The following is a 115,343-nucleotide window of genomic DNA, read 5'->3' as shown; positions in this document are numbered from 1 at the left end:
AAGCACGCCGCCCACCTCACCGACACGGCCCCGATCCTTGAGGCGGCCGATCTGCTCCCCTCCGCCTCGGCGCGGCAGCTCTTCGAGCGCTTCACCGAGGACTGGAGCGGCGACTTCACCCCCGGCCGCCTGCCCGAGGCCACCGTCCCCGGCCCGTTCCCGGTCTCAGGCTCGGAGATCGGCCCGTACTCGGACTCGGGCCCGGACATCGGCCCGTATTCCGTCTCCAATCCGGCGAGCGGCCCGTTCACCAGCCCAGGCCCCGCGAGCGGCCCGTTCCCCGGGTCAGGTCCGGCGAGCGGTCCGCTGGAGGTGGGCGGCTGGGTCGGGGTCGAGGCGTGGCTGGCGGCGGTCACGCGGCAGGCGCACGCGGACCGGGACGCTCTGAAGCAGACGCTGGCCCGGCGGTTCGGCGAAGAGCTGCGGCCGGTGCTCTATGACATGCCGGTGTGGCGCTCGCCTCGTGACTGGTGCACCGCGCTGGCCAGGGAACTCGTCAACCCCGGCGAGGATCCGGGCCCGCCGGACGCACGTCCACCGAGGCGGCGCACCTCGTCGCGGGGAACGACGTCCGGGGAACGGCGTGCCTCGTCCTGGGGGACGACGTCCGAGGAGCGGCAGGCTTCGTCCTGGGCTACGTCGTCCAGGGAGCGGCGGTCCGGGGCGGAGGAACCGGGTGATCTCGGGCAGGCCCTGTACGACAGCATGATGAACGTCGCCGCGACGGCGTACCAGCTGTTCCCCGGCCTGCGCACGATCTTCCCGCTGCACGAGATGCCCGACTCCTTCCAGGAGGAGTTCCTGCGGACCACCGACCTCAGGACCGATCCGCCCGAACCGGAGGCCCCACCTGAGGATCTCTACGACCCGCGGACCCGGCCCGCGCCCGCCCCTTGGAACCGTCTCCCCTCGCCGCGGCGGTGCGCCGGCCCCGACCTCTTCCTGCTGTCCCGCCTCGACGAGCTGCTGCGCGCGGCCAAGGCCGGCACTCTGCCCCCGGTCCTGCTGGCCACCCCCACCCGCGCCGACGGCCACCTCGACCCGGAGACCCTGCTCGATCGCCTGATCGAGTGCGCGGCGGCCGGCCGCGAGCCGCTGCCGCTGGACCTGCAGCAGGCCTTGTTGCGCGTCCCGCCCGGCCCCTCCCCCGGCCTGGCCGAACGCGCGAGAGCCATCGGGACGGCCGCCGCCGCGACGATCGCCCACTGGTTCGGGCGCGGCGCGCTCCCGTCCCCGCGGGTGGAGCTGACCTGGACCATTCGCCCTGGCTCCTACGGCGACCATGTCCTCGACCAAGACGTCAAGGTGAGCTGGGAGCCGATCCCGCCCACGGGTCTCGCCCACCTCGACACCCTGCTGACGGGGCCCGAGACGATCTCGTTCCGGCGCGGGTCACGGGAGTTCTGGCCCGGGATGACGCCCCATCGCCGGGAGCTGGCGGCGGCGCACCTGGCGGTCGGCCTGATCGACGGGTTCCACCAGCCCCAGCTCACGATCGACGACCTCAGCGCCCTGACTCAGGCCGGAGGCACGTCAGGGCCGGCGACGGCGCTGATCCTGGCCTACTTCCTCACCCTGGAGGGCGACGAGGCGGTGCCCCCGTTGCTGCGGCTGGCGGCCAAGGGCGCGCTGCCCGCCGCCGAGACGGGCCGGCTGCTGGGGCTGCTGGACCGGCGTACGCGTCATCCGGCGGGGCCCGCGTTGCCCTCGCTGGAGCTGGCCGCCAGGCAGGGCGCGCACGAAGAGGTCTGGACGATCCTGCGTCACTTCCTGGCCGCCTTCCTCCCTGAAGAGGGCGAACGGGCCCAGCGCCCGCACACCGACGCCGTCGTCCTGGCCACCACCATCGCCACGTGGGCCGGCGCACGGGGCGAGATCCCCGAGGTGGCCGCGTACGCGAAAAGGCGCGGTTCAACCTCGCTGACCAGGGCCTGCCGCGGCCTGCACCAGCTCCTGACCCGGCAGACCTGACCGGCTCGGCTTCGGCGGAAGGGGGCCGGCGGTTCTGTCCGCCCCCTACCGTCCTGGTGGCGGGGTCGTGGGTGCCGGGTCGGTGCCCGGTCTGGTCAGGGTCCAGCTCGCGAGCAGGTTGAGGGCTTCGCGGGACGCCGTCCCCGGCTCGGTGGTGTAGACGAACATGGTCTGGTCGTTGTCGCCCGGCATGGTGAAGGTCTCGAACTCGACGGTCAGCTCACCGACGACGGGATGGCGCAGGGTCTTGCTGCCGAACGTGCGTTGGTAGACGCCGTGCTCGGCCCACCAGGCGCGGAACTCCCCGCTGCGCTCCGACAGGGTCGCGAGCAGGTCGCGGGCCAACGGGTCGTCGGGGTTGGCGCCCAGGTCGAGGCGGAGGCTCTCGACGCAGTTGCGCGCGTGCTCCTCCCAGTCGACGAACAGGTCCCGCGTGGCCGGGTCGAGGAACATCCAGCGCGAGTAGTTCCGCTCCCTGGGCGGCATCGCGTCGAAGTCGGTGAACAGCGCGCGGGCCAGCCGGTTCGCCGCCAGCACGTCCGTGCGCCGGCCCAGGATGAGCGCCGGGTTGCCGTCTAGGCTGTCGAGCAGCTGGTAGAGCCCCGGTCGTACCCGCTGGACGCTCGGCGCGCGCCGGCGCGTGGGGCGCGTCGTCGCGCCGAACAGCTCGCGCAGGTACGTCCGGCCCGCGTCGTCGAGGTCGAGCGCGTTAGCGACGGCGTCGATCACCTGGTCCGACGGCGTGATCCGTCGCCCCTGCTCCAGCCGCGTGTAATAGTCGGTGGAGACGCCGGCCAGCAGCGCGACCTCCTCGCGGCGCAGCCCGGGAACGCGCCTGATCCGGTCGTCGGGCGGCAGCCCGGCCCGCGCCGGATCCACCTTGCTCCGGGCGCGACGCAGGAAGTCGGCCAGCTCACGATTGACGCTCATGTCTCCATGGTGCCAAGCGGGCCGCCGTCGTGCCTGGGTCTGGGAGTCCTAGGTCGCGCAGGGCCGATGATGACCCTCAGACCGGCCTCTGACGAGGGAAAACTGGTGAGTGTCAGAACGACAGAGCAGCGAGGTACATCATGACCAAGATTCGTTCCGCCCAGGTGACCGAGGTCGGCGGCGGCTTCGATTTCGTCGACGTGGACCTGCCCGAGCCGGGGCGCGGTGAGGTCCGCGTCACCGTCGAGGCCGTCGGGGTCTGCCACACCGACCACTACTTCGTCAACGGCGGCTACCCCGTGGAGTGGCCGGCCGTGTTCGGGCACGAGATCGCCGGCCGCGTCGACGCCCTCGGCGCGGGCGTGACCGGCTGGACCGTCGGCGACCGCGTCGAGGTCGGCTGGTTCGGCGGCAACTGCGGGGCCTGCGACGCCTGCCGCGCGGGCGACTTCATCCACTGCGCCCAGGTCAAGGTGCCGGGCTGGCACTACGCCGGCGGATACGCGGACGCCACCGTCGTCCCGGCAACGGCGCTGGCCCGGATCCCCGAAGGGTTCTCGGCGGTCGACGCCGCGCCCATGGGCTGCGCGGGAGTGGCGACCTTCAACTCGCTGCGCCGCAGCTCGGCGCGTGCCGGCGACCTGGTCGCGGTGCTCGGCATCGGCGGGCTCGGCCACCTCGGCGTCCAGTTCGCCGCGAAGATGGGCTTCGAGGTGGTGGCGATCTCGCGCGGCACCGAGAAGGCCGACCTGGCCAAACGGCTCGGCGCGCACCACTACATCGACTCCACAGCCACCGACCCGGCCCAGGCGCTGCAGGCTCTCGGCGGTGCGCAGGTCGTGCTGGCCACGGCCATGAGCTCCGCCGCGATGAGCGGGGCGATCGACGGGCTGAAGTACAACGGCGAACTGCTCGTGGTCGGCGCCACGCCTGAGCCGATCGAGGTCAGCCCGTTCCAGATCCTGCCGAGCACGAAGTCGGTGCACGGCCATCCGTCGGGGACCGCCAAGGACGTGGAGGACACCCTGCGCTTCGCCGCGCTGACCGGCGTCCGGCCCATCACCGAGGAGCGTCCGCTGGAGCAGATCAATGAGGCGTACCAGCGGGTCGTGGACAACCAGGCCCGCTACCGCGTGGTGCTCACCACGGGAAACTGACCGGAACGCATCAGGCCCGCCACCGTCAGGTGCTCACCACCGGAAACCGTTCCGAACACACCAGATCGGGCAGGCCCGGTGTGGCGCCGGAGCGGCAGGCGGGGCGTGTCGTCACCGCCGCGACCGGGATGGGACTGACCATCTCGGACGTGGTCACCGAGGTCGGGTCCGGGCTGAACGGCCGACGGCCGAAACTGGCCCGGCTGCTGCGCGATGCGTCCGTTTCGATGATCGTGGTCGAGCACCGCGACCGCCTGGCCCGGCTCGGCCGGCATGCGGGGCTGTCGCGGGTGGTGGAGAACTTCTGCCTCGAGAAGGTAAAAGCCGCGCTCTAGCAGCGCGAGGCAGAGAAGACCTACGGCGTCCCCGACAAGGACTTGACGCCCGTGCCGTGGTCCGCCCCCACACTCGAGAGGCTGTGGCGTCTGGAGCACCGCGACCGCTACCCGTGGTTCACCGAAGAGGGCCTGTCCTCGAGAGTGCCGAAAGAGGCGTGCCGGGTCCGGGCGGCCGGGTTCAAGAACTTCTTCGACTCCAGGTCCGGGAAAAGGAAGGGCCGCAAGATCGGCTTCCCAGACTGGCGCAAGCGCAAGCACGGCTCGAGGTTCCGCTACGACGCCGACCGCGCCCGGCCCGAGTCCCCTCGAATCATCCGCCTGCCCGGTGTCGGCAAGGTGCGCACACTCGAGGACATGTCGTGGCTGACCGACCGCATCGCGGACGGTCGTGCTCGAGTGGTCGGCTCCACCGTCCGGGAGCAGGCGGGCCGCTGGTGGGTGTCGTTCCAACTCGAGATCGACCGGACCGGCATCAACGAAAAGCGCGCGGTCTCGAGTGATGCGCCGGCGTGCGGATCGACGTCGGGGTGAAGACGTTCGCCACCATCGTGGACGACGACGGCACCGTCACCGAACTGCACGCCCCCAAGCCACTCAAGGCCGCACTGCGGAAGCTGCGCAAGGCGGGCAAGGCGGTCTCGAGTACAAGACCCGCTGGTACGGCTCGAGCGTGTGGGCGGCCGACCGCTGGTTCCCGTCCTCGAGACTGTGTGGCGGCTGCGGTGCCATCAACCGGGACCTCACGCTCGCTGGCCGGGCGTGGACGTGCGGGTGCGGTCTCGAGCACGGTCGGGACGTCAACGCCGCCCGCAACCTGCTCAACGCGATGACGCTCGAGCAGAGCGCGGCCTAGTTCCACGTCGCCGGGCAGTTCCCCGGAGACGCTAAACGCCTGTGGAGGCGACGTAAGACCAGGCTCCGGCCTGGCAGATGCCAGCGAATCAGGCAAGAGGATCACTGAGATTCGCCGAACGGCGAGTAGGCTGTGCCGCGATCGTCCCGCGACCCCGAAGGAGCCGCGCATGACCGCCGACCCGACGATGGCCCGGATCGCCCAGGGCGTGGAGCTGAACCACCAGCAGGGCCGGCGCGACGACGCCCGTGAGTTGTTCGCGCGGATCTGGGACGACATCGGCGGCGAGCAGGGCGACCCGCTGCACGTCTGCGTCCTCGCCCACTCGATGGCCGACGTGCAGGACGACGTGGGCGAGGAGCTGATGTGGGATCTGCGGGCCCTCGCCGCCGTCGGCTCGATCACGGACGAGCGGGTGGCCCAGGCCGGGGTCCCGCTCTCGGTGGCCGGCCTGTATCCGTCGTTGCACCTCAACCTGACCGAGTGCTACCGCAAGCTGGGCGATCTCGACCGCGCCCGTGAGCATCTGCGGCAGGCGCGGGACGGGATCGGCGCGCTCGGCGACGACGACTACGGCCGGCTCATCAAGGGCGGCCTGGAGCAACTGGCCGCCCAACTGGACGAGACCGTCTGACCGTAAGCCTGGGCGGGCAGGCGGCCGGTCCCGCGGAGGAGGCCTCACTCAGCGCTGAGCCGCCTGTCACTTCGGGGGCTGTCGTCCGAAAAATACGGCATTGACGTCCATATCACGCGAGTGTCAGGATCTTGCTCACAAGAGTGGCGAGTGGGACTCACGTTGTTGCGCGTGTCCTTCGCCGGTCGTCGTTCGGGGAATCTCCCCGGCTTGAGGTCGAGAGCGAGGAGATGTCGATGGAGAAGAAGAAGAAGCTCGAAGTCAAGATCAGGAAGCTCGAGAAGATCGAGACCACCATCAACCGCGGCGGACAGAGCGGTTGACCTACTGACCTACGGAACCGGCCGGATCTTGTCCGGCCGGTTCCGCTTTTCCTGCGAAGAAGGAGGTGACGAGTGCGTCTGCCCAGGGTCAAACGCGTTCACCAGCCGTTCCTGCTGCCGGGCAATCGCATCGTCATCGGACTGTCCCAGTACGGGGTGGCCTCCGAGATAGCCGACGACGACGAGGGCAGCATCGCCGCGATCGTGGCCCTCATGGACGGCACCCGGACGGTCGACCAGATCTGCGCCGACTTCACCGAGACCCGTCCCGACGTGGACGACGACAGCGTGCGCGAGGTCGTCGCCGACCTGATCGAGAGCGGCTTCATCGAGGACGCGGGAGCGCCCGTGCCGGCCAACCTCACCGAGCGCGACCTCGCCCGGCACGAATCGGCACGCCACTTCTTCAGCTGGATCGACACCTCGCCGCGTACGTCGCCCCACGAGGTCCAGTCCAAGATCAAGGCGGCCCGGGTGAGCCTGCTCGGCGTGGGCGGCACCGGATCGGCCGTGGCGGCGGGACTGGTGGCGAGCGGCATCGGAGCGCTGCGGATCGCCGACTTCGACCGCGTCGAAGAGTCGAACCTGACCCGTCAGCTCCTGTACGCCGAGTCGGACGTGGGCGAGCCCAAGGTCGAACAGGCCGTCGCCCGGCTGCGGGCGATGAACGGCGCGGTGGCGGTGACCGGCGGCGACACCAAGGTGACCGGCCCCGGCGACGTCGTGGAGCTGATGAGCGGCTGCGACCTGTTCGTCCTGTGCGCGGACGAGCCGCATCCGGAGATCGTCGAGTGGACCAACGAAGCCGCCCTGCGGACCGGCACCCCGTGGTTCATGAGCCTCTACACCGGGCCGATGGTCGTCGTGGGCTCGTTCGTGCCAGGAGAGACCGGCTGCTGGGCCTGCCTGGACCGGCAGGAGGAGGCGCGTAAGGAGAAGGAGCTCGGGCGGCTGCTGCCCGAGTCACGGCCGAACGCGGTGGTCGCGGCCAGCGCGAACATCAGCGGCCACCTCTGTGCGCTGGAAGTGCTGTACCAGCTCGGCGGCCTGCCGGCGCAGACCCGCGGCAGGGTCTTCCACTGGAACATGGCCGTCTGGGACCACCAGTACTTCATCGACGTCCCGCGCGACGACGACTGCCCGCTGTGCGGGCCGGGGGCCGGGTGAGCGTCCCGGCGGCCGAGGTCGGCGCGGGCAGCGTCGTACGCCTGCACCCGCTCGTCGTCCGTCCCGACGACGACGACCCGGACATGATCGTGGCCGGCCGCCCGGACCTCGGCGAGTTCGTCGAGCTGCCCGCGGTGTGCGGAGAGGTGATCCGGCTGCTCGGCGAGGGGCGTCCGGTCGCGGACGTCGAAGCCGCCATCGCCGACGAGCACGACGTCGAGCTGGACGTGGCCGACTTCGTGGAGTCGCTCGCCGACCTCGAGTTCGTGGCCGAGATCGACGGGCTGCCGCTGCCGGGGACCGCGCCGAAGGCCGCCCACTTCCCCGGCATCACCGAGCGGCACGTACGGTGGCTCTTCGCCGGGCCCGTCAGGCTGGTCTGGCTCGCCGTCGTCGCGGCCGCGGCGCTGACCGTCGTCGTGCGGCCGGAGCTGTTCCCCCATCACCGTGACTTCTTCTGGAGCGAGTACACCGGGCTCTCCGTGCTGGTCAACACGGCCTTCTTCTCCGTACTCGCGAGCGTGCACGAGATGATGCACCTGCTGGCGGCGCGTTCGCTCGGTGCTCCGGCACGCATCGCGTTCGGCACCCGTCTGCACTACCTCGTGGTGCAGACCGACGTCACCGCCATCTGGGGGGTGCCCCGCAGGCACCGCTACCGCGTGTACCTGGCCGGGATGGCCTCCGACCTCTTCCTCATCGCCACGATGCTGCTGGCCGTGGCGTACCTGCCGGTGCCGGGCTTCGCCGATGCGCTGCTGCGGGCCTTCATCCTGACCGCGCTGCTGTCCCTGCCCCTCCAGGCCCAGATCTACATGCGCACCGACCTCTACTTCGTGCTGCGCGACCTGCTCCGGTGCAAGGACCTGTTCGGGGACGGGCTCCGCTACGTCCGGTACCTGCTCGCCCGGGCCGGCACCCCGTTCAGGAGGCCCGCCTCGCCGGTGACCGACCCCACCGGCGAGCTGGCCCCGCACGAGCGGCGTGCCGTACGGATCTACGCCGTCGCCCTCGCCCTGGGTGGTTCCGTCACGCTGACGGTCTTCGCCTTCTACGGCGGCCCGATCATCGTCAACGGGCTGGTCCACGCGTTCGCCGCCGTCTGGGACGGTCTGCACGGCGGGCCCGCGGTCGCCGCGGTCGACGCCGCGCTGCTCATCCTGGTCGAGGGCGGCATCCAGGTGATGTTCCTGGTGACGTTCATCAGGACGCGCCGCCCGTGGCTCCGCCGATCGAGGTCATGACTCGTCCGGCCGCCGTTCCGCCGCGGTCCTGATCCGGTCGGCCACCGGCGTCAGCGACGACAGCGGCAGCTCGCGGTGCGTCCACGCCTGCCGGAGGTCGTCGGGGGCGTAGCGGGGCACCAGGTGCAGGTGGAAGTGGAACACGCTCTGCCAGGCCGTGGCGCCGGTGGCGTGCCAGATGTTCATCCCGCCCGGTTCCAGCGCGCGCCGCAGCAGATCGGCGGTGTGTACGGCGCCGCGCATCAGCAGGCCGGCCCGGTCCGGACCGATGTCGGTCAGGTCGCGGCAGTGCTCACGGGGGACGACCAGGGTGTGGCCGCGGGTCGCCTGGGAGATGTCGAGGAAGGCGACCACGTGCTCGTCGGAGTAGACGATCTCCGCGGGGACCTCTCCGGCGACGATGCCGCAGAACGTACAGGTGCCGGTCATGTCGGGTCATTCCTCCCATTCGGTGACGCCAGCCATCGGGAAATACGGCCATACCGCTACAAGTGTAATGATCTTGCCCTGGAGTACCCTTGCCCAGTCGCTCGACGTAGCCTTATGGTCACCGTATGGGGTCGGCGCGGGACGGACATGACGTCCATCTCACGGCTCACGCCTCGGGAGACGCCGTCGTCCACCAGGCCGCGCGTGACCAGCACTTCCACTACGGCGACGGGGTTCGAGAACGGCGGCGGGGCACGGCCGCCGGGCAGGAGTGCCCCTACCCCGGACTGGCCGCCTTCGGTCGGGATCAGGCCCGGTGGTTCTTCGGGCGGGACGAGGTGGTCGCGGAGCTGATCGACCGGCTCGACGGGCGGCTGGAGCGGGGCGGGCCGCAACTGGTGGTGGCTCCCTCCGGGGCGGGGAAGTCGTCGTTGCTGCGGGCCGGGCTGGTGCCCCGGCTGGAGGCGGGGGCGCTGCCCGGGTCGGCGGCGTGGGCCGTGCTGACCCTGACGCCCGGAGCCGATCCGCTGCGGGCGCTGGCCGCGGCGATCCGCACGCGTACCGGCGGATCAGTCGATGAGGTGGCCGAGGCGCTGGCCGCCGATCCGGGGAGCGGCGCTCGGTTGTCGCGCGCGGCCGGCCCGCCGGGGCGGACGGTGCTGATCGTCGACCAGTTCGAGGAGGTCTTCACGCTGTGCGGCGCGGAGTCGCGGCGGGCGGCGTTCATCGAGGCGCTGGACCGCCTGGCCGGGCCGGGGCAGGCGCTGGTGGTGGCCGGGCTGCGGGCCGACTTCTATCCGGCCTGCGCCGGGTACGCGGCGCTGCGGCGGGCGTCGCAGGACCGGCAGCTGCTGCTCGGGGCCATGAGCGCGGATCAGGTACGCGAGGCGATCCGCTATCCGGCGCAGGAGGCCGGGCTGGAGGTCGAGCCGGGGCTGACCGAGCTGTTGCTGCGCGACCTCGGAGTCTGCGGCGGCGGCCTGGGCGAGGGGTACGAGGCCGGACGGCTGCCGCTGCTCGCGCACGCGCTGCGGGCCACCTGGCAGCAGCGCCACGGCTCGGCCCTGACCGTGGCGGGTTACCGCGACACCGGCACCATCCACCGGGCCATCGCCACCAGCGCCGAACTCGTGCACACGGCCCTCGACCCCGACGCCCGGCGGGCGGCGCGGCCGCTGTTCCTGCGCCTGGTCAAGCTCGGCGACCACAGCGAGGACACCCGCCGCCCGCTGTCCAGGGCCGACGTGGCAGACGGCTCGGCCGTGGCCGCGCTGACGGCCTTCACCGACGCCCGGCTGATCACCCAGGACGCGGGCACGATCCGCATCACGCACGAGGCGCTGCTGCGCGAATGGCCCCGGCTGCGCGGCTGGCTCGGCGACGACCGGGCCGACGGCCTGCTCCGCCAGGACCTGGAGGACACGGCCGCCGCCTGGAAGCGAGCCCGCCACGACGGATCCCTGCTGTATCGGGGCAACCGCCTGGAAACCGCCCGCACCTGGGCCGCCGAGCGAAGCGCCCAGGAAGGCGATGGGCTGAGCCCGGACGGGCGGGACTTCCTGACCGCGTCGGTCCGGGCGTGGCGGCGGGCGCGGCGGCTGCGTACCGGCGTCACCGCCGTGCTGACCGCGCTCACCGTGCTCGCCGGCGCCGCCGCCGTGTTCGCCTCCGTGCAGCGGAGCGAGGCGGTACGCCAGCGCGACACCGCGCTCTACCAGCGCATCCTGGCCGAGTCCGACCGGAGCGCCGGCACCGATCTGGCGTTGTCCGCGCAACTGGCGCTGCTCGCCCACCGCAGGCGCCCGCCAGGACAACCGGCCGGCGACACCTACACGCGCCTGCTCGCCACCCAGCACGTCCCGCTGCCTGCGCAGCTCGCGGGGCACGGCGGCGACGTCAACCAGGTGGTGTTCGGCCCGGAAGGGAAGTTCCTGGTCAGCGCGGGCGGCGACGGCACGGTACGCCTGTGGGACGTGGCCCGGCGCGCAGGCCGGACGCTCACCGGGCACTCCGGGCCGGTCTACTCGGTGGCGATCGACCGCGCGGGCACGACCGTGGCGAGCGCGGGCGAGGGGGGCGAGGTCCGGCTGTGGGACGTGACCGACCCCGCCAAGCCCGCGGCCCGGGGCATCCTGACCACCGGCTCGGCCGAGGACGTGAACCACGTGACGTTGAGCCCGGACGGCCGGACGCTGGCCGCCGCAAGCGGGAACGCGGGCACGATGTGGCTGTGGGACACCACCCGTCCTGACCGCGCCGGGCGCAGACTCCAGCGCCACGACGCCGCCGTCCTCATGGTCGCCTTCAGCCCGGACGGCCGCGCCATGGCCAGCTCGGACGGGGACGGTGTGGTGAGAATGTGGGACGTGCCCACCACCGGCCGGCCCATCGTGCGTGTCCAGCGGCGGATCGGCTCCGGCGGCGTGCCGGTCAACGCCCTGGCGTTCAGCCCGGACGGCAGGCTCCTGGTCACCAGCGGCGTCGACCGTGCCGTCAGGGTGTGGGACGTGGCCGTGCCCGGCCGGATCGAGCCGCGCGCCAACCCGGTCCCCGGCCACGCCGGCACCGTCCGAGCGCTGGCCTTCAGCCCCGACGGCCACACCCTCGCCAGCAGCGGCGACGACCAGACGATCCGGCTGTGGGACCTGACCTCGCCCTTCTGGCCCATCCAGCGCGGACGTCCGCTCACCGGGCACCGGGACAACGTATGGGGCCTGGCGTTCAGCCCCGACGGCACGACTCTGGCCGGCGGCGGCGACGATGACGTCATCCGCCTGTGGCACCTGCCCGCCGGGCAGGTCTCCGCGCACGCGGGCGGCGTCACCACGACGGTCTTCCGCCCGGACGGCCGCATCCTGGCCAGCGGCGGCGGCGACAGCATGGTGCGGCTGTGGGACGTGACCGGCTCCAACGGTCTGCGCCCGCGCGGCACCGCGGGTCACACCGGCTACGTCTACGCGGTCGCGTTCAGCCCGGACGGACGCACGCTGGCCGGCGCCGCCGGCCGTGCCGTCAGATTGTGGGACGTGACCGACCCCGACCATCCCGCCTCCCGCGGCCCGCCGCTGCGCGGCCACACCGGCACCGTGCGCGCGGTGGCCTTCAGCCCCGGCGGCCACACTCTGGCGAGCGCGGACGCGGCCGGTGTGGTGAGAATGTGGGACGTCACCGATCCGGACCGTCCCGCGCTGCGCGGCCGTCCGCTGCCGAGCCGTCCGCTGCCGGGATACGCCGGGTACGTCCACGGGCTGGCGTTCAGCCGCGACGGCACGACTCTGGCCGCCGCCACCCGCGACAAGTCGGTGCGGCTGTGGGACGTGCGCGATCCCGGCCGTCCCGTCGAGCGCGAGCGGCTGGTGACCGGCCACACCGGGAGCGTCCGCGCGGTGGCGTTCAGCCCGGACGGGCGGACCCTGGCCAGTTCGGGCGAGGACCGGCAGGTGCGCCTCTGGGACCTGACCGGCCGCACGGCGAGCCGCCGCCTCACCGGGCACGCCGGGGCGGTCTACTCGGTGGCGTTCAGCCCCGACGGCCGGACGCTGGCCGACGCGGGCGCCGACGGCTCGGCCCGGCTGTACGACGTCCGCGATCCGGCGCGTCCCTCCGTGCTCGGCGGCCCGCTCACCGCGCACATCGACAACGTCATGTCGGTGGCGTTCAGCCCGGACGGCACCAGGCTGGTCACCGGCGGCAACGACTACGTACTGTCACTGTGGGACCTCGACGAGACACGGGCCGCCCGCCGGATCTGCGCCCTCACCGCGCTCACCCGGCAGGAATGGCGGGACCACGTCGGCGCGGACCTCCCGTACGACCCACCCTGCGGCTGACTCGCCGCACCGCTTCTGCCCCCGCGTGCGTACATCGGCGCCGAAAACCCGTCAACGGCGGTAGCTGCCGAAATAACAGTATCCCGCATGGGGATTTGTATCATTTTTTTCGGATCTTGGACCGGCATAAGTTGCAGGCGCCAACGGGCGAAGATCGCCGGCTCCGGCGCAGCGGCGAGCGGACGACGTGCTCTGCGCTCGACGGCGTCCGGCGTCAGCGACCTCCCGACACGGCTCGACAGAGGAGATTTCATGATCCGTTCTCTTGGCAAGCTGGGTGACCGGCTGCTCGACAAACTGCTGCCCACGACCACCGCCGCCGCGGACACCTGCTGGGACGAGACCAAGTTCGTCGGCTACACCATCCGCAGGACGTGCTGCATCGCCGCCGGATACACCGCCTGCACCCCCTGGCGCTGATCGAGATCGTCGCCGAGTGATCGCCGTCGCGCTGCCGGCGATCCGGCACCCGGCACCGGCCGGTTTCCGGCCGGCCGGAGCCGCGCGCGCCGGCCTGTACGCCGGGCCGCCGCCCGCCCCCTGGCGGGCCGGCCCGTGAAGGGATTCCGATGCCGTATCTCGTCGCCGCCGTGGTCCTCGTCGGGGCCCTGTGCGCGGTGAACCTGCTGCTGACGCTGGCGGTCATCCGCCGCCTGCGCGAGCACTCGGCCCGGCTCGACGCCGACCGGCCGGCCAGGCCGCCCCTCGTGACCGCCGGCACCGCACTGCCCGAGTTCGCCTCCGCCGCCTCCGACGGCACGGAGCTGTCACGGGAGTTCTTCACCGGGCCGACCCTGGTGGGGATGTTCTCCACCACCTGCTCGGCCTGCCACGAGCGGCTGCCCGAGTTCACCGCCAAGGCCCGGTCCCTGGGGCCCGGCCGCGCGCTCGCGGTGGTCGTGGACGACCAGCGGGACGCCGGTGCGTTCGCCGCCGCCCTGACCCCGGTGGCCACCCTGGCCGTCGAGCCGCCGGACGGGCCGCTGGCCAAGGCGTTCCAGGTGACGTTCTTCCCGGCCTTCTACCTCGTGGACGACCGCGCGGTGATCACCGCCGCGGCGCTCACCCCGGACGAGCTGCCGCTGCCGGCGCACACGTGAGGGATCCGCGGGGCCCGGCGGGAGAGACCGGCGCGGGCTCCCTGTTCCGCCGCGGACGGGTGGCGGCCGAGCTGGCCTGGCGGGCGCGACCGGCCGCCGTGCTGGGCTCGCTGGCGCTGGTGCTGCTCATGGGGGCGGCGCCGGTGGCGACCGCCTGGCTGACCAAGCTGGTCATCGACCGGCTGGCGAACGGCGAAGGCGGCCTGCTCCCCGTCGCCGCCGCCCTCGGCGTGGCTGGCCTGGCCCTGGTCGTCCTGCCGCACGTCTCCGAATACCTCAACGGGCAACTGCACCGGGGATTGCAGCGGCTGGTCTACGACCGGCTGTTCCTGGCCGTCAACGCCGACCCCGGCCTCAGCCGTTTCGAGAACCCCTCCTTCCACGACGAGCTGCGGCTGGCCCACGAAGCCGGCCAGAACGCCCCGCAGCAGATCGTCGGCTCGTCCCTGGCGATCTGCCAGGGCGTCCTGACGCTGCTCGGGTTCGTCGTGACGCTGACCGTGCTCAGCCCCGTCATGGTCGTGATCGTCATCGCCGCCGCGCTGCCGTCGGCCCGGGTGCAGCTCGCGCTGAGCCGCCGCAGGGCCCGCACCCTGTGGGGCGTCAGCTCCAACACCCGCCGCCAGCTCTTCTACGGCGCCCTGCTGACCAGCCCGGACGCGGCCAAGGAGGTACGGCTGTTCCGGCTGGGCGACTTCCTGCGCACCCGGATGCTCACGGAGCTGGAGACGGTCAACGAGGCCGAGCGCGATCTCGACTGGCGGACGCTGCGCAGCCAGGGACTGCTGTCGCTGCTGGGCGCCGCCGTCGCGGCCGGCGGCCTGTTCTGGGCCGTGCTGACCGCCGCGTCGGGCGGTCTGAGCGTCGGGGACGTCTCCGTGTTCGTCGCCGCCGTCGCCGGCGTGCAGACGGCCCTGACCGCGATCGTCAGCCGGTGGGCCGGCGCGCACAACGCGCTGCTGATGTTCGGCCACTACGTCGGCGTCGTCCAGGCCGAGCCCGGCCTCCCGGTGGCCGCGCGGCCTTCCGCGCTGCCCGCGTTGCGCGCCGGCATCGAGCTGCGTGACGTGTGGTTCCGCTACGACGACGAGCACCCCTGGGTGCTGCGCGGCGTGGACCTGTTCATCCCGCACGGCCAGGCCGTGGCGCTGGTCGGCCTGAACGGGGCGGGCAAGAGCACCTTGGTCAAGCTGCTCTGCCGCCTGTACGACCCGGTCCGCGGCTCGATCCTCTGGGACGGCGTGGACCTGCGCGAGGCGCACCCCGACGATCTACGGGCCCGGATCGGCGTGGTGTTCCAGGACTACATGACCTACGACCTCACCGCCGCCGAGAACATCATGCTGGGCGACCTGGCCGGCAGCGCCGATCCCGAGGCCGTCAGGGCCGCCGCCCGCCGGGCCGGGATCCACGACACGCTCGACGCGCTGCCCAGGGGCTACGACACGCTGCTCAGCCGGATCTTCTTCGGCGAGGGCGACGAGCGGCAGGCGGGCGTGACGCTGTCGGGCGGGCAGTGGCAGCGGCTGGCGCTGGCCCGCGCGCTGATGCGGCACCAGCGCGATCTGCTCATCCTCGACGAGCCCAGCTCCGGTCTGGACGCGGAGGCCGAGCACGCCGTCCACCAGGGCATGCGCCGGCACCGGGCGGGCCGCACCAGCGTGCTGATCTCGCACCGGCTGGGCGCCCTGCGCGACGCGGACCTCATCGTCGTGCTGAGCGACGGGAAGATCTCAGAACGCGGTACGCACGACGAGCTCATGGCCAAGGGCGAGCAGTACGCGCGCCTGTTCAGGCTCCAGGCCAGCGGCTACGAGCCGGCGCCCGAGCCCTCCGCCGCGTCCGGCTGAGGTGGTGCCGGGGAGAGCCGGCGGACGACCACGCCCAGGATCCGGTCCGCCGGCAGGTAACCCCAGTGCCGCGAGTCGGCGCTGCTCGTGCCGTCGCCGATGACGACCAGCCGCCCCTCGGGGACGAGATCGCCCTCTTTCGCGTCCGCCGCGGGCGCGACCGAGAGCGGCACCGGGTCGCCGGGCAGGGCGCTCACCCGCTTGATGACCCACTTCGCCGCGTCAGGGGCGGACAGCGGGCCGGTGCGCCACCGGCCCTCCAGCGCCGACTCGAAGACCACCACCTGGCCCCGCCTGAGCTTCGACCCGGCCACGCGGCGGATCAGCACCCGGTCTCCTGGGCGGTACACCGGCAGCATGCTCGGCCCGGTCACCTGGACGATCACCAGCCGGCGCCGGGCGAAGACGAGAGCGCCGGCGATCACCGCGAGCGAGATCACCACGTACCACACGGACTCACCCTAAACCGTCAGCCGGGAGCTATCCGTTCCGTGCGGGAGTCATCGCGTCCAGGCCGGTGAGCGCGTCGGCCTCGCGCACGTTGTTCAGCTGCTCGAACAGCGTCAGCGCCTGCCGCCTGGCCTGCCCGGCCGCGCCCGCCTGTGCCCCGGCGGTGAGGAGGAGGGCACCGGAGCGGCCGACGCCGACCAGGGCCCCTGCGCGGTCGCCCCGCTCGACTGCGCCCACGGCACGCACGTGGCGGGCATCGCCGCCGGGAACGACGGCTACAACGACGCCGTCGCCGCTCCGGCCTGCGTCTCCTCCGGCATCACCGTGCGCAGCACCACCGACGACGACGGCGAGGGGATCTCGAAGGTCTTCTGGGTGGACGCGCGGAAGTTCCCCGCCAACGGCACCTGGAAGCTGCGGATCAAGGACGTCACCGCCGGCGACGTCGGAACCCCGAGGAGCTGGTGGCTCAAGTTCTGACCCGCCGGCGCCCCGGCCGCCGGCCCGGCGATCGGGGCGTCCGGGCTATGAGAGCTCGCGCTTGCGGATCTTGCTCGCACGGCGTCGGGCGTCCAGTCGATCTCCTCCCAGCTCGACGGCTTGACCAGGGCGGGAACCGTGGGGATGAGGATGAGACCGGCGACCGCCGAGATCCTCATGGCGATGCTAGGTGGGGCTCTTGGCCGCCGCGGGGGAAGGTAGGCTTTCGCGGCAGGAAAGACGCGTGGCGGAGGTCGGCCGTGCCGGAGTCTGTGGACGACCTGAGGTTCTTCACGGTCGTGGCCGCGAGCGAGACGCTGACAGCGGCCGCCCGCGGGCTGGGGTGCTCCCTTCCCGTGGTGAGCAAGCGGCTCGCCGCGATGGAGCAGCGCCTCGGCGTACGGCTCATCCGGCGGGGCACCCGCAGACTGGTGCTCACCTCCGAGGGAGCCGCGCTCGCGAAGGGCATCGGCCCGATCCTCACCGACGTGCAGCGGCTGGAGGAGGAGATCTCCGGCGGCTCGGGTGACCTGCGCGGGACGCTCGTCGTGGAGTCGACGCTCGGGATCGGACGGGCGCACATCGGCCCGCTGCTGGGCGAGTTCGGCGCGCGGCATCCGCAGCTGGCCATCCGGCTCACCACGACGCCCCTTCCGGTGAGCCCGCACCGGCGCGACTTCGACGTGGCGATCCATGTGGGCCCGCTGCACGACTCGACCCTGCGGATGCGGCGGCTCGCGCGGAACCGGCGCGTGGTGTGCGCGTCCCCGGCGTACGTCCGCGAGCACGGCGCGCCGGCGACGGTGCATGAGCTGGCCGGCCACAACTGCATCCTGCTCCGCGAGAACCACGGCGACTACGCGCTGTGGCGCTTCGGCGAGGGCTCGGAGGAGTTCCGGGTCCGGGTCGCCGGCACGCTGTCCAGCGACGACGGCGACGTCGTGACCGGGTGGGCGCTGGAGGGCCGCGGGCTCATCATGCGTTCCACCTGGCAGGTGGCCCCGTTGCTGAAGGACGGGCGGCTCGTCCGGGTGCTGGCGGACGTGCCCACCCCGAACGCGGACGTGTACGCCCTGCACGCGCCCGCCGACCACGTGCCCGCCCGGGTGACGGCGGTGCTCGACTTCCTCGGCGAACGGCTGCCCGAGCGACTCGCCTGAAAGGTCATCTTTCGCCGCCGGGACTTATCCCGCCGCGGCCACCGCCGTTACGGTGCTGCGAGTACCACCCCGACGGAGAAGCGAGTGCCCGGCCGATGTCCCTCATCCTCATCACCACCGACTACCTCAAGCCCGGCGATCCGGTCGACGTGTACCTGAAGGAGCAGGGACACGAGACGGTGCACGCGCCGCTGCGCGGGCGGCGCGACCCCGACGAGCTGGTCCGGCTGCTCGACGGTGTCGAGGGCGCGCTCATCGCCAACGAGCCCATGACGGCCGGCGTCCTCGCCGCGGCGCCGGCCCTGAAGGCCGTGGTGCGGTCGGGCGTGGGCTACGACTCGGTCGACGTCGCCGCCGCCTCCGAGCTGGGCATCCTGGTCAGCAACCTGCCGGGCATCAACGCGAACGCCGTCGCGGAGTTCACGATGGGCGCGATCCTGGCGGCGTCGAGGCGCCTGGTCGAGCTGGCCTCCGGCGTCGCCGCGGGCGGCTGGCCCCGTACGGACGGGCACGAGCTGCGCGGGTCGACCCTCGGCCTGATCGGGTTCGGCGCGGCGGCCCGTGCCGTGGTGCCGCTGGCCCGCGCGTTCGGGATGACCGTGCTGTGCCGCACCGCCGTCGAGCCCGGTCCCGGCCTGCCCGCCACTGATGTCGAGTTCGTCGACCTCGACACCCTGCTCACGCGCTCGGACGTCGTCTCGATCCACACCGCCCTGACCCCCGCCACCCGCCACCTGATCGACGCCGGGGCGCTGCGCCTGATGAAGCCGGGCGCGCTGCTCGTCAACACCGCGCGCGGCGCGATCGTCGACGAGAACGCCCTGGCCGCGGCCGTCCGCGACGGGGTCATCGCCGGAGCCGCCCTCGACGTGTGCGAGGTCGAGCCGCTGCCGGCCGACAGCGTGCTGCGCGGTGTCCGGGGCATCACGGTCTACTCGCACATGGCCGGCCAGACGGTGGAGGCACGCGCGGCCGCCGGGCGGGAGGCCGCGGTCGAACTCGTCAACGCCCTGTCCGGCAGGCCGGCGTTCCGCGTCAACGACCCCTCGGCGCACCGGTTCCGCGTGACGCTGGACGACCCCGCGGGCCGTACCCGAGCAGCGCGCTGACGGCCACGCCGGGCGGCGAAGCCCGCGGGGCCCGGCTTTTCCCGTCCGGATCCACAGCGTCCGATTTTTGGTTCCGCATTCGGCCGGGCGCGTTTGCCCGGATCGCCGGACGGAAGGAATCGACTGCTGGTGTCGGCCGGCCTCATGCCGGCGTTCGATTCACGGGGAAATGGTGGCCATGAGCTGGCAGGGCAATATGCAGTGCATTGTCATGAACAATACGGGTGGCCCCATCACGAATGTCAGCGTGGCACACACCTGGAATGCGACCCAGTCGGTCTCGGTGGGAGAACTGGCGCAGGGCGACGTCATTCTCACGCCCTTCTCCATCGAGACGGGGAGCGGCGGGAGCGACCTCTGGACGATTTCCTGCGTCGACGCGAGCGGCGAGAACTGGGTCCGGTCCGGCAAGCAGTGCGACATCGAGGAGGAGGACTTCGACAGCGGCGAGGCGGTACGCGTCACGTTCGGCCCGTTCACCGACGGCTGGAGCGTGATCATGCCGGTGAGCAGTTCGTGCACCGACAACTACTACGCCGACAACGGCCCGGCCCGGCTCGATGACGGTCTTCCGTACAGCGCCATGGCGGAGATCATCGTCGCCACGGCGCTGGGTTTCGTCCCCGAGTCCGGAAACCTCCTCAGCGGCCTGGTGTACCTGTTCTGGCAGCCGGCGCTGTCCGGGGTCAGCCCGTGGACGCAGATCTGCCAGCAGACCGCGCAGATGATCGACCAGAAGATCGAGCAGAACATTTACCAGAATGTCGCGGACACGCTCACCGGACTGCAGAACGACATCACCGACTACGTGCAGGCGGCGGCCACGACACCGCCGGACAACTCCGTCACCGCAGGTTACTGGATAACCACGGACGCCCTTTTCGACAATGAGCTGCCCAGCTTTCAGCAGGGCGGCTACGAGGTCAATCTGCTGCCGCTCTTCGCCCAGGCGGCCAATCTCCACCTGGTCCTGCTCCGCGACGGCGTCCTGTTCGGCCCGAGCTGGGGCTGGGACGAATCCTGGATGCAGAAAGTCCAGACGAAACTGACGGACAAGACGAAAAGTTATACGGACTACGCGAACAAGTACTGTCAGCAGGGATACGAGCAGATCACGAAGTCCACGACGCGGGACGACCACGCATGCGAGCCCTTCGCGTCCGTCAACCGGTACGTGCGCCTGATGACCCTCGGCGTGACGGACTTTCTCCAGGTGTGGCCGTACCTGGATCCCACGAAATACCCCGATCCGGTCACGCCGTACCTCGATCGGGAGATCTACTCCGACCCGCAGGGCAGCTGCGACAACAGCGGCCCCATCGAGCTCGCCTCGCCCCCGACCCTGCCGATCGCCCAGATCGCCGTCTGGGGCGGAGATCGCATCGACGCGGCGCAACTGACCTACCCCGGTGGCGGCGGTCCGGGAGGCGTGACGCAGACGCCCCGCATGGGAGCCGCCGGAGGAGGCAGCCCGCAACCTCCGCGCGGCGGCGTCTTCGACCTGACGAACTCCAGCCAGGTCGTCGTCGCCGAGGGCCTGTCCGGCGACGTCGTGAACGCGCTGTCGTTCACCTTCGCCGACGGCACGGCGACGGACCAGCTCGGCGGGGGCTATCCGGGGGGCGGCTCGTTCAGCTTCTCGTATCCGGGCGAGTACATGTCGCGCCTGCACGTCAACGGCGTCAGTGACTATTACGGCACCGCGGACTGCGTGGTCTTCGGCTTCAAATATCACAGCTTCGGGCAGCTCATGTCGATCACGTGGGACGGCACCGCCTGGTCGGCCGACAACCCCGTCGGCGGCATCGCCACCTCGGCCGCTCCCGCGCTGGGCACGTTCAACGGGTCTCTCTACTGCCTCTATCAGGGCGATCTGGACGCGTCCCTGCGCTACACCGTCTTCGACGGCACGAGCTGGTCGGCCGAGCAGCAGGTGCCCGGGGCCGGCCTCACCGCCTCGCCCGCCGTGACCGAGTTCGACGGGCGGCTGTACGTCGCCCACCAGGGCGCCGGCCCCGACTACGCGCTGTGGTGCTCCGTCTTCGACGGCACCTCGTGGCAGGCCGACACGAACGTCCCGCAGGTGGGCCTCACCGCGGGCCCCAGCCTCGCGGTCTACGACGGCTCGCTCTACTGCTTCCATCAAGGAGCGGGCATGGGCGACCTGGGACAGCTGTGGTACATCCGCAACGACGGGTCGGCGTGGCAGCATCCCGACACGCGGATCTCCGGCGTGCGCATGACGGGACGGCCCAGCGCCGTCGTGTACGAAGATCAGCTTTACTGCTTCTACCAGGGCGCCGGTTCCGGCCAGTCGGGCGGTGACGGGCACCTGTGGTACGTCCGGTTCGACGGCGGCGCATGGTCGTCGCCCCAGCAGGTGAGCGACGTGGGGATCACCGGCTCACCCGAGGCCGTCGTCTATGACGGCGCGATCTGCGTGCTGCACAAGGGCTGGGAGAACATGCCGGGCGCGCCGCTCTGGTACTCGGTGTTCGACGGGAACACCTGGCAGCCCGACGCCCAGCTGCCGAACGCCTCGGGCGCGTCGGGCCCCGCCGCGGCGGTCCTCGGCGACGTCCTCTACTGCCTGTACCAGAGTCCTGGCCAGGCGCCGAGCCTGGACGCCGCGCGCGTCCGCTACATCTCCGCCCCGAACCCGGTGGAGCTCGACCGGCTCGCGGGCCTGCCCGGCTTCCGCCTCCAGCCGGCCCAGCTGAGCGACCTGGCCACCCGCGAGAACTGGGCCGGCCTGCGCGCCGACTACTGGAGCACCGTCAACGCCCGCCGTCGCCCCCGGCCGACGGAAGGGTGATCACGGACGGCTGATGGCCTTGTCTCGCGGATGCGATGGCAGAATGGTCGATGAGGCCGCCTCTGCGGGTGACAAATGGTGTTCACCCTCGAAAGTGCGCCGTGTATGGTGAGTGCGTGACGATGCTCCGGATCAGTGCGGCCACGGCGTCGATCGGAGGCGGCACCGTCCGCCGGCGGAGGTTCCGATGGGCGATGGCCCTGCCCGTCGCGCTGGCGCTCGCGGGCCTGTCCGGGTGCGGCTCCGGCGCGCCCGCCACGTCCGCCGCCGGGTCCGCGTCCGCTCCGGGCGCGGCCACGGAGGTGACGGTGTTCGCTGCGGCCTCGCTGACCGGGACGTTCACCGAGCTCGGCAAGGTCTTCGAGGCCGCGCATCCGGGCACGGCGGTGCGGTTCAACTTCGGCTCCAGCGCGACCCTGGCGCAGCAGATCGTCCAGGGCGCGCCGGCCGACGTCTTCGCCGCCGCCAGCCCGGCCACGATGAAGACCGTCACCGACGCGTCCCTGGCGGCCGCGCCGGTCACGTTCGTACGGAACCGGCTGCAGATCGCCATCCCCGCCGCCAACCCGGCCGGGGTGGACGAGCTGAAGGACCTCGCCGATCCGAAGGTGAAGGTCGCGCTCTGCGCCGAGCAGGTGCCGTGCGGCGCGGCGGCGGCGAAGGCGCTGACCGCGGCCGGGCTGGCGGTCCGGCCGGTCACTCTGGAACAGGACGTCAAGGCCACGCTGACCAAGGTCGAGCTGGGCGAGGTGGACGCCGCCCTGGTCTACAGGACGGACGTGATCGCCTCCGGCGGCAAGGTGGGCGGGATCGACTTCCCCGAGGCCGGGCAGGCGGTCAACGACTATCCGATCGCGGCCCTGGCGAAGGCCCCCGCCGGTGGGACGGCCGGGGAGTTCGTGCAGCTGGTGCTGTCTCCGCAGGGAGCGGACGTGCTGACCAAGGCCGGTTTCGAAGCTCCCTGACGGCAGGTCCCCGACGACAGCTCCCTGACGTCAGCTCCCTGACGACCTCTCGCCGACTCGGCTCGAAGCCCGGGCGGCCGCCTCTCACGCCGATCTGCTGGACGTGAGGCCGCGCGGCCGTCGGATCGGCCGCGGGTTCCGTCCCCGGCGTCGGCTTCGGCATGATTCCAGAGTGCCCCCGGACCGGGCCGGGCGGGAGCCGTGATGACGAACGCGTTAGCCGCGATCACGCCTCTGCCCGGAACGGTCATTCCCGTCAGCCGGCCCGGTGGCTCTATGTTGTGGAGCGAGGTATCGGACATGGGGTCCGAGGTTTGGGGGTTGTGGTGGTTTCTGGACGAGTGGTGAAGTTCGACGCGGCGCGGGGCTACGGCTTCATCGCGCCCGACGGTGGCGGCGAGGACGTCTTCCTGCACGTCAACGACATGCTGATGCCCGAGTCCGAGGTGCGGGCCGGGCTCGCGGTGGTGTTCGAGGTCGAGGAGGGCGACAAGGGGCCGAAGGCGTGGCGGGTGCGGCCGGCGGAGACCTCGGCGGCCCCGGTGATGACCGCTCCCCCGCGCGTCGCCGCCGCGCACGGGGACGATGACGAGTCCCTGTGCGACGTGCTCGACGCGGACGAGTACCTGCGGGAGGTGACGGAGCTCCTGCTCAGCCAGGCGCCGTCGCTCACCGGCGCGCAGATCGTGCAGATCCGTACCGGGCTGCTGCAGTTCGCCAAGAATCACGGGTGGGCCGAGGGCTGAGCGACGACGCGGAGGGCGGGCGCCGGCGATCGGCGCCCGCCCTCCGTGCACGCCCGGGAAACCGCCCGGTAACGATCTCCATGCCATGATCATCGAACATCGATTCAGCCGAGAGCGGCACCTCGCCCAGCAGTCCGGGCGCGAAGTGCGTCCGGGCGACTCAAAGCCCTGCTGGGCGCCGAGTCCATCCGATGGGTTCCAGCGACAGCAACTGGCGCACTGAGCTGAGACGCGCAGGGTCACCCGACTCGCTTGCTCCCCTTGTCCGTCAGTGACGCCAGGTGCACCGCCACGCCGAAGGTGGTGAACCCCTCCCTGGCCGCCCGGGTGAACTCCATGATCACCGCGTCGGACGGGTGGTCCTTGACGAGAACGTCATAGGCGGCGAATCCGTGGTCGCGGATGGCGGCGAGGACCACGTCCGTGTTCAGCTCAGCGTGTGCCACGATCTCCTCCAGCAGGTCACCTTGCCTTTACAGTCCCACCAACTGCCGCGGCTGTCACCATCGAGAACCTCCGATCTTCCCCGCGCTCGCAAGTGATCGTCAATCGCCTCTCAATCCGGGCCACCTAATGTGCGGACATGCCCAACATCGGTATTTACGAACTGGTCTTCGTCTTCATCATCCCCGTGGCGGTGCTCTGGATCGTCATCTACACCGCCGTACGGGCGGCGCTCCGCCACAGCAAGTGACACCTCGGTAGACAGGCCGGGCGCCCGCGTCGCGCCGCGGGCGCCCGGCATGACGGCCGGGCCGGGCCGTCAGCGCAACCGGGCCGTCACCGCAGGCGGGCGGCCAGACCGTCGAGGACGACGCCGAGCTGCCGTTCGAACCTCCGATCACCGTCGTCGCGAAGATGCCCCGCGGCCTTGACCAGCTCGGCGCCCTCCCCCAGCCAGGCGTCCCGCCCGGCGAGCGAGTACCGGTCCGGATCGCCGCCGGGCTGACCGCGTTCCTGCTCCTCGATCACGAAGCCGACCACGAACGCGGTGACCAGGTCGAGGGTGTCGTCCGCCTCGGCCAGCGAGAACCCGGCCGAGGTCAGGCGTTCGAGCCAGCGTTCCTTCGCCTTGACCACGTCGGGGTCGGAGAAGCGGGTGCCGCTGAAGACGCGCGCCCCGTCGCGGTGCCGCAGGTATTCCGAGCGCAGCACCCGGCCGTACGCGGCCACGTCGTCGCGCCAGCCGGCGCCGGGCGCGATCTCCGAGAGGGCGTCCGTGACGCGGCGCATGACGAACGTGCTCATCTCGTCGAGCAGTTCCTGCTTGTTGCGGACGTGCCAGTAGAGCGCGGGGGCTCCCACGCCGAGCCGGGACGCGAGCGCCCGGACGGTCAGCGCGTCCATGCCCTTGTCATCGAGCAGGTCGAGGGCCGCCGCCACGATCCGCTCCCGAGTGATGCCCTTCGCCACAGTTGACACCTTAACAAAGTTCAGGCACGGTTGGTGACGTCCGAATTGAACTTAGTTCAGGAGCGTGTCATGCGTGCTGCCGTCGTCAACTCCGCACAGGCGACCCCCGTCTGCGCGGACTTCCCCGCCCCGGAGCCCCAGCCGGGCCGGGCTCCGCTGAGCCTCGTGGGCGCGGGTCTGCACCACGTCGTCCGAGGCATGGCCACCGGCCGCCACTATCGCGGCGGCAAGGCGTTCCCCCTGGTCCCCGGCGTGGACGCGGTGGCCAGGGCCGAGGACGGGCGGCTGGTCTACACGGGCCTCGCCCGGTCGCCCTGGGGCACGATGGCCGAGTCGATGGTCACCCCGTTCGAGGTGGACCTGCCCGCTGGGGCCGACCCCCTCGCCGTCGCCGCGGGCATGAACCCCGCCTCGGCGGGCTGGATGCCGCTGGTCGCCCACCGCAAGGAGGCGGGCGAGCTCGGGACCGTGCTGGTGCTCGGGGCGACCGGCATGTCGGGCGGCCTGGCCGTACGGGCGGCGCTGGCTCTCGGCGCGACACAGGTCGTCGCGGCCGGGCGCGACCGTGAGGCGCTGGACCGGCTGAGCGGCCTCGGCGCCGTCACCGTCCCGCTCGCGGACCCGGCCTCCGATGCCGGAAGAGCCGCTCTCACCACCGCGGTCGCCGAGGCGCGGCCCGGGCTCATCCTCGACTTCGTGTGGGGCCCCGTGGCCGAGGCGGCGTTCGCCGCGCTGGGCGGCATCCGCCCGTACGACGGCGAAACGACGTCGTACGTGCAGATCGGCTCGCTCGCCGGCACCGAGGCGGCGCTGCCCGCGGACCTCCTGCGCAGCCGGCGGATCCGGATCACCGGCAGCGGCATGGGCTCGGTCTCCAAGGCCGAGATGATCGTCGAGTTCCCAGAGATGATCGCCCGGTTCGCCGACGGCACCTTCGACGCGCCGTACACCACCTACCCGCTCAGCCGCGTCGGCGAGGCGTGGGCGCACCAGGGGCGCACCCGCGCGGTCGTCGTCCCCGGCTGACCACGCCGCACCTACCGGAGAAAGGACGGCACATCATGCCGAAACGCGCATTGGTGGTCGGGCTCGGCATCGCCGGCATGGCCGCGGCGATCGGGCTGCGGCAGGCCGGATGGCAGCCGGTCATCGTGGAGAAGGCCCCGGATCGCCGCAGGGGCGGCTACTTCGTCGGCCTCATGCCCGAAGGCAGACAGGCCGCCGCCGACCTCGGCATCCGCGACCACCTGCACACCCGCAACCCGCCCGGCGGCGGGAAGGCCTGGTCGCTGAACCGGCACGGGAACCTTGAGCCGGGCCTGGGGTTCCTGCACCAGCCGGGCGACCCGGCGGCGGTGGTCCGCGGCGACATCGAGGCCGCGCTCTGGGAGGGCATCGGCGCGGACGGGGCGGGCGAGCCCGTCCCGGTGCGCTTCGCCACGCGACCCGTCGAGATCGACGACAGCGGAGCGGACGTCCGCGTCCTGCTCGAGGACACCGCCACCGGCGCGTGGCGGCGCGAGAGCTTCGACCTCGTCGTCGGCGCCGACGGAATGCGTTCGCACGTGCGCCGCATGGTCTTCGGCCCGCACGAGAACCACCTGACCGGCTGGAACGCGATGATCTGCGCGTTCCAGCTCAGGGAACAGGTGCCGTCGTTCCAGGAGGCGGACAGCATCATCAGCGCCCGCGCCGGCCGTGGGGCGTGGGTGTTCGGATTCGCCGACCGGCCCCCGACCGCTCTGCTGACCTACCGGACCGAGGACGTCGAGGCGGAGTTCACCGGATCCAGGATCGAGCGGCTGCGCACCGCGTTCTCCGACATGGACGACCCCGTGGTTCGGCACGCCCTGGACTCCCTGGAAGAGACGCCCGACTTCCTGTTCGACTCGGTGCACCAGGTGAAGATGCCCCGGTGGAGCAGCGGCAGGGTCGTGCTCGTGGGCGACGCGGCGTGGTGCCTGAACCTCTACTCGGGCATGGGCGCCACGTTCGCCCTCCGCGGCGGCGCCGACCTCGGCCGGGAGCTGCGCGACCACCCCGTCGACCTCGCCGCCGCGCTGACCGCCTGGGAGTCACGGCTGCGCCCCGCCATCGTCAGGCACCAGCACCTCGCCCGGGTCAAACAGCAGCTGTTCGTGCCGTCGAACCGTCCCGCTGAAGCCGTCCGCTCGGTGGTCGTGCGGCTCGCGTGCACGGTACGGGAGCGCAGGCTGGCCAGGGCCCGGACCACGGAAGGAAGGGCGGCATGACCGTCACCGAGGAGCAGCAGGACCCGTGCCGAGGAAGGAAGAGCAGCGTGACCGTCACCGAGGAGCCGTGGGACGGCGCGGACGGCGTCCGCCTGCGCCAGGCCATGCGGGCCGAACTGGCCGCCCGCTACGACATGCCCGACCAGGAGAGCGAGCCGCCGACCGCGGAGACCATCAGCGTCTTCCTGATCGCCCGCGACCCGGCCGGCGACGCGACCGGCTGCGGCGCGCTGCGCCTGCTGGACGACGGCACGGCCGAGATCAAGCGCATGTACGTGACCCCGGGGGCACGCGGCACCGGCGTGGCGACCCGCGTCCTGCGTGCCCTGGAGGAGCACGCCCGGCGGCACGGGATCGGCACGCTGCTGCTGTCGACCGGCGTGCGGCAGCCCGACGCGATCCGGTTCTACGAGCGTGAGGGGTACCAGCGGATCGACGGCTACGGACCGTACGCCGGCGAACCCCTGGCCAGGTGCTTCACCCTTCAGCTCGGCTGAGCGGGAGATTGAGCGGCGTGGTGACCAGCAACGACCATCTGCCGTCGGAGAAGGACGAGCCGTTGTCGTCCGTCCAGAGGATCACCGGCCGTCCCGCCTGGTCGAGCGCCATGGCCAGGACGTCACCCGGACCGTTGCGCGTGCCGGTCACCGCGGTCCGGGCGCAACGGCCCTCCACGCAGGTGGCGAGCATGACGTATGGGCGGACGGCGTCCTGGTAGGCCACCAGGACGCGCCCCGCCCGATCGATGACCGGCACCGGCGGTGCGTACGACTCCCCGGACAGCGTGACGGTGACGTGCCGCGCACAGTCCCGGGAGCGGCAGTCGACGAATCTGGCCGCCGAATCCCGGATGTCCTGGTACGCCAGCACCGGCCGGCCGTCGGGGCGCACCGCCACCGCCACGGCATGGCGCGGGGTGTCGCGGGTCCGCTCGATCGCCTGCGGCGGCACCGGCCGGGTGACGCGCGGGCGCGCGCAGGCGGGGGCCTCGCAGGAGATCACGTGGATCGCGCCGGTCCTGCTGTCCATCCTCGCCACCACCGGGCCGCCGTGGGCGCCGACCGCGACGGACAGGGTCCTCGACTCGGGGTAGTAGCCTCCCGAGGGGACCCGCGCCACCTTCCGGCTGACCGGGCGCGTACAGGCGGGGTCCGCGCAGAGGATCAGGGAGATCTCGGCGTCGTACCGCCCTCGGCCGCTCTCCACCTGCTCGGCGGTGGCGACGACCAGCCCGCCGTCAGGGCGTGCGGACATGGCCAGCGGCAGGATGCCGGCCACGTCGTGCCGCGAGATGAGGGGTCGGCCGCCCGGCGGCGGGAGGCACGCCTGCTGGTCGCAGATCAGCAGGCCGAGCCGCTTCCAGGTGTCCCACTCGGCGTGGTGCCGCGTCCACGAGGTCAGCACCAGGCGACCGTCCGGCAGCGCGGCCCCGCCGGGGTCGAGACCGAGGTCCTGGTTCGCGCCATGGGCGTGGCGTAAGCGGGCCCGGCGACAGGTGGAGTCGGCGCACGCGAACATCGCGGACGGCTGCTGGAATCCGCCGTGGACCAGCGCGACCAGGCCCGTGCCCGGCCCCGCGTACAGAGCGCGCAGGTCTCCCGCGCGGAGTGCGAAGCCGTCCGTGCCGTCCGCGAACGCGTTCCACCACGCGGCGGTGACGTCCGTCTCGCTGGTCTCCAGCCAGCCGAACGGGTTGGCCGTCGCGACGCCGCCGTGCACGAGGCCGGGCAGGAGAAGCGCGGGCAGCACGAGCGGGAACCGGGCCCGGTGGCGCGGGCCCGTATCGGGCAGGCCGGCCAGGATCCGGTCCAGCTCCCCGGCCGAGACCGGGTCCGGCCGCAGCGCCAGCCGGTGCAGGAACTGGCGGGTGATCACGCTCGCCTGGAAAGCGGTTCCGACCGGCGCCAGTACGCCGCCCGCCAGGCCCGTGGCGTACATCAGCGCCGGGCCGTGCAGCCCCGCCGTGGCCGCGTCCAGGGCCGCGGAGACGCCGCCGGGGATGACGTACACACCGCAGGCGAGGGTGAACACGCTGGACGGCTCATGACCGATCACCAGGTCGTAGCCGCGTCCGACGGCGCCGATCGCGGAGCGGCCCTCCAGCACGATGGCGGGCACGGCCAGCAGCGCCGGCATGGTGAACAGCGCCAGCCCCACGAACACGATCACCGCCGGAACGGCGCTTCCCGTCACCGTCAACGCCGCGTACGCAGCGGCCACCACCAGCCCGAACACGAGCACGGCCAGCAGCACGAGCAGCATCATGGAGGGCAGCCGGCGCAAGGACACCCCCAGCGCCCCGCGCGCGGACACGGGCCGCCCGCCCGCCTGCAGGCTCGCCGCGATCAGCACGGTCGCGGGGAACACCACGGCCTGCGCCACGGTGAACGCCACCAGCACCGCCGCACCCGACACGAGCAGCTGACCCGGCTCGGCGCCGTAGCTCTCCAGCTCGCCGTTCCGCACCACGGCCGACCCGCTGAGCAGCGGCAACAGCGCCAACGCGGTGATCAGGCCCAGCGGCGCGAACACCACCACGGCCGGCGCCACCAGCGGCACCAGCTGCCTGAGGGCATCCAAAGAGGCGCGCCCGACGACGAACGGCCGCCCCAGCCGCGCCCGGGCATCCACGGTCTCCACAGACCGCACTGTCGCAGCCCCGCTGATCGTTGGCTGTCCACCGGCGGAAAAGGGTCTGCCGCGTCAGACGCCGAACGGGGCGGGGTAGACGATGGTGCCGCCGCCCGGCGCCGGCGCCGCCGGGTCCAGGGTGAGTGCCATCATCGCCTCGTCGGGGACCTCGAACGGGGGACGGATGCCGTAGGCGGAGGCGGGGGTGAAGCCGAACCGCGGATAGTACTCGGGGTGGCCGAGCACCAGGACGAGGTTCTCGCCCAGGTCGCGGGCGGCGGAGAGCCCGGCGCGGACAGCCGCCGAGCCGGCGCCCCGCCGCTGGTGGCGGGGCGGCACGGCGCAGGGCGCGAGGGCCAGGGCGGGCGCGTCATCGACGTGGCAGCGGGTGAGCAGGGCGTATCCGGCGGGTCCTTCGGCGTCCGTGGCGACGACGGAGAGAGCCGGGATCCAGGCGGGGTCCTCGCGCAGGGCGTCGACGAGGTCGGCCTCCAGCGCGGTGGGGAACGCCGCCAGCAGGATCTCGCGGATCACCGGGACGTCCTGCTCGGTCTCCGCGCGGGTGCTCCAGACGATCTGCGACATGCCGGAATTCCTTAGCAACGTTGACGTATCCATTTGACCCTAACGCGCGCCGAATAGCTACGCAAACGTAGCCTGGGAAGGGCTCATCAATCAGGCGAGGGACGGTTCCGCTCTACGCGAAGCAGGCAGCACGCGAGCGCATCGGCTGTCTATGGTGAATTATGGCCTCCACCATCCCGCCGCTGCGTCCAGCGTTCGACCGGACCGTCCCCACGCCGTCGCCGGCCCGCGAGCCGCTGTGGCGGCACGCGCTCGGTGAGTGCCTGCGCGGCCTGCGCCACGAGCGGGGCGAGAAGCTGAGCGAGACGGCGAGCCGCGCCGGTGTCTCGCCGCAATACCTCTCCGAGATGGAACGAGGCCTCAAGGAGCCGTCGAGCGAGATGATCGCCGCGGTCGCCGGCGCGCTGGACGTGACCCTGATCGATCTGACCCTCGCCGTCGCCGACAACCTGCGCGCCGCTCAGCCCAGCACGTCGACGGGGGCCACCTGCTCGGCCGCGTACGCGCTGGCGGCGTGACGCGACCGGCCGGGGCGGTCCCACTGGCCTACGCGTGCTCCTCGATGATCTGGTCGAGGAGCCCGTACTCCATCGCCGCGGTCGCGGTGAACACGCGATCGTGGTCGGTGTCGGCGCGCAGGGTCTCGATGCTCTGACCGGTGTGCCGTGACAGGATGCGCTCGATGTCGGCCCGGACACGGACGACCTCGTCGGCCTGCAGGATGAGATCGGGGATCGCGCCACGCCCCTGGGCGGCCGGCTGGTGCAGGATGACCCGGGCGTGCGGAAGGGCGGCCCGCTTCCCCTCCGCGCCCGCGGCGAGCAGCACGGCACCCACCGCGACCGCCTGTCCGACACACGTCGTGGAAACGCGCGGCCGGATATGGCGCATGGTGTCGTAAATGGCGAGCATCGCGCTCGGATCGCCGCCTTCGCAGTTGATGTAAAACTGAATTTCCGCGTCGGGGTTGTCCGACTCCAGGAAAATCAACTGCGCGATGAGCGCGTTCGCGACGCCCGCGTCGATCGCGGTGCCGAGATAGACGATCCGCTCGGTGAGCAGGTGCGAATAAACGTCCATGACGCGCTCGCCGCGCGGATTCTGCGCGATGACGTTAGGGATCGTATAGGTGGTCACTGGCCGACTCCTTCGGTGACGCCGAATCCGGGTCGTGGGCGATGTTGCGGCGCTATTTCGTCGAAGGTCTGCACGATGCCGTCGATGAAGCCGTAGTCGAGCGCCTCCTGCGCGGTGTACCAGCGGTCGTGCAGCGAATCCTCGAAGATGCGCTCGACCGGCTGGCCCGTGTCCTCGGCGATCAGGCCGAGCACGGTGTCACGCGTATGCCGCAGGTCACCGGCCTGCAACTCGATGTCGACCGCGGTGCCGCCGATGCCCGCCGAGCCCTGGTGCATCAGGACGCGCGCGTGCGGCAGGGCGCGGCGCTTCCCTTTCGCCCCCGCGGACAGCAGGAATTGCCCGGCGCTGTAGGCGATTCCCAGAACAAGGGTGGAAACGTCACAGGGAATGAGGCGCATGACGTCGCGGATCGCCAGCATCGAAGGCACGGAACCGCCCGGAGAATGAATCCACAAGGCGATGTCGGCCGACGTGTCATGCGTGGCGAGCGCCATCATCTGCGTGGCCAGCAGAGTGCCGTTGTCGTCGTCGAGCGGGCCGTCGAGAACGAGGACTCGCTGCTCGTAGAGTTCGCGTCGCACCCGTGCGTTGAACAGGGGAAGTTTCGATTCTTCACTCATGCGTCCATCATGTGAGGCGCCGCGGACCGAAGTCGACGCGATCCGCCTGCGGCAGATCTGCTGTGAGCAGATGAGAATCCCGAGACCTGCGGATGATCACGCCCGGTCTTGCGTGAGGAGGGGCATGATGGCCTGGTCGAGGAACTCCTGGATGCGCTCCTCGCCGGGCGGCGTGCCCGTGTGGAGGTAGTGCTGCAGCATCAGGCCGCTCGCCACCTCGATCGGGATGGACGTGACGGCCGCGCCGGAGATCTGCCCCCGCTCGGCGGCCCGTTCCAGCGCCGCCAGGAACTGCCGCCGGCGCGGGCGGACGATCTCGTCCACCACCGCCTCCGCGATCTCGGGATGACGCCGGCGTTCGCCGGCCACCGTCAGCAGCACCTGGCCGGTCAGGCCGTCGAGCGAGGCGGACACGCGGCGCAGCAGCACCAGGAGGTCCTCACGCACGTGACCCGTGTCCGCCGGCTGGTCGAGGATCGGCAGGGCGTGCCTGAGGGCGTCGACGACCAGGTCCTCCTTGGTGCCCCAGTGGCGGTAGACGGAGGTCTTCGCCGCCCCGGCGCGGGCCGCCACGCCCTCGATCGAGACCTCCCCGTAGCCGCGCTCCACGAGTTCGTCCAGCATCGCCTGGCGTACCGCCCGGAGCAGCACTTCCCGGCCGCGCCGTTGAGGACGGGCGGAGGTGTCGGTCACCCCGCCCATGATAGCGACGGCACAGTAGCTAACGGGCTGCTCCCGGCGCGGACGGGGCCGCCCGCGCCGGGCGCCCGCGTCACGTTCCCGGCAGGTAGCCGATCAGTGGCGCGTGGTCGGAGTACCCGTTCGGCGGGCCGCTGTCCGGCTCGTTCGCGGTTCGGTCCATGAGCGACTGGTCGGCGTCGCACCAGGTGTAGCGCCGGCTCGTGCCGGTCTTGGTGGCGAAGATGTGGTCCCGCTTGCGGTAGACGTGCTTCCCGCTGGTCCAGGCGTGGTGGGTGACCTCGTCGCGGGAGTTGCCGAGCGAGTCGCACTCCTCGTACGCGCTGGACAGCGGCTTCAGCTCCGCCGAGCCGGGGAACAGGTTGAAGTCGCCGCCGAGCAACACGTCGAGACCGCCGGCGGAGGCCGCGGCCTTGACGTTCCTGACCTGCTGGGCGCGGCGTGGATCGGCGGGGTCGGCGAGCACGTGGGTGGTGCAGATCCGGGTGCCGGCCCAGGTGTCCGTGCGTACGCACAGCGTCGGCAGGGTCTGCTTGCTCTGCCCGGTGGGGTCCGGCGGCAGCGTCTGCGTGACCGTGGTCCCGGTGATCTCCGCCTTCACCGCGATGCCGAGGCCGAGATCGCCCTCCAGCGAGCCACGGCAGTCGACGCGGCCGTCGGGGCGCGCGCCGTCGGCCCTGGCGAAGGACCAGCCGGGGCCGAGGGCCGCCTTCAACAGTTCCAGATGACTGCCGGGCGCGGCGCCGCACACCTCCTGCAGCAGCAGCACGTTGGCCTGGTGCCGGGACACGAGCCCGGCGAGCTGCTCGACCTTCTTGTCCGGTTCATTGCGGTACGGGCAGTAGCCGGCGTCGCCACGTTGCCCGCCCGCCTCGCCGCAGACGTTCCACGAGATGACACGGAGCTCCGCCGCGGCGGCGGCGGGCAGGGGCAGTAAGGGCACGACCAGCGCCGCGGCGACGGCCGCCCAGAGGGGTTTCGCTCGTTCGAACATGAGACCGCAGCGTAGGGAAGACCGCTTTAACCGCGCTATGGGGCGGGCTGCTGCGCGTTGAGCGGGTCTCGATCTCAGCGGTCTCGGTCGCGTCGAGCGGGGTCTCGTCGCCGATCTCCCGGCTGAGCCCGAGGCGATCACCGGCGGCCTCGATGGCCTGCGCACCCTGGTCGGCCTGCCGATGGGTCTCGGCCAGGTGGTAGAGGACCTCGCCCTCCGCGGTCCTTCTCGATGACGGCCTGATAGCTCGGCGCGATCCCGGCCCATCCGACGCCGCTGTAGAGCAGCCGGCGCAGGCCCGTGACCAGATCGGCGGCGAGGCCGACGGATCCTGGCCGGCGCGCGCCCCGTTCGGCCGCGGCGACCAGGTGGGGGACGTGGCCAGCGGCAGGTGGCCGCAGAGGCGATAGCCTCCGCTGCCGGGCTTGCGGTAGTTGACCCGATTTCAGGGGCCGTGCCGACGTACCTGGCCTTCCAACGACCCGGCCAGGGTAGACAGCCTGTGCGGATCTTGCATAAATCGCGCATACGTTTCGCGGGGCGACCTCGCTTCCCCCTCGGGGAACCGCGCCTGCCGAACCAGCCGCCCCGAACGTTTACCCTTTTTTCGAAGAGATCGTGCCGCACCGCCTGGTCCCGCTTGGATGCGCGTATGAGATCTCTCCGACAGGGCGCCTTACTGGCCGCGGCCACGGTCGTGACGGCCGTGGTCACTCCCGTGACGGCGACGGCCGCGCCGGTCTCGTGCGAGGCGCCGGCGCGCGGCAGCGCCGGTTACAACGACTTCGTGCTCACGTACAAGTCCGAATGCGCCACGAAGAAGAACTACGACCGGACGTTCCAGGACGTCACGGTGTCCACCCTGGTCGACAAGCGCAACAAGCTGTCGGTCACGACGTCCACGGCGCTGGCCGGCTCGATCGCGTCGGTCAAGGTGAACGACAAGGAGTTCATCACCAGCGGCGGCCACGGCGCCGCCTTCCAGTACGCCTTCCACGCCTGGAACCAGGGCGAGTCGCCCAGCGAGTGCTACAACCCCACGCAAGCCGGCGCCAGCAAGGACGACAACCGGATGGCGCCGCCGTACCACGGTCCCAGCACCAGCGCGCTCTACACCATGGCCAAGTCGGGCAGCTCCATCCGCACGGCGGGCAGGCCCGCGTTCTTCATCACCCTCGACGACCCGAAGCCGGGCTGGGGTGACTGCCGCGCCGCCGACCGGCAGCCCAAGCGGGTGCCGTTCACCATGGGCCTGTCGCCGTACTGGCTGCAGACCTCGATCGAGCTCGCCCCCGACCACGACGTGCCCGAGCTGGAGAACGTCTTCCGCACCGCGGCCACGATCACCTCGGAGGACGAACGGCACGACCACTTCGACGGCGTCTTCGTCGCCTACCTGCAGCCGGACTTCACCAAGGTCTTCTCCTACGGCCTCACCACCGGCCGCCTGTCGCCCAAGCCCGCCGACTCCCACACCAGCAAGGACCCCATGGTCCGGTGCACCGCCGACGGCGCCTACTGCCTCGGCATGTACGTCCGGCCCGACGTGCTCGGCAAGGCCTACTACTACACGATGACCCGCCCGCCGATGGACTACAACGCCCACTTCGGCGAGAACACCATCCAGAGCACCGCGCCCAGCGGGGCCATGGACAAGGGCGAGAAGGTCTCCTACGAGACGTACATCGTGGTCGGCGACAAGAGCCGCGTCCAGAGCACCATGACCCAGCTCCACCGCGCCCTGCGCTAGACCCCTTCCAGCCGCCCGTCACCCTCCGTCAGCCGAGCGCGGTGAGGATGCCGGCCAGTTCGCCGGGCATGGAGAGGAACGGCGAGTGGGAGGCGTCGAGCGTGACGACCGAGGTCGGATTGTCGGGAAACGCCGCGTCGGCCTCGGCGATGAACCTCGTCTGCACGTCCGGCAGGAGGGCCAGGTCGCGCGTGCAGACGATGTACGTGCGCCGCACCGATCCCCAGCCGCCGTGCGTCAGGGTGGTGGTGCCCAGCATGATGCCGACCGGGCTGTCGGGCGTCAGCAGGCCGGCGGCGGCCTCGATGAGGGCCGGGTCGACGTCACTGTAGAACGCCTCGCGCAACTGCCGCCGGTAGGCCGGGTCGCCGCTGGCGAAGTCGAGCCGCAGCGCGCCGATCCTGGACGGATCCCCGCGCAACAGCGGCACGACCAGGCTGTCGTCCGCCTCGGGAATCTGCGTGTACGCCACCGCGGGCACGTCCGAGGCCGGCATGTACGCGGTGAGGTACACCGCGTGCGCCACCAGTTCCGGCGTCCGCTGAGCGGTGCGCGTCAGCACCGGGCCGGCCGCACTGTGGGCCACCACCGTCACCGGCTCACCACCGCCGATCCGCCTGAGCTGCGCGGTCAGCGACTCGGCCGCGTCGTCAAGGCTCACGTCCGCCACGGGTGAGACCTCGGTGCCGACCGCCTCCGGGTCGTACGGCTGCTCGGTGAACCATCGGGGACGGCGGGCGTACAAGCCGTGCCCCGCCATGTCCACCGCCACGGCCGGCCGCCCGGCCGCCACGACATGGGGGACGACTTCGCTCCAGCACCAGGAGCCGTGCCAGAAACCGTGGACCAACACCAGCGTGGACATGGATGCTCCCTGAGGTGGCGCCTGTGTCGAGGTTCGGGTGAAGGGTGGCGTCTCGGGGCCGCGTCGGCGCCCGCGTGATCCATACTGCCCACGTCGTACGGGCCTCGGGAACACGCCGAAACCGTCTCTCCACTCTGACCAGGCGCTTTCCCCGGCAAGATCCGCAGGGGGGAAGAGGACGGGTGCGGTGGCCGGGAAATCCGTCCGGCGGCAACCCGGCGGCCGCACGCCATCGCCTCTATAGCCGTCGTTCCCGGCCTTCAGCCTCTTCGCCGGTAGAGGTTGCATGAGCATCCAATGATCGGGTAGGCCGGACGCTATGTCGGTTTCGCGGTGTGAAGGCTGGCTCCTGGCCGGACGCTACCGGCTCCAGGCCGAGTTGGGACGCGGCGGCATGGGCCGGGTCTGGCGCGGCCATGACGAGATACTGGACCGCCCGGTCGCGATCAAGGAGGTCACCCTCGACGAGCGGCCGCAGTCCGAACGCGAGATGCTGCTCAGCCGCACCATGACCGAGGCCCGGCTGGCCGCCCGGCTCTCCCATCCGAACATCGCCACCGTCTACGACGTGGTGGAGGCCGACGAACGGCCGTGGATCGTGCTCCAACTGGTCTCGGCCCCCACCCTGGCCGGTGTGCTGGCCAAGCGCGGGCCGCTGCCGCCCGTCGCGGTCGCCAGGATCGGGCTGCAGGTGCTGGACGCCTTACAGGCCGCGCACGCCGCCGGGGTCGTGCACCGCGACGTCAAACCCGCCAACATCCTGCTGGACGCCGGCGAGAGTCACGCCGTACTCACCGACTTCGGCCTGGCCACCAGCGTGGAGCGGCCGGTGGACCTCACCGGGGTGGGCATCGTGGTCGGCACGCCCGCCTTCATCGCTCCCGAACGCGCCCGCGGCGGCCCGCCCACGCCGCAGACCGACCTGTGGTCGCTGGGCGTGACCTTGTACACGGCGGTGGAGGGACGCTGCCCCTTCGGCCAGGGCGGGGTGCTGGCCACGATCAGCGCCGTACTGACCGCCGAACCGGCTCCGTTCGAGCGCGCGGGACCGCTGGCGCCCCTGCTCGCGAACCTGCTGGTCAAGGACCCGGAGCAGCGCATCGACACCCGTGCGGCCCGACGGCAGCTGGAGCAGATCTGCGCCCCGCCCACCGACCACCTGCCGCAGACCGGGGACGTGGCACCGGCCGCCGCACCTTCAGCCGTACCCACTACCGCTGTGCCCGCCGCCGTTCCCGCTGCCGTGCCTTCGCCTTCAGCCGATGCCGACTCCAGCCCCGCTGTGGTGCCCTTGACCGGGTTCGACTCCACGCCTCCAGCTACGCCCGGCTCCCTGCTCGCCGCCGTACCGGCAGCCGAAGCGCCCGATCCGCCGTCGAAGCGCGAGCGGGAACGACGCGCCCAGGTACGGCACGTGGTCGTGGCGGCCGCGCTGACCGTCGGCGTACTGGCCGCCAGCTTCTGGCCCGAGGCCCCGTCCGATCCGCTCCCAGCCGCACCACAACCCACCGACCGACTCCAGGCCGCGCTCACCACGCCCACCCCCACCCCCTCTCCCACGGCCTCCACCGCCACCACGCCCGCGGCGACACCGACGACGTCGCAACCGTCACGACCGTCGTCCGAGCCCACCACGGTTGCGACGACGACGTCTCGCCCCAGAACATCGCAAGATCAGCAGCCCTCGACCCAGCGCCGCTCGACGACGACGTCCGGGCGCGCGACCTCCTCGGCCGACATCTGGGTGCCGCCGGGCCAGGCCAAGAAGGCGACCACGTCCCGCGACCAGGTCCCACCCGGACACAGCGCCGACCACCCCGGCAAGGGCAGAGGCCGCCGCTGACGGGAGACCGGCACCTCCACCCTTCCTCAGCTCCGACACACAAGACCCGGCCGCCGAAAACCAGGTGCCGCGACCGGCGGCCCAGGCGTACAAACAGTGTCATGGACGAGCAGCCCCTGACGGGCGGCAGGCATGTCGGCGCAGTGCGCATCGGTGAGACCGTCCACCGGACCGCCAACCCGTGGACCCGCAGCGTGCACACCGTGCTGGCGCATCTGGAGAAGATCGGGTTCGAGGGGGCGCCGCGGGTGCTCGGCTTCGACGAGCAGGGGCGCGAGGTGCTGACGTACCTGCACGGCGACACGATCGGCGAGCAGCACCCCTGGCCCGCCTGGCCGTGGACGGACCGCGCGCTCACGCAGGTCGGAGCCTGGCTGAGGCGCCTGCACGACGCGACGGCGTCGTTCGTGCCCGAGCCCGACGCGGTCTGGTTCGTCGCCCGGCCGTGGCAGCCGGGCCTGGTCATCACGCACAACGACGCCTCGCCCTACAACGCGGTGTGGCAGGGCGACGACCTGGTCGGCTTCGTCGACTGGGACACCGCCGGCCCGTTCCCGCGAGAGCGTGACCTGGCGTACTGCGCGTTGACCTGGGTCCCGCTGCACGCCCGGCACGTCGTCACCGCGCAGGGCTTCACCGCCTTCGACGACCGGCACCGACGCCTGCACCTGCTCCTCGACGCCTACGGCTACGAGGGCGACCGTTCGACGTTCGGCCTGGAGGTGGCCGACCGGGCACTCAGAAACGCCGAGGTCATCCGCCGCCTCGCCGCCGGCGGCGAGCCGTCCCACAGAGCACTCCTGCCGTTCGCCGCCAACCTCGAACAGGCCGTGACCGAACTCGAAGCCCTCCCGCCCTCCTTCTGGGTACGCGACTGAGCACCGTCCCCGCAATTCGCCGTACTCAGCCGGGAAGGCAGTCCGTCTCGCCACGGATGACCATGACGTGCTCAGCCGGTGACGACAGCACGATATGTGTCCTGAACTCCTCGCTGGCGAGATCATGCCGGGTACGCTGCGCGGGCGCTCGCAGATCGTATTCGGCGACGAGATCGAGGGCGCCGACCATGACCAGGAGCATCGAGTTCGGATCCCCTGATCCGATGTCGTTCCTGGCGGTGGCCGCGTACGTACGTTTGACGTTCCCACCACCGCACGGAACGTCCTTGCCGCCCGGGTCGGTGACCCTGACGTCCTTGGCCTGAGCTCCCTCCAAGGTTCGGGTGATGTGCTCCTCAAGCGTCGCACCCGCTTCGGCGGCCTTCGGCACTCCGGCCTTATCCGTCCCTGCGCACCCGGTCAGCACGAGTAACGCGATCAGAGGTCCTGCGAGTACGCACCATGCCGGATGCGACATTGATCTTCTCCAGAGATGGGCCGGCATCCGGCCAAGTCTCATGACGTTCGACACGACGCCGCCCGCCATTCAACGAAACCGCTTGCTCCGGTACGTGATCGTGGCCGAACGGAGAGGTTCCTGTCGATCTGACAAAAGTGAGGATGTGTTCATGCCCGACGACCCCTGGCAGCCGCCCCGCATCCTGCTCGCGGTCGACCTGGTGATCCTGACCCTGCGTGCGGCGCGCCTGCACGTGCTGCTCGTGAACCGCGGCATCGACCCGTTCCGGGGCGCTCTCGCCCTTCCGGGCGGATTTCTGGCCGACGAGCACGAGGACATCGAGGCGGCGGCGAGGTGCGAGCCGGCCGAGGAGGCCGGGTTGTCCGGCTGGAGCACGCCGCCGACGGCTACCCCATAGGCCGCACCGGCACCCCGCAGGACGTGGCGGCAGCGGTCGCCTTCCTGGCCTCACCCGCCGCCGTAACAGGCCGGCCAGGGCCGGAGGACGAGGGCGGTGTCACGCGGCGGGGTCGACGACCACCTTGCCCACCACGTGATTCTGCACGGCGGTGTGCGCGGCGGCGGTTTCGGCCAGGGGGAAGCGGACGATCGGCAGGCCGTGCTCCGTGCCCACGCCCATCGCGCCGTCCCGCACCGCCTCCGTGACGTCGTCGGCCGCGGCCGCCATCCGGTCGAGGTCGGTGAAGAGGACGAGCTGGATCGCGGCGTGCCCGACCGCGCCCGCGCCGCCGGTCACCAGCACGATGGTGCTGTCCAGCGCCTTGGGAGCCAGGCGGCGCGGGCCGTTCTCGGCGACGGTGAGCGCCCGGTGCGCGGTGAGCGCGGGCACCCCGAGCGATGCGCCCACCTCGAACGACGCGTTGTCCGGCAGCGGTCGCACCAGGGAGGCGGGCAGGACGGAGGGATCACCGATCTCGCGGTACAGGACGGCTTTCAGGTTCCCCCCTTTCAGGCGTTCTGGCGCCGGGCCGCCGCCAGCGCGGCGCGGAGTTCCCCGGCGGTCACCGTCCCGCCGGGGTCCTCCTCGGTCAGCTCCCGCTGATCCTTGAAGTACAGCTTGACGTACGCCGGAGTGTCCCGCTGGAAGCACCAGCTGTCGGCGAGCGGTCCGGTGTCGAGGGTGTCGTAGCCGAGCAGGTCGATCAGCCGGGTGGCGGCGGCCTTCGCGTCCGGCGTGTCACCGGCGATCGGCAGCACCGAACGGTCGGGCGCGCCGGCCGGGCGGGCCAGCGAGGCCAGGTGTTTCACCCAGATGTTGTTGAACGCCTTGACGACCTCGCTGCCGGTCAGGTGCCGCTGGAGCAGCTCGCTGGTGGTGACCTTCTCGTCGTCCAGCTCCGCGATCGAGCCGTCGCGTTCGGGATAGTAGTTGGTCGCGTCGAGCACGACCTTGCCGGCCAGGGGCGCCACCGGGATCTGGCTTTGATGCTTCAGCGGCACCGCGACCACGACCCAGTCCGCCGCGGCGGCCGCTTCTGAAGGGGTGGCGGCGCGGGCCCGTGATCCGAGCTCCGCGACCAGGCCGGCCAGGGTTTCCGGGCTTCGGGAGTTGCTGAGGACGACGTTCAGACCGGCGTCCACGGCGAGCCTGGCGAGGGCTCCGCCGATCTCGGTGCCGACCCCGGCGCGGCGGGCGATCTCGTGGACCGGCACGGACAGGCCCTCGGTGGCGAACACCTCGGCCGCCACTTCCAGTACTGTCCAGCCGGCTGGTGAAGCTCACCGAGGAAGCCGACGAGATCGCCCGCCGCGAAGCCCCCGGCACCGCCTTCTTCGCCCTCTTCACCGCCCTGGTACGCGAGGGCGCCTCCCACTGCGGGCTGGCCGAACTGGCCGGAACCGACCGGCGCCTGGACGCCCTGGGCGAACGCGCGGGCGCCGACCTGTGCGGCCGGCTGCAGAACCTGCTCGCCGCCGCCCAGCAGGCGGGCGACGTACGGGCCGACGTCGGCTACCTGGACGTCAGGGCGCTGATGTCGGCCTGCATGAGCAGAAGGGAAGACCCGCTGGAGCCGATCCTCGGCGTCGTCATCGACGGACTGCGCGGCGGCACGAGCGGGTGAAGGGGTCACCCCTGCCCGAGGAAGGCCGTACAGGGCAGATGTAACCAATGGTGATCGGACGGCGACATACAGGTGACGCCTGACGACGGCGGGTAGCCGCACGACTGCAGGAGGCTGTGTGTCCCAGTCCGCCGACGCCGCTCCGGACCATCCCGATCTGGGCAGGATCGCCACCCGGCGGGAGTTCGGACGTGAGCTCTCGTCGCTGCGTGAGCGGGCCGGTCTGAGCGTGCGGCAGGTGGCGGCCGAGGCCGGCGCGTACGGCGCGCACAGCACCCTCGGCGACTGGTTCGCGGGCCGCGGACTGCCGTCCACGTCGTCGCGTGACCTGCTGGTACGGGTGCTGGAAGTGTGCGGGGTGAGCGATCCGGCGCACGTCGAGGCGTGGCTGGCCGCCTGGCTGCGGGTACGGCGGGCTCCCGGCCGCCGCGTCGCCGGTCCTGAGCCGTACCGGGGGCTGGCCGCCTACCGGCCGGAGGACGCGGGCTGGTTCTTCGGGCGGCGCGCGCTGACCGGCCGGCTGCTCGAACAGGTGGCCGGGATGAGGGCGGCGGGCGGGGGCGTGCGGCTGGTGACGGGGCCCTCCGGGTCGGGCAAGTCCTCCCTGCTGCGCGCCGGCCTGGTCGCGGCCCTGCGCGACGGCGCCCTGCCCGGTTCCGCGCACTGGCCGGTGGTCGTGATCGTCCCGGGGGCGCGGCCGGTCGATGAGCTGGCCGCACGGCTCGCGCCGCCGGCCGGCGTGCCGGCGGACGAGGTCGCCGCGATCGTCCGCGAGGACCCGGAGGCCGCCGCCGGGTACGCCGCCAGGGCAGGGGCGGGCGACCGGCCGCTGGTGCTGGTGGTGGACCAGTTCGAAGAGGTGTTCACCGAGTGCGCGGACGAGGCGGAGCGGCGCTGTTTCATCGCCGCCGTACGCGCCGCGGCCACGCCACCCGGCGGCGCGCTCGTGCTGCTGGGGCTGCGGGCCGACTTCTACGCGGCGGCGTTGCGGCATCCTGAGCTGGTCGCGCTCGCCCAGGACGGGCAGCTCGCCGTCGGCCCGATGGAGGAGTACGAACTGCGCGAGGCCATCGTGGAGCCGGCCAGGCGGGCCGGCGTCGAGATCGAGGACGGCCTGGTCGAGCTGCTGCTGCGCCAGGTCGCCCCGTCCACGGGCGGCGGGGCGCACGAGGTCGGCGTGCTCCCTCTGCTGTCGCACGCCCTCTACGCCACGTGGGGCCAGGGTCAGGGCCGGAGCCTGACGGTGGCCGCGTACCGCGTGGTGGGCGGCGTCGAGGGCGCGGTGGCGGCCAGCGCCGACGCGGTCCACGACGGGCTGACCGGCCGCCGCCGCGAGCTGGCCCGCCGCCTCTTCCTGCACCTGGTGCACGTCGCGCCCGACGCCGGCGACACCCGGCGCAGGGCCACCCTGACGGAGCTGCTCGACGGCTGCGACGCCGAGGAGGCGGCCGAGATGGAGGAGGTGCTCGACCGGTTCGTCGCCCGGCGGCTCATCACCGCGGACGCGGACACCGTCGAGATCAGCCATGAAGCCCTGCTGCGGGCTTGGCCGCTGCTGCGGTCCTGGGTGGACGCCGACCGGGCCGGGCTGGTCGTCGCGCGCAGGCTCACCGCCGACGCCACGATCTGGGTGCGGCTACGCCGCGACCCCGACGCGCTCTATCGCGGCGGACGCCTGGTCGCGGCGCAGGAGTGGGCCGCCGGGTACGACGGGCGGCTCCCGGCCGACGCGCGGGAGTTCCTGGAGGCGAGCGTCCGCCAGTCCCGGCGGCGGACCCGCCGGTTGCACCGGGCCGTCGCCGCGCTCGCGACCCTCCTGGTGCTGGCCCTGGTCGCCTCCGTCATGGCGGTACGCGCGCAGCGGGCCGCCGCCGGCGCGGAGCGCACCGCCACGTACCAGCGCGACCAGGCACTCTCCCGTAAGACCGCGACGGACGCCGGCGCGCTGCGCGCCACCGATCCGAGCCTGGCCGCGCAGCTCGCCCTGGCCGCCTACCGGCTGTCACCCACCGCCGAGGCCAGGGGCGGCCTGCTCAGCGCGGTGGCCGGAATGCCGGCGACCCTGCTGACCGGCCACGAGAACGCCGTCCACGGGGCCGCGTTCCAGCCCGGCGGGCGGCTGCTGGCCACGGTGAGCACCGATGGGACGACGCGGCTGTGGGACGTACGCCGTCCGCATCGCCCGCAGGCGCTGCCGGTGCTCCGCGGTCACCTCGGCGCGGTGCTGGCGGTGAAGTTCGCCCCCGGCGGACACCTCCTGGCCACGGCCGGCGACGATCGCACGGCCCGGCTGTGGGACGTGGCCGACCCGCGCGCGCCGCGCCCGCTGGCCGTGCTGACCGGCCACACCCAGGGCGTCCGGCACGTGTCGTTCAGCCCGAGCGGCCGCATACTAACGACGGCGGGCCATGACGGCGTCCCCAGGTTGTGGGACGTCGCCGACCCCTCGCACGCGCACCTGGCCGCCGAGCTGCCCGTCGAGCCCGGCACGATGACGACGGCGGTGTTCGCCCCCGGCGCGGATGTCCTGGCCACCGCCGGGCCGGGGAACACCGCGCGGCTGTGGGACGTCGCCGATCCGCGCCGTCCCCGGCGCCTGGCCGACCTCGAAGGCCACACGGCCGCGATCCTGGCCGCGCGGTTCAGCCCGGACGGCCGTACGCTCGCCACCGCCGGCTTCGACAACACGGTCCGGCTCTGGGACGTCGCCCGCCCGCGCGAGCCGAAGCCGATCGTCACCCTCACCGGGCACACCAACGGCGTCGCGGCGCTGGCGTTCAGCCCGGACGGCCGGCGGCTGGCCAGCGGCGGCTACGACATGACCGTACGGCTGTGGGACCTGCTGCGGCCCGCGAGCGTCCCGCTGACGCTGACCGGGCACGCCGACACGGTCCTCGCCGCGGAGTTCCAGCCCGGCGGCGAAACGCTCGCCACCACCTCCAGGGACGGGAAGATCCGGCTGTGGGACCTTGGGGCGCCGCTGATCGGCGGGCAGGACGGCGCCGTCCGCACGGTCGCCGTCAGCCCCGACGGCCGCACCCTGGTCACCGGGGCGGGCCGGACGGCGCGGCTGTGGAGCCTGGTCCCCGGGCGCCCGCCCGCGCCGCAGGCCGTCCTGACCGGTCACACCGACGGCGTCGTCCGGGCGGCGTGGCGGCCGGACGGCAAGGTGCTCGCCACCGCCGGCCTCGACTTCACGGTCCGGCTCTGGCAGGCCGGTGACGGCGGGCGGGCCGGCCCGCTCGCCGTCGTCAAGGCTCACACCGGCCACGTGTACGCGGCCGCCTTCGACCCGTCCGGGCGGACCCTGGTCACCGTGGGCGCCGACCGTACCCTGCGGACGTGGGACGTGACCGATCCGCGCCGCCCGCGGTCACTGGCGACGGTCACCGGGCACGGCGACACGGTCCTGTCGGCGGCCTTCTCCCCTGACGGCCGCACCCTGGCCACCGGCGGCGCCGACCGTACCGTACGGCTGTGGGACGTCACCGACGCCCGCCACCCGGCCGTCACCGCCACGCTGACCGGCCACCGCAACGCCGTCGACGACGTGGCGTTCAGCCCGGACGGCGGCCGGCTGGCCGCGGCGAGCGCCGACGGCGTGATCCTTCTCCACGACCTCGCCGCCCGGCCCGGCGAGCGGCCGCCCGTACCGCTGACCGGCCACACCGGCGCCGTCGCCGCCGTGGCCTTCCACCCCGGCGGCAGACTGCTGGCCTCCGCCGGCTTCGACGGCACCGTGCGCCTGTGGGACCTCACGCGCATCGGCCGGCCGGACGCCATGGTCACGCTGACCGGCCACACCGACCGGGTCTACGCCGCCGCGTTCGGCCCGGACGGCCGCACCCTGGCCACCGGCGGGGTGGACGCGACCGTCCGGCTCTGGGAGACCGACGCCGTCCGTGCCGCGCGGCGGGCATGCGTGCTCGCCCATCCCGTGATCAGCCCGGCGGAATGGGCCCGCCGCATACCCGGCCTCCCCTACCGTCCGCCCTGCCCGTGACCCGGAGCAGCACCGCCAGGGGACGAGCCCGTGCCGGCGTCCGGTCAGGGAGTGGCCGTGCCGGCGTCCACGCCGATCGGCGGGAGCGGCCGCTCCGACCTGGCCGCCGTTCCCGCGTCAGGGCCGCAGGCCGCCTCCAGCAGGTGGTCGCCGATCGCGAAGTCGATGGCGTGCGCGACAGGAAGACCGTTCTCGTCCAGCTGCCGGTAGTTCCTCAGGTTGGTACCGAAGGCGAACTGGCGGCCGCCACCGGCGTCCGAGAAGGCGAAGGTCTCCATGCCGGGGATGCTCCCGTCGTGCCCCCAGAACCGGCCGCACGGCAGGTCGAGCGGGTAGATCCCGAGACCGTAGTCGATCACGACGCCCGCGAGCGACCGGATGGGCACGGTCGTCCGCATCTCGGCGAGCAGGGCCGGGCCGAGGAGTTCGCCGTGCAGCAGCGACCGGAAGAAGCGGTTGAGGTCCTCCATCGTGGTGACGGCCGCGCCCGCCGTCCAGGCCCAGGACATGTCGTAGACGCTGTAGTCCCTGGGCGGGTCGAAGTAGCCGAACAGCGCCTCGTACGCCTTGGAGCTGGGCCCCGCGATGTGCGGCGTACGCGGGAACGACGTGTGCCGCAGCCCCGCCTTACGGAAGACGTGCTCGGTGATGTACCGCTCGGCGCTCGTGCCCGTCACCTTCTCCAGCAGCAGGCCGGCGATGACGTAGTTCGTGTTCGAGTACGCACCGGGGGCCGCCCCCGGCTGCCCGGTCGCGGGGGCGTCGAGGCCGGCCCGCGCCAGCTCCTCCGGCCGGAAGGCGCGGAAGCGGTTGGCGTCCAGGCTCTCGACCGTCGGGAAGATCACGCCGGCGTGGTCGGCGATGTGGCTGGTGTGGTTGAGCAGCATGCGTACGGTGATCCGCTGCCCGCGCTCGCCCGGGACCAGCTTCGGCAGGTAGCGGCCGACGGGGGCGTCCAGGTCGATCCTGCCCTTGCCGGCCTGCTGTAACACGGCCACGGCGACGAACGACTTGGTGACGCTCCCGGCCCGGTGCACCATCTCGGGACGCACCGGGCGGCGGGTCTCGACGTCGGCGACGCCCGCCGCGCCCTGCCAGCTGCGCCGGCCGTCCACGACGTCCGCGTAGATGCCGTACATGCCGGCCTCGTGCACGGCGTCCAGCGTCTGCCGCAGCCGCTGCCGGTCGAGGCCGCCGTCCTCGGCGGCGGCCAGGGGTCCCGCCGCGAGCAGCGCGGCGGCCAGAGTCGCGGCTCCCAGCCGCGATGCGTGCCTGGTGAATCGATGAAGGGTCATGGCGCTCAGGATGAGCGTTCCGCCCGGCGGAGGTCAGTGCGCTGTGTCACCGGTCCCGTATGACAGAAGTCAACGGCGAAGTTTGACTGTACTGTAAAGTAAAGACGAGTGAGGGAACGTGACGACGTGAAGGACCAGCCGGGCCGGGACCTGCGAAGATCGAGCTCCGACGAGAAGATCCTCGCGGCGGCGAAGGAGCTCTTCCTGGCCGACCGCTACGACGGCGTCACCCTGGAGCGGGTCGCCGAGCGGGCCGGGGTGTCGCGGCAGACCGTCTACAACCGCTTCGGCGCCAAGGAGACCGTGTTCCGGGAGATGGTCCGCCATCACTGGGCCGCCTTCGACGGGCCGGACCGCCGGGGCGTCGAGTGCGACGCCGACGCGAGCGCCGGGGACGTCCTGCGGGGGTTCGCCCGGTCGCTCCAGCGTTTCGCCACCGAGACCGACCAGATCCGGTTCGCCCGGCTCGTGGTCGCCGAGTCCGGGCGGCAGCCGTGGATCGCGGAGGAGTTCTACCGGCTGGGCAAGGGGCCGATCGCGGCGGCGTTCGCGGCCTGCCTGGACGACCTGGCCGCGCGTGGCCTCCTCCGGTGCCCGGACCCCCATCTCGCGGCGCGCCAGTTCATGGGGCTGGTGCAGGAGTTCCTGGTGTGGCCGGGGGTCATGGCGTTCGCGGAGGAGGTCGCCGTTCAGCCCGCCGCGGAGGTGGTGATCGAGGAGGCCGTACGCACGTTCCTCGCCCGCTACGGGCCCGCGCACTGAACTCGGAGGAGAAACCGGCAATGTCCGCAGACAGCATCGTTCTCGGCGAGGTCCAGATCACCCGCGTCATCGAGTGGTCCGGCCCCATCCGCACCGCCCGCTTCATCATCCCGGACAGCGACGAGGAGGTCTGGCGGCGCAACCAGGAGTGGCTGGCGCCGGACTTCTGGACCCCGGCCGACGACGCCTACCGCTGCCACATCCAGACCTGGGTGCTGCGCAGCGAGGGCCGGACGATCCTGGTCGACACCGGGGTCGGCGACGACAGGGAGCGGCCACAGGTCCCGCAGTTCGCGGGGCTGAAGACCGGCTATCTCGACCGCCTGCGCGCGGCCGGCGTCGCTCCCGAGGACGTCGACGTCGTCGTCAACACGCACATCCACTACGACCACGTCGGCTGGAACACCGAGTGGCGCGACGGCGCGTGGGTGCCCACGTTCCCCAACGCCACGTACCTGATCCCCCGGCTCGACCACCTCTACTTCGATCCGGACGGCGACCGTCGCCGCCGGGCGCCGCGCGACGAGCACGAGCGGATCCGCTGGGAGGGGAGCAAGCTGGTGTTCGAGGACAGCATCGCCCCCGTCCACCGGGCCGGGCAGGCGGTGCTGTGGGAGGGCGCGTACCGCGTCGACGGCAACCTGCTGCTGGAGGCCGCGCCGGGGCACACCCCCGGCTCGTCCGTGCTCACCCTGCGCTCGGGCGCCGACCGCGCCGTCTTCGTCGGGGACCTGCTGCACAGCCCCGTCCAGGTCCTCGAACCCCGCTGGAACAGCTGCTTCTGCGACGACCTCCGGCTCGCCGCCAAGACGCGCCGCGCCTTTCTCGCGCGCGCCGCCGACCTGCGCGAGCTCGTCATCCCGGCCCACTGGCCGGGACACGGCGCCGCCGAGGTCCGACAGGACGGCGACGGCTTCGCGATCACCGCGTGGGCCGCCTTCCCTGAGGAGCCTCCGAGCGGCTGGGGTACGCCGTCGTAGCCGGCCTCCATGCTGCCCTTGACCGAGTACGTCTCGTGCCAGAAGCCGGTGCCGCCCGAGTCGCGCAGGAAGTCCAGCCACCACTGCCGATGCGGCTCGGACCGGGCGATGGCGAGCAGCGACGGCAGGTCCCGCCAATACCGGCGCATCCCCGTGTTCATCGGGAAGGACGAAGCAGTACACGGGCTCGTGCAGCAGCAGCCCGTCCGGCCTTCCCGCGCCTACGACTGGAGGATCTGATCCCCCCTTTGAGGTGTCACCGCTGGGGCTCGCGTCTGAAGGTGACGTTCGCGCTGTAGCCGAACCCGCCGCCCCGGACGGTGTTCGCGTACACCGCGACGTCGCTGACCGGCAGCTGGGCGTTGGTGGCGTTCACGCCGACCGCGGGCCGGGTCGAGCCGTCGACGAGGGTGATGTCGTTGCCCATGATGTCGATCGTCTCGTTCGGGTTCGGGCTGATCGACTTCACGTAGACGCCGCCCCAGCACGCCCTGATCGTGTTCTCCCGGATGACGACCCTGGAGGTGTTCATCGGTCCGATCGCGTCCCACTTCGCGTGCTCGATCAGGTTGCGTTCGATCCACACCTCGCTGTGCACCGCGCCGGCGGCGCCGGTGTGCGAGCCGGTGAGCTTGCCCCATCCCGGGTACTGCTGCGACCGGCCGCAGTAGTTGCCGACGATCCGGATGTCGGTGGCCGGCGTGTTGTCGGCGACGCCGCCCCAGGCGGTGCCGGTGGCGGCCAGGTCGAGCTGGACCGCCTCGCCGTGCCAGAGCCCGGCCGTCGGCGCCTCGACCCAGCCTTCGAAGCGGCAGTCGCTGACGGTCGCCGTGCGGACGGCGTTCAGCTCGACCCCGTGCCACCACTTGACGTTGCGTACGGTGACCTGGGACAGCTCGACGTGGTGCGTGTGTTCGAAGGTGATCGCGTTCATCGGCGGCGCGGCCGTCGCCCGGGCACGGTCGTCACCGGTGGCGTTGCGGACGAAGTGCGCCGTCGGGTCCCAGATGCCACCCTCCAGCCGGATGTTGCCGGGCGCCCGGTAACCGGTGCAGTCGCCGGGCACGTCATTGATCAGCAACGTCGCGTCCCTGCCGTTCACCGCCGCGACACTGACGAACGAGTCGGGGTAGGTCGGCTCAGGAGAATGCTGGTTCTGGTCCTTGGTGTACGTCTGCGGCTTGACCGCTATGTCGGAGGTGAAGGTCGCGCCGTTCGCCCGCAGCGTGGTGTCACCGCCGATCACCAGGGGCCGCTTCAGCACGTGGACGCCCGCCGCGGCGACCACGACGCAGCGCCCGCCGGCGTCACGCTCCAAGCTGCGGTCGCCGGCGGCGGCGAGGTCGAGCTGGCGGCGCAGTCTGCGCACGTTGTCGGCCTCACCCTCGACCACCGGATTCGGGCCGGCCGCTCGCGACACGGCCTGCGCCGCCGAGGCGCCGCCGGTCGTCACCGCCGCGGCTCCGCCCAGTACACCGGCCGCGAGCGCGGCCCGTCGACTCACCGTCATGTCGTTTCCCTTCGGGTGAAAAGTGGAGGTGGAAATGCTGAGAGGGAAGGTCGCTGTCAGCGCCGCTTCAGCTGCTCCTGGAACTCCCGCCGGATCTGGTCGCCTCCTTGACCGCGCCAGGCCTGGCGGTATGCGGCGAGGTCGGTCAGCGGCCGGGAGCCGACCACGATCTGGTTGACGTACGTGGCGAAGAGTTGATCGAGCTGGGCGCCGCGCGCGGCCTGGGTGTCCGACCGAAACCTCTCGACCGGGCTGGCGACCGACTGGCGGACCATCTGGGAGTTGGTCTCCACGCAGTCCTTGGCGGTCGGGAAGATCCAGCTCTGCGGGGTCAGCCCGTAGGCGATGGCTCCCTTGTCCGCGTCGAGGTTGGTGCCCTCGACCGGGGCCGGCTCCCCGTCGGCCCCACGGGTGAAGTAGTCGCCGTCGGCTCCCCACCCCTGGTAGTACCACTCCTCGCTGCCCACAGGCCCGCGCCGCCAGTTGAACAGCCGGAGGATCTCGGCCAGCCGGTCCTTGTCCTTGGCGGCCTCGGCCGAGATCGCGTTGATGCCGAAGGCCCCTGCCGTCCTGCGGAAGACCGCCTTGCTCGTCCCGTCATGACCTGGCGGGATGAACGCGGCGAAGGCGCCGTCCAGCTCGGCGACCACCTTGCCGTACTGGGTGTTCGGGCGGTGGAAGTTCGCCGCCGAGTCGACCGCCATGCCGACCTGGTGCTGCACGACGAAGGCCCGGTATCGGTCGGTCTGGGCGCCCAGTGCCAGCGCGTCGGGATGCATCCCTCCGCTCTTCCACAGCTTGACCAGCCAGTCGATCGCCGCCTCGAACTGCGGGGTCTCGATGGCGTGGGTGAGCTTGCCGCCTTCGTACTTCCAGTTGTTGGGTACGGCGAACATGCCGTAGGCCAGGTCGAGGGCCATCCCGGGGAATGCCGTCAGCCCCCAGGTCTTCTTGGACCCCTCCGGGTTGCCCTTCGTCATCGCGACCAGGAGCTCGGCGGTCTCGGCCGCGTCGGCCGGCGGCTTGGGGAAGCCGAGCTTCTCCGCCCAGTCCTTCCGGTACCGGAATTCCAGCAGCTCGACGGGCACGTCGATCGGGACGCCCCACAGCCCGCCGTTGATGGTGCAGGCCTCCCACTGCTCGGCACGGACGTTGGCCAGATTGGGGTAGGCCAGCACCTTGTCACCGGCCAGGATCTCGCTGAGATCGGCGAACGCGCCCTGCCTGATGGCCTTGAGGCAACTTGCGGAGTAGATCTCGCCGTACCGGCCGCCCGCCAGCTGGACGACGTCGGGAAGATCGCCGCCGGCCAGCATGGTGGCGAACTTCGCCTCGTAGTTGCCGGCGGACACCTCCGTCACCTGGAAGTCGACGCCGAGCCGTTCGTTGAGCCCCTTCCACCACCGGTTGCCGTCGAGCGGGGTCGCCGGCGGGCCCCAGGTCAGGTGGAAGTGCCGGACGGCGCCGCCGCGGCCCGGGATCTCGGCGACGGTCTTGGTCAGCTTCTTCGGCATGGAGGGGTAGGCCGTCGGGACCCCGGGCACTTCCGGGACGATGGCCCCCGGGTAGACCGGCGGCGCGACGTACGTCGGCGGCGGCGCCGCGGCCTTCCTCACACCGGACGGTTTCGCGTCGCCGGAAGCGCAGCCGGTCAGGGCCGCCCCGGCGAGGGCGCCGAGCCCGAGGCCGAGCGCGGTCCGCCGGTTCATCACGCCGCCTCCGGGGCGTGGCTGCTTGAACGATGAGGACATGCTGGACTCCCAAGATGGTGGTCAGGGGGCGCGAACGGGGAAAAGGTGGCAGCGGCGCCGCGGGTGGTCAGCCCTTGATGGCGCCGGTCAGCACGCCCTTGGTGAAGTACTTCTGCAGGAACGGGTAGACGATCAGGATCGGGACCGTGGCCATCACCACGACGGCCATCTGCACGGCCTGGCTGGATGGCAGGTTGTACATCTCGGTGTTGTTCATCGAGCTCATCGACGAGCCCTGAAGGACGTACGAGTTCAGCACCAGCTGGATCGGCCACTTCGACGAGTCGTTGAGGTAGAGCATCGCGTTGAAGAAGGAGTTCCAGTACGACACCGCGTAGAACAGGCCGATCACCGCCATCACCGCCTTGGACAGCGGCAGCACGATCTTGACGAAGATGCTCAGCTCCCCCGCGCCGTCCATGCGCGCGGCCTCGAAGAGCTCGCGCGGCAGCTGCATGAAGAAGTTCCGCATCACCACGACGTTGAAGGCCGACGCCAGTACGGGGACGATCAGCGACCAGTAGGAGTCGAGCAGTCCGAACGACTTCACCACCAGGTAGTTCGGGATGATGCCGGCGCTGAAGATCATCGTCAGCAGGACCAGGTAGAGCGCCAGCCGGATCCCCGGGATCTGCCGGGTCTTGGTGAGCGCGTAGGCGAGGGTCGAGGTGACGGCCAAGGACAGCGCGGTTCCGACCAGGGTGATGAGGATCGAGACGATCAGCGACCGCTGCACGATCCCGCCCTTGAAGATCGTGGTGTACGCCGAGAAGCTCCACTCGCTGGGGATCAGCCCGGCCGTCGTGGTGGCCTCCGGACTGGCGAACGAGTTGAGGATCACGTACGCCAGCGGGTAGATCATGATCAGCAGGATCAGGCCGATCAGGATCGCCTTGATCGTCGTCACGACGGGGTTCGGCGGCTCGATCCAGACCGGCCGACTGGATGACGTCATCAGAACAGTCCTTCACTGCCGGCGCGGCGGGCGATCCGGTTCGCGGCGACGATCAACAGGGTGCCGATGGCGCCCTTGAGCAAACCGGCGGCCGCGCCGATCCCCCAGTCGCCGCCGAGCACGCCGCGGAAATAGACGAACGTGTCCAGCACCTGCGCCGCGTCGGCTCCGACGGAGGGCTGTTGCAACAGGATCTGCTCGAAGCCGACGGACAGGACGTTGCCGAGTCTCAGGATGAGCAGCAGCACCATCACGGGCAGGATCCCCGGAAGGGTGATGTGCCAGGCGCGTCGCAGGGATCCCGCCCCGTCCACCGCGGCCGACTCGTACAACTGGGTGGGGATCGCGGCGATGGCGGCGAAGAAGATGATCGTCCCCCACCCCACGTCCTTCCAGATCACCTGTGAGGTCAGCAGGATCTTGAACGTCTCGGCGTTCGCCATCACGTTGACGCTGTCGAACCCCAGCCGCTGGAACAGGTCGGCCAAGGCTCCCGCACCGCCCAGAACCTGTTGCCAGACGGCGATCACGATCACCCAGGACAGGAAATGCGGCAGGTAGACGACGGTCTGCACCATGCGCTTCATCCGCTCGCTGAGCAGCGAGTTGAGCAGCAGCGCCAGCAGGATCGGCGCGGGGAAGGCGAATGCGATCTGCAGGAACGAGATGACCAGGGTGTTGCGGACGGTGCTGACGAACTCCGGATCGTCGAACAGCTTGGCGAAGTTGTCCAGTCCGGACCACGTCGAGCCGCCCAGCCCCAGGAACGGCGAGTAGTCCATGAAGGCGATCGAGACCCCGGCCAAGGGGACGTAGTGGAACGCCAGGAAGTAGAGCATCCCCGGTAACAGCAGGAGATAGATCACCCGGTGCTGCCGCAGCGCGTGCGCGAGCCGTCGGATCCGTCCTGAAGGCGGGGACGACCGCGGGTCAGGACCGATCAGGCTCGCCGCTCCGGGATGAGCGACGACGGCCTCGCGATCGATCGTGTCCCTCCTCCGCGTGGATGTCACAGCATCATCCCCTGTCTCGACCGCCATCAACTTCAACGTTACAGTTGGCACGGTAACACCGGCGGGACGGGCCGTAAACAACAGTTTCGGCAAGGCGGAGGCGTACGTGACAGGTCAAGCCGTGGTCGAGGTCGTACGGCGGAACGGAGCCCAGGACGAGCGTGATCTGCAGCGGGCTCTGGACGAAGTGGCCAGGTCAGGCGGTGGGTGGGTGCACGTCGGCCCCGGGGAGTGGCGGCTGCGCGAGGCGCCGTTGCGGGTGCACGCCGGCACCCGTCTGACGCTCACACCCGCGACGCGCGTCGTGCGGACCGGGCCGATCGCGACGATGCTGGCCAACGGGCCGTACGGCGGCGAACGCACCGTCGGCGGCCACGACGGGCCGGGCAACATCATGATCGAGGGCGGCGTCTGGGAGGTGAACGGCTTCGACAACCCCCGGCCGTCCTTCGGCATGGTGTTCAACCACGCGCAGGACGTCCAGGTCCGCGATCTGGAGATCAGGAACATGCCCGAGTGGCACGCCATCGAGACGAACTCGACCCGCAACGTGACGATCTCCGGCTGCCGCTTCGTCACCGGCATCGCCCGGCGACCGCACGAATACCAGACGGAGGCGGTCAGCCTCGACCTGGCCGCACCCGGGCTGACCGCCTGGGGCGCCGAGGACGACACCCACACCAGTCACGTCCGCGTGATCGACAACTTCTGCTCCGGCTATCCGACCTTCGTCGGCTGCCACACCGGGCATCCGGCCCTCCAGCACAGCTCGGTCGTGATCGCGAACAACACCGCCACCGATCTGTCGTGCTGGGGCGTCAACCTGACGAACACCAGCGCCGTCTCGATCACCGCGAACGCCTTCTCCCGTACCGCCGCCGGCATCCGGATCAGGACCGGCGGCGACCGGCGGGTGACCGGCGTCGCGATCACCGGCAACGTGGTGGACTGCACCAGCGGGCCCGCGGTCCACCTGGACGCCGGGGCCGGTGGCGAGATCACGGCGGCCGTCGTCAGCGGCAACGCGTTCAGCTCGCCGGCCCCGACGATCATCGAACGAACTGGCACAATAGGAGCCGTGCTGGGACTCAACGCCGGCCACTCGTCGGCCGGAGACGCCGGAGAAGGCGGGCCGATGGCGAGCCGGAGCGTCTGATGACGAGGATGTCCAGCGGTCCGACCCTCAAGGGGCTGGCGGCCATCATCGGCATCAGCCCGACCGCGGTCAGCATGGCCTTGAACGGCCGCCCCGGGGTGAGCGACGAGCTGCGGGAGCGCGTACGAGCGGTCGCCGAGGAGCAGGGCTACCGGCCGAACTTCGCCGCCCGCGCCCTCCGGGTCGAGCGCTCCAACATGCTCGGGCTGATCAGCCGCAACCTGAGCAACCCCGGCTACCTGCGCCTGATCGACGGCTTCAGCGGCGCCGCCGAGGAGCGCGGCTACCAGGTGCTGATCGCCACCTCCGATCTCGACCAGGCGCGCGAGACCAACATGATCAGGGCCATGGCGAACCGGCACCTCGACGGTCTGGCGATCGCGCCGATCGACGGCGAAGCCGTGCTGGAGACCTGGCAGGGTGAGTCCGACCGTCCCGTGGTGCTGGTCAACGCGGCGCGCGGCGCGCGGTCGTCGGCGGTGATGAGCATCCGCGGCGACGCCGCCCAGGCGGTCCGATCGGCCGTCGACCATCTGCTCGGCCTCGGGCACCGCCGGATCGGCCTGCTCGCCAACGCGGGGCTGTCGTCGGCCTCGGAGCGGGTGTCGTTGTTCCGCCGGATGATGAAGGGCGCGGGGCTGCCGTCCCGGGTCATCTCCGGCAGCACCGCCGACGAAACGGTCAAGCGAGTGGTGCGCGCCCTCGCCAGACCCGATCGTCCGACCGCCGTCATCACCGACAGCGACCTGCTGGCGCACTACGTCTACGACGCCGCGGCCGAAGCCGGGCTGCGGATCCCGCACGACCTCAGCGTGGTCGGACATGACGATCTGCCGACCTCCCATCTGCTCGCTCCGGCGCTGACGACGGTCGCGGTCGATCGGTTCGAGATCGGCCGGCAGGCGGCGACGATGCTGATCGGGACCCTGAACGGGGACGAGATCGAGCGCCCGCATCGAGAGCTTCCGGTCGAGCTCAGAGTCCGGAACTCGACGGCCCGGCCGTCTGACTGACGTCACTCGCTCTTCACGTCACGTGCCGGCAGAAACAGGAGAAGCATCCCCCGATGCGCATCGCCCACATCACCGACATCCACCTCAGAAGCCATATCCCGGGCCACCCCGCGCTGCCGGTCCGGCGCGGTCGTACGGCTCCCGAACTGCTGTCCGCCGCGCTCGACGACGCCCGCCGTCGTGGCGCCGACATGATCGCGATCACTGGTGACGTGGTGGACGTTCCCGGGTACCTGTTCGCTCCCGAGCGCGACCCCGCCCCGGACCGGGCGGCCTGGCAGCGCGTACGGGCGGACTACCGCCTCGTCCGGCGGATGCTGGACGAGTGCGGCCTCGCGTGGATCGCCGTTCCCGGCAACCACGACAGCTACCGCATCCACGCCGAGGAACTGGGATCGGGACCCTTCGTCCGTGACGTCGGGGGGCTGCGCTTCGTCAGCTTCTGGGACCGCGAGTCGACCGGCAACGTGCCCCGCCGCACGCTGACCGAACGGGAGCGGTTCGACTCCTCGCTGCTCGACCCGGGCCCGCGGCCGCAGGTCCATCTGCAGCACTTCGTGATCACGCCGCGGCTGGACGACGGCTATCCGCACACGTACGCGGAGGGCGAAGAGCTCCAGCGGCGCACCAGCGACTCCGGCCGGGTCGTCCTGTCCCTGTCCGGGCACTACCACCCGGGGTCAGAGCCGGCCACGATCGGACCGACCATGTTCAGCGTCACGCCGGCGCTGGTCGAGCATCCGCACGCGTACCGGATCTTCGACCTCGCGCTCGACGGCGATCGAGCCGCCGCCGTCCAGCACACCCAGATCGACCTCGCCGGTGACGCGCCCGCCAGGAAGGCGGTGTTCCTCGACCGGGACGGGTGCGTCAACACGCTCCCGACCTACAGACACGGCCCGGACGCGATGCACCTGCTGCCGGGCGCGGCACCCGCGCTCCGGCTGCTGCGAGACCACGGTTACGCCCTGGTCGTCGTGACGAACCAGTCCTGCGTCGGCCTCGGCTACGCGGAGCAGGCGACCCTGGACGAAGTGCACGATCGGATGTCCGAACTGCTGGCCGACGAAGGCGTCACCGTCGACGCCGTCTACAGCAGCCCGGTGGCCGGAGACCGCGCGGTCTCCGACCGGTACAACGTGGGCGACCCGCCCAAGCCCAGCCCCGCCATGATCAAACGCGCGGCGGCCGAGCTGAACCTCGACCTGTCCAGGAGCTGCATGATCGGTGACCGCTCCTCGGACATCGCCGCCGCACAGGCCGCCGGCGTCCGGCCGATCCTGGTCCGCACCGGCGACGGCCGCGCCACAGAGCGGTCCTGGGGCGACGCTCCGGCCTGCCTCGTCGTCGACGACCTCGTGGCGGCGGCGGTCGAGGTGGTCGGCCTGATCGCGTAGCGCCTACGCTGCCGCCATGAACGACGGCCTCGCGTACACGATGACCTTCAGCCCCGGCCCGCAGCCCGTCGACGACTTCGCACCGAAGCTCGGCGGGGATCAGCCGGTTCCCGTCGCCGCCGGTGAGTCCCTGGTCGTCCGGGGTCAGTCTGAGCGAACGTGGCCGCGTCGGGTGAGGGCGAGCACCAGCAGGAGCACGGCCACCCCGGCCAGGCCGACGACGTTGCAGGCGTCGGTGAAGGCCGCCCGTACGCCGGCCAGGAGGTGGAGGTCACCGCGGGCCGTGGCGTCGCGGACGCCGTCGACGACGCTGCCGGCGGCCGTCGTGCCCGGGAGGTCGAGCCGGGCGCGGTAGACCACGGTGCCCAGCGAGCCGAGGACGGTGAGTCCGACGGCGATGCCGAGTTCGTTGCTGACCTGGGCCAGGGCGGCCCCCGCTCCGGCCCGCTGCGGTGGCGCGGCGCTGATGACGTGGTCCATGAGCAGCGGGAACGCCGCGCCGATGCCGAAGGCGGCCAGTGCCGCGCCGGCGGCGGCCAGGGGGCGGCCGGCCCAGGTGACGGGCAGGAACGCGTACAGGATGAAGCCGAGCGTCATGACCAGCAGCATCGCCAGGACGACCGTGCGCTGGGGCAGGTGACGGTTGAGCCACGGGCCCAGGTTGGAGGCGGCGATCATGAGAACGATCTGGGGCAGGGTCCACCAGGCGGCTTCGAGCGGGGTCAGTCCTTGGACGTCCTGGAGGTAGAGGTTGAAGAACAGCGAACTGCCGCCCATGATCACCGAGGTCAGGAACAGAGCGGCCAGCGTACGCGCCACCGCCGGGGTGCCGATCAGGCTCAGGTCGAGCAGCGGATTGTCCAGGCGCCGCTGGCGGCGGGCGAACAGCGCGGCCAGGACGATCCCGGCGGTCAGGGCCAGCCACACCGAGGCGGTGGCGCCGTCGTTGACCCAGGCCTTGAGCGCGTACACGATCGCGAGGATCGCGGCCAGGCTCTGCGCGGTGCTCAGCAGGTCGATGCGGGGCGCCTGCTCGGAGCGGGTCTCCGGCAGCAGGCGCGGGACGACGGCGATGGTGACGGCCATGACCGGTACGCCGACCAGGAACACCGATCCCCACCAGAAGTGGGCGAGCAGCAGTCCGCCGACGAAGGGTGCGACGGCCATGCCGCCCAGGAAGACGGTCATGTAGGCGCCCATCGCCTGGATGCGTGCCCTGGTGTCGGTGAACAGGACGCCGATCAGGGACATGGAGGCGGGCATGATGGCCGATCCGGCCATGCCCATGACGGCGCGGGCGAGGATGACGAGGAGCGGGGTGGTGGCGAAGGCGCCGACGGCGGAGGCGGCCGCGAAGACGGCCGCGCAGATGAGGATCATGCGGCGGCGGCCGATCCGGTCACCGATGGCGCCGGTGGCGAGCATGGATCCGGCGACCAGGAAGTTGTAGCTGTCGATGATCCACAGCAACTCGGCGGCGCTGGGATGCAGGTCGCGGGCCAGCGACGGCAGGGCGACGCCCATGACGGAGATGTCGATGGCGACCAGCAGGGTGGGCAGGGCGAGTGCGGCCAGCGCCCATCTCCGGCGTCGTACGTCCGTGAGCGTGTTCATGCTGCTGCGGGAATCCTTCGTGCGTTGCGGACGAGGGGGAGGGCGGCCGCCATGAGGACCGCGGTGATCAACAGGGCCGGCGGGTAGCCGGTGAACGGTGCCAGGAGGCCGACGGCGAACGCCCCGGCGGCCATGCCGCTGTCGTAGGCGGCGTTCCACAGGGCGCTGACGGTGCTGAACATCACCGGCCGGACGCGGGCGTACATGACGGTCATGGTGGCGTTCTGCAGGACGCCGAATCCGGCGCCGAACACCGCCGCGCCGACCATGACGCTCACGCTCCAGGAGGTCAGCGACACGGCGGCCATCCCGGCCGCGGACAGCAGCAGCCCCGGCAGCAGCAGTCCCTCGTGCCCGCGGCGGTCGCCGGCGCGGCCGGCGACCCACTTGGCGAGCGTCGCGGTGGCCGACTGGGCCAGCAGCGCGGCCGGCGCGAGCCAGAGGGGCCCGCCGCGCACCGCCAGCGGCACGAACGTGCACAGGATGCCGGTCCCGGCGGCCGAGGCGGCGAAGATCGCCGCCGGCCACATCAGGGACGGCGTGCGCAACCCGGCCATCACCCCCGCGGCCCGCCCCGCCGCCGCGGGACGACCCGGCAGGAACGGGACGGTCAGCACCGACAGGATCGGGACGGCGGCGGTGACGGCGAAGACGGCGTCATAGCCCGCGACCTGCGCGAGCCAGCTTCCCGCCGGCAGTCCCACGAGCGCGCTGACCCCGCTGACCAGGCCCACCAGCGCCAGCCCCTCGCCGCGCCGCGAGGCCGGCACCAGCTCGGCGGTGAGCGCACCGCCCGCCACCACGGTGATCGCGAAGCCCACGCCGCGCAGGGCGCTGACGGCGATGACGACCGCGGCGTCGGAGGAGGCCATGAGTACGAGGGTGGGCGCGCCCAGGGCGAGCAGGCCGAGGCCGAGCGCCCAGCGGTAGCCGATCCTGGCGACCAGGGCGGGTGCGGCCAGTTCGACGGCGACGGTGGTCACCAGCAGGGCGGCGTTCGCGGCGCCGGCCGCGGTGGCGCCCGACGACCGCTCGGCGTACTCGGGGACGACGGCGAACGGGAGGAAGAACCCGATCGACGAGGCCACCACGGTGGCCATCCGCACCAGCAAGGCACCGGTGACGATCGGCGGGCGGGAGGCGGCGACGTTCACGACCGCTCCTCCGCGACGGTGACCTGAACCGCGCGGCCGCCCGGCTCCATGAGGGCGGCTTGAGCCGCGGAGCCGCCCGGCTCCATGAGGGCGGCTTGAGCCGCGGAGCCGCCCGGCTCCATGAAGGCGGCTTGAGCCGCGGGGCCGCCCGGCTCCGTCTCCAGCCAAGCGGAGCCGTCCGGCTCCTCCTCCAGCGGGGCTGGGTCGCGCAGCTCCGCCGCCAGCGACTTCAGCGCGGCGCGCATGTGCCGCTCGAACGGGGAGGTGTCGTCCCCGGTGAGGAAGGCGGCCTGTTCGGTGTGGACGAGCCTGGTCCCCGGCCCGTGCCGGGCGAACTCGACCGTGGCCAGCGATGCCAGGACGCGTACCTGGTCGAGCAGCACGTCATAGCTGTAGACGATGCGCTTGCTCGCCACGATGTCGAGGTAACGGGCCTGGAGGGTGTGCGCGGGGCCGCCGGGCGGGCCGCCGTGGTACCGCTCCAGCCCGTCCACGCGGAAGTCCAGCTCCAGGCGCGGGCTCCAGCCGGTGGGGCCGCCGGCCCAGCGGGCCTTGACGACCGGGTCGGCCCAGGCGGAGAAGACCTCGACCGGCGGGAGCGTGTACACGTGCTCGGCCACGAACGTCGCGTGTTTGATCATGGGGCCCTCCGTCGTCCAAGCGTTCCCTGTGACGATGGCTCGGGAGGAAGCACGGGCACATCCGTAATGATCGCCCGGACACCACGGATTCGCCACGGAAAGAGCACGGAGTCCACAATGAGGCGCATGGTGCCCAGGAAGCCCGGCGAACCCCACGGGCTCTCACCGCGCGAGGCCGAGGTGCTGGCCGGGGTGGCCGAGCAGCTTCCCAACGCGCAGATCGCCCGCCGGCTGCAGGTCTCGGTGCGCACCGTGGAGAGCCACGTCTCCTCGCTGCTGCGCAAGTACGGCGTGGCCGACCGGACGGCTCTGGCCGCCATGAACCGGCACCTGTCTTCGACCTCGATCGAACCGGGACGTATCACGCACATCCCGGTCAGCCACACCTCCTTCGTCGGCCGCCGCCAGGAACGGCAGGACACGCTGGCGGCCCTCGCCCACGCGGCGCCGGTCTGCCTGGTGGGGCCGGGCGGCGTCGGCAAGACCCGGCTGGGCGCGGTCGTGGCGCAGGCGGCTTCTAGGGAGTTCTCCGCCGGTGGGGCGTTCGTCGATCTCGCCCCGATCGGGGAGGGATTCGTGCTGCGGGCGGTGGCCGACGCGCTCGGCCTGGCGGAACGCCCGCCTCAGCCGCTGACGGAAGTGGTCGCGGAACGCCTCGCTCTGGGGCGTTCCCTGCTGGTCCTCGACAACTGCGAGCACCTGCTGGAGGAGGTCGGGGACCTCGTCGAGCGGCTGCGCGCCACCTGCCCCCAGGCGGGCATCCTGCTGGCCAGCAGGGAGCGGCCGGGCCTGGCCGGCGAGCGCGTCATCACGGTGCCGCCGCTGGCGGGCGAGGCGGAGGCGCTGTTCCTGGACCGGGCCCGCGCGATCGACCCGGCGTTCACCGCCGAGCCCGCCGCGGTCGCCGAGGTGTGCGCCCGGCTCGACGGGCTCCCCCTGGCGATCGAGCTGGCCGCCTCGCGCGTGGCCGCGCTCGGGATCGACGCCCTGCTGGTCGGTCTGCAGGACGCGTTGCGGTTACTGTCCGGCGCGCGCGGCAGGCCGCGACGCCACCGCTCGTTGCGCGCGGTGATCGGCTGGAGCTACGACCTGCTGGATGAGGAGGAACGTACGCTGCTGCGCCGGCTGTCGGTGTTCGCCGGCGGATTCGACCTGGCGGCGGCCGTCGCCGTCATGCCCGACCTGTCGCCCAGCGCGGTGGCCGACCTCATCGGGCGGCTCGTGGACAAGAGCCTGGCCGGGATCGCCGGTGGCAGCAGGTGGCGGTTGCTGGAGACCATCAGGGCCTTCGCCGCCGACCAGTTGACCGGCAGCGGCGAGACCGAGGCGGCCCTGCGGCTGCGGCTGCGGTGGGCCGCCCAGGCGGCGGAGACGCTGGAGGCGCGGCTGGAGCGTGGCGGGCAACCGCTGGAGCGGCTGGAAGGTGGGGGACGACCGCTGGAGTCACGGTTCCGTGGCAGCCGGCAGCCGCAGTTCGACCTGGTGGCCGACGATCTGCGGGCCACGCTCGCGGACACCCCGGCCGTACCCGACCGGGACGCGCACCGGCTGGCCCGGTCACTGGCGCACCTGACGTTCGCGCGGGGCCACCACAGGGAGGCGATCGATCACTACCTGGCCGCCGCCGACCGGGCCCGCGCCGCTACCGACAGGCACGCCGACCTCATGAACGCGGCCGACACCGCCGTCGCCATCGCCGACGGACGGCTGGCGCTGAGGCTGTTGCTCCAGGCCGCGGATGTGGTCGGGGACACCGGCCGGCGTACCGCCACGCTCGCCTCCGCCCTCGCGCTCACCCACCGCTACCTGCGCGGCAGCGACCTTCCTCCCGTACGCGCACAGGTGGCGGAAGCGCTCCAGGCGGCGACATCGGCATCGGCAGGCGACCGTACCGCAGCGCTGGTCGCGATCGCCTGGGCCTGGCAGCGAGGTGGCCTGGAGCTCGCCCGTACCGCCGCCGACAGCGCTCGCCGGTGCGGCGACCCCCTCGTCCTGCTGGCCGCCCTGGACGTGCTCACCGGTGCGAACGTTCAGGCCGGCCGCATGCGTGCCGTTCAGCGGATCTCCCAGGAACGGCTCACCCTGATCAAGGACCTGCCGGCGCACGAGCCGGCCGCCGCGGCCGAGATCGTGGACACCTTCCACTCCGCCGCCCGCGCCGCGTTGTGCGTCGGCGACCTGCCGGCCGCGATCGCCCTGGCGGGCCGGGCCGAGGTGGAGGATCCCATCGGCGAGCACCCGTACCTGTCCCTTCCCAAGCTCATCAGGCCGCTCGCCCTGAGCGGCCGGTTCTCCAAGGTCTTCCACCAGACACCGGCCATGTGGCAGGCCTGGCACCAGGCGGGCCGGCCGCGTAGCACCTGGCTGTCGACCGGCGTGTACGCCGCCGCGCTGGCCCACGGGCTGGCGGGCACCGGCGAGTTCGCCCTGTGGCGCTCGCGTGCCCTGGAGATGGCCGGGACCGATGACCCGGCCACCGCACCGGTCCTGGCGGCCTTCGCCGCGTTCGCCGACGCCCGGGTCGCCACCCACGCCCACGTCATCGCCGGCGCCCGGGTTACCGCGCCCACCCACGACGACGTCGCCACGCTGGTCGAGCGCGCCTTCGCCGCCTTCTCCAGCCGCTGGTACGAGTCCTACGCCCGCGCCGCCGGCGCCGAACTGGCCGTCGTCGCGGGCCTGCCCGAGGCCGCCGAACTGGTGGCCGCCGCCTCGCCGTACGCGGAGCAGAACACCTGGGCCGCCGCGAGCCTGGCCCGTACCCGCGGCATCCTGTACGACGACCACGACGCGCTGACCGAGGCCGTCGACCTGTGGACCTCGATCAACGCCCGCTTCGAACGCGCCTGCACCCTGCGCCTGCTCTCCGCCCGGGCCCAGGGTTGAGCTCGGTCATGGAGCGGCGGGAATGTGGCACAGCGGGATGCGGGCGACGAAACAGGCGCCCCGTTCCGTGTCTTCGGCGGCTTCGGCGGCTTCGGCGGTGAGGGTTCCGCCGTGCTGTTCGGCGATCTGGCGGGCGATCGGCAGGCCCAGTCCGGTGCCGCTGGGGTCCTTGGCGCGGGCGTCGTCGCGCCGGACGAAACGCTGGAACACCCGCTCGCGCTCCTCCGCGGGGATGCCGGGGCCGTCGTCGCGCACCGCCAGCACGGCCTGCCCGTCCTCGGCGCGTACCGAGACGGCGACGGTGGAGGCGGCGTGGCGTTCGGCGTTGTCCAGCAGGTTGGTGAGCAGGCGGATGAGCCCGATGCGGTCGCCGAGGACGACGGCCGGCGCGAGGTCGCGGGTGATGGTCAGCGGCTGGAGGCGGTGGTCGAGTTCGCGGGCGACCAGGTCGCTCACGTCCACCGGCTTGCGGGCGCCGGCGCAGCGGGCGTCCAGGCGGGAGAGCGTCAGCAGATCCGCCGCGATGGCCTGCAGCCGCTGCAGGCTGTCCAGCGTGGTGGCGAAGGTGACGGGCCAGTCGGCCTCGTCGGGATGCAGCAGCGCTTCTTCCATCTGGGCACGCATGGCGGTGATGGGGCTGCGCAGGTCGTGTGAGGCGTCGGAGGTGAACCGGCGTTCCCGCTGCAGGGCCGCTTCGAGCAGGTCCAGGGTCTCGTTCACGGCGCGGGCCAGGTCGTGGATCTCGTCGCGCGGCCCGGGTACGGGGACGCGGTGCCCGAGATCGGTCGAGGTGATCTTGGACAGCTGGGCCCGGATGGTGCCGACCGGTCTGAGCGCCCGGCCGACGATGCGGTACGCGCCGGCCGCGGTGAACCCGATCAGCAGCGCGGACCCGGTCAGCGCTCCGCCCAGGAGCCGGCCGCTGACGTACCAGGGGTAGACCGGGGCGGCCGCGTACCCGATCCAGTCGCCGTCCCGTCTGGGGGCGAGCGTGGCGGAGACGAGCATGCAGTCGGGGGCGAAGACGGGCATGTCGCACAGGGTCTCCGTCCGTCCCAAGCGCCCTTCCCTCGGGACGAAGGTGGTCATCGGCGGCCGTTCCCGCATGTTCGGGCTCGCCGCCACGACCCGGCCCGCCGGGTCGATCATCTGGAGGGCCGCGACTCCCGGCTCAGCGTGTACGGAGGCCAGCTCGCCACGGGCGAGCAGAGCGATGGCGCGCATGTTCGCGTCGTGGCTGCGGCGGCTGCGTTCGGTCGTCCGCTCGGTGTGCACGCTCGTCAGGATCAGCGCACTGAAGCCCGCGCACAGCAGGGTCATCACCAGTGTCGCCAGTATGGTGAGCCGGGTTCGCACCGACCATTCGGATTTTCGCCTCAGCATGTGTCTTCCCCCGTAACCAACCTAGCGAGGCGACCTGGGGTTTCTAGAGGTCAAAAGCCCGGATTCCCCCAATGCTGGACCAAGCCCGGCAAAGCCAGATAAATGACGATTAGTCGTGCATGCGATACGGGTAGATCACCCGGCCGCTACGGCTACTTCTGCGCCTGCGGGTGACCGCCGGCCCGTTCACGGGACCACCACCCGCGTGCCCGGCAGCACGAGGCGGACGTCCACCGAGGGGGCGAGGCGGGCGACCTCGTCGGCGTAGTGGCGGGGATCCCGGTCCGCCGCGGTCAGCATCCGGTCGCCCAGTTGCCCGCTGTGGAACGCGTAGTGGTGCGGCACCGCCATCACCGGCCGCAGCACGGCGGTGAGCGCCGCCGCCTGCTCGGCGTTCATGACGACCTGTTCGTGGTTCATCTGCCGTACGCACAGGCCGTTCGTGGGGAGGATGGCGAGATCGATCTGCCCGAATCGTTCGGGGATCCGGTCCAGTTCGGGGACGCGCAGCGAGTCGCCGCCGAAGAAGACCGTACGTCCGTCGGCCCGCAGCACGAACGTGACCTCGTGGACGCCGTGCCGGCCCGGCGTCGCCGTCACCGTGAGCTCGCCGACAGTGGTCGACTCCCAGGCCTCGACGACGCGGACGTCCCGGAATCCCTTGTCGCGGGCGATGCCCGCGACGGTGCCGGGGCCGATCAGCGGCGTGCCGAGGTCGAAGCCGCCCGACACGAGCGCGTCGAGGTCGCAGTGGTCGTAGTGCTCGTGGCTGATGACGACGGCGTCGATCCGGCCGAGGGTCTCGACGGACGCGGCGATCGGCTCGCCCGGGTAGTAGGTCGCCTGCTGGGTGAACCACGGGTCGGTGAGCACGCGCGTGTCGCCGAACTCGATCAGCTGGCAGGCGTGCCCGATCCGGGTCGCGCTCAGGGTGGTGGTCATGTGGGGCTCTCCTTGATGTCGTACGGGCTTCAGCGGTTTCCGAGGTCGCGCAGCGCACCGAGCAGTTCCTCGGGTGACTCGACCTGGGGAAGGTGTCCGGTGCGAGGGAGCAGGGTGAAGGTCGACATCGGGATCGCGGCGGCGAACGCCTTGCCGTAGTCCGGGGTGACGATGCGGTCGCTCTCGCCCCACACGACGTGCACCGGGATCGCGACCTTCGCGAGCCGCTCGGCGAGGCCGGGGTCGGCCATGGCCGGACCTGCGTAGCCGACCAGGGCCTGCACGTCGGGGCTCGGGCCGGGGGCCGGCGGCTGCCTGCGCGGGTCCTGAGTGGCGGCGGCCGGCGGCTGCGGCGCCTTGCGCGGGTCGTGGAACGAGAGCCGCTGGATCTCGGGCAGGGACAATCCTCTGATGTCGGCCTGGGGATGACCCTCGACCTCGATGCCGATCGCGTCGACGATCACCGCGCCGCTGACGCGCGGGCTGTCCAGCAGCGCGATCTCGGCCGCGAGCCAGCCGCCGAAGGAGTTGCCGATCACGGTGACGTCGGTGAGGTCGAGCCGGTCGAGTAAGGCGACGTACGCCCGGGCCAGTGCGGTGACGCCGGTGAGCCCGGCGGGCTTCGGCGTGCCGGCGAAGCCGGGGTGCGTGGGCAGCAGGACCCGCGAGTGGGTGCGTTCGGCGAGCAGGCCGGCGAAACCGGCCATCGACGCCACGCCACCGCCGCCGTGCAGCAGCAGGAACGGCCGGGCGCGGTCGTGGTCGCGCACGGTGAGCTCGACCGCTCCCGAGCTGGTCTCGAGGGTGTGGACGTCGGTACGGACGGGCCGGAGACTGCCGGCCGCGGGGGTTGAGGACATGGTCGCTCCCAGGAGAATCAGGTTGCTTACATAAAGAACCTTATATCAGCTTCCTTATATAAGGAAGCTGACTTAGTGAGATAAGCTGACAGGTATGCGACACCGCCAATCCGACGTCGGCCTCGCCGTCAAACGTCTGCAGCACCGCCACCACCGGGCGTTCAGCCGGGCGCTGGCCCCGCTGGGCCTCTCCCTGGTGCAGTGGGACACGCTGCGCCACCTGCGCCGCAACCCGGACGCCTCGCTGCACGACCTCGCGGTGCTGACGTTCCAGACCGACCAGTCCTTCGGGTCGCTCGCGACCCGGATGGCGCAGCGCGGCCTGATCGAGCGGCTACCCGGACCGGGCCGAGCGGTGCGGCACCGGCTCACCGAAGAGGGCGAACGACTGCTCGTGGCCGGTCAGGAACTCGCCGACGGCGTCCTGAACGCCTCGTTCCAGAACCTCACGGAAGAGCAACTCGACCAGCTCGGCGACCTGCTCGACCTCGCCCTCGGCCCCGACCCGACCGCCTGACCCCCGCTCATGAGAACCACGGCTGGGACCGTGCCGAGAAGCCGACGACGCCGGAACCGCCCGCTCCGGCGCTGCTGGGCGGTATGACGCTGACCTCTCATCAGGGTCCTTCTGTCCGGAGAAAGGGCCCCCTACCGCGACGAAACCGGATCACGGGCTTGAGTGTGCCCCCAGGGCACGGTGTTCGCTGGTGCGTGGAACGAACGTCTCGACCCAGGAGGACCCCGATGCCCGCGCCAGGACCCGACCACCAGAGCCCGGCCACGCGCCCGAGCTCCCCGCCCCAGGCCGCAGGCCCGGTGCCCGGACGACGCGGGGCAGGTGTGGACGAATCCCGGCCGTTCGGGGCTCACATCCGGATGAGCTGGTGGGGGCCGCTGGTCGTGCTCGTCGTTCCGCCGGTCGTGATGGTGCTGCTGCAGGTCCTGTTCTTCCAGGTCGTGGGCGTCATCGAGGGCAGCGGCGACCCGATGTCGGCCACGTTCACCCCGCTGAAGCTCCTGGCTGTCAACCTGAGCGTGGGCATCGCGGGCGTGGTGGCGATCCTGCTGCTGGCCAGGCTGGCGAAGGTGCCGTGGCGCGGCCTGATCAGCTCGCCGCGGGCGTTCGACGGCCGGCGCCTGGCGCGGTACCTGCTCGGCGCGGCCCTGCTGGTGGGCGCCGGCATCGGAGTGGTGGCCCTGGTCGCCCCCGAGTCCCCTGGCTGGGTCGCGTTCGGTGTTTCCGGGACGACGATCCTCATGCTGGTGGTCACCGTGCTGACCACCCCGCTCCAGTCCGTCGGCGAGGAGCTGATGTTCCGCGGTGCCGTGCTGCCCGCCGCCGCGTCCTGGGTGCGCGCGGTGCGCCCGGCCCTCGCCGTCGGTCTGGTGGTCTCCAGCCTGGCCTTCGCGGCCGTCCACGGCTCCAGTGACCCCTGGTTGTTCGGCTACTACACTCTGATCGGCATCGCCACGGGGGTGATGGCGATCATCAGCCGCGGCATCGAGGCGCCGGCCGCGTTCCACATCGCCAACAACGTCCTGTTCTCGAGCGTCAACACGCTGATGGCGGACGGCGGGTCGTACGTCATCGACCGGTCCACCGACACCGGTGACGCGGCCCTGCTGATCCTCGCCGCCGTCAACGTCGCCATGGTCGCCCTCGTCTGGGCACGCGAGCGACGTACCCGGATGGCAGCCTGGAACGAGCACCGGACCACGAGGCAGGACTCATGACCTGGAGCACACGCGAGATCGCCGACCTGGCGGGCACCACGGTGAAGACGGTGCGCTACTACCACCAGATCGGGCTGCTCGACGAGCCCGATCGCGCCTCCAACGGCTACAAGCGTTACGAGGTGCACCATCTGACCCGCCTCCTGCAGATCAAGCGCCTGACCGGGCTCGGCGTGCCGCTCGCGCAGGTGGCCGGGATGGGCACGAGCGGCGACGGACTGGCCGCTGTCCTGCGGACCGTCGACGCCGAGCTGGAGGCGACGGTCCTGCGACTGGAGAGCATCCGGCGGGAGCTGGCCGCCCTAGCGCGGCCGGGCGCATCGCCGGAGGTGCCGACCAGCTTCAGCGCCGTCGTCCAGGACCTGCGCGACAACGACCGCGCCCTGCTGACGATCTACGCCCAGCTCTTCTCGGACGAGTCGATGGAGGCACTGCGCCGGACCCTTGAGTCACATCCGAACGACGACCTCGACGAGGCGTTCCGCGACCTGCCCGAAGACGCCGACGACACCACCCGGCAGGCCCTCGCCGAACGGCTCGCCCCCTTCATCACCCCGTCCACCACGGAGCACGGCGTGGCGCTGGAGCCCCGCGCCACCACACCCGGCCAGGCCGAGGCGGCGCGCCGCGCCGCCGGCCACGCCCTCAGGGCACTCTACAACCCCGCCCAGATCGACGTCCTCCGCCGAGCGCACCAGCTCCGCGAAGCCGGCGATTCCGGCACCGGCACCCGATGTTCGCCGGCGGGGTGATCAGCCGTCGTGCCGCCGCGGCCTCCCAGCTGAGGATCGGTCAAACCGTCACCTCTTGGTCCGTGTCCTGGCGGACTCTTCGTGCGCGGAGTGCTCGCCGTACCGACAGGGCCGTGGCCAGGACGACGAGAGCGAGGATCACCATCGTGACGGGTCGGCCGAGGACGTAGCCGGGGTTGCCGTCGGAGAAGGCCAGGGTCTGGCGCAGCGAGGTTTCGAGCGTGGGCTGCAGGACGACCGCCAGTACGAAGGGGGCCATGCTGTAGCCGGCCCGGCGCAGGACGAAGCCGAGCAGGCCCGCGACCAGCATGACCACGACGTCGAACATCGAGTTGTTCTCGGCGTACACGCCCACGACGCACAGGCCGATCACGAACGGCATCAGCGCCTGCGGCGGGATGGCCAGCAGGCGGGTGAAGAGTCCCACCAGCGGCAGGTTGAGCACCAGCAGCATCAGGTTGGCGATGTACATCGCGGCGATCACGGTCCAGAACAGCTCGGGCTGGTCCTCGACGAACGTCGGCCCGGGCACGATGCCGTTGAGCAGCAGCGCGGCGAGCACGAGCGCCATGGTCGGCGCGAACGGGATCCCGAGCGCCAGCAGCGGGACGAACGCCGCGCCCGCCGCCGCGTTGTTGGCCGCCTCCGGGCCGGCCACCCCCTCGACGGCGCCCTTGCCGAACCTGCCGGGGTCCTTGGAGATCTTCCGCTCGGTGACGTAGGAGGCGAACGTCGACAGTACGGCGGCGGGGCCCGGCACCAGCCCCAGCAGGAAGCCGATCACCGAGCCGCGCACCGCCGCCGGAGCCGCCCGCCGGGACTCCTCCCCGCTCGGCAGAAGCTCCTTGAGCCGTGGGGCTTTGACCGGCTCGGGACGCCAGCGCCGGCCGACCATCGTGAGCGCCTCGGCCACGCCGAAGACCCCCATGACCAGGGCGATGAAGCTGAATCCCTCGGCCAGGGCGTCGGATCCCATGGTGAAGCGCAACTGGCCGCCGGCCGGGTCGATCCCGACCGTGCCGATCGCCAGGCCGGCGCAGATCATCACGATCGCCTTCGCGGCGGAGCCGTCGGCGAGCGCCGCCAGCAGCAGGAGCCCCGCGACGCACAGCGCCAGGTACTCGGGCGGGCCGAGCTTGACCGCTATCCCGCTCAGCCACGGCGCCGACATCATGAGGCCGAAGATGGCGATGGTGCCCGCCAGGAACGAGGAGAGCGCCGCGATGGTCAGTGCAGGGCCCGCTCTGCCCCGTTTCGTCATCTCGTGGCCGTCGAGGGCCGTGACCACCGACGAGGCCTCACCGGGTACGTTCAGGAGGATCGAGGTCGTCGAGCCGCCGTATGTGGAGCCGAAGTAGATGCCGGCGAACAGGATCAGCGATCCCGTCGGGCCGAGCTGTGTGGTCATCCCGAGCAGGACCGACATCGCGCCGATCGGCCCGATGCCGGGCAGCACGCCGACCACCGTGCCGAGCACCACGCCGACCAGCGCGAGGATGATGAAGGCCGGGTCGGCGAAGGTGGCGAAGCCCGCGCCGAGGTTGTCGATCGCGTCACCCACGGGGGGTCCTTCCGTTCAAAGCAGGCCGGGTCGAAGCGGTCCGGGTCAGAGCAGGCCGAGTCAGAGCGGTCCGGGTCACAACAGGCCAGGTCAGAAGAGGCCGAGCGTGCCGCTCGGCAGGGGGACGGCCAGCCAGCGGACGAAGATCAACCAGGTGGCGGCGCCGAAGGCGAGGCCGAAGATCACGGCTCTGCTCCACCGGGAGATACCCATGATCTTGGCCATCAGGACCAGGGCGATCGACAACGTCACGACCATCCCCACGGTGTCGCCCACCGCCGGCACCAGCAGGGCGGCGGCCAGCACGCCGGCGATCCGCCACCAGCGCACCTCACCCTCGCCCCCGTCCCCGTCCCCAGCGGCGGCCTCCGCGCCGACGCCACGATCCTCCGTACCGACATCGCCGCCCTCGGACGCCGCCCCGAGGCCGGCTTCCGGTGCGGTGACGTCGCCCGGTGTCCCCCGACGGCTCTGCAGCAGGACGACGACGCTGGTGACGGTCAGAACGAGCGCGACGATCAAAGGGAAGAAGCCCGCCCCGCTGTCCGCCATCGTCCCCAGGCCCTCACCGAGGGCGAGCACGCCGTACAGCAGGCCCAGCACCAGCAGTGACCCGGCGACGATCACCTCCGGCTTGACGCTTCCTCGCACAAGACCCGATCTTCTCATTTCGCCGCGATCAGGTTCGCCGCCTCGGCGGTCTTCTCGGCCAGCTTGGCCTTGGCCGCCTCACCGTCGGCCCCGCTGACGACCAGCCCCAGCTTCCGCGCCGCCTCGGCGAACTTCGGGCTCTTGACGGCCGAGCCGAAGACCTCGTTCAGCTTCCGCTGGACGTCGGCGGGCAGGCCCTTCGGCGCGATCACCACGTTGTACGCCTCCCACTCCAGAGCGACGTCCTGCTGCTTGAAAGTTTTGATCTCGGGGGCGAGCTCGATGGGCTCGGCGGAGGCGATCGCCAGCGCGCGCAGCTTGCCGGCCTTCAGCTGCGCCATCCCGCCGGCCAGTTGCATCACGCCCACCTCGACGTTGTCGCCGATCAGGGCCGTGACGGTGGCCTGGTCGCCGTCGAACTTGACGTGCTTGAACCGCGTACCCGTCAGCTGCTCGAACTTCTGGGCCGGGATGGCGTAGTTGAGCGGCCCCTCGGCGATCGTGATGGTCCCCGGCCGCGCCTTGGCGGCCGTGACCAGGTCGGCGACGCTCTTGTACGGCGAGTCGCCAGGCACCACGAACAGCACCGGCGACGTGGTGACCTCGCTGATCACCGAGATCGACGCCGGATCGTAGGAGACCTTCTCGGTCCGCGGGAGCAGCGTCAGCGGCCCGTCCGGCACCAGGCCGATCGTGTGCCCGTCCGGTTTGGCGCTGAGCGTCGCCGTGGTGCCGACCGCGCCCGCGCCGCCCTCCCTGTTCACGACCTGGACGCGCCGGCCGAGCTTGCCCTCGGCGTTGACGATCTCGACCAGCGCGCGGGACGTCGCGTCGATGGCGCTGCCGGCCGGATAGGGCACGATGAGCTGGACGTTCCTGGTCGGATAGCCGGCCTGGGACGCGGGCGCGCCGCACGCCGCGAGGACGAGGACGACGGCCGCGAGGAGCGCGGGCAGCGCGGCACGGCCGCGTCCGCCGGCCGGAAGAACACTCATGGGGGACCTCCTGGGAGGGACTGGGGAGGATGGGTTCCCGGCCCGATGGCGGCCGTGGCGATGATCGGGTCATGCCAGCCGTCGTCGCCGAAGTCGTAGGCGTCTCGGTGCAGCCGCTTGAAGAACAGGTGCGCGCTGTGCTCCCAGGTGAAGCCCATCGCGCCGTGGAACTGCACCATCGCGGCGGACATCCGGCGGGCCAGGTCGGCGGCGCGGCTCTTGACCACCGACGTCATCAGCACCGCGTCGTCGCGCCCGGTGTCGTGGGCGTGGGCGGTGTACCACAACGCCTGGGTGATCGTCGTCCACGCCACGTACAGCTCGGCCAGTTCGTGCTGGATCGCCTGGAAGCTGCCGATCGCGCGGCCGAACTGCCGGCGCGCACGAAGGTGATCGAGCGTGATCCGCAGCGCCGTGCCCGCGGCGCCGACGAGGTCCGCGCTCACCAGCACGGTCAGCCGCCGTACGACGTGCTCGAAGCCGTCGTCGTGCGCCCAGCTCAGCGGCTCGGCGGGCACGCCGGCCAGGCTCACCCGGGCCGCGCGTACGGTCCGGTCGACGGTCTCGACCGCGTGGATCGACACCCCGGGATGCCCGGCAGGCACGACGAAGATGGCGGGGCCGGTCGCCGTCGTGGCGGCGACCAGCAGCAGGTCGGCGTCCTCGGCCTGGCCGGCGATGCCGGCGTCGCCGTCGAGCAGGAACTCGCCGGTGGCGATGCCGGTCCCGGAGTTGAGCAGGCCGTCGCCGGTGGCGGTGACGGCGATGCCGGCGCGGTCCCACGAGCCGCCGGGAGCGCGCAGGGCGGTCGCGCCGACGAGTTCGCCCGCGACCATCGGCGCGAGCCAGCGGCGCCGCTGCTCCGGGTCGATCGAGGTGGCGAGGACGTCACAGGCGGCCATGGCCGTTCCGACGCCGGCCGGCGCGAGGCCGGCCCCCAGCGCCTCGGCGACCACGGCGAGGTCGAGCAGCCCGAGCCCGAGCCCGCCGTCCGGTGGCGCGGCCGTCACCCCGAGCCAGTCGAGCTCCGCGGCCTCGCGTCGCAGTTCGGCGTCGAGCCCGGCCGAGGGCGCGTCGGCGTACTGCGCCACGCGCGCCAGGTCCAGGTGACGATCGAGCCGCCGCCGTACGGCGCCACCCATCGCCACCTGCTCCTCGCTCAGCCTGAAGTCCATGTCACCGGTCCACTTCCGCGAATGGCACACAGTTCACCGTGCGGGTGTGAAGTACGTCAAAGACGTGAACTCACCCCGACTCATTGCGTTACGCAATGAGTCGGTCATGGGTTTTGCTCTTTGACGCTCCAGAACGACGGTGCCCAGGATGGGCGTGCGACAGGGCCGAATCGGACGGGGAGTGGTGCACGGCATGGATCTTCGATACTCGCCGGCGGCGGAGAGTTTCCGGCGGGAGATCCGTCGCTGGCTGGCGGAGTCCGTGCCGGCGACGTGGCGCCGGCCGGGTTTCTGGATCGACCGCGACGGGAGCGAGGAGTCCCTGGAGCTGCGGCGGCGCTGGGAGAAGGACCGGTTCGAGAACGGCTTCGCCGGCGTCGACTGGCCGGCCGAGTACGGCGGGCGCGGGGCCGATCAGGAGATCAGAGCGGTGCACGACGAGGAGATGGCGCGCGCCAGGGCGCCGATCGGCCCGTTCCTCGGCCTGACCTACCTCGGCACGGCGCTGCTCGGCCCCACACTGCTGCGCTACGGCACCGACGCGCAGAAACGCACGATCCTGCCGCGCATCCTGTCCGGCGAGACGATCTGGTGCCAGGGGTTCTCCGAGCCGGAGAGCGGCAGCGACCTGGCCGGCCTCTCGACCGCCGCCCGGCGCGACGGCGACGTCCTGGTGGTCTCCGGCCAGAAGACCTGGACCACGCTGGCGCGGCACGCCGACGCGATGTTCGCCCTGGTTCGCACCGATCCGGCGGCGGAACGACGGCGCGGCATCACGTTCCTGCTGATCGACCTGACGCTGCCGGGGGTGCGGGTGCGCCCGATCCGGCAGATGTCCGGCTCGCAGGAGTTCGGGGAGGAGTTCTTCGACGAGGTACGGGTGCCGATCGACGGCAACGTCGTCGGCCGGATCGACGACGGCTGGTCCGTGGCCCGGTATCTGCTCTCGGTCGAGCGGAACGCCTCGCCGATCAGCCAGTACGTGGAGTTCCGCCACGAGCTCGACGACGTGATCGCCGCGGCCCGGCAGGTCAGGAAGGACGGCCGTCCGGCCATCGACGACCCTCAGGTCAGGACCAGGATCGCGCGCTGCCGGGCCGACCTGGAGCTGCTCCGGGTGCGCGGCTACGACGCGATGACCCGTACGGCCAGGGGACAGGACCTGGGGGCCGACGCCTCGGTCACCAAGCTGCTGTGGTCACGGACCAGGCTGGCGATCGCCGACCTGGGCGCCGACATCCTCGGCCTGGACGGCCACCTGAGCGCCGAACCTGACGGCGGGCATCACGAACAGTTCGGGCATCTCCGCTGGCGGCACCTCCACGTACGCGGCCAGCGGATCGCCGGCGGCACCGCGCAGATCCAGCGTACGATCATCGCCCGCGACCTGCTGGGCCTCCCCCGATGAGCGCCACCGCGATCGGCTCGGGAACCGTGCTGTTCCAGCTCCGCGACGGGGTCGGCACGGTGACCCTCAACCGGCCCGAGCGCCGCAACGCGATCTCCTGGCCGCTCGTGCAGGACCTCCTCGCCGCGATCGAGCGAGCCGGCGCGGAACGGGACCTGCGCGTCCTCGTCGTCACCGGCGCGGGCGCCGACTTCTGCGTCGGCGCGGACCTCGCGCGGGTCGGCTCGGACAGTGCCCAGGACCAGGAGACGCGGACACTGCGCGGACGTTCGGTGGCCGACGACCGCGAACGGCTGCGCCGGGCCTCGGCCATCGTGGAGACGCTCGCGCACTTCCCCGCGCCGACGATCGCCGCCGTCAACGGCGCCTGCGCCGGGGCGGGGCTCAGCCTCGCGCTGGCCGCCGACTTCCGGATCGCGGCGCGGAAGGCGGTGTTCAACACCGCGTTCGTCAGCGCCGGGGTCTCCGGCGACCTGGGCAGCGCCTGGCTGCTGACCCGTGCGGTGGGTGGCGCCCGCGCGCGGGCGCTGCTGCTCGACCCGGCCAAGCTCACCGCCGCCGAGGCGGCCGACCTGGGACTCGTGACCGAGACCACGGCCGATCTGGCGGCGCGGGTCGGCGCGCTGGCGGCCAAGCTCGCCGCGCAGGCGCCGATGGCGATGCAGTACGCCAAGGAGAACCTGACCGACGCCGGAACGGCCACCCTGCCCGATTACCTGCGCCGAGAGGTGCCCCGTATGGTCGAGTGTGCCCGCAGTGGCGATGCGCGGCGGGCCGCCCAAGCCTTCCTGGAAAAGCGCAAACCGGTCTTCACCGGAGAGTAGGAGCGGCATGAAGCCCCCGCTTGAGGGAGTTCGCGTCGTCGAGTTCGGCCACTACATCGCCGCGCCGGCGGCGACCCAGATGCTGTCCGACCTGGGCGCCGAGGTCATCAAGATCGAGCCGCCCAGCGGCGACCAGGCGCGTGGCATCGGCGCGTACGGCGAGGGCATCGTCCTGGCCTACAACCGTGGCAAGCGCTCGATCGTGCTCGACCTCAAGCAGGCCGGCGACAGGGAGACCGCCCTGGGCCTGATCGCGGAGGCGGACGTCGTCGTGCAGAACCTGCGGGCCGACGCGCTGGCCCGCCTCGGTCTCGGGCCCGACGAGCTGCGGGCGGCCAATCCCCGGCTCGTGCACGTCTCGGTCCGCGGTTTCAGCTCCCGGGGCCCCTCCGCACAGCGGGCCGGCCTCGACATCGCCGCGCAGGCCGAGAGCGGGCTGATGTCGGTCAACGGCGAGCTCGGCGGTGATCCGCTCCGGGTCGGCTTCCCCATCGCCGACGTCGCCGCGAGCTACGCCGTCGTCCAGGTCGTCCTCGCCGCGCTGCTGCGCAGGGAGCGTACCGGCGAGGGCGGGGTGGCCGAGGTCTCGCTGCTGGACGCCGCGATCCACCTGCAGTCGGCGATGTGGGGCGAATGGCACGCCTCCGGGCAGGAGCCGCGGCGCAAGGGCAACGGCCAGGCGACCGTGGCCCCGGCGGCCGACCTCGTCCGCACCGCCGACGGGACCATCGTCCTGTCGGCCTACACCGCCGAGCACTTCGCCCGGCTGTGCCGGCTCATCGACAGGACGTGGATGCTCGACGACCCCCGCTTCGCCGACAACCCCGCCCGGGTGGCCAACCGGGAGGCGCTCCTGGCCGAGATCTCCCAGGCACTCGGCGGCCTGCGGACGGAGGAGTGCCTGGCGATGCTGGCCGGCCACGGGATCGTCGCGGCGGAGGTGCGGACGTACCAGGACGTGACCGAGGCGGCGGACGTGCGCGCCAGCGGCGTTTTGACCACGGGGGTCGGGCCGGACGGTGACCGCTTCACCGTTCCTTCGCTGCCCTTCACGCTCGACGGCGTCACCGTCGAGGCGGACCGGGCGGTGCCCCGCGCCGGGGCGCACTCGGACGCGCCCGGCTGGCACACCGCTTGACCTGGTACGCGGGGCCCCCATTGGATCGCACCATGAACGTCCGCGAGCTCGAATGTTTTCTCGCCGTTGTCGACCAGGGCAGCATCACCCGGGCCGCCTCCGCGCTCTACCTGGCGCAGCCGTCCCTGTCGCAGATCATCCGCCGCCTGGAGAGCGACCTCGGCGTGGAGCTGTTCCGCCGGGTCGGGCGCGGGCTGGTGCTCGCGCCGGCCGGCGAGGCGCTGGTCGGACCGGCCCGCCAGGTCGTCCGTGACCTGCACCATGCCCGCCAGGTCGCCGAGGGCTACCGGGGGCTCGAACGCGGACGGGTCGACCTGGCGATCTCCACCTCCCTCACGTCCAACTTCCTGGCCGCGTGGGTGGGGCACTTCCGGCGCGAGCATCCCGGGTTCACGGTCCGGCTCAAACAGCACGACGGTGACACCGACGAGATCGTCCACCTGATCAGGTCGGGCGAGGCCGAGCTCGCCTACGCGGTCGCGCCCGTGTCCCGGTCGGGCATCGACTGCGTGCGCATCGGGGAGGGCGAGGTCGTGCTGGCGCTGCCGCCCAGCTGGCGCGCCGACTTCCCCGACCCGGTCCCGGCCGCCCTGCTCGGCGGCCTGCCGATGATCGTCGATCGGGGGTTCGGGCGGTCGTACCTCGACTCCATCGGCGTCGAGTCCACCGTCGTGGTGGACGTCAGCGAACCGGCCGGGCTGGTCCCGCTGATCATCGCGGGCGCGGGGGCCGCCGTCCTGCCGATGCGCCAGGCCCTGGACGCCCGGCGCAGGGGGGCGAGCCTGCGCATGATCGAACCGCTGACCGTACGGGCGATCTACGCCATCACCTCGACCTCCCCGCTGTCGATCCCGGCCCGCCGGTTCCTCGAACTCAGCAGGGAGAACCTCGACCGCTGGCGGCGCGCCGTGACCAGGCGCACCGACCGGGGCATGACGCTGCTGGAGGCGTCCATCGACGCCGACAGCGTGATCGAGGCCGCCTACCAGCGCCTGGACGAGACCCCGTATCACCCGGACTCCGGGCCCCGCGGGCGGTGAGTCCCGGGGACGAATGCCAGGTTCCGGCGCTCGCCACCCTCGGATCCGAGGCCGGCGAGGCAGAATGGCGGCGATGAGCTTCAGGGATGAGCGCGTGAACCGGCGGCCGGCGGCCTCGGCCGTCTGCGCGCTGCTCGCCGCGGCTCTGGCCGCCGCGCAGGTCCTCGCCGCGGATCGCCTCGGCATCAATCCGTGGACGACCCGAGCGGGCCCGTTCGACGAGTACATCGACTGGGACCACGCGGTGACCCGTTCCACGTGGTATCCGGCCGCCTCCGCCCTGCTCGCCGCCGCGATCACGTACCGCGGGTTCCGGCGTGCGCCGTGGTCCTGGCGGTGGCTGCCGCCGGCGGCCTGGCTCGGCTCCTCGCTGATCGCCGCCCCGCTGCTGTACGGCCTGGCCTCCGCCGCGCCGGAACACGGCCTCGACTCCAGTCCGTCCGAGGTGGCCTGGGCGACGATCGTCGGCGGCGCTGTCGGCGCCGCCGCGACGATGGCGGCGCTACGGCATCGAGAGGCCGGCGTGGGCCTGATGGCCTACACCCTGTGGATCTCCCTGCTGGAGTTCACCAGACCCTGGTGGTGGGATCGGCCGCCGGCCTTCGATCCCCTGCTCACCGAAGCCGTGCTGAGTGACGACGGCCGGCACGTGGTGACGGCGCTGCTCCGGGAGGCCGGTGGGATCACCGCAGGGCTGATCGGACCGGTCCTGATCAGCGGGGTCGTCGCGGTCTGGGCGGCGGCGCGGCGGGGCCGGTGGCGGAGCGGCGCCCTCGCGGGCACGGCCGGTCCTCTCCTGCTCTGCGCCGTCTACCTCACGATCGACCCGGGCCTGAGCGACCAGGAGAGCCTCCAGAGCACCCTGTGGACGTACGCCGTCGTCGCGGTGCCGATCGGCCTGGGTGTCAGCACCATCACCGGCATCGTCGTCGCCCGGATCGTCGCGGCACGGAAGCACACGGCAGGTTCGCCGGCGGTCTAGGGCTCAGTTGTCGCCCGCGCGGAGTACCTCGCTCAGCCGGCGTCGGCGGCGTAGCGCCGATTCGACCGGCACCACGACGGCGACCGCCGCCAGGAACACCACTGCCACCAGGCCGAGCCCCCACCATGGGGATGCCGGGGCCGGCGCGGCGCCGGTGAGCAGGTGCAGGGAGAGCGAGCCGAACGTCAGGTGGGCGAGCAGTGCCCCGAGCAGCGGGCCGCCCACGGCGGCGAGCAGCACCGGCGGCAGCAGTTCTCCGGCGGCGACCCAGCGGGCCTCCCGGGGCCGCAATCCGAGGGTGCGCAGCCGGGTCAGGGTCTGCCAGCGCTCCGGCGCGCCGGCCGCCGTGCCGAGAGCGAGTCCCAGCAGGCCCAGAACCGGCAGCGTCACCGCCGAGACCCAGGCCAGCCGCAGCAGGCCCGTGGCCAGCGGCCCGGCCGCGGTCCCCTGGCCGACGGTGGCGAGGGTGGGCCCGTGGCTCATGGTGGCGGCGAAGATGAGCGCGTACGAGGTCAGGGCCACGGACGTCACGAGCACCAGCAGGGGCAGCAGCCGGGCCGAGGTCGCCGCCGCCCGCGCGGCCCCGAAGACCGCCAGCGGCCGGCGCGAGCGCAGCAGCCGCCCGAGCGCGACACGCAGCGCGAGGGGCAACGCCTTCGCCAGCAGGAGCGCGCCCGCGAGCGCGCACAGGGCGGGCGCGCTCGCGGCCAGCACTCCCCCGCCGATCCCCCGCTGGTAGAGGGCGACGAGGGCGCCGGCCGCGGCCACCAGCACGCCGAGCTCCAGAGCGGCCCGCCGCAGCCGTACGGTGTCCCGCATCCATCGCCGCGCGCTCCGGTTGGCCGGGACGCGGCGGTCCCGGGTGGCGCGGGCGGCGGTGAGCGTCCCGAACGCCGGTCCGGCGGCGACGGCCGTGACCACCACGGGCGCGATCCACTCCCAGGAGACCCCCGGCGCGACCGCCCGGGCCAGGCCGAGCCCGGCCACCGCGGCCAGCAGCGCCGTCACCGCGGATTCGAGCAGCAGCTCGCCGCCGATCACCGGCAGCGACATCCCGCGCTGCCGGGCGGCGGCCAGGGCCCTGGCACGGCGGCGCACCAGCAGGTCGGCGGCCAGCAGCAGGACCAGGACGGCGACGGCGAGCAGGGTGACGACCAGCAGGGACGCCTGCGCGAACGCGGCCTCGACCTGCGCGCTCACCGTCCGCAGCACTCCGTCGAGCCGGGTCTCCCACTTCAGCGAGCCGTCCCGGGCGGCGGAGGAGCCGGAGGCCGCCTTGAGCGCGACCACCCTCGCGGCGACCGGCGGGACCATGGCCCAGGTGAGCCGGTCAGGGTCGGGGGTGAACCGGACGGTACGCCGCAATTCGTCCTGGCCGAAGGCGAGCCGGGCGTCGGGCAGCGACTCGCGGGACAGCAGCCCGGCGAACCGGGTGCCGTTCGCGGCGGTGACGGGGTTCAGCAGCGCGGGCAGCGGCCGCCAGACGGGGTCGGCGCTGTCCTGCGGCCGGAAGATGCCGCTGATCTGGACGTCCTTCACGTTCCCCTGGTCGTCGGCCAGCGGGATGCGGGCGCCGGGACGGACCTGGAGCGCGGCGGCGTCCGCCTCGGACAGGCCCGCCTGCACCACCCACGGCGGCGCGCCGTAGGGAACCGACGCCGTCTCGGAAGCCGTGGGCCGGGGCGGGCCGCCCGCGACCCAGGTCACCTCGGGTCCGCCGTCTCGGGCCACGTAGGCGAGCTGGAACGTCCGCAGCACGCTGCCGTCGGTGATCTTGAGGGTGGGGCTGATGACGCTGGCGACCGGTGGGCGCAGGACGGCCCGCAGGCCGGGGCCGAGTTCCTCCGTCGCCCTGGCCCGGAAGTCGTCGACGTCCTCGGCGAGGCGGGGGTGCCGCAGGCGGCTGCCGTTCGGCCCGTCGTCGGCCTCCATGCGGCTGTGGACCTGGAGGTCGCCGCCGTTCCCGCGGACGGCCTCCCGTACGGCGGCGTCGGCGGTCGCGGTCAGGAGCGGCGGCACCGCGCCGGCCAGCAGCGTGATGGCCGCCACCACGACGGCGGCCAGGAGCAGCGGCCCGGCGTCCGCGCGGGCACGGCCGGCCACGCTGGGCCAGTGCGGTCCCGGAATCCTCATGACGCCACCCGCAGGTACGCGGCGTCGGCGCGCCGGGCCTGGACGACGACCACGGCGCTCACCGCGAGCGCGCACCCGGCCAGCAACCCGGCGAGCAGGACGGCCTCGGCGGCCCACGGCCAGACGGGCAGCACCTCGGGCACGGGCGCCGCGCCGGTGTCGGCGCGGACGAGCAGCGGCGCGACGAGGCGGGTGGCCAGCGCGCCGACGACCGCGCCAGCCGCGAGCAGCGGCAGCAGGATGCCGACGTGCTGGCCGAGCAGCACGGTACGGATCTCGCGCCGGGTCATCCCCAGCCCCCGCAGGCGTGCCACCTCGACCGCGCGGGCCCGCAGGTCGAACGTCACGTGCAGGACGATCCCGGCCAGCATCAGCAGCACCGCGGCAGGCACCAGCAGTCGCAGCACGGCCGGCAGCCCGGCCCGCAGCGGGCCGCCGGTCAGCCGGGCGGTCTCGGACGCGCGCGTGGTGACGCCGCCGAGCCGGAGGTCGGCCACGTCGGCTCTGACGGGACTGCCGATCCACCACGCGTCCACGGGCACGTCGAAGACGCCGCTGACGGCGAGGGCGCGGGAGAGGACGTCGAAGTCGGCCAGGACGGCCGCGGCGCTCGGAGCGGACGGCACGGCCGGCAGCACCTCGGCCACGCTGACCTCGACGCGGGTGAGGCCGACGGTGAGGTCCAGCTGGGAGCCGCGCCGGGCGCCCGCCTCGGCGGCGAAGCGGGCGGAGACGGCGACGGGCACCGGTCCTGGAGCGGGGAAGGCGGTGGCGACCAGGGTTCTGGCGGCGTCCGGCGGGCCCTTGAGCGCGACGGTCGTGGTCATCTTCAGCGCGGTGCCCGCGGAGGTGCCGGTCAGGGCTACGGCCGGCCGGCCGAGCTGCCCAGGGGACGGCCCGGCCGAGGTGGCCGTCCAGGACGGCTCCGCCGAACCGCGTCCCGCGCCGGTCCCTGCGTCGGTTTCCGCGCCGGCTTCCGTGCCGGTCCCTGCTCCAGTTCCCGCGCCGGTTCCGCGGCCCGTGCCGGTTCCCGCCACGGTGAGTGTCACGGCGACGCGGCTGTCTCCGGCCGGGAGTTCGTCCAGGAAATTGGAGTAGCCGGTGCCCACGTTCCCCGTCGCGATCGCGAACGGCAGCGACACCGCGACCAGCCGGAGTCCTTCGGCGGTGGCGCAGTCCGGCAGCCGATGTGCCTTTCCGTCGAGCGGGATGGGCGCACCCGTGCAAGGCGTACGCAGCCCGGTCACGTCTTGCAACAGCAGCCGCGGCGTCACGGTCAGCGGCGTCGCGCCGGTCGCCTTCCCGACCAGGGAGAGCGTGGCTCCGGCCGGGACCGGGATCCCGGTGGCACGCGAGGGCGGCGCGAGGGCGGCGCCGACGTCGTTCCAGGTGCGGCCGTCGTTCAGCCGCCCGCGCAGCAGCGCCTCGGCCCGCGTGGTGTCCATGGCGATCAGCCGCGGCGGGTCTCCGGCGCCGCCGAGCCACTGCCCGACCGCGACGCCCCGATCGGTGGCCGGGCTCACCTCTCCCCCGACGGCCGCGCCGACCCTCCCGCCCTGCCCGGCGGCGGGCGGCGCGGTGAGGGTGAGCGCGAGGTCGGTGCCGACCGCCAGATCGGCCTGATCCTGCTGCGAACGCTGCCACGTCGCGTCGAACCCGATCCCGTACGTGGCCGCCGCGCAACCCAGCCCGATCAGCAGCCCCGCCGCGACCGCCTGGGGCCTGCGGGCGGCTTCGAACGCGGCCAGCGGCACCATGAACCCGCGAGCCCGGACGGCCAGCCGTTCCACGCCCCGCAACGCGGGCCACACCAGCCGCAACGTCACGGCCGACCCGGCGATGAGCAGCAGCGCGGGCGCGAGCACCCGTACGGCGTCGATGGGAGATCCGGAACCGGCTGGCTGGTCGCGCAACTGCCACCAGCCGACGGCGGCGAGCGCAACGAGCAGCAGGTCGGCGCCGGATCGGGCGAGCAGTTCGCGCCGTCCGCGCACCCCGGCGGCGGGGGTGCGCAGTGAGGGCACGACGAGGACCGCCGCCAGCGCCAGCGCGCCGCCGGCCACGGAGAGCACCTGCGCGGCGTTCACGGCGAAGGGCGTGGCCAGCCCGGCCCCGTCCATGGGCGGCAATTGGGTAAGCCCGGCGTGCAGGGCGGAGGAGGCCGGGATCGCGACCGCGGTGGCGAGCACGGCGAGCGCGCCGGCCTCGATGAGCGCGGCGCCGGCGAGCTGACCGCGGCCGACGCCCAGTGCGGACAGCAGCACGGTCTCGTCGTCGCGCACCCCGGCGCTGAGCCGGCCGGCCAGGGCGAGGGCGGTCGCGGTCAGGACGAGACCGATGGCGGCGACGGCGAGCACGGCGGCCGTGGTGACCCGCTGCTGCTCGTGCCCGGCCAGCAGCGTCGAGGGCAGCAGGGAGGCGACGCGCTGGATGCGTACCCGGTCGCCGAGCGTCCGCCCGAGCCGGCGGTCGGCGCCGAGCACGGCCTGGGTGACGGTGTCGAGGTCGCGGACGTCGGGGGCGGACAGGTCAGGGTGGGCGGTGATCTCCAGCCGGTCGAGGACCGAGCCGCCGCCGAGCAGATCGGCCAGGTCGACGATGAACGGCCCGTACGCGTGCACCGGCTGCGCGGAGCGGCCGTCGCGGTAGGCCGGATCGTGGCCGGTGGCGGCGAGCGGGTCACGCTCCCAGCCGGTGCCGGGCAGCGGGCGGACGATCCCGGTCACCCGCACCTCGATCCCCTCGTCGGGATCGTCGGTCAGCTCCCTGCCGAGCCTGATCCGGCTGCCGGCCTTCAGGCCGAGCCGCCGCGCGGTGCTCTCCAGCACCACCGACTCCGCCGGCACGGCACCCGCCCGGGGCAGGCGTCCCGCGGCGAGCTGGGTGCGGGCCGGCAGGTCCTCCACCCCCGACAGGTACGCCACGGCCGGAGCGCCGGCGTCAGGGAACGACCGCATCACGGACGACGCGCGCGCGGCCGTCGTGGTCGCGAACGGGGCGAGGGCCGAGGTCAGCACGGCGCGGGTGTCGTCGGCGACGGACCTCGCGTCCTCGCCGCGCACGGTGACGGTGTAGGCGGTGACGTCGATCTGGTCGGAGGTGGTACGGGAGGCGGCGGTCTCCAGCGCCTGCTCGGCGGTACGGGTGAGCAGGAGGGCGCAGATGCCGAGCAGTGTGGGGCCGACCACGGCGACGGCGAGGAGGGCGGCCAGCAGCGGCCACTGCGCACGGGCGCGCCGGGCGACCAGCCTCAGCACGGGCAGCCCTCACGGATCACGAATCGCCCCGGCCGTCGGAGTCGAGCCGCCCATGGGACCGCGCACCGGAAGGCTGATCGAGCCGACCGTCCGAGCGCGGCCCGGGATCCTGGTCGAGATGCCCGTCGTTGATGCGGATCACCCGATCCGCCAGCGCTAGCATCGTCGGATCATGCGTGGAGACCAGTGCCGTCACCCCCTCCGACTCCACCACCCCGCGCAGCAGCGCCATCACCGACAGGCCGGTCTCGGCGTCCAGCTGCCCGGTCGGCTCGTCCGCGATCAGCAGCCGGGGTGAGGCGGCCAGCGCCCTGGCGATCGCCACCCGCTGCTGCTGCCCGCCGGACAGCTCACCGGGCACCTGCTCGGCGTGGTCGGCCAGTCCGACCAGCTCCAGCAGCAGCGCGACCCGCCGCTCCCGCTCCGCCGCCGGTACGCGGGCCAGCCGCAGCGGGGCGCCCACGTTCTCCGCGGCCGACAGCACCGGGATCAGGCCGAAGGTCTGGAAGACGTACGAGACCTTCTCCCGCCGTAACAGGGACAGGCCGTCCTCGTCGAGGGAGGTGACGTCCGTACCGTCGACGAGGACCGTGCCGGAGTCCGGGCGGTCCAGGCCGCCGATGACGTTGAGCAGCGTGGTCTTGCCGGAGCCGGACCGCCCGACGAGGGCGGTCATGGTGCCGGGCGCGAGGTCGAACGTGACGTCCCGCAGCGCGTGCACGGCGGTCGCCCCGCTGCCGAACCGGCGGTGCACGCTCCGCACGCTGACCAGCGGCCCGTTCGCGCCGCTCATCCGGCCTCGCCGCCGTGGGGACGGATCGCGACGTGATCGGCCTCCAGCACCAGCCGGACCCGCCGCGTCAGCGCCAGCGCCTCCCGATAGTCGCGCGGCACCTGGACCCGTCCGGCCCGGTCCATCACGGCGTACTCCTCGGCGATCATCCGCTGAGCGCCGTCGTCGCCGGTCGCGGTACGCCGCAGCACCTCGCTGCTGGTGCGCCCGTCGCGGATCGCCACCGTCCGCTCCACCTGCCCGCTGACCGCGGGATCGTGGGTCACGACGACGACCGTGACGCCCAAGTGCCGGTTGACGTCGCGCAACACCCCGAACACCGAGGCCGACGTGGCACTGTCCAGCTCTCCGGTCGGCTCGTCGGCCAGCAGCACCCTGGGCTCGTTGGCGAGGGCCACCGCGATGGCCACCCGCATCTGCTGCCCGCCGGACAACTGCCCGGGCCGCCGCTCGGCGCACTCGGCGACGCCGAGCAGCTCCAGCAGCTCCGCGGCGCGCTTGCGACGCACCCGGCCGGACGTGCGGGCCGCCGTCATCGGCAGGTCGACCATCTGGCGCGCGGTCAGGTACGGGATCAGGTTGGCGGCGGTCTGCTGGCGTACGAGTCCGACGGTGTGCCGCCGGTACCGGACCCGATCAGCCCGCGACATGTCCAGGAGGTTCCACCGATCGACCCGCACCCGTCCGGCGGTGGGCGCGTCGACCCCGGCCAGGATGGACAGCAACGTCGACTTCCCCGACCCGGACGCCCCGACGACGGCCACCATCTCCCCGCCGTCCACGACCAGGTCCAGCCCCTGCAGCGCCTGCACCTCGACCGACCCGGACTGATAGATCCGCACCAGGCTCTCGCACGCGATGAGCGCGTCTCGCCCGAACTCCGGCGCCTTGGCGGGAGGCTGCGGCAGGGACAAGGGCGTGATGGACATCTCCTCCTCGAACCCCGGCACGAGCGCCACTTCCGGGCCAGACTCTATCGCCCTGACAAATCCCACCCCAAGCCCCCACACCCCACGAATCTCAGCGTGCTCTCACGAGCCGTTCATGGGCGGGAGCCGTCGGTGGGCAGCAGGGCGTGGGTGGCCTGCTGGGCGAGCCAGTCTGTCGAGTCCTTCCAGCTCCAGCCGAAGGCGCGGACGGTCCGCCAGGCCTCGAAGCCGAAGTAGAACCACAGCGTCTGCTCTACCTGCTCGCCGGTGAGGCCCTCGCGCAGGCCGCCGACTTCGAGCAGGCGGGCGGCCGCGACCTTCAGCCGGTCCCGAACGGCGCGGACCGCCACCTCGGCCGCCGCGGCCACGTCCGGGTCGGCGTTCCTGTTGTCCAGCAGGATGACCAGCGTGTCCTGGCGGCGCCGGCGCACCTGCCCGGTGCCGTCGGCCAGGAGACGCAGGATCTCGCGCGGGTCGGCGGACTCGGCGATCCTGCGCTCCGTCTCCTTCGCCGTGTCGTCCCCGGCGCCGTCCTCGGACATCGCCATGATGAGCGCGGGCTTGTTGCCGACGCTGGTGTAGACGGTGTTGACGGCGACTCCGGCGGCGGCCGCGACGGCGGCGACGCTCGTCCTGGCGTAGCCCTGCTCCGCGAACAGCTTCGCCGCCGCTTCGATGATGGATCGCCGCGTGTCCTCGGCATGCCTGGCCCGCACCGGTGACCGATAGCCGCGCACAACCATGCCGGGATCCTACCTTCCTCAATTCATTGTAGAGTCCTTACTATGAATAGTGAATCTATCCAATCAATCGACACGTCGGTCGTGGTGGCCGGTGCGGGCCCCGTCGGGCTGTGGGTCGCGGCGGAACTGGCGCTGGCGGGGGTCCCGGTCGTGGTCCTGGAACGCGCGGCGGAACGCAGCCCGTACTCGAAGGCCCTGGGTGTACACCCGCGCACGATCGAGGTGCTGGCCATGCGCGGCCTGGCCCGGCGGTTCCTCGACGAAGGGGTGCCGGTGCCGAAGTGGCACTTCGGCATGCTGGAGAGCCGCCTCGACTTCAGCGTGCTGGACACGCCGTACCCGTTCATGCTCGCCATCCCCCAGGTCCGCACCGAGGAACTGCTCGAAGAGCACGCGCTCGCCAAAGGTGTACGGATCCTGCGCGGCCACACCGTCACCGGGCTCGACCAGGACGACGAGCGCGTGACCCTGCGCGTGACGGGACCGCAGGGCGAGTACACCCGCACCGCGAGCTACGTCGTGGGCGCGGACGGCGCGGGCAGCACCGTCCGCAAGGCGGCGGGCATCGCGTTCCCCGGCACCGACACGACGTCCTACGGCTACGTCGGCGAAGTGCGTCTCACCGATCCCGCCGTGGTCAGCGCCCACAACGAGCACGGCGCCCTCATCAGCGTTCCCGTACGCGGCGGCAGGCATCGCATCGCCGGCGTGGACGCGCACCACAACGGCGCGGCCGACCCGTTCACGCTGGAGGCGCTGCGGGAGACCGCGATCCGGGTGGCGGGCAGCGACTTCGGCATGCACGACCCCGGCTGGCTGTCCCGGTTCGGCAACGCCACGAGGGTGGCGCGGACGTACCGGAGCGGCCGGGTCCTGCTCGCGGGGGACGCGGCGCACATGCACCTGCCCGCCGGCGGCGTCGGCCTCAACGTCGGCGTGCAGGACGCGATGAACCTCGGCTGGCGGCTCGCCGCCGTGGCCCGCGGGGACGCGGACCCCGCGCTGCTGGACGGCTACCACGACGAGCGTCATCCGATCGGCGAGCAGCTCGCGGAGCACACGCTCGCCCAGTCCGCGCTGATCACCGCGATCACCCCGGACGGCGCCGCCCTGCGCTCCCTGCTGAACGGCCTGATCGCGACGGTGCCCGAGCTCTCCCTGGCACTGGCCCGCAAGCTGTCCGCGCTGGACGTGGCCTACCCGCCGGCCGGACACCCCCTGGTCGGCACGCGGGTGCCCGGCCTCTTCGAGCTGCTGAAATCCGGTCGTCCGGTCCTGCTCGGCACCGTGGGCGAGCAAGCGGCAGCTCTCGCGGCGGCCATGGGGATCGACGTGGTCACCGGCGAACAGCCGTGGACCACGGCCGCGGCGGTGGTCGTCCGTCCCGACGGGCACGTGTGGTGGGCCTCGGACGACGCCGACGACGCGGAGGTCATGACGGCGCTGAAGGGCCTCGGCGTCACCTTCGCCGCGGTCGGGCGAGGAGGAACGCCGGCCTGAAGCGGCGCCGGCGTGCGCCGGTCCGTCGATTTGGACGGTGCCAAAAGGGACCATATAGTCCAGTATCGAATTCACGACGACGCCCACGGCACACCGTTCACGGGGCCACTGCCAGCGAAGGAGCGACATCGTCATGAGCTACGACACGGACACCAAAGACCACAACGGCGCTTCCTGGATCGGCAGGCGTTCCGTCCGGGCCTCGTGCACCCTCATCGTGGCGCTGTTCGCGAGCGGCGTCCTCGTGGTGCTCGGGGCGACGCTGGATCTGGCGATCCGGTCCCACGTCGAGTCCAGCTCCTTCCGGCTGGCCGAGGAGGTGGCGAGCAGGTGGAGCCCGGTCGCCCGGCAGGGTCTGGTGCCGCGGCCGATCCCCGCCGGCCCGCCCGTCGGCCTGATCCAGGTCGTGGACGTCCACGACCGGGTCGTGGACTCCAGCCGGGACGCCTCCGCGACCGTGCCGCTGAGCCGGCACCGGCCGCCGCCCGACGCCCGTTTCCAGCCGTACCGGGAGTGCCCGCCGGACGGGCGGTGCGTCCTGCTGCAGGCCATCCGCCTCACTCCGGCGGCGGACGCGGGCGTCGTCTACGCCGGCATCCCCGAGCCGGAGCTGCTGGCCACCCATCAGCTCGAGTACGCCATCGCGGCCGGGATCGTCGCGGCCACCGGGATCGCGGCCTGGGCCGCGTGGGTGCTGGTGGGGCGGGCGCTGCGTCCGGTCGAGGCGATCAGAGCCAGGATCTCGCAGATCACGGTGAGCGACCTCAGCCTGCGCGTGCCGGAACCTCAGGGCGACGACGAGATCAGCCGGCTCGCCACCACCGCCAACCACACCCTCGGCCGGCTTGAGGGCGCGGTGGAGCAGTTGCGCCGGTTCGCCTCCACCACGAGCCACGAACTGCGCACCCCGATCGCCGGTATGCGCACGCAACTGGAGGAGGCGCTGCTCTACCCGGACGACGTCGCCGCCGAGGACGCGCTCAGGGGCGCGCTGTCCACGGTCGGCCGGCTGGAGGCGATCGTCGACGACCTGCTGCTGCTCGCCCGGCTCCGGGCCGCCGATCCGCTGCCCGCGGCGCGGATCGATCTCGGCGAGCTCGTCGCCGCCGAGGTGAGCGCGCGGCCCTCACCCGTGCCGATCAAGGTCGACACGCCCGCCGGGCTGAAGATCCTCGGCTCCCGCATCCAGCTCATCCGCGTGCTGGACAATCTCCTCGCCAACGCGTCGCGGCACGCCGAGTCCGCCGTGACGGTCAGCGTCGGGCCGGCCGGTGACGGGGTCGCGGTGACGGTGGCCGACGACGGGCCCGGCATCCCGCCCGACCAGCGCGAACGCGTCTTCGACCGGTTCGTCCGCCTGGACGACGGCCGCCGCCGCGACCCCGGCGGGAGCGGGCTCGGCCTGGCCATCTCGCGCGACATCGCGCACGCCCACCGTGGCACCCTCACGGTCGAGGACTCGCCGCGTGGGGCTAGGTTCGTCCTGTGGCTGCCGCTCATCGGCGGAGGTCCCGCGACGGCACCTCGGACGTAAGGGCGGGAGGCACGCGCGCGGCCGCCATCGGCAGGAATAGATCGGGCGCGTGCAGTGTCTTTACGTGCACGTTCAGGTGCGTTTCATATGGTTCACCGATTATGCGGAGAAAGGCCGGGATACGGCGATTACCGCACCCCGTTCACCAGTGACACCGACGACAACTAGGGAGACGACGTGACCACCGAGAAGGCCATCCTCGCCGGCGGCTGCTTCTGGGGCATGGAGGAGTTGTTCCGCAACCAGCCCGGCGTCGTGTCGACGCGCGTCGGCTACAGCGGCGGTGACGTCCCGAACGCCACCTACCGCAACCACGGCACCCACGCGGAGTCCATCGAGGTCGTCTACGACCCCGAGCAGACCGACTTCCGCGCGCTGCTCGAGTTCTTCTTCCAGGTGCACGACCCCTCCACGAAGAACCGCCAGGGCAACGACATCGGCACCAGCTACCGTTCGGCGATCTTCTACACCAGCGACGAGCAGAAGCGGGTCGCCGAGGACACGATCGCCGACGTCGACGCCTCGGGCCTGTGGCCCGGCAAGGTCGTCACCGAGGTCACCCCGGCGGGTGACTTCTGGGAGGCCGAGCCCGAGCACCAGGACTACCTGCAGAAGTATCCGAACGGCTACACCTGCCACTTCCCCCGTCCCGGGTGGAAGCTGCCGAAGCGGGCCTCGGCCTGACGGCCTGACACCTCCGGCGCGCGGATCCCGGTCCGCGCGCCGACGCATGTCCGGGAGAACGCGGGCGCACATTCGAGAGAACGCGGGCACCCATTCAAGCGGCCCTCTGCGCAGACGCGCGCCGTCACGTCTTGAGGAACGACTTCACGTGGTCGAGCGCCATGTCGAGGGCGACGGCCATGGGCTCGATGTCGTGCGCGGTCTCGGCGAGCAGGTATCCGCCCTGCAAGGCGGCCATCAGACCCGTGGCGAGTCGCTCCGGGTCGGCGTCCGGCCTGAGCACCCCGTTCTCCTTCATTCGCCGCAGACCGGCGGCGAGCAACCCTTGCCACTGCGCGAAGGACTCGGCCAGCGTGACGCGGGCCTGCTCGTCCTGGTCGGCGAGCTCGCCGGCCAGCGAGCCGAGCGCGCAGCCGTACGCGCCGTTCTGCAACGCGTTCCGCCGCACCAGCGCGTCGCGCCAGCGGATCAGGCCGCGGAACGACTTCAGCCGCTCCAGGTTGGCGCGCTCCCGCTCCAGGACCTGCGCGGAGCGCTCCGCGACGACGGCGCGGACCAGCTCCTCCTTGTCCGCGAAGTGGTTGTAGAGCTGGGACTTGCTGGTGTTGCTCGCGGCCCTGACGTCGTCCAGCGTGGTCGCGTTGACGCCCTTCACGTACATCAGCTCGACGGCGGCCGCGACGATGCGCGCGCGGGTGGAGGCCCCACGGGGCGTCAGCCTCCGCTCCGGCTGTGCGTTCTCCGGCCTGCTCACCACTCCAGGCTACCTCGCCCGATCACTCTCGACGGACCGATGAGTCCACACGGCACACCCTTGCCCGTCTCCAGGTGCATGGCCTGATAGCACTATGGACGAAATAGTCCAAACTCTGGTCCGGGAGTACGGCGGCGAGGACCGACCGCCTCGGCCGCGACCGGACGCCGTCGATCCCCGGCCACGAGCTGGCCGGCGTGGTCGGCGCGCTCGGCTACGGCACGACGGGGCTGTCGGTGGGCCGGCGAGTGTTCGGCCTCACGGACTGGACCCGCGACGGCACCCTGGCGGAATACGCGGCCGTCGAGGCGCGCAACCTCGCCCCGCTGCCGGGCGACCTCGACTTCACGGTGGGCGCGAGCCTGCCGATCTCGGGTCTGACCGCGTGGCAGGGCCTGTTCGAGCACGGCCGGGTCCGGGCGGGGCAGAGCGTCCTCGTCCACGGTGCGGCCGGCGGCGTCGGCTCCATGGTGACGCAGCTCGCCCGCGAGGCCGGCGCGTACGTCATCGGCACCGGGCGTGCCGCCGACCGGCGGGCGGCGCTCGACTTCGGCGCGCGGGAGTTCGTCGACCTGGAGAACGACACCTTGGAGGACGTGGGTGGGGTCGACCTGGTCTTCGACGTCATCGGGGGCGGCATCGGGCAGCGCTCCGCGGGCCTCGTCCGAGCCGGCGGAACGCTGGTGAGCGTCGCCGGGCCGCCGCCGGCACGACCCGCCGACGGCCTGGCGATCGACTTCGTCGTCGTGCCCGACCGTGCTCAGCTGGGCGAGATCGCCCAGCGGGTGCGGGACGGACGGCTGCGGACGGTCATCGGCGACGTCGCGCCCCTGGACGACGCCGTCGCCGCCCTCAACCCGGCCGAGCGGGTCAGGGGCAAGACGATCATTCGGGTACGTCCGTGACGGACCGCTGGTAGCGGTCCGCGTAGGTGGATGAGTCCTTGATCAGGTCGTCGCAGAACGCGTAGAACCTGCGCGGCGGGCCCAGCTCGGACGGGCGCTCGGCCACCTGGACGAGCCCCTTCTTCTCCGGCGGAAATGCGTCCGTCCTCAGGCCGGTCACGTCAGAACACCATGGTGAGCAGGTCGGCGAACAGCTCGTGCTCGTCGACCTCCAGCCCGCGCTTCGTGAACCACGTGGCCATGTTGTGGCAGTCGCGCATCAGGAAGTCCATGCCCTGCGGGTTGCCGACGACGTCCACGACCTGGGGCAGGTCGATCAGCACGATCCGCTCGTTCTGCGCGAGGACGTTGTACGGCGAGAGGTCGCCGTGCGCGAGCCCCGCCCGGGCCAGCTCCCGCATGCCGTCGCGAAGCTGCTCGAAATACCCGCCGAGCAGCTCCTTCGACGGCCGGACCTGGGCCAGCCGGGGCGCGGCACCGCCCTCGCCGTCGTCGATGAACTCCATCAGCAACTCGGTGCCGTCCACCTGCACGGGATACGGCACCGGGACGCCTGCCAGCCAGAGCCGGTTGAGTGCCTCCCACTCGGCGTACGCCCACTGACCGGCCGCGACACCGCGGCCGTGCGCGGTCTTCTTCGCCATCGCCCGGCTGTCGCGGCTGTTGCGGATCCGGCGGCCCTCGGCGTACGACGTGCTGCGGTGGAAGGTGCGGTGCTCCTCCGTGCGGTACCGTTTCGCGGCCAGCAGCGAGGATTTCGCCGGGTTGTCGCCGATGGCTTCGACGGCCCGTTCGAGCAGGAAGACGTCGGCTTCCTTGCCGGTCTTGAGCACGCCGAGCTCGGTGTCGACGGCGGCCTGGTCCGTCACGACCCACGAGGGGCGCGGCTCCGGGCCGCGGCAACCGCGCTCGACGTCCAGCCAGGTGGACCACCGCTGGCCCGGGCCCAGCTCCTCGTCCACCGAGTGGAACGCGAAGACGAAGGGCGTGGCCGGATCCGGCCGGGAGTCGTCACCGGCGTACGCGGACGAGCGGGGGCCGAGGTCGGAGGAGGTGTCAGAGAATTCGTACTCGGAAGACAACGGGAATGCTCCTGAACAGAGAGGTGAGACTGATGCGGACATGCCGCAGCACGGTGTTGGCCATCCGTCAGCCCTCCTTAGTCCAGGCAGCGCTCTCCGCCGCTCGATCGGCCCAGCATGCCCGACCCGTTTCGGCCCCCGCAACGTATTTAACGGCGCCCGGGTCGGTGCCGAAGCGCGTGGTCAGCCCCCACCGGGGCTTGTGCCGGACTCCCCTGCGGTCTCCGCCCGGACGAGGTCTCTGACGGCGGCGATCGGGACGTCCTCGGTGAGGCTGCGGACCAGCAGGGTCTCGACGCCGAGCAGCATGGCTCTCGCCCGCTCCCTGGGCAGGTACGCGGTGTCGATGATGAGGCTGAGCTGGCCGGTGTCCGGGGCGGTCCCCAAGGTGAAGAACACCTTGAAGCGGACCCCCGGCCAGGCGTTCGTGACGTACGTACGGGTCTGCGCCGTGAGCGGGGTCAGATCCGCGCCGGGAGTGAGGCGGGGCAGGTTCGGCCAGGTCCCGTCGCCCCGCCTGTCGTTGAAGAAGGCGTCCAGGTCCGGTTCCCTGCCCCGGACGCGGCCGATCTCCGCGCGCATGGCCTGCATCTCGAAGGGGTCGTAGTGGGCGTTGCGATAGGCCATGAGGGCGCTGCGGTGCGCGGCCAGGCACGTGTCGGTGAAGCCGGTGCCGGGCAGGTCGAGCACGAGCAGGCCGTCCTGGCCCACGGTGGCGACCAGCGGCCGGGTACGGGGATCGCGCCGGTTGCTGTGGACGAGCTGCATGACCGCCCGCGGCCGTTCGCTCACCACGGCCAGGACGGTGGCGCAGGCGGCGATGAGCACGCTCGTCGTGCTGATCGTCAGCCGTTCGGCCAGCCGCACGGCCGCCGCCGCGAGCGCCACCGACTCCATGCCGACCTCGATGAACCGGGGCTCCTCCGGCTCCCCTGGCGGATGGTCGAACACCTCCAGCGGGACCGTTTCGAGCACCGAGCGCCAGTAGCCGATCGACCGCCGCGAGCGCGCCAGGAACGGCTCCGCACGCTCCAGCTCCGCCTGCTCAGTCGGCTGCCACTCCGGCGCCGGCAGGTCGTCGCCCCTCAGCAGCGCCCGCCACTCCGCCGACAGCAGGCTCAGCGCCTGGAAGTCCACCGCCAGATGCGAGAAGGCGAACGCCAGGGCCCTCGGCCTGCCGCCGGCGAGCACGATGACGCAGCGCAGAGGCAGGTCCGCGTCATGGGCGAAGACCGTGGTGCCCAGCTCGGCGGCGATGCGCGTGGCGGTGCCCAGCGGCCCCTCCGGGCCCGCCGGCGCCAGCTCCACGGTCAGCTCGCCGCTGCGCGCCACCCGCTGCACCGGGCCGTTCGGGGTGTCGGCGAAGGTGGTACGCAGGCTCTCGTGGCGTTCGAGCATCCGGCCCAGCGCGCCCAGCACGGTCGTGAGATCGCGCCTGCCGTGGACCGGCAGCACCCATGGGCAGTTGAGGAAGGACTGGCTGGGGCCCATCAGGTGAACGGCCCGCCACATCAGCCGCTGCCCCCAGGTCAGCGGCGCCTCGCCGTCCCGGGTCCCGCTGAACGACACCGAGGCGGTCTCCCGAGTGGCCGCCGAGACGGTCGCCGGGGCCGCCGGAGTGGTCGCCGGGGTCGCCGAAGGGGTCATCGGGCGTCCAGCAGGCCCGACAGGTGGGAGGCGAGGGCGTCCACCCGCTCGAAGGCGGACAGGTCGCCGCCGAGATCCAGGTCCACCTCGAAGGCGTCCTCGATCGCGTCGATGAGCCGGATCCACGCCAGCGAGGTCAGGCCCAGCGCCGACAGCGAGTGATCGCCCGCGAGCGCCTGCTCGGCGCTGATCTCGCCGCCGGACACGTCGGCCACCAGGTCCGCGAGCCTGTGCTCCAGGGCGCCGCTCACCGCGCGCTCCCGTCGGCGTCCTGGCGCAGCCGCAGACTGCGCGGCCGCATGTCCGTCCAGATCTCGTCGATGTGGTCCAGGCACTCCTGCCGGTCACCCGTGAAGCCCGTGGCCCGCCAGCCGTCGGGGAGCCGCCGGTCGAGGGGCAGCAGCGAGTACTGGTCCTCGTCGTTGACGACCACCTGGTGCCGTCCCGTCATGTCATTCCTCCTGGGATCGCAGGGCTCGTACGCCGACCAGGTCGTCGGCGACGGCGTCGGGAACCTCGCGGTCGAAGCGGGCCAGCGCGGGCACCCGCATGGCGGCCAGCGTGATCGCCACGATGACGAGGCCGAAGAGCACGTACATGAATCCGATGCCACGACCGGGGCCGGTGCCGATGACCGCCCCGACCGTGCCGGCCAGCGCGCCGCCGTCCAGCAGCAGCGGGTCGAGCAGCGCGGCGGCGTAGGGGGCGACGAGCGCGTACCCGATCGGCAGCGTGGACCAGGCGATGAGCGTGTTCATCGCGAACACCCGGCCGTGGAACCGCTGCGGCACCTTGACCTGCACGATCGTGGTGTAGATGCCGTTCAGCAGGGTGATCCACAGCGTGATGCCGCACACGCCGACGGCGATCACGGCCAGGTCGGCGCGCAGGCCGGTGAGCAGGCAGAAGCAGCCCAGGACGAGGCTGCACAGCAGGACCCCGCGCAGGCGCAGCCGGCGCGGGCCGCCCCAGACGATCATGACGAGCGCGCCCGCGAACGTCCCCGCTCCGGCCAGGAAGGCGATCCTGCCGACGTCGGCGAGCCCGGCGAAGGAGAGCACCAGCGGCGAGAACATCAGCAGCAGCGGCGCGAGGAACACGTTGAGCACGACGAAGAACAGCAGCATGGCGACGAACCCGCGATGACCCAGCGAGTACCGCAGCCCGCCCAGGATCTCGTTCTTGATCGACTCCCGGCGTCGCCAGGGCATGGTGGCCGGGAACCGCACCACCAGCAGGACGACGATGGCGACCGCGTAGCCAGCGATGTCGAGGAGGAGGATGCCGCCGAGCCCGATGGCGGACAGCAGGCCGACGGCGAAGATGGGCACCAGGAGCTGGGCGGTGCCGTTGCCGAGCTGCGTGATGCCGACGGCGTGCCCGAGATAGTGCTTGGGCACGAGCTGCGGCACGGCCGAGAAGTACGCGAGCCGCTGGAACGTGAGCGCGACGGACAGGCAGCCCAGCAGCGGATAGATCATCCCCGTGGACAGATTCCCGGTCCACAGCAGCACGCCCAGCGCGAGCTGGATCGTGAACGCCGCGGTGTCCCCCGCCAGCATCACCCGGCGCCGGCTCGTCCTGTCGATGATCGCCCCGGCGATCGGCGCGGTCAGCATCCCCGGCACCAGGCCCACGACCGCCATCAGGGCGAACAACGCCACCGATCCGGTCGTGGTGTAGATCCACAGGGGTACGGCGAACTCCGTCAGCGCCGATCCGGTCACGGACACGAGCTGGCTCAGCGCGATGGCGAGGAAGCGCCCGATGCCGGGCTGGGCTCCCGCCGGGGCGGACAGCGCGCCGGCGTGGGACACGTCGTGCAGCCACCAGGTACGGTCACCGCTCCGCGCCGCCGGTTCCTCCGACTCCCGGGGGGTCTTTTCCTTCAGGTTCCGGTGGAGGGTGGTGACGATCTCGGACAGCTCTTGCGCCCGATATTTCAGGAAGAAGTGCCCCGCCTCCGCGAGCACGACCACCGCCGACACCGAGGTCAGGAAGTGCCACTCGCGAAAACGTTCCTGGTAGTAGTCCGTCGCCGGATCCTCGGTCCCCACAACGCTGATCACGGGAGCGTTCAGCCGTCGCGTGCCCGACTCGAACAGACGGGTGTAGTACTCCTCGGCCTCGCGCGAGTCGCGGCGCATGTTCCGTACGATGCGCCGCGCCTGCGCGGGATCGAGGTCGCTCATGTCCACGCCCTGCGAGATCAGCCAGTTGACGTAGCGCTGGTCGCTGCGGAGCCGCTCGGCCTCGGCGATCCTGGCGATCCGCGACATCACCCGGCCGCGCGGACGGGCGAACGGGAAGATGCCGCCGATGTAGACGCCTTCGAGGTCCCTGCCCGCGGCCTCCAGCCGGCGGGCGATCTCCACGGTCAGGGCCGAGCCGACGCCGCAGTGGCCGTACAGGACGATCGGGCCCTCGACCTTCTCCAGGATCTCGCGCACACATCCCTCGGCGAGCTCGTCGAAGGGCAGTCTGTCCTCGTCGACGCCCACGTCGTGGCCGGGGATCGCCACCGACCACAGCGCGTGCCCGTCCGGCAGGGCGTCGGCCAGCGGCTGGTAGACGACGGCGCTGCCGCCGCCGTACGGGACGCACACGTAGCTCAGGACGGAGCTCGTGCTCCGGGCGGCGGTCAGCCGGTGCAGCAGCGAGCGGGGGCCGCGCCGGTCCGGCGGGATGTCGGCGAGCGCGGCCAGCTCGCCGAGGGTGCGGTGCTTGAACACGTCCATGACGCTGACCACGGCGCCCGCCTGCTGGCGGAGCCGGGCCACCACCTGGGTCGCGAGCAGGGAGTGGCCGCCGAGGTCGAAGAAGTCGTCGGCCACGCCGACCGCCTCGACGCCCAGCAGCTCGCCCCAGATCGCGGCCAGCGTCCGTTCCGTGGGTGTGTCCGGCGCGATGAACTCGACCGTGGCGTCCCTGGCGGCCACGGGTGCGGGGAGCCGGCGGCGGTCCAGCTTGCCGTTGGGGCTCAGGGGCAGGGCGGCGAGCGTGACGTAGGCCGCGGGGACCATGTAGTCGGGAAGCGTCTTCTTCAGCTCGGTCCGGAGCGCGCCGTGATCGAGCACCGCCTCCAGGACGTCCGCACCGTCGGCGGGGCCGGTCCGGTCGGCGTCCGGGGTGACGTAGGCGACCAGGCGGTCGTCGCGGACGATCACGGCGGCGTCCCCGACGGCGGGCAGAGCACGCAGGGCGGCCTCGATCTCACCGGGCTCGATGCGCAGCCCGCGCAGCTTGACCTGGGCGTCCAGCCGGCCGAGGAACTCCAGCACTCCGTCGGAGCGGCGTCTGACCAGATCGCCGGTGCGGTAGAGCCGCGATCCCGGCGGGCCGTACGGGTCCGGCACGAACCGCTCGGCCGTGAGCGCGGGACGGTTCAGGTAACCCCTGGCCAGGCCGGCGCCGCCGATGAACAGCTCCCCCGGCACCCCGATCGGCACCGGGGACATGGCGGCGTCCAGCACGTACAGGGTGGTGTTGGCGATGGGGGTGCCGATCGGCACGCGGGCCGCCGAGGTCAGGGTGGCGGGCAGGCAGTGCCAGGCGGACACGTCCACGGCCGCCTCGGTGGGACCGTACAGGTTGTGGAGTTCGGCGGCGGGGAGCGTCGCGACGCAGCGGCGGGCCAGGTCGGCGGGCAGTTCCTCGCCCGAGCAGATCACCCGCCGCAGCGAGCCGCAACCGCCGGCGCTGTCGGCAGCGCCCCCGGCGCCGTGCTCGGCGAGGAAGACGGCCAGCATCGACGGGACGAAATGGGTGGTGGTCACGCCTTCCGTGACGATCAGTTCGCGCAGGTACGCGGCGTCCTTGTGGCCGCCCGGCGTCGCGAGCACCAGCTTCGCCCCGCTGCGCAGCGGCCAGAACAGCTCCCACACCGACACGTCGAAGCTCAGCGGCGTCTTCTGCGCCACGACGTCCGCGTCCCCCAGCCGGAACCGTTCCTGCATCCAGTCGAGCCGGTTGGCGATGCCGCCGTGGGTGTTCGGCACGCCCTTGGGCCGGCCGGTGGAACCGGAGGTGTAGATGACGTAGGCGACGTCGTCGGGCCGCACGTCGGGCAGCGGGCCGGAAGCGCCGGTCCAGACGTCCGGATCGTCCAGGTCGAGGATGGCCGCGGCGGTGTACGGCAGCGAGGGGCGGATCCCGCTCTGGGTGAGCACCACGGCCGGTACGGCGTCCGCCAGCATGAACGCCACCCGGTCCGGCGGATAGTCGGGGTCGATCGGCAGGTACGCCGCACCCGCCTTGAGCACGCCGAGCAGGCCGGGCAGCAGCTCCAGCGAACGTTCGGCGCACACGGCGACCACCGACCCCGGGCCCGCGCCGAGGCCGCGCAGCGTGCGTGCGACCCGGTCCGCCGCCGCGTTCAACTCGCCGTACGTCAGCGCGCGCCCTTCGAAGCGCACCGCGACCGCGTCGGGCGTACGCGCCGCCCGCTCCTCGATGGGGCCGTGCAACGTGGCGTCGCCGGGGAAGGCGGCCGCGGTGTCGTTCCACACCTCCAGGACCAGGCGGCGTTCGTCCGCGCCGAGCAGGTCGATCCCCGAGAGCCGCACGTCCGGCCCGGCCGCGACCCGTTCCAGCAGCGTGCACAGGTGGCCGGCGAGGCGTTCGACGGTGTCCGGCTCGAACAGGTCCGTGTTGTAGACGAACATCCCGCCCGAGTCGTCGCCGACGTACAGCTCCAGGTCGTAGCGGGTCGCCCAGGCGTCCACGGGGAAGTCGGCCACGGTCAGCCCGGCGGGCGGATCGATGGCCCCGTTCCGGTAGTTCTGCATCGCGAACATCACGCCGAACAGCGGCGACCTGGACACGTCGCGCGGCAGGTCCAGCTCCGAGACGAGCTGCTCGAACGGCAGGTCCTGGTGGGCGAAGGCGTCCAGGACGACGCTCCGCACCCGGTCGACCAGCTCGGCGAACGTCGGGTCGCCTGTCAGGTCCACCCGCATGGTCAGCATGTTGACGAAGCAGCCGATCACGCCGTCGAGCTCGGGGACCTGGCGGCCGGCCACCGGCGATCCCACGGCGACGTCCTCGACGCCGGCGTACCGGCCGAGCAGCGCGGCGAGCGCGGACAGCATGATCATGTACGGCGTGGCCCGGTGTTCGCGCCCGAGCCGGGCCAGCCCGGCGGCCGCCTCCTGGCTCAGGGTGAACGGGTGCGCGGCGCCGGTGTAGGTGCGTTCCGGCGGGCGGGGCCGGTCGGCCGGCAGGTCCAGCGGCTCCAGGCCGGCCAGCCTGTCCCGCCAGAAGTCCAGGTCGCGAGGGGAAGGGGCCAGGCCGCGCTGCCAGGCCGCGTAGTCGCCGTACGCCACCTGCGGGGTGGGCGGCGTGCGGCCGTCGTAGCGGGTGAAGACCTCGCGCATCAGCACGTCGGCCGACCAGCCGTCGGCGGCGATGTGGTGCACCGCGAGCACCAGAACGTGATCGTCGTCGCCCAGCCGCACCAGCAGCGCCCGTACCGGCGGGCCCGCCACGAGGCCGAACGGCACCGCCAGGAACTGCTCGGCCAGCGCCTTCGCGGCGGCCTCGCCGGATGCGTCGCGTACGGTCAGCGGAAGCGTGGTGTCGTCGGCGAGGACCACGCGCGGGCGGCCGTCGTCCGTGGCGGGGAAGCGCATGCGCAGCGCGTCGTGCCCGGCCACGACGGCGTCGAGCGCGGCGGCCAGGGCGCCCGCGTCCAGCGGGCCGCGCAGCCGCAGCCTGATCGGGATGGTGAGCTGGGCGGTGCCCGGCGCGAACTGCTCCAGGAACCACAGCCGCTCCTGCGCGTGCGACAACGGCGGCGGCTCGTCGGCGGAGCGCGCGGGGATGGTGCGGCGCGGCACCGCCGCCGCCCCGCGCCGCAGCCGCTGCGCCAGCAACGCCTGCTTGGCCGCCGACAGAGCCCCGGACGACACCCCGGGCGAAGCCCCGGACGACGTCCCCGACGATGCCTCCGACGAGGTCTCCGAGTCGGTCACTCCCCCACCTCCAGCAGATCCGCCGCCTCGGCGTCGGTGAGCGAGGCGAGCTCCTCGATCACCAGCCTCTCGACCGCCGCCGCGAGCCCGGCGACCGTCGGCTGGTCGAACACCGTGCGGATCGGCACCTCCGTGTCGAGCGCGTTCCGCAGCAGGGCCGCGACCCGGGTCGCCAGCAGGGAGTGCCCGCCGAGTGCGAAGAAGTCGTCGTCGACGCCGACCGCCTCGACGCCCAGCAGCTCGCCCCAGATCCCGGCCACGAGCGCCTCGGCGTCCGTACGCGGCGGCACGAACTCCGCGACGGGGCCGGGCCCCGGCACGGGCAGGGCGGCCACGTCCACCTTGCCGGTGATCGTGAGCGGCAGCGCCGCCAGGCTCACCCAGGCCGTGGGCACCAGATGGGCCGGCAGGGTCGCGGCCAGACACGTACGCAGCTCGTCCGGCCCGGCCGGCCCGACCACGTACGCGGCCAGCCGTTCCCCGTCCGCCGTCACCACCGCCTGGCGGACACCCGGATGGGCCAGCAGAGCGGTCTCCACCTCACCCGGCTCCACCCGGAAGCCGCGGACCTTCACCTGGGCGTCGAACCGGCCCAGGAACTCCAGCGTCCCGTCCGGCCGCCGGCGCACCCGGTCGCCCGTCCGGTAGAGCCTGGACCCCGGCAGGCCGTACGGATCGGGGACGAACCGGTCGGCCGTCAGCCCCGGATGTCCCGGATAGCCCCGCGCCAGCCCCTCCCCGCCCAGGCACAGCTCGCCGGGGAAGCCCGGCGGCACGGGCTCGCCGTACGGGCCGAGGACGTGCGCCGTCGTGCCGCCGATCGGCCGGCCGATGGGCGGGCGGCCGGCGGTGTCCGCCTCGCCGAGGTCGGTGGCCGTGGCGATGACGGTGGCCTCCGTGGGCCCGTAGGTGTTGACCAGCCGTACCCGGTCGCCGAACCTGTCGCGCCACCTGGCCACCGCCGCCGCGTGCGCCTGTTCGCCGCCGAGTATCACCAGCCGCAGCGGCTGCGGCCAGGTCACGTCGTCGAGCGCCTCGGTGAGCCGGTGCCAGTAGGCGGTGGGCAGGTCCAGCACGGTGACCCGGCCACCGGCCGCGGTCCGCAGCACGTCCGGGAGCGACGCGGCGCCGTCGGGCAGGAGCAGCACGCCCGCGCCCGCCGTCAGCGCCGGGTACAGCTCCTCGGCGTGGGCGTCGAAGCTGAGCGAGGCGAACTGCGCGACCCGGTCGTCCGGCCCGATGCCGTACGCCTCCCGCATCCAGCGCACGCGCCCCGCCAGGCTGCCGTGCTCGACCAGTACTCCCTTCGGCCGGCCCGTCGATCCGGAGGTGTAGATCACGTACGCCGGGTCGTCCGGCTGGACCGGCTGCCGGCCGCCGGCCCACCGGTCGTCGCCGGGCCCCGGCTCGTCGGCGGACCCCGGCTCGTCTCCGGGCCCGGGCTCGCCGGCGGCCCCTGGTTCTCCGGCGGAAACGAGCACGACCTTCTCCGCCGGCAACCTCGGCGCGAGTCCGGCGTCGGTCACCACCAGGCGTGCGGTGCTGTCCGCGATCAGGAAGGCGAGCCGTTCGTCGGGATAGTCCGGATCGAGCGGCAGGTACGCGCCGCCGGCCCGCCACACGGCCAGCAACGCCACGACGGCCTCGGCCGAGCGCCGCAGGCAGACCCCGACCACACACCCGCCCGCGACGCCACGCCGCCGCAGGTCCGCCGCGAGCCGCGCCACCCTGGCGTCGAGTCGTGCGTAGCTCATCGTCTCGCCGTCCCACAGCAGCGCCGTGGCGTCGGGGGTGGCGGCGACGGCCCGCTCGATGAGCGCGGGCACCGTCTCCGCGACGCCGCGACGGGCGTCCACATCACCCTGCGCCGAGGCGCCCAGGACAGCCGCCCCGGAGCCCGCCAGGACCTCCGTGCCGGAGCCTGCCGGGACCCCCGCGCCGGAGTTCGACAGGACGGCCGCGTCGGCGTCCGTCAGCATGGGCAGCCGCGAGATCGGGGTGCCGGGGGCGTCCGCGATGCCCTGGAGCAGCACCTCGAACCGCGCGGCCAGCCCCTGCACGGTGGCCGCGCGATACCGGGTGGCGTCGTAGCCGAGCACCGCGAGCAGCCCCTGCTCGTTGCGCCACGTCTCCAGGGACAGATCGAACTTCGCCTGGCGATACCCGCCGTCGAACAGCTCCACCCCGAGGTCGCCGACCCGTTCCGGCGGCGTCCCCTCCCCCGCCTGGCTGTGCAGAATGATCATGGTGGCCAGCAGCGGATTGCGATGGAGGTCACGCGGCACGCCCAGCTCGCCGATGAGCCGTTCGAACGGCACGGTCCGGTGCGCGTGCGCGTCGAGCACGGTGCGGCGGGTCGCGTCGAGCAGGTCGGAGAAGACCGGATCCCCGGCGAGGTCGCCGCGCAGGACCAGCGTGTCGGTGAGGTACCCGATGACCGGCTCCAGCTCCGTCCGGTCCCTGGTCGCCCACGGCGTGCCGACCAGGATGTCGTCCTGCCCCGTGTGCCGGGCCAGCAGCACCTGGTAGGCGGCGACCAGCACCATGAACAGCGACGCGTTGTGCTCCTGCGCCAGCCGCTCCAGCCGGGACACCAGCTCGGCGGGCACGGGGAAGGAGTGGAACGCGCCCTCGGGCCGCTCCCCGCCGGGCAGGTCGGCGGGCAGGTCGAGCACGGGCGGGCCGGCGAGCTGTTCGCGCCAGTAGGCCAGCGACTCCGCGGCGGCCTCGCCCGAGTCCCGTTCCCGCTGCCACAGCGCGATGTCGCCGTACTGCACCCGGAGCGGCACGAGATCCGCCTCCTCGCCCCGCGTCCGCGCCTGGTAGAGGGCGAACAGGTCGTCGAACAGGACCCCGAGCGAGGACCCGTCCGCGATGATGTGGTGCAGCACGAAGCACAGCACGTGGTCGAGCGGCCCGAGCCGGAGCAGGCTGATCCGCAGCGGCGGCGTCCCGGCCAGGTCGAACGGCTGGTTCGTCCGGTCGGCGACGAGCCGCAGCGCCCGCTCCTCCGGGTCGGGCGAGCCCGACAGGTCGAGGCGTTCGCAGGCCACGGGACCGGGCGGATGAACGACCGTGATCGGCTCGCCGTCCACGTCGCCGAACGACGTGCGCAGGCTCTCGTGCCTGGCCACCACCGCGTGCAGCGCCGCATCCAGCGCATCGGTGTCCAGCTCGCCGCGCAGCCGCAACACCAGGTACATGTTGTACGAGGCGTCGTCCGGGTCGAACCGCTGCAGGAACCACAGCCGTTCCTGGACGAACGACAGCGGCGGATCGACCCCGTCCGGGCGAGGCAGGATCTCCGCCGGCCGAGTGTCCCCTTCGTCGGTCGCGGCCCCGCGGAGCCGGACGATCTCCTCGACCACCCCCGTGATGGTCGGATCGTCGAAGAAGGCGTCCAGCGACACGTCCACGCCGATGCCGTCCCTGATCCTGGCCGAGATCTGCGTGATGGTGAGCGAGTGCCCGCCGAGGTCGAACAGGTCGTCGTCGGGGCCGACGTCGTCCAGCTCCAGCACCTCGCACCAGATCCGCCGCACCTCCTCGACCAGCGTCGCCCCACGATCCAGGCCCGGGTCCTGGTCCTGGTCCTGGCTTCGGCCCGTGGCGGCGGAGGGGTCGGGGAGGGCGGCGCGGTCCAGCTTGCCGATCGGGTTCAGCGGCAGGGCGTCCAGCACCACGTAGGCGCTCGGCACCGTGGCGGCGGGCAGGGTCCTGGCCAGGTGGGCGGCCAGGGCGCCGGCGTCGGGGGCGGCCCGGCCCGGCGCGGGGACGACGTACGCGATCAGGCGGTGGTCGTCCGTGTCCCCACCACGGACGACCACCGCCGTCTCGCCGACCTGGGGGTGCTCCCGCAGCCGGGTCTCGATCTCGCCGAGCTCGACCCGATGGCCGAGCAGCTTGACCTGCCCGTCCTGGCGGCCGAGGAACTCGATCTCGCCGTCGGGCCGGTAGCGGGCCAGATCGCCGGTACGGTACAGCCGTCCCCCGGGAGGACCGAAGGGATCGGGAACGAATCGCTCGGCCGTCCGCGCGGGCCTGCCCCGGTAGCCCCGCGCCACCCCGGCCCCGCCGATGCACAGCTCGCCCGGCACCCCGATCGGCACCGGCCGCATGGCCTCGTCGAGCAGGTATATGCGGGTGTTGGCGAGGGGCCGGCCGATGGTGATCGGCACATCACCTTCGCCCGGCTCGCCGTACGTGCTCCAGATGGTGGTCTCGGTCGGGCCGTACACGTTGACGACGCGGTCGCAGCGGGCGCGTAACTCCCGCGCGAGCTGAGGCGGCAGCGCCTCTCCCCCGGCCAGCGCGGTCACCCCGGCCAGGCCGCCGGGCAGCAGCAGCCGCCACACCGACGGCGTGGCCTGCACGTGCGTGACGCCCTGCGCGGCGACCAGCCGGGCCAGCGCCTCCGGCCGCCGCACCGCGTCGTGGGGCGCGACGACGACCCGGCCGGCCACGATCAGCGGCAGGTACAGCTCAAGGGCGCTGATGTCGAACGCGGGCGAGGTGAGCGCGAGCCAGGTGTCACCGGGCGCGGACCCGAGCCGGTCACGCATGGCGAGCAGCAGGTTGGCCAGGTTGCCGTGATCGACCTCGACCCCCTTGGGCCGTCCCGTCGAACCCGAGGTGTAGATGACGTAGGCCGTCTCTTCTGGCGACGCCGGCCGTACCGGCTCCTCCGGCGCCAGACCCGCGACCGGCTCCTCCGGCGCCGGGCTCGCGGCCGGTGCCCCGTCCGCCGGGAGCGCGGGATCCACCAGCAGCACGGGCCCGGGCAACCCGTCCGGCACAGCGGTCTCGGACAGCAGCAGCGCGGGCCGGGCGTCGGCCACGATCATGGCGAGCCGTTCCGCGGGATGGTCGGGATCGAGCGGCAGATACGCGGCGCCCGCCTTGTGCACGGCGAGCAGGCAGACCAGCAGCAGGTCGGACCGCCGCAGGTGCACGGCGACCAGCTCCCCGCGCCCGACCCCGGCGCGCCGGATCCTGGCGGCCAGCCGTGCGGCCGCCGCGTCCAGCTCCGCGTAGGTGAGCGACCGCTCCCCGAACGTGACGGCGCACGCGTCAGGACGGGCCCGCACCTGCTCGGCGAACAGACCCGGCAAGGTTGCCCCGGCGGGATGGGCGACCTCGGTGTCGTTCCACTCGACGAGCATCCGCCGCGACTCCGCCGGGGGCATGACGTCGAGCTCGCCCAGGCGGGCGTCGGGATCGTCGGCGGCGTGGCGCAGCAGGGCGCGCAGACCGTCGGCGAACCGGGCCGCGACGTCCCCGTCCACCGCCGCCGGGTCGTACCGGACGCACAGGGCCAGCCCGTCGGGACCGTCCAGGATCTGCAGGTGCAGCGGGTTGCGCGCGCCTCCCCCGAACATCATGCGGTCCACGGTGACGTTCACGCCGGGAAAGACGGGGTCGGCCTCCAGCCTGCGGTAACTGATCGACACGGGTACGGCGGCGCCCCGGGCTCCCTGGCCCAGCACCCGCGCGGGCGGCACCTCACGGAACCTGTACACCGCACGCAGCTCGTCGCGCATCTCCCGGACGAACGCGCGGAACGCCTGACCGGCCTCGGGCCGCGACAGCACGGGCAGCTCGCCGACGAACGGGCCGATGTGATCACGGGTCCCGGGGCCGCGCGTGGTCACGTCGATCGCGACCGCCACGTTCTCCGCCCCGTGCCTGAACAGCAGCGCGTGCACCCCGGCGAGCAGCACCTCGAAGACCGACGCGCCGGTCGCCGCCGCGGCCTTCGCGGCGGAGCGGCTCAGCTCGTGGTCGAGCCCGGCGTCGATCTGCGCGCCGGGCCCGTACCGTCTGCCGGTACGCCGCTGCCCCGGCAGCACGATCTCGGCCGGCTCCGTCCAGCGCCCGGCCCAGAACTCCCGCGCCGCCTCCAGCACCTCCGGTTCCGGCTCCCGCCAGGCGAACGGCAACGGCTCCACCGCCCCGTCCGAGCCGGACGCGTAGAGCTGGGCGAGGTCACGTACCAGGATGTCCTTGGACATGCCGTCGAAGACCAGATGGTGGGCGACGAACAGCAGCAGGTGCCGCCCGGATCCGGCCGGCACGAGCGTGAACCTGGCCAGCGGCCCCTTCTCCAGGTCGAACTCCCGCGCGCTCTCCTGCCCGATCAACCGCTGGAGGGCGTCGGGCGCGGGATCGGGCAGGTGGGCGATCGTCACGGCCGGCTCGGCCGCGGGGACCAGCCGGAGCCCGTCGCCGCTCTCCGCGACGGCGGTGGCGAGCACCGGATGCCGGGCGACCACCCCGGCGCACGCGCCGAGCAGCGCGGACACGTCGAGAGCGCCGTCGAACCACAGGACGAGCGGCATGTGGTACGTCAGCCCCGCCCCCATGCGTTCGCCGACCCACATGTCCTGCTGAACGAACGAGGCCGGAATGCTCTCCTGGCAGTGCGTCATGTGCGTTCTTTCTGTGTTCGCAAGCGTCGTGTGGTCACGTGGAGCCGTCCGCCGGGGGCCCGAGCAGGTCACGCAGCCGCGACTTCACCACCTTGCCGAGGTGGTTCTTCGGCAGCTCGGGCACGAACAGCAACCGGCTCGGCAACTCGTGCCTGGCGAGCCGGTCCATCAGGAACGTCCGCAGGTCGGCGGTGGTGACCGGGGACCGGGTCACGACGGCGGCCGCGGTGACCCGGCCGAGCACCGGATGCGGCACCCCGACCACGGCGGCCTCGGCGACCGACGGATGCTCGTACAGCGCGGCCTCCACCTGCAGGGTGGACACCTTGTGCGCGCCGGACTTGATGACGTCGCTCTCGCGGTCGACGAGGTAGAGGTAACCGTCCTCGTCGAGGTAGCCGACGTCGCCCATGCGCACCCAGCCGTCACGGAAGATGTCGTCGCTCAACCGCCGGTCGCGGTAGTAGGAGCGGGTTCCGGCGGGCGAGCGCAGCCAGACCTCCCCCCGCTCCCCGGCTTTCGCGCGCCGCCCGTCCGCGGCGACGATCTTGAGGTCGCCGCCCGAGGAGGGCCGTCCGACCGACGCGGGCCGCGCGGGGTCCACGATCATCACGGTCTGCGCCGGAGCCGCCTCGGTCGAGGTGTAGTAGTTGACGATCGTCGCCTTCGGGAACGCCTTGGCCATCGCGGCCGCCACGGCGGGCGGCAGGCTGGCCGCGGTGGAGCCGAGCAGCCGTACGCTCGACAGGTCGTGGCGTTCCTGGACGCGGGCGTTGAGCAGCTCGATGGCCATGGCGGGCACCACGAAGACCGTCCCCGCCCCGTACGACTCGATCAGCCGGGCGAAGCGGGCGGGCGTGAAGCGCGGCAGGGTCAGCGCGGCCGGGCGGGCGCCCAGGGAGTTGACCAGCATGGTCTGTCCGGCGTTGCTGCCGATGGGGAAGGCGTGCAGGAAATGCCGGGAGTGCAGGAGCGTGCGGCGCCGAGGCTCGGCGGAGACGCCGTAGGCGAGGTTGGCATGGGTGGCGCCGACCCCCTTGGCCCGGCCCGTGGTGCCGGACGTGTAGATGATCTGCGCCAGCCCGCCGGGGAAGACGTCCCGCCGCACCGGGCCCTCGTCCCCCTGATCCAGTTCCGCCGGTGTCGCCCGCCAGGCGTTCACGTCCGGCGGATCGACGCCGGCCCCGTGCAGCACGGCGCTCACGGAGCAGTCGGTCAGCGCGTGGCGTACCTCGGCGGGGGCCAGCCGGCCGGACAGCGGCACGGCGACGCAACCGGCCCGCAGGACCGCGCACCAGGTGACGGCGAGGTCGATCCAGTCCCGTTCGTCGAACAGCAGCCCGACCCGGTGGCCGGACGGCAGGCCGTGATCGATCAGCGCGCGGGCGACCGCGTTGGAGCGCCGGTCCCAGGCGCCGAACGAGAGCGTCCCGACCTCGGCCACCACGAGGGCCGGGCTGTCCGGCTGTTCCTGGGCGCGACGTGTGAGCAGGTCGGGAAGCGTCAGCCGGGCGTCGCCGTTCACCACGGCCGGATACCGAAATGTTTCGTGGGCATGACCTACTCCCAGACTCGCAGCAGCATCAGATGGGCCCAATATGGCCGCCCCGTAACGCGTCTGTTCGAAACAATAGGCAATCCGGGCCGTCTGCGACAGAGAAACATTTAAGTATTTTCCCGAAACTTTCGGAGCCGCAGGTGCGCGACGCGGTCCGCGCGGGCCGGGGCGAGGAACCCTGACCGCCATGGGAGTAGTCACAGGTCTGCACGCCGCCGACGCGGTCCCGTCTTTCTCGGAAGGCGGGGACCGCGTGCCGGTTACCGGAACTTTCCGGGTTCAGCCAGGAGTTGACAGGGTGATCGGTTCAGCACTGTGTCCGCGGCGGTTTCACAGCGGGAGCCAGCATGGACTCACAGACGGTCATAGCCCTGAGCGCCGTCGTCATCGCCATCGCCTCGCTCGTGGTATCCGTCTACCAGGTGCGCGCCACCCGCCTGCACAACCGGCACACGCTCCGCCCCCTCCTCCAATTGCGGCTGAAGATCTCGGCGGGGCAGCGAGCGGGCATCTGGATGGTGAACACCGGCCTCGGCCCCGCCATCATCACCGGCACCCGCGTCTGGCTGGACGGCAAAGAACTGGGGTCGTGGAACAGGGAGACGTCGAAGCACGTACGCAGGGACATCGCTCCTTATCCACGCGCGTCAGCCCTCTCCGACGGCATGGGAGTCCCGCCCGGACACACCGACTACCTGCTGACCGTGGACGACCACAACCCGGCCGCGAACAACGCGTTCCTGGAACTCATCACGCGGCGGATGGATCTGGAAGTCCGCTACGAATCTCTGTACGGCGGAGAGGGCTACACGGTGAGCACCCGCAGGAACTCCTGGTGGCAGTCCGAGACTCCCCCCGCCTACGACCCCGCGTCAGCGCCTTCGCACGATGACCTCTCCGGTTCTGACGAAGCCGAGCTCAACTAGCGCCCGTCCGCCATCCGGTGCGTGCTTTCGCCGGCTCCGCACGTCCTGATCAGACGATGCCGGCGCGGATCTCGTCGCTCAGCCGGGTGGGGTGGTCGGCCAGCGCCTGCTTGACGTGGGCGCTCCACGGGTCGGCGAGCACCTCGACCTCGCCCGCCTCGATCCCGTCCAGGCCGGCCCGTACGGCGACGCCCGGGTCGCCCTTGGGCCCGTCGTAGCCCGCGCTGAAGTCGGTGTCGACGGCTCCCAGGTGCAGCCCGGTCACGAGCGTGCCCTGCTCGGCGAGCTCCAGCCGCACGCCGTTCGTCAACGCCCACTGGGCCGCCTTGGAGGCGTGGTAGCCGTTCGTCCCGGGATAGGCGTGCCAGGACTGCGCGGAGAGCACGTTGAGGATCGCCCCGCCCCCGTTGGCCGAGAGCACCGGGGCGAACGCCCGCACGACGGCCAGTGTGCCCCAGAAGTTGGTCTCCATCTCCGCGCGTACGGCGGCCAGGTCGTCGGTGACGACGTTCGTGGAGTGGCTGACCCCGGCGTTGTTCACCAGGAGCGTCACGTCGCCCGCCGCGGCGGCCGCGGCCCGTACCTCGTCGTCGTTCGTCACGTCCAGCCGCAGCGGCACGACGCCGGGCAGGTCGATCGCCTCCGGACGCCGGGCGGTCGCGTACACCCGCGCCGCGCCGCGTTCCAGAAGCCGGCGGGCGAAATGGCGGCCCAGCCCCCGGTTGGCGCCGGTCACGAGCGCGACCGCGCCCTCGATCCGGAGACCGGACGCGGGGCGGGTGTTCGGTTCCGTGTTCGGTGTGGTCATGTCAGGTACGGTAAGACCTACCGTTGACGTGAGGTTCAAGTCCTGCGTCCGAGGGTTTTCGGCCAGAGGTCCGACGAGAAGAGGCACGGTGCGCATCGGAGAGGTCGCCCAGCGCTCCGGGGTGAGCGTCCGCGCCCTGCGCTACTACGAGGAACAGGGGCTCCTCACGCCCGGCCGCGGCCCCGGCGGCCAGCGCGAGTACACCGAGGACGCGGTCACCCGGGTGCACATCCTCCAGCAGCTCTACGCCGCGGGCCTGTCCAGCCGCCGCATCGCCGAACTGCTCCCCTGCATCGAGACCGACACCACCACCGAGCACCAGCGGGCCATGCTGGCCGCCGAGCACGCCCGCATCAAGCGGCAGATCGACCATCTCACCACGGTGCTCGGCCGCCTCGAGAAGATCGTCGAGGCCGCCGACCGGCCGGCCTGAGCGCGACGCGTCCACCACCTCTTCGACCCGGCCGCACCCTGCCTGACACCGGCAGGGTGCGGCCGGCGACGCGGCGAAGGCGAATACTGGGGGTCCTGGAGGCGATCGCGACCGCGCTGCGGCTGAACGAGGCCGAACGCCGTCACCTGCACCGGCTGGCCGCCGACTCCCAAGGCCGGCCGGCCGGGCGGCGCCGGAACGGGCGGACTCCCGTCCCCCTGACCCGCACCGGCACGGAGGTGGCGGGTCAGCGCTTGGTGCGGGCGTCGAAGTACGGGTAGATGTTCTCGTTCTTGCCGACCTTGATCAGGGTCTCGACGGTCCGGCCCGTGAGGTCGACGACGCCCAAGCCGTCGCGGACGGGGGCGAGCAGGTGCTTCTCGTCGTACCAGCCGAGCACCGGGAGCCGGTCGGCCACCTTGATCCGGGTGACGGCCTTGCCGGCGGTGGGGCCCCGCTCATCAAGCGCCGGAGGTCGACACCCGCTCATGACGCGCCACCGGCGCGGGACCGTGAGGGTCCCGCGCCGGTCGCTACGAGATCGGGGTCAGCCGAGGCCGCCCAGGAAGGTGTCGAGGAAGTCGGCGAAGTCGTCGCCGAGTTTCCCGCCACGCATCCCCAGGTGCCCCATGGCCCCTCGCCTGGTGTTGACCTCCATCTCGATCTTCTCGGGCCGGAAGATCTGCCGCTGCCCCTGGCCGCTGCCGCCGCCGTTCGGCAGGTTCGACGGCGGTCTGCCCTGCGGGTACATCCGGCCGTTGCCGTACACGGTGTACGACTGGGTCGGCTGCACGCTGCCGTCGTTGCGGTAGACCTGGCTGGGCCGTGGCTGTGCCGGCTGCCTGCTCGCCTTCGGCGGTGACTGCCGCTGGGTGGAGCGGTGGCTCGTGGGCCGCCTGGCGGGACGCGAGCGCGCGTGCTGGATGCCGGCCGGGAGACGGCCGGCCCGGCGGTTGCGCCGCTGGGCGGCCTTGGCCATGCGACGCTTGAACGCTGCCTCGCGTTCGGCCCTCCTCGCCTCCCGGCGGGCCTTGGCCGCCGCCCGGCGCCGCTGCGCCGCCTCGCGGGCCCGCCTCTTCTTCTCTGCCGCGCGTTTCTTGGCCGCCTCTTTGAGCTTGCGCTTGGCCTCCTCTCTGGCGGCCTTCCTCTTGGCCTCCTCCTTGGCCTTCCTCTTGGCCTCCTCTCTGGCCTTCCTCTTGGCCTCCTCCAGTGCCTTCTTCCTGGCCAGTTCCCTGGCCTTCCTGAGCGCGAGTTCGCGTGCCTTCTTCTTGGCCTGCTTCTTCAGCCACCACTTGACGCCGACGCGGACGCCGATCCCGACCACGACCCACACCCACTGCCCGTCGGGGTCGCTCATGCTGACGGGGCTGTTGTTGGCGTAGGCGTAGGCGTTGAGCTGCTGCGGATCGGTGTCGTCGATGATCGGGTCCACCGACAGGAACCGGCCGAGCCTCGGGTCGTACTCGCGGGCGCCCAGGTGGACGAGCCCGGTCGAGGCGTCCTTCGTGCCGCCGACGAACCCGCGCTGGCCCGGCCACCACGGCGGTGGTGCGCCGCGGTCCTCACCGAACGGGGTCTGCCTGCGCACGGCCAGGTCGCCGGTGCCGGCGTTCACCGCGGCCTGCGCGGTGCCCTGGTGGTCGCTGGCCAGGAAGTACACCTGGTCGTCCGGCGTGCGGACCGCGATGGGCTCGTCGCCGATGGTGTAGTAGCGGGTCTGCTCGACGACGTCCTTGGCGTGGTCGAGACGCAGCTCCATGTCGTCGATGTAGAGGGTGGCGTCCGTCGGCGTCTTGCGGATCAGCCGGTCGCCCTCCGCGTCGTAGACGAACGACGTGGTCTTGCCGGCCTCGGTCACCGACTCCAGGTTGCCCTCGGCGTCCCACACCAGGTTCTGGTCGGAGGTGCCGACCTTGCGCCGGGTGGTGTTGCCGGCCGCGTCGTAGGCGAACACGTCCGCCCCGACGGCCTGCAGCGCGTGCGGCTGCTTGCCGCCCGCCGCGGGATAGGTGTAGTCGCGCACCTGCTCGCCCGCGCCGCCGAAGGCGTGCTTGGTCTCCTTCGTCCGGTTGCCGGTGACGTCGTAGGCGTAGCTGACCGCGTACGGGGCCACGCCGCCGATCTTGCCGGACTGCGGTGAACCGCTCGCGCAGTCGTCCGTGGCCGCCCACGCCGAGGTCAACCGGCGCAGGTGGTCATAGGTGAAGCACTGCGTGTCCTGGTTCGCCCGATCATTGATCTTGGTGATGTTGCCGACGGCGTCGTAGCTGTAGTTGACGTCCAGATCGGTCTTGGTCGTGTTCTGGCGGTCCAGCCGCATGCTGGTCAGCCTGCGGGTGGACTCGTCGTGGGTGTAGGTGAGCCAGGTCTTCTTGCCGTTGTCGCCCAGCTCGTACTGCAGGGTCTCGCCGAGCTTGGAGTAGCGGGTCGCGTTCACGTACGCCGACAGGCCCGTGACCTTGACCGGCTGGCTGAGCGCGTCGTAGCTGTAGACGACCTGCTCCTCGGCCAGCCCTCCGGCGGCCGGGAAGCTGACCGACTGCACCTGGCCGTCGAGCGTGTAGCGGGTGTTGAGCTGGTAGGAGCCCGCCAGCTTGCCCTCCCGCGCCGGGATGGTGACGGTTTCGCGCAGCGGGCGGTAGTCGGCGTCGATGGCGTTGATCTCCGCCTTGTACGCCTGCCCGTCCACGTACCGGATGCTGGCGTTCAGGTGTCCCTTGGCCAGCGCGTCGTACTTCCACTCGGCCAGCAGCGGGCCGGTCGCCGAGCCTTCGCGCATCTCGGTCTTACGGCCCAGGGCGTCGTAGACGTACCAGAGGGTCTTGCCGCGTGAGTCGGTCGTGGAGACCAGCTCGTCGGCGTCGTTGTACGTCATCGTCGTGACGCCCTTGTCCGGGTCCTCGGTCTTGATCTCCCGGCCGCGGAAGTCGTAGTGGTGCTTCCAGACGTTGCCCGCCGGGTCGGTGACCGTGGACAGGCGTCCCGCGTGGTCGTAGGTGTACTTGGTGGCCTCGTACTCGCCGGTCGGGGTCGCGCCCTTGTACTGGCGCAGCTCGATCAGCCGGTCCTCGGCGTCGCCGATGCGGGTGGTGGCCGTGCCGCCCGGCGGCGGCGTCGTGTGCACCCGGTCGCCGTCGTCCTGGGCGGTGACCCGGTACTTCTCCACGCCCTTGGCCTTGAGCAGCTGGGCCTTGGCGTCGCCCACGCCGTCGAACAGCGTCTCGACCTGGTTCGGCACGTCCGCGTCTGCCACCGCGAGCAGGGCGGTGGACGGCGCGCCGGTGGCGAAGTAGCCGGTGTTCTGCTTGTAGTCCTCGCCCTGGGAGTTGTAGAAGGTGTCGGTGATCGTGCGGCCGTCGCGCAGGGCCGGGTCCTGCGTCTGGTCGTCCGTGGGCGCCGGCTCCTGGGTCTGGCGCTCGCGCATCAGGCCGTCGTAGAGCTCGTGGCTCTCGGTGTAGCCGCCGTCGGCGCGCAGCGTCCTGGTGGTGACGACGCTGGGGCCGTCGGCCCGCATCGTGTAGGAGTACTCGGTGTTGGGCGACTGCCCGCCCGCCTTGCTGCGGTCGGACTGCCAGACCTTGGTCAGGCGGCCCAGCGCGTCGTGCTCCATGTCGACGCGGCGGTTGTTGGTGTCGATCTCGGTGACGGGCTCGCCCCAGGCCGGCTCGATGATCGTACGGTCGACGTGGCCGAGGTCGTTCGTCTCCTTGATCTCGGTCGGCAGGGCGCCCGTGGCCGGGGTGTAGCTGGTCACGGACTTGGTGCCGACCGTGTCGGTCTCGCTGGTCTCGCGGCCGTAGACGTCGTACGTGTGCGCGGTGTCGGTGACCGTGCTGCCGTCGGCGTTGACGACCTGCTGCACCGCGGTCACGTCGCCCTTGCTCGGCGCCTGCCCGAACGCCTTGCCGTCGTACTGG

97 protein-coding genes and 3 pseudogenes (2 of these 100 cut by a window edge) are annotated in these 115,343 nt (G+C 72.2%); 51 read left to right on the top strand and 49 right to left on the bottom strand.

Features of this window, described 5'->3' with window-relative positions; all coding sequences use genetic code 11:
- Positions 1-1,971: the 3' portion of a hypothetical protein gene (locus OIE67_RS04110; RefSeq protein ID WP_326636789.1), read on the top strand. Its footprint begins 1,035 nt before the window's first position; only the last 1,971 of its 3,006 coding nucleotides appear in the window; its start codon lies beyond the left edge, outside the window; the stop codon is at positions 1,969-1,971.
- A gap of 45 nt (positions 1,972-2,016) precedes the next feature.
- On the opposite strand, the gene OIE67_RS04105 is transcribed toward OIE67_RS04110, so the two are convergent.
- Complete coding sequence (locus OIE67_RS04105) at positions 2,017-2,901, bottom strand: helix-turn-helix domain-containing protein (RefSeq protein WP_326636788.1); 885 nt, start codon at positions 2,899-2,901, stop codon at positions 2,017-2,019.
- Between the two features lie 140 nt (positions 2,902-3,041).
- Here OIE67_RS04105 and OIE67_RS04100 point away from each other — a divergent pair, with 140 nt between their 5' ends.
- From OIE67_RS04100 to OIE67_RS04065, 8 genes and pseudogenes are all read left to right on the top strand, one after another.
- Positions 3,042-4,058 carry an alcohol dehydrogenase gene (locus tag OIE67_RS04100; RefSeq protein ID WP_326636787.1) on the top strand — a complete coding sequence of 339 codons (1,017 nt, stop codon included), beginning with the start codon at positions 3,042-3,044 and terminating at the stop codon, positions 4,056-4,058.
- Between the two features lie 89 nt (positions 4,059-4,147).
- Positions 4,148-4,327, top strand: a pseudogene (locus OIE67_RS04095) (recombinase family protein); the annotation flags it as partial.
- Positions 4,328-4,444: 117 nt separating this feature from the next.
- The gene (locus OIE67_RS04090) at positions 4,445-4,927 is read left to right on the top strand and encodes a hypothetical protein (RefSeq protein WP_326636786.1); all 483 of its coding nucleotides are present in this window, start codon (positions 4,445-4,447) and stop codon (positions 4,925-4,927) included.
- Entirely contained in the window at positions 4,896-5,249 is a 354-nt protein-coding gene (locus OIE67_RS04085; RefSeq protein WP_326636785.1) for a zinc ribbon domain-containing protein, read from the top strand. The genes OIE67_RS04090 and OIE67_RS04085 overlap by 32 nt, the downstream gene beginning before the upstream one ends.
- Positions 5,250-5,418: 169 nt before the next feature.
- The gene (locus OIE67_RS04080; RefSeq protein ID WP_106238909.1) at positions 5,419-5,883 is read left to right on the top strand and encodes a hypothetical protein; all 465 of its coding nucleotides are present in this window, start codon (positions 5,419-5,421) and stop codon (positions 5,881-5,883) included.
- 131 nt (positions 5,884-6,014) lie between these two features.
- Positions 6,015-6,206: a hypothetical protein gene (locus OIE67_RS04075; RefSeq protein WP_326636784.1), complete on the top strand. Its 192-nt coding sequence runs from the start codon at positions 6,015-6,017 to the stop codon at positions 6,204-6,206.
- A 72-nt stretch (positions 6,207-6,278) separates the two neighbouring features.
- Positions 6,279-7,373, top strand: coding sequence for a TOMM precursor leader peptide-binding protein (locus OIE67_RS04070; protein ID WP_326636783.1), 1,095 nt, complete (start codon positions 6,279-6,281; stop codon positions 7,371-7,373).
- On the top strand, positions 7,370-8,617 hold the full coding sequence (locus OIE67_RS04065; RefSeq protein ID WP_326636782.1) for a PqqD family protein: 1,248 nt from the start codon (positions 7,370-7,372) through the stop codon (positions 8,615-8,617). The genes OIE67_RS04070 and OIE67_RS04065 overlap by 4 nt, the downstream gene beginning before the upstream one ends.
- Here the strand turns inward: OIE67_RS04065 and OIE67_RS04060 are convergent.
- A complete protein-coding gene (locus OIE67_RS04060; protein WP_326636781.1) occupies positions 8,612-9,046 on the bottom strand; it encodes an HIT family protein in 435 nt (144 codons plus the stop codon). The two genes, OIE67_RS04065 and OIE67_RS04060, sit on opposite strands and share 6 nt — an antisense overlap.
- A gap of 125 nt (positions 9,047-9,171) precedes the next feature.
- On the opposite strand from OIE67_RS04060, the gene OIE67_RS04055 reads away from it, so the two are divergent.
- The 5 genes from OIE67_RS04055 to OIE67_RS04035 all read left to right on the top strand — a co-directional run bounded on the left by OIE67_RS04055 (position 9,172) and on the right by OIE67_RS04035 (position 15,826).
- Positions 9,172-12,876: an nSTAND1 domain-containing NTPase gene (locus OIE67_RS04055; protein ID WP_326636780.1), complete on the top strand. Its 3,705-nt coding sequence runs from the start codon at positions 9,172-9,174 to the stop codon at positions 12,874-12,876.
- 252 nt (positions 12,877-13,128) lie between these two features.
- A complete protein-coding gene (locus tag OIE67_RS04050) occupies positions 13,129-13,296 on the top strand; it encodes a hypothetical protein (protein ID WP_326636779.1) in 168 nt (55 codons plus the stop codon).
- A 16-nt stretch (positions 13,297-13,312) separates the two neighbouring features.
- Entirely contained in the window at positions 13,313-13,435 is a 123-nt protein-coding gene (locus OIE67_RS04045) for a hypothetical protein (protein WP_326636778.1), read from the top strand.
- A 10-nt stretch (positions 13,436-13,445) separates the two neighbouring features.
- Positions 13,446-13,976 carry a TlpA family protein disulfide reductase gene (locus OIE67_RS04040; protein ID WP_106238919.1) on the top strand — a complete coding sequence of 177 codons (531 nt, stop codon included), beginning with the start codon at positions 13,446-13,448 and terminating at the stop codon, positions 13,974-13,976.
- Complete coding sequence (locus tag OIE67_RS04035) at positions 13,973-15,826, top strand: ABC transporter ATP-binding protein (protein WP_326636775.1); 1,854 nt, start codon at positions 13,973-13,975, stop codon at positions 15,824-15,826. Before OIE67_RS04040 ends, OIE67_RS04035 begins: the two co-directional genes overlap by 4 nt.
- Here the strand turns inward: OIE67_RS04035 and OIE67_RS04030 are convergent.
- Positions 15,787-16,278 carry a S26 family signal peptidase gene (locus tag OIE67_RS04030; protein WP_326636773.1) on the bottom strand — a complete coding sequence of 164 codons (492 nt, stop codon included), beginning with the start codon at positions 16,276-16,278 and terminating at the stop codon, positions 15,787-15,789. The two genes, OIE67_RS04035 and OIE67_RS04030, sit on opposite strands and share 40 nt — an antisense overlap.
- 28 nt (positions 16,279-16,306) lie before the next feature.
- Entirely contained in the window at positions 16,307-16,513 is a 207-nt protein-coding gene (locus tag OIE67_RS04025; RefSeq protein WP_326636771.1) for a hypothetical protein, read from the bottom strand.
- A 9-nt stretch (positions 16,514-16,522) separates the two neighbouring features.
- On the opposite strand from OIE67_RS04025, the gene OIE67_RS04020 reads away from it, so the two are divergent.
- From OIE67_RS04020 to OIE67_RS03995, 6 genes are all read left to right on the top strand, one after another.
- Positions 16,523-16,756 carry a proprotein convertase P-domain-containing protein gene (locus tag OIE67_RS04020; RefSeq protein WP_326636769.1) on the top strand — a complete coding sequence of 78 codons (234 nt, stop codon included), beginning with the start codon at positions 16,523-16,525 and terminating at the stop codon, positions 16,754-16,756.
- Positions 16,757-17,016: 260 nt separating this feature from the next.
- Positions 17,017-17,916 (top strand): LysR family transcriptional regulator, encoded by a 900-nt coding sequence (locus tag OIE67_RS04015; RefSeq protein WP_326636767.1) that lies wholly within the window; start codon positions 17,017-17,019, stop codon positions 17,914-17,916.
- A gap of 95 nt (positions 17,917-18,011) precedes the next feature.
- Positions 18,012-19,025 (top strand): phosphoglycerate dehydrogenase, encoded by a 1,014-nt coding sequence (locus OIE67_RS04010; RefSeq protein WP_326636765.1) that lies wholly within the window; start codon positions 18,012-18,014, stop codon positions 19,023-19,025.
- Positions 19,026-19,272: 247 nt separating this feature from the next.
- The gene (locus OIE67_RS04005) at positions 19,273-21,840 is read left to right on the top strand and encodes an insecticidal delta-endotoxin Cry8Ea1 family protein (RefSeq protein ID WP_326636763.1); all 2,568 of its coding nucleotides are present in this window, start codon (positions 19,273-19,275) and stop codon (positions 21,838-21,840) included.
- 122 nt (positions 21,841-21,962) lie between these two features.
- Entirely contained in the window at positions 21,963-22,805 is an 843-nt protein-coding gene (gene modA / locus OIE67_RS04000) for a molybdate ABC transporter substrate-binding protein (protein WP_326645203.1), read from the top strand.
- A 344-nt stretch (positions 22,806-23,149) separates the two neighbouring features.
- Positions 23,150-23,551, top strand: a complete 402-nt coding sequence (locus tag OIE67_RS03995; RefSeq protein ID WP_326636761.1) for a cold-shock protein — start codon at positions 23,150-23,152, stop codon at positions 23,549-23,551.
- Between the two features lie 239 nt (positions 23,552-23,790).
- Here the strand turns inward: OIE67_RS03995 and OIE67_RS03990 are convergent, their stop codons facing one another.
- Positions 23,791-23,997 (bottom strand): hypothetical protein, encoded by a 207-nt coding sequence (locus tag OIE67_RS03990; RefSeq protein ID WP_326636760.1) that lies wholly within the window; start codon positions 23,995-23,997, stop codon positions 23,791-23,793.
- A 334-nt stretch (positions 23,998-24,331) separates the two neighbouring features.
- Entirely contained in the window at positions 24,332-24,964 is a 633-nt protein-coding gene (locus OIE67_RS03985; RefSeq protein ID WP_326636758.1) for a TetR/AcrR family transcriptional regulator C-terminal domain-containing protein, read from the bottom strand.
- Between the two features lie 69 nt (positions 24,965-25,033).
- Here OIE67_RS03985 and OIE67_RS03980 point away from each other — a divergent pair, with 69 nt between their 5' ends.
- From OIE67_RS03980 to OIE67_RS03970, 3 genes are read left to right on the top strand one after another with little or no spacing between them, the layout of a single operon-like run.
- Positions 25,034-25,990, top strand: a complete 957-nt coding sequence (locus OIE67_RS03980) for a hypothetical protein (protein ID WP_326636756.1) — start codon at positions 25,034-25,036, stop codon at positions 25,988-25,990.
- A 35-nt stretch (positions 25,991-26,025) separates the two neighbouring features.
- Positions 26,026-27,216 carry an FAD-dependent monooxygenase gene (locus OIE67_RS03975; protein WP_326636754.1) on the top strand — a complete coding sequence of 397 codons (1,191 nt, stop codon included), beginning with the start codon at positions 26,026-26,028 and terminating at the stop codon, positions 27,214-27,216.
- Positions 27,213-27,713 (top strand): GNAT family N-acetyltransferase, encoded by a 501-nt coding sequence (locus OIE67_RS03970; protein ID WP_326636752.1) that lies wholly within the window; start codon positions 27,213-27,215, stop codon positions 27,711-27,713. Before OIE67_RS03975 ends, OIE67_RS03970 begins: the two co-directional genes overlap by 4 nt.
- Here the strand turns inward: OIE67_RS03970 and OIE67_RS03965 are convergent.
- Together OIE67_RS03965 and OIE67_RS03960 are read right to left on the bottom strand one after the other, a co-directional pair.
- Positions 27,694-29,856, bottom strand: a complete 2,163-nt coding sequence (locus OIE67_RS03965) for a hypothetical protein (RefSeq protein ID WP_326636750.1) — start codon at positions 29,854-29,856, stop codon at positions 27,694-27,696. The two genes, OIE67_RS03970 and OIE67_RS03965, sit on opposite strands and share 20 nt — an antisense overlap.
- Positions 29,857-29,919: 63 nt before the next feature.
- Positions 29,920-30,432 (bottom strand): GNAT family N-acetyltransferase, encoded by a 513-nt coding sequence (locus OIE67_RS03960; RefSeq protein WP_326636748.1) that lies wholly within the window; start codon positions 30,430-30,432, stop codon positions 29,920-29,922.
- 161 nt (positions 30,433-30,593) lie between these two features.
- Here OIE67_RS03960 and OIE67_RS03955 point away from each other — a divergent pair, with 161 nt between their 5' ends.
- Positions 30,594-30,950: a helix-turn-helix domain-containing protein gene (locus OIE67_RS03955; RefSeq protein ID WP_326636746.1), complete on the top strand. Its 357-nt coding sequence runs from the start codon at positions 30,594-30,596 to the stop codon at positions 30,948-30,950.
- 28 nt (positions 30,951-30,978) lie between these two features.
- On the opposite strand, the gene OIE67_RS03950 is transcribed toward OIE67_RS03955, so the two are convergent.
- From OIE67_RS03950 to OIE67_RS03935, 4 genes are all read right to left on the bottom strand, one after another.
- Positions 30,979-31,569 carry a ClpP family protease gene (locus tag OIE67_RS03950; RefSeq protein ID WP_106238956.1) on the bottom strand — a complete coding sequence of 197 codons (591 nt, stop codon included), beginning with the start codon at positions 31,567-31,569 and terminating at the stop codon, positions 30,979-30,981.
- Entirely contained in the window at positions 31,566-32,192 is a 627-nt protein-coding gene (locus tag OIE67_RS03945) for a ClpP family protease (protein ID WP_326636743.1), read from the bottom strand. Before OIE67_RS03945 ends, OIE67_RS03950 begins: the two co-directional genes overlap by 4 nt.
- Before the next feature lie 96 nt (positions 32,193-32,288).
- A complete protein-coding gene (locus OIE67_RS03940) occupies positions 32,289-32,885 on the bottom strand; it encodes a TetR/AcrR family transcriptional regulator (RefSeq protein ID WP_326636741.1) in 597 nt (198 codons plus the stop codon).
- A gap of 79 nt (positions 32,886-32,964) precedes the next feature.
- The gene (locus OIE67_RS03935) at positions 32,965-33,885 is read right to left on the bottom strand and encodes an endonuclease/exonuclease/phosphatase family protein (RefSeq protein WP_326636739.1); all 921 of its coding nucleotides are present in this window, start codon (positions 33,883-33,885) and stop codon (positions 32,965-32,967) included.
- Between the two features lie 652 nt (positions 33,886-34,537).
- Here OIE67_RS03935 and OIE67_RS03930 point away from each other — a divergent pair.
- Complete coding sequence (locus OIE67_RS03930) at positions 34,538-35,635, top strand: hypothetical protein (RefSeq protein WP_326636737.1); 1,098 nt, start codon at positions 34,538-34,540, stop codon at positions 35,633-35,635.
- Between the two features lie 28 nt (positions 35,636-35,663).
- Here the strand turns inward: OIE67_RS03930 and OIE67_RS03925 are convergent, their stop codons facing one another.
- Positions 35,664-36,500, bottom strand: coding sequence for an alpha/beta fold hydrolase (locus OIE67_RS03925; RefSeq protein ID WP_326636734.1), 837 nt, complete (start codon positions 36,498-36,500; stop codon positions 35,664-35,666).
- Positions 36,501-36,819: 319 nt separating this feature from the next.
- On the opposite strand from OIE67_RS03925, the gene OIE67_RS03920 reads away from it, so the two are divergent.
- Both OIE67_RS03920 and OIE67_RS03915 read left to right on the top strand, forming a co-directional pair.
- Positions 36,820-38,343, top strand: coding sequence for a serine/threonine-protein kinase (locus OIE67_RS03920; RefSeq protein WP_326636732.1), 1,524 nt, complete (start codon positions 36,820-36,822; stop codon positions 38,341-38,343).
- A 101-nt stretch (positions 38,344-38,444) separates the two neighbouring features.
- Entirely contained in the window at positions 38,445-39,221 is a 777-nt protein-coding gene (locus OIE67_RS03915; RefSeq protein WP_326636730.1) for a phosphotransferase, read from the top strand.
- Positions 39,222-39,246: 25 nt separating this feature from the next.
- Here OIE67_RS03915 and OIE67_RS03910 read toward each other — a convergent pair whose 3' ends face one another.
- Positions 39,247-39,768 (bottom strand): hypothetical protein, encoded by a 522-nt coding sequence (locus OIE67_RS03910; protein WP_326645842.1) that lies wholly within the window; start codon positions 39,766-39,768, stop codon positions 39,247-39,249.
- Between the two features lie 82 nt (positions 39,769-39,850).
- Here OIE67_RS03910 and OIE67_RS03905 point away from each other — a divergent pair, with 82 nt between their 5' ends.
- Entirely contained in the window at positions 39,851-40,099 is a 249-nt protein-coding gene (locus OIE67_RS03905; protein ID WP_364662970.1) for an NUDIX domain-containing protein, read from the top strand.
- Between the two features lie 99 nt (positions 40,100-40,198).
- Here the strand turns inward: OIE67_RS03905 and OIE67_RS03895 are convergent, their stop codons facing one another.
- Both OIE67_RS03895 and OIE67_RS03890 read right to left on the bottom strand, forming a co-directional pair.
- Complete coding sequence (locus OIE67_RS03895) at positions 40,199-40,582, bottom strand: hypothetical protein (protein WP_326636726.1); 384 nt, start codon at positions 40,580-40,582, stop codon at positions 40,199-40,201.
- 68 nt (positions 40,583-40,650) lie between these two features.
- Positions 40,651-41,391 (bottom strand): NADPH-dependent F420 reductase, encoded by a 741-nt coding sequence (locus tag OIE67_RS03890; protein WP_326636724.1) that lies wholly within the window; start codon positions 41,389-41,391, stop codon positions 40,651-40,653.
- Positions 41,392-41,414: 23 nt separating this feature from the next.
- On the opposite strand from OIE67_RS03890, the gene OIE67_RS03885 reads away from it, so the two are divergent.
- Together OIE67_RS03885 and OIE67_RS03880 are read left to right on the top strand one after the other, a co-directional pair.
- On the top strand, positions 41,415-41,765 hold the full coding sequence (locus OIE67_RS03885; RefSeq protein WP_326636722.1) for an SbtR family transcriptional regulator: 351 nt from the start codon (positions 41,415-41,417) through the stop codon (positions 41,763-41,765).
- A gap of 118 nt (positions 41,766-41,883) precedes the next feature.
- Positions 41,884-45,768: an nSTAND1 domain-containing NTPase gene (locus tag OIE67_RS03880; RefSeq protein WP_326636720.1), complete on the top strand. Its 3,885-nt coding sequence runs from the start codon at positions 41,884-41,886 to the stop codon at positions 45,766-45,768.
- 44 nt (positions 45,769-45,812) lie between these two features.
- On the opposite strand, the gene OIE67_RS03875 is transcribed toward OIE67_RS03880, so the two are convergent.
- Positions 45,813-47,063: a serine hydrolase domain-containing protein gene (locus tag OIE67_RS03875; protein WP_326636718.1), complete on the bottom strand. Its 1,251-nt coding sequence runs from the start codon at positions 47,061-47,063 to the stop codon at positions 45,813-45,815.
- Positions 47,064-47,171: 108 nt separating this feature from the next.
- Here OIE67_RS03875 and OIE67_RS03870 point away from each other — a divergent pair, with 108 nt between their 5' ends.
- Both OIE67_RS03870 and OIE67_RS03865 read left to right on the top strand, forming a co-directional pair.
- Positions 47,172-47,825, top strand: a complete 654-nt coding sequence (locus OIE67_RS03870) for a TetR/AcrR family transcriptional regulator (RefSeq protein ID WP_326636716.1) — start codon at positions 47,172-47,174, stop codon at positions 47,823-47,825.
- 20 nt (positions 47,826-47,845) lie between these two features.
- Positions 47,846-48,805, top strand: a complete 960-nt coding sequence (locus tag OIE67_RS03865; RefSeq protein WP_326636714.1) for an MBL fold metallo-hydrolase — start codon at positions 47,846-47,848, stop codon at positions 48,803-48,805.
- 44 nt (positions 48,806-48,849) lie between these two features.
- On the opposite strand, the pseudogene OIE67_RS55345 reads toward OIE67_RS03865, so the two are convergent.
- From OIE67_RS55345 to OIE67_RS03840, 5 genes and pseudogenes are all read right to left on the bottom strand, one after another.
- A pseudogene (locus OIE67_RS55345) lies at positions 48,850-48,954 on the bottom strand (hypothetical protein); the annotation flags it as partial.
- A 107-nt stretch (positions 48,955-49,061) separates the two neighbouring features.
- Entirely contained in the window at positions 49,062-50,315 is a 1,254-nt protein-coding gene (locus tag OIE67_RS03855) for a hypothetical protein (protein WP_326636712.1), read from the bottom strand.
- A gap of 56 nt (positions 50,316-50,371) precedes the next feature.
- Entirely contained in the window at positions 50,372-52,066 is a 1,695-nt protein-coding gene (locus tag OIE67_RS03850; protein WP_326636710.1) for a type 2 periplasmic-binding domain-containing protein, read from the bottom strand.
- Between the two features lie 67 nt (positions 52,067-52,133).
- Entirely contained in the window at positions 52,134-53,021 is an 888-nt protein-coding gene (locus tag OIE67_RS03845; RefSeq protein ID WP_326636708.1) for a carbohydrate ABC transporter permease, read from the bottom strand.
- Positions 53,021-54,034 carry an ABC transporter permease gene (locus tag OIE67_RS03840; protein ID WP_326636706.1) on the bottom strand — a complete coding sequence of 338 codons (1,014 nt, stop codon included), beginning with the start codon at positions 54,032-54,034 and terminating at the stop codon, positions 53,021-53,023. Before OIE67_RS03840 ends, OIE67_RS03845 begins: the two co-directional genes overlap by 1 nt.
- 106 nt (positions 54,035-54,140) lie before the next feature.
- Between OIE67_RS03840 and OIE67_RS03835 the strand changes: the two genes are divergently transcribed.
- Genes OIE67_RS03835 through OIE67_RS03825 form a run of 3 tightly spaced genes read left to right on the top strand, consistent with a single transcriptional unit; the run spans position 54,141 to position 57,600 of the window.
- Complete coding sequence (locus OIE67_RS03835; protein ID WP_326636704.1) at positions 54,141-55,190, top strand: right-handed parallel beta-helix repeat-containing protein; 1,050 nt, start codon at positions 54,141-54,143, stop codon at positions 55,188-55,190.
- Between the two features lie 8 nt (positions 55,191-55,198).
- Positions 55,199-56,203, top strand: a complete 1,005-nt coding sequence (locus OIE67_RS03830) for a LacI family DNA-binding transcriptional regulator (protein WP_326636702.1) — start codon at positions 55,199-55,201, stop codon at positions 56,201-56,203.
- 53 nt (positions 56,204-56,256) lie between these two features.
- Entirely contained in the window at positions 56,257-57,600 is a 1,344-nt protein-coding gene (locus tag OIE67_RS03825; protein ID WP_326636700.1) for an HAD-IIIA family hydrolase, read from the top strand.
- A gap of 144 nt (positions 57,601-57,744) precedes the next feature.
- On the opposite strand, the gene OIE67_RS03820 is transcribed toward OIE67_RS03825, so the two are convergent.
- The 3 genes from OIE67_RS03820 to OIE67_RS03810 are packed head-to-tail and all read right to left on the bottom strand — an operon-like array spanning position 57,745 to position 61,009.
- Positions 57,745-59,214, bottom strand: coding sequence for an MFS transporter (locus OIE67_RS03820; RefSeq protein ID WP_326636698.1), 1,470 nt, complete (start codon positions 59,212-59,214; stop codon positions 57,745-57,747).
- Entirely contained in the window at positions 59,211-60,368 is a 1,158-nt protein-coding gene (locus OIE67_RS03815) for an MFS transporter (RefSeq protein ID WP_326636696.1), read from the bottom strand. Before OIE67_RS03815 ends, OIE67_RS03820 begins: the two co-directional genes overlap by 4 nt.
- Positions 60,365-61,009 (bottom strand): SRPBCC domain-containing protein, encoded by a 645-nt coding sequence (locus OIE67_RS03810; protein WP_326636694.1) that lies wholly within the window; start codon positions 61,007-61,009, stop codon positions 60,365-60,367. Before OIE67_RS03810 ends, OIE67_RS03815 begins: the two co-directional genes overlap by 4 nt.
- Before the next feature lie 126 nt (positions 61,010-61,135).
- Here OIE67_RS03810 and OIE67_RS03805 point away from each other — a divergent pair, with 126 nt between their 5' ends.
- Positions 61,136-63,895 carry an ATP-binding protein gene (locus tag OIE67_RS03805; RefSeq protein ID WP_326636693.1) on the top strand — a complete coding sequence of 920 codons (2,760 nt, stop codon included), beginning with the start codon at positions 61,136-61,138 and terminating at the stop codon, positions 63,893-63,895.
- Between the two features lie 6 nt (positions 63,896-63,901).
- On the opposite strand, the gene OIE67_RS03800 is transcribed toward OIE67_RS03805, so the two are convergent.
- The 3 genes from OIE67_RS03800 to OIE67_RS03790 form a co-directional block, all read right to left on the bottom strand.
- Complete coding sequence (locus OIE67_RS03800; protein ID WP_326645202.1) at positions 63,902-65,215, bottom strand: sensor histidine kinase; 1,314 nt, start codon at positions 65,213-65,215, stop codon at positions 63,902-63,904.
- A 249-nt stretch (positions 65,216-65,464) separates the two neighbouring features.
- Positions 65,465-66,220, bottom strand: a complete 756-nt coding sequence (locus OIE67_RS03795; protein WP_326636692.1) for an MBL fold metallo-hydrolase — start codon at positions 66,218-66,220, stop codon at positions 65,465-65,467.
- A 29-nt stretch (positions 66,221-66,249) separates the two neighbouring features.
- The gene (locus tag OIE67_RS03790; RefSeq protein WP_326636690.1) at positions 66,250-67,080 is read right to left on the bottom strand and encodes an alpha/beta fold hydrolase; all 831 of its coding nucleotides are present in this window, start codon (positions 67,078-67,080) and stop codon (positions 66,250-66,252) included.
- 94 nt (positions 67,081-67,174) lie between these two features.
- On the opposite strand from OIE67_RS03790, the gene OIE67_RS03785 reads away from it, so the two are divergent.
- The 3 genes from OIE67_RS03785 (at position 67,175) to OIE67_RS03775 (ending at position 69,566) form a co-directional block, all read left to right on the top strand.
- A complete protein-coding gene (locus OIE67_RS03785; protein WP_326636688.1) occupies positions 67,175-67,597 on the top strand; it encodes a MarR family winged helix-turn-helix transcriptional regulator in 423 nt (140 codons plus the stop codon).
- A gap of 323 nt (positions 67,598-67,920) precedes the next feature.
- Positions 67,921-68,814, top strand: a complete 894-nt coding sequence (locus OIE67_RS03780) for a CPBP family intramembrane glutamic endopeptidase (RefSeq protein WP_326636686.1) — start codon at positions 67,921-67,923, stop codon at positions 68,812-68,814.
- Positions 68,811-69,566 (top strand): helix-turn-helix domain-containing protein, encoded by a 756-nt coding sequence (locus OIE67_RS03775; protein ID WP_326636684.1) that lies wholly within the window; start codon positions 68,811-68,813, stop codon positions 69,564-69,566. Before OIE67_RS03780 ends, OIE67_RS03775 begins: the two co-directional genes overlap by 4 nt.
- A 40-nt stretch (positions 69,567-69,606) precedes the next feature.
- On the opposite strand, the gene OIE67_RS03770 is transcribed toward OIE67_RS03775, so the two are convergent.
- From OIE67_RS03770 to OIE67_RS03755, 4 genes are all read right to left on the bottom strand, one after another.
- On the bottom strand, positions 69,607-71,127 hold the full coding sequence (locus tag OIE67_RS03770) for a tripartite tricarboxylate transporter permease (protein ID WP_326636682.1): 1,521 nt from the start codon (positions 71,125-71,127) through the stop codon (positions 69,607-69,609).
- Between the two features lie 90 nt (positions 71,128-71,217).
- Entirely contained in the window at positions 71,218-71,778 is a 561-nt protein-coding gene (locus tag OIE67_RS03765) for a tripartite tricarboxylate transporter TctB family protein (protein ID WP_326636680.1), read from the bottom strand.
- Between the two features lie 14 nt (positions 71,779-71,792).
- Entirely contained in the window at positions 71,793-72,773 is a 981-nt protein-coding gene (locus tag OIE67_RS03760) for a tripartite tricarboxylate transporter substrate binding protein (protein WP_326636678.1), read from the bottom strand.
- Complete coding sequence (locus OIE67_RS03755) at positions 72,770-73,948, bottom strand: acyl-CoA dehydrogenase family protein (protein WP_326636676.1); 1,179 nt, start codon at positions 73,946-73,948, stop codon at positions 72,770-72,772. Before OIE67_RS03755 ends, OIE67_RS03760 begins: the two co-directional genes overlap by 4 nt.
- Before the next feature lie 193 nt (positions 73,949-74,141).
- Between OIE67_RS03755 and OIE67_RS03750 the strand changes: the two genes are divergently transcribed.
- The 5 genes from OIE67_RS03750 (at position 74,142) to OIE67_RS03730 (ending at position 79,340) form a co-directional block, all read left to right on the top strand.
- Positions 74,142-75,356, top strand: coding sequence for an acyl-CoA dehydrogenase family protein (locus OIE67_RS03750; RefSeq protein ID WP_326636673.1), 1,215 nt, complete (start codon positions 74,142-74,144; stop codon positions 75,354-75,356).
- On the top strand, positions 75,353-76,180 hold the full coding sequence (locus OIE67_RS03745; RefSeq protein ID WP_326636671.1) for an enoyl-CoA hydratase/isomerase family protein: 828 nt from the start codon (positions 75,353-75,355) through the stop codon (positions 76,178-76,180). Before OIE67_RS03750 ends, OIE67_RS03745 begins: the two co-directional genes overlap by 4 nt.
- A gap of 7 nt (positions 76,181-76,187) precedes the next feature.
- Positions 76,188-77,318 (top strand): CaiB/BaiF CoA transferase family protein, encoded by a 1,131-nt coding sequence (locus tag OIE67_RS03740; protein ID WP_326636670.1) that lies wholly within the window; start codon positions 76,188-76,190, stop codon positions 77,316-77,318.
- Positions 77,319-77,350: 32 nt separating this feature from the next.
- A complete protein-coding gene (locus OIE67_RS03735; protein ID WP_326636668.1) occupies positions 77,351-78,358 on the top strand; it encodes a LysR family transcriptional regulator in 1,008 nt (335 codons plus the stop codon).
- A 73-nt stretch (positions 78,359-78,431) separates the two neighbouring features.
- Entirely contained in the window at positions 78,432-79,340 is a 909-nt protein-coding gene (locus OIE67_RS03730; protein WP_326636666.1) for a hypothetical protein, read from the top strand.
- Positions 79,341-79,343: 3 nt separating this feature from the next.
- Here the strand turns inward: OIE67_RS03730 and OIE67_RS03725 are convergent, their stop codons facing one another.
- The 5 genes from OIE67_RS03725 to OIE67_RS03705 form a co-directional block, all read right to left on the bottom strand.
- Entirely contained in the window at positions 79,344-81,473 is a 2,130-nt protein-coding gene (locus OIE67_RS03725) for an FtsX-like permease family protein (RefSeq protein ID WP_326636664.1), read from the bottom strand.
- Positions 81,470-84,730 carry an FtsX-like permease family protein gene (locus tag OIE67_RS03720; RefSeq protein ID WP_326636662.1) on the bottom strand — a complete coding sequence of 1,087 codons (3,261 nt, stop codon included), beginning with the start codon at positions 84,728-84,730 and terminating at the stop codon, positions 81,470-81,472. Before OIE67_RS03720 ends, OIE67_RS03725 begins: the two co-directional genes overlap by 4 nt.
- Positions 84,731-84,746: 16 nt before the next feature.
- Positions 84,747-85,523, bottom strand: coding sequence for an ABC transporter ATP-binding protein (locus tag OIE67_RS03715; protein WP_326636660.1), 777 nt, complete (start codon positions 85,521-85,523; stop codon positions 84,747-84,749).
- Positions 85,520-86,452, bottom strand: coding sequence for an ABC transporter ATP-binding protein (locus OIE67_RS03710; RefSeq protein ID WP_326636658.1), 933 nt, complete (start codon positions 86,450-86,452; stop codon positions 85,520-85,522). The genes OIE67_RS03715 and OIE67_RS03710 overlap by 4 nt, the downstream gene beginning before the upstream one ends.
- 113 nt (positions 86,453-86,565) lie before the next feature.
- Complete coding sequence (locus tag OIE67_RS03705; protein ID WP_326636656.1) at positions 86,566-87,195, bottom strand: TetR/AcrR family transcriptional regulator; 630 nt, start codon at positions 87,193-87,195, stop codon at positions 86,566-86,568.
- A gap of 42 nt (positions 87,196-87,237) precedes the next feature.
- Here OIE67_RS03705 and OIE67_RS03700 point away from each other — a divergent pair, with 42 nt between their 5' ends.
- The 3 genes from OIE67_RS03700 (at position 87,238) to msrA (ending at position 90,913) form a co-directional block, all read left to right on the top strand.
- A complete protein-coding gene (locus tag OIE67_RS03700; RefSeq protein WP_326636654.1) occupies positions 87,238-88,695 on the top strand; it encodes an FAD-dependent monooxygenase in 1,458 nt (485 codons plus the stop codon).
- Positions 88,696-88,828: 133 nt separating this feature from the next.
- Positions 88,829-90,229: a sensor histidine kinase gene (locus OIE67_RS03695; protein WP_326636652.1), complete on the top strand. Its 1,401-nt coding sequence runs from the start codon at positions 88,829-88,831 to the stop codon at positions 90,227-90,229.
- A gap of 177 nt (positions 90,230-90,406) precedes the next feature.
- The gene (gene msrA, locus OIE67_RS03690; RefSeq protein ID WP_106239058.1) at positions 90,407-90,913 is read left to right on the top strand and encodes a peptide-methionine (S)-S-oxide reductase MsrA; all 507 of its coding nucleotides are present in this window, start codon (positions 90,407-90,409) and stop codon (positions 90,911-90,913) included.
- Between the two features lie 124 nt (positions 90,914-91,037).
- Here msrA and OIE67_RS03685 read toward each other — a convergent pair whose 3' ends face one another.
- Positions 91,038-91,667 carry a TetR/AcrR family transcriptional regulator gene (locus OIE67_RS03685; RefSeq protein WP_326636647.1) on the bottom strand — a complete coding sequence of 210 codons (630 nt, stop codon included), beginning with the start codon at positions 91,665-91,667 and terminating at the stop codon, positions 91,038-91,040.
- A gap of 164 nt (positions 91,668-91,831) precedes the next feature.
- Here OIE67_RS03685 and OIE67_RS55340 point away from each other — a divergent pair.
- Positions 91,832-91,987, top strand: a pseudogene (locus OIE67_RS55340) (alcohol dehydrogenase catalytic domain-containing protein); the annotation flags it as partial.
- A gap of 147 nt (positions 91,988-92,134) precedes the next feature.
- Positions 92,135-92,572 carry a zinc-binding dehydrogenase gene (locus tag OIE67_RS03675; RefSeq protein WP_326645200.1) on the top strand — a complete coding sequence of 146 codons (438 nt, stop codon included), beginning with the start codon at positions 92,135-92,137 and terminating at the stop codon, positions 92,570-92,572.
- Here OIE67_RS03675 and OIE67_RS03670 read toward each other — a convergent pair.
- From OIE67_RS03670 to OIE67_RS03635, 8 genes are all read right to left on the bottom strand, one after another.
- Positions 92,553-92,732 carry a hypothetical protein gene (locus OIE67_RS03670; protein WP_326636645.1) on the bottom strand — a complete coding sequence of 60 codons (180 nt, stop codon included), beginning with the start codon at positions 92,730-92,732 and terminating at the stop codon, positions 92,553-92,555. The genes OIE67_RS03675 and OIE67_RS03670 overlap by 20 nt on opposite strands.
- Position 92,733: 1 nt before the next feature.
- Complete coding sequence (locus OIE67_RS03665) at positions 92,734-93,654, bottom strand: serine protein kinase RIO (RefSeq protein ID WP_326636643.1); 921 nt, start codon at positions 93,652-93,654, stop codon at positions 92,734-92,736.
- A gap of 183 nt (positions 93,655-93,837) precedes the next feature.
- Positions 93,838-95,301, bottom strand: a complete 1,464-nt coding sequence (locus OIE67_RS03660; protein WP_326636641.1) for a condensation domain-containing protein — start codon at positions 95,299-95,301, stop codon at positions 93,838-93,840.
- Entirely contained in the window at positions 95,298-95,552 is a 255-nt protein-coding gene (locus tag OIE67_RS03655) for a phosphopantetheine-binding protein (RefSeq protein WP_326636639.1), read from the bottom strand. The genes OIE67_RS03660 and OIE67_RS03655 overlap by 4 nt, the downstream gene beginning before the upstream one ends.
- Positions 95,549-95,752, bottom strand: coding sequence for an MbtH family protein (locus tag OIE67_RS03650; protein WP_106239067.1), 204 nt, complete (start codon positions 95,750-95,752; stop codon positions 95,549-95,551). The genes OIE67_RS03655 and OIE67_RS03650 overlap by 4 nt, the downstream gene beginning before the upstream one ends.
- Position 95,753: 1 nt before the next feature.
- Positions 95,754-101,273 (bottom strand): non-ribosomal peptide synthetase/MFS transporter, encoded by a 5,520-nt coding sequence (locus OIE67_RS03645; RefSeq protein WP_326636634.1) that lies wholly within the window; start codon positions 101,271-101,273, stop codon positions 95,754-95,756.
- Positions 101,270-107,701, bottom strand: a complete 6,432-nt coding sequence (locus OIE67_RS03640; protein ID WP_326636632.1) for a non-ribosomal peptide synthetase — start codon at positions 107,699-107,701, stop codon at positions 101,270-101,272. The genes OIE67_RS03645 and OIE67_RS03640 overlap by 4 nt, the downstream gene beginning before the upstream one ends.
- A gap of 34 nt (positions 107,702-107,735) precedes the next feature.
- Positions 107,736-109,226, bottom strand: coding sequence for a class I adenylate-forming enzyme family protein (locus OIE67_RS03635; RefSeq protein ID WP_326636631.1), 1,491 nt, complete (start codon positions 109,224-109,226; stop codon positions 107,736-107,738).
- 380 nt (positions 109,227-109,606) lie between these two features.
- Here OIE67_RS03635 and OIE67_RS03630 point away from each other — a divergent pair, with 380 nt between their 5' ends.
- Positions 109,607-110,185, top strand: coding sequence for a hypothetical protein (locus tag OIE67_RS03630; RefSeq protein ID WP_326636629.1), 579 nt, complete (start codon positions 109,607-109,609; stop codon positions 110,183-110,185).
- 49 nt (positions 110,186-110,234) lie between these two features.
- On the opposite strand, the gene OIE67_RS03625 is transcribed toward OIE67_RS03630, so the two are convergent.
- Complete coding sequence (locus tag OIE67_RS03625) at positions 110,235-110,993, bottom strand: SDR family oxidoreductase (RefSeq protein ID WP_326636627.1); 759 nt, start codon at positions 110,991-110,993, stop codon at positions 110,235-110,237.
- Positions 110,994-111,081: 88 nt separating this feature from the next.
- On the opposite strand from OIE67_RS03625, the gene OIE67_RS03620 reads away from it, so the two are divergent.
- A complete protein-coding gene (locus OIE67_RS03620; RefSeq protein ID WP_326636624.1) occupies positions 111,082-111,426 on the top strand; it encodes a MerR family transcriptional regulator in 345 nt (114 codons plus the stop codon).
- Positions 111,427-111,673: 247 nt separating this feature from the next.
- Here OIE67_RS03620 and OIE67_RS03615 read toward each other — a convergent pair whose 3' ends face one another.
- Positions 111,674-111,916 (bottom strand): hypothetical protein, encoded by a 243-nt coding sequence (locus tag OIE67_RS03615; RefSeq protein ID WP_326636622.1) that lies wholly within the window; start codon positions 111,914-111,916, stop codon positions 111,674-111,676.
- A gap of 57 nt (positions 111,917-111,973) precedes the next feature.
- Positions 111,974-115,343, bottom strand: partial view of an RHS repeat-associated core domain-containing protein gene (locus OIE67_RS03610; protein ID WP_326636620.1) — the 3' portion only. The gene runs 2,810 nt beyond the window's last position; the window shows 3,370 of its 6,180 coding nt (coding positions 2,811-6,180); its start codon lies off the right edge, out of view; the stop codon is at positions 111,974-111,976.

Origin of the sequence: Nonomuraea fuscirosea (assembly GCF_035917475.1) — a bacterium.
GTDB lineage: Bacteria > Actinomycetota > Actinomycetes > Streptosporangiales > Streptosporangiaceae > Nonomuraea > Nonomuraea fuscirosea.
Note: the sequence above shows the minus strand (reverse complement) of the source record. Positions and strands in the feature narration are given on the sequence as shown.

What these genes read in the sequence shown, in the direction of transcription:
- OIE67_RS03850 (WP_326636710.1), bottom strand. Translation starts at nt 52,066, where the DNA reads ATGTCCTCATCGTTCAAGCAGCCACGCCCCGGAGGCGGCGTGATGAAC.
- OIE67_RS03975 (WP_326636754.1), top strand. Translation starts at nt 26,026, where the DNA reads ATGCCGAAACGCGCATTGGTGGTCGGGCTCGGCATCGCCGGCATGGCC.
- OIE67_RS03715 (WP_326636660.1), bottom strand. Translation starts at nt 85,523, where the DNA reads ATGAGCGGCGCGAACGGGCCGCTGGTCAGCGTGCGGAGCGTGCACCGC.
- OIE67_RS03925 (WP_326636734.1), bottom strand. Translation starts at nt 36,500, where the DNA reads ATGTCCACGCTGGTGTTGGTCCACGGTTTCTGGCACGGCTCCTGGTGC.
- OIE67_RS03970 (WP_326636752.1), top strand. Translation starts at nt 27,213, where the DNA reads ATGACCGTCACCGAGGAGCAGCAGGACCCGTGCCGAGGAAGGAAGAGC.
- OIE67_RS04060 (WP_326636781.1), bottom strand. Translation starts at nt 9,046, where the DNA reads ATGACCGGCACCTGTACGTTCTGCGGCATCGTCGCCGGAGAGGTCCCC.
- OIE67_RS03915 (WP_326636730.1), top strand. Translation starts at nt 38,445, where the DNA reads ATGGACGAGCAGCCCCTGACGGGCGGCAGGCATGTCGGCGCAGTGCGC.
- OIE67_RS03650 (WP_106239067.1), bottom strand. Translation starts at nt 95,752, where the DNA reads ATGACGGGACGGCACCAGGTGGTCGTCAACGACGAGGACCAGTACTCG.
- OIE67_RS03705 (WP_326636656.1), bottom strand. Translation starts at nt 87,195, where the DNA reads ATGGTTGTGCGCGGCTATCGGTCACCGGTGCGGGCCAGGCATGCCGAG.
- OIE67_RS04080 (WP_106238909.1), top strand. Translation starts at nt 5,419, where the DNA reads ATGACCGCCGACCCGACGATGGCCCGGATCGCCCAGGGCGTGGAGCTG.
- OIE67_RS03735 (WP_326636668.1), top strand. Translation starts at nt 77,351, where the DNA reads ATGAACGTCCGCGAGCTCGAATGTTTTCTCGCCGTTGTCGACCAGGGC.
- OIE67_RS03640 (WP_326636632.1), bottom strand. Translation starts at nt 107,701, where the DNA reads ATGACGCACTGCCAGGAGAGCATTCCGGCCTCGTTCGTTCAGCAGGAC.
- OIE67_RS04100 (WP_326636787.1), top strand. Translation starts at nt 3,042, where the DNA reads ATGACCAAGATTCGTTCCGCCCAGGTGACCGAGGTCGGCGGCGGCTTC.
- OIE67_RS03730 (WP_326636666.1), top strand. Translation starts at nt 78,432, where the DNA reads ATGAGCTTCAGGGATGAGCGCGTGAACCGGCGGCCGGCGGCCTCGGCC.
- OIE67_RS03785 (WP_326636688.1), top strand. Translation starts at nt 67,175, where the DNA reads ATGCGACACCGCCAATCCGACGTCGGCCTCGCCGTCAAACGTCTGCAG.
- OIE67_RS03920 (WP_326636732.1), top strand. Translation starts at nt 36,820, where the DNA reads ATGTCGGTTTCGCGGTGTGAAGGCTGGCTCCTGGCCGGACGCTACCGG.
- OIE67_RS03810 (WP_326636694.1), bottom strand. Translation starts at nt 61,009, where the DNA reads ATGATCAAACACGCGACGTTCGTGGCCGAGCACGTGTACACGCTCCCG.
- OIE67_RS04010 (WP_326636765.1), top strand. Translation starts at nt 18,012, where the DNA reads ATGTCCCTCATCCTCATCACCACCGACTACCTCAAGCCCGGCGATCCG.
- OIE67_RS03945 (WP_326636743.1), bottom strand. Translation starts at nt 32,192, where the DNA reads ATGAGTGAAGAATCGAAACTTCCCCTGTTCAACGCACGGGTGCGACGC.
- OIE67_RS03875 (WP_326636718.1), bottom strand. Translation starts at nt 47,063, where the DNA reads ATGACCCTTCATCGATTCACCAGGCACGCATCGCGGCTGGGAGCCGCG.
- OIE67_RS03630 (WP_326636629.1), top strand. Translation starts at nt 109,607, where the DNA reads ATGGACTCACAGACGGTCATAGCCCTGAGCGCCGTCGTCATCGCCATC.
- OIE67_RS03960 (WP_326636748.1), bottom strand. Translation starts at nt 30,432, where the DNA reads ATGTCGCAGATCGTCTGGAGCACCCGCGCGGAGACCGAGCAGGACGTC.
- OIE67_RS03625 (WP_326636627.1), bottom strand. Translation starts at nt 110,993, where the DNA reads ATGACCACACCGAACACGGAACCGAACACCCGCCCCGCGTCCGGTCTC.
- OIE67_RS03695 (WP_326636652.1), top strand. Translation starts at nt 88,829, where the DNA reads ATGAGCTACGACACGGACACCAAAGACCACAACGGCGCTTCCTGGATC.
- OIE67_RS03700 (WP_326636654.1), top strand. Translation starts at nt 87,238, where the DNA reads ATGAATAGTGAATCTATCCAATCAATCGACACGTCGGTCGTGGTGGCC.
- OIE67_RS03855 (WP_326636712.1), bottom strand. Translation starts at nt 50,315, where the DNA reads ATGACGGTGAGTCGACGGGCCGCGCTCGCGGCCGGTGTACTGGGCGGA.
- OIE67_RS03775 (WP_326636684.1), top strand. Translation starts at nt 68,811, where the DNA reads ATGACCTGGAGCACACGCGAGATCGCCGACCTGGCGGGCACCACGGTG.
- OIE67_RS03660 (WP_326636641.1), bottom strand. Translation starts at nt 95,301, where the DNA reads ATGACCCCTTCGGCGACCCCGGCGACCACTCCGGCGGCCCCGGCGACC.
- OIE67_RS04050 (WP_326636779.1), top strand. Translation starts at nt 13,129, where the DNA reads ATGATCCGTTCTCTTGGCAAGCTGGGTGACCGGCTGCTCGACAAACTG.
- OIE67_RS03910 (WP_326645842.1), bottom strand. Translation starts at nt 39,768, where the DNA reads ATGGCGGGCGGCGTCGTGTCGAACGTCATGAGACTTGGCCGGATGCCG.
- OIE67_RS04055 (WP_326636780.1), top strand. Translation starts at nt 9,172, where the DNA reads ATGGGGTCGGCGCGGGACGGACATGACGTCCATCTCACGGCTCACGCC.
- OIE67_RS03820 (WP_326636698.1), bottom strand. Translation starts at nt 59,214, where the DNA reads ATGAACACGCTCACGGACGTACGACGCCGGAGATGGGCGCTGGCCGCA.
- OIE67_RS03955 (WP_326636746.1), top strand. Translation starts at nt 30,594, where the DNA reads ATGGCCTCCACCATCCCGCCGCTGCGTCCAGCGTTCGACCGGACCGTC.
- OIE67_RS03830 (WP_326636702.1), top strand. Translation starts at nt 55,199, where the DNA reads ATGTCCAGCGGTCCGACCCTCAAGGGGCTGGCGGCCATCATCGGCATC.
- OIE67_RS03845 (WP_326636708.1), bottom strand. Translation starts at nt 53,021, where the DNA reads ATGACGTCATCCAGTCGGCCGGTCTGGATCGAGCCGCCGAACCCCGTC.
- OIE67_RS03935 (WP_326636739.1), bottom strand. Translation starts at nt 33,885, where the DNA reads ATGTTCGAACGAGCGAAACCCCTCTGGGCGGCCGTCGCCGCGGCGCTG.
- OIE67_RS03800 (WP_326645202.1), bottom strand. Translation starts at nt 65,215, where the DNA reads ATGACCCTGCTGTGCGCGGGCTTCAGTGCGCTGATCCTGACGAGCGTG.
- OIE67_RS03795 (WP_326636692.1), bottom strand. Translation starts at nt 66,220, where the DNA reads ATGACCACCACCCTGAGCGCGACCCGGATCGGGCACGCCTGCCAGCTG.
- OIE67_RS04085 (WP_326636785.1), top strand. Translation starts at nt 4,896, where the DNA reads ATGCGCCGGCGTGCGGATCGACGTCGGGGTGAAGACGTTCGCCACCAT.
- OIE67_RS03905 (WP_364662970.1), top strand. Translation starts at nt 39,851, where the DNA reads ATGCCCGACGACCCCTGGCAGCCGCCCCGCATCCTGCTCGCGGTCGAC.
- modA (WP_326645203.1), top strand. Translation starts at nt 21,963, where the DNA reads ATGCTCCGGATCAGTGCGGCCACGGCGTCGATCGGAGGCGGCACCGTC.
- OIE67_RS03930 (WP_326636737.1), top strand. Translation starts at nt 34,538, where the DNA reads ATGAGATCTCTCCGACAGGGCGCCTTACTGGCCGCGGCCACGGTCGTG.
- OIE67_RS03865 (WP_326636714.1), top strand. Translation starts at nt 47,846, where the DNA reads ATGTCCGCAGACAGCATCGTTCTCGGCGAGGTCCAGATCACCCGCGTC.
- OIE67_RS03825 (WP_326636700.1), top strand. Translation starts at nt 56,257, where the DNA reads ATGCGCATCGCCCACATCACCGACATCCACCTCAGAAGCCATATCCCG.
- OIE67_RS03755 (WP_326636676.1), bottom strand. Translation starts at nt 73,948, where the DNA reads ATGGACTTCAGGCTGAGCGAGGAGCAGGTGGCGATGGGTGGCGCCGTA.
- OIE67_RS03790 (WP_326636690.1), bottom strand. Translation starts at nt 67,080, where the DNA reads ATGTCCTCAACCCCCGCGGCCGGCAGTCTCCGGCCCGTCCGTACCGAC.
- OIE67_RS03615 (WP_326636622.1), bottom strand. Translation starts at nt 111,916, where the DNA reads ATGAGCGGGTGTCGACCTCCGGCGCTTGATGAGCGGGGCCCCACCGCC.
- OIE67_RS03805 (WP_326636693.1), top strand. Translation starts at nt 61,136, where the DNA reads ATGGTGCCCAGGAAGCCCGGCGAACCCCACGGGCTCTCACCGCGCGAG.
- OIE67_RS03745 (WP_326636671.1), top strand. Translation starts at nt 75,353, where the DNA reads ATGAGCGCCACCGCGATCGGCTCGGGAACCGTGCTGTTCCAGCTCCGC.
- OIE67_RS03750 (WP_326636673.1), top strand. Translation starts at nt 74,142, where the DNA reads ATGGATCTTCGATACTCGCCGGCGGCGGAGAGTTTCCGGCGGGAGATC.
- OIE67_RS03675 (WP_326645200.1), top strand. Translation starts at nt 92,135, where the DNA reads ATGGTGACGCAGCTCGCCCGCGAGGCCGGCGCGTACGTCATCGGCACC.
- OIE67_RS03710 (WP_326636658.1), bottom strand. Translation starts at nt 86,452, where the DNA reads ATGTCCATCACGCCCTTGTCCCTGCCGCAGCCTCCCGCCAAGGCGCCG.
- OIE67_RS04040 (WP_106238919.1), top strand. Translation starts at nt 13,446, where the DNA reads ATGCCGTATCTCGTCGCCGCCGTGGTCCTCGTCGGGGCCCTGTGCGCG.
- OIE67_RS03740 (WP_326636670.1), top strand. Translation starts at nt 76,188, where the DNA reads ATGAAGCCCCCGCTTGAGGGAGTTCGCGTCGTCGAGTTCGGCCACTAC.
- OIE67_RS03760 (WP_326636678.1), bottom strand. Translation starts at nt 72,773, where the DNA reads ATGAGTGTTCTTCCGGCCGGCGGACGCGGCCGTGCCGCGCTGCCCGCG.
- OIE67_RS04105 (WP_326636788.1), bottom strand. Translation starts at nt 2,901, where the DNA reads ATGAGCGTCAATCGTGAGCTGGCCGACTTCCTGCGTCGCGCCCGGAGC.
- OIE67_RS03980 (WP_326636756.1), top strand. Translation starts at nt 25,034, where the DNA reads ATGCGTGCTGCCGTCGTCAACTCCGCACAGGCGACCCCCGTCTGCGCG.
- OIE67_RS03725 (WP_326636664.1), bottom strand. Translation starts at nt 81,473, where the DNA reads ATGAGGATTCCGGGACCGCACTGGCCCAGCGTGGCCGGCCGTGCCCGC.